The organism is Paenibacillus sp. UNC217MF, from assembly GCF_000686865.1.
In the GTDB taxonomy this organism is placed as follows: Bacteria; Bacillota; Bacilli; order Paenibacillales; family Paenibacillaceae; genus Paenibacillus_B; species Paenibacillus_B suaedae.
This window is the reverse complement of the sequence record NZ_JMLT01000009.1, coordinates 230,686-346,028: the sequence shown is the minus strand read 5'-3', so window position 1 is coordinate 346,028 and position 115,343 is coordinate 230,686. Positions and strand designations below refer to the sequence as shown.

Genomic DNA, 115,343 nt, shown 5'->3' with positions numbered 1-115,343 from the left:
GAATTACCCCGCTCATTTTCCCGATATCGCAAATCCAGGAACACATATGGCTGTCCAGAAGCTGCGAGAATATCCTCCATCGATCCTGGAATAATCGGTGTCAGGTGAATAGGCTCCCTCGTATTCTCTGCCGCTTGACCTTCACCCATGAAGAGAGCGATGACGTAGCTTTCCCGCCGCAGTGTTTCAGGCATAAGCTCACCCATACTCTTCGGCATCGAATAGATAAGAGACTGGGCCTTGCTGATATGACCGTTATGTCCCCATACGATGATTTTTTCTTCCGGATAAATGTCAGTAGCCAGCCAAGCCAGATTGCTGGCCATGGCCCGATCCCGCCATTCCATAATGGCCTGTGTTCCGCTATAATCGCCTTGTTCCGTTAATCGATTAGACTCGATGCTCAGTTCATTGAACTCCTGAATCACCCGAATGCGATCCTGCATTGCGCGCTGCATCAGCTTGACGATATGCGGCTCATTGGGATACTCCCGCTTCAAGGCGTCAGCATTGTTCGGTACAGCTTGCAGCAGTTCTTCGTACACCTTCATTAACACCGGCTTCGCCTTGCGGTAGCCGTTCAGATCCGTACTCCTTCTCCATTTCTGAACATCTTGCTCCGCTTGTATCGCTCTATTCTTCAGCGATTTGTTCGATATCCAATCTGCATCCTGGAATAACGAAGACTGCACCTGAATATCGAAGCCCGCAAGCCGCAACGGAGCATCGCTTGCGTGTGTTGCCTTCATATAGTCGAACAGCGGCTTCGTCTCTTCTGTCCACCATACGCCAAATATAGATCGCTTCATCGTCTGCTGTGCCGCATTCTTGTTCATTTGTCCTTGCGCGATCGCAGCATCGCCCAGTCCACTTTCAAAGGCTACGATATTGTACCCAAGCGTCTGATGCAAATATTGAATCATGCGCGTTTTGACCAAACTGAACTCAGCAACTCCATGCGAATTTTCGCCCAAATATACGATGCGCTTATCAGCCAGCAGCGGGATTAGCATATCAAGATCGCTCATTTTGTCTTGCACAATCGCTCCACCGTTCGGAGACCATTGTTCCGGTTGTATGTGGTTCCAAGTATAGGCATGATCTGCTGCCCAGCGCTTCCACTCAGATAGTGCGGCTTGATAATTTCTTGCCGTCTCTTCCTGCTGTTTATGCACCGTCTCCACCGCAGTCCCTTTTATCGATAGGGAAGTATGTATCTCCGCTTTCTCCGCTTCTCCATGTACAGGCTCCTCCGCCATCACTACCGGAGCATATGCAGACGAAAGCACCGTCAAGATGATCAGCAAACCGAAGAAGCGTCGCCGCCCCAAGTTATATTCGTGTCTCTTCAAGAGCTTCAGCTCCTTCCAATCCTCATGAAATCAATTCTCTGCTTGTGCTAATCATACTGAATCCGTTCCCTGACTTCTTGACAATTTGTGCTCTCTTTCCAATATTTCGATGGGCTAGCAATTTTCCATTAGAGCAACCAGCGACGGTAAAAAAACTCATGCAGTAAAGCTGCCATAAGAAGCGAGAAGCGATGCAAAGAAGAGCCGCCTCCAGACAGATGACTGCGAGACGGCTCACTGTGTGCTTATATGAACTTGTTAAGACTACTGGACATATTGAGCGAACTTCTGATAATCGCTCTGCTTGCATTCCAGAACAAGCTTCGTACCCTGCTCCTCATATTCAGTAGCAAGTACATGCGCATGCTCGTTCAAGTAAGAGACATGCTGTCCTTCGTGATAGGGAATGAGCATTTCACACTTCACGTAATTGCGGAACACCTTGCCGCGAATCGCCGTGACAAGCTCATCCAGCCCCTGCTTACCCTTGGCCGAAATATACAAGGAATTGTCCTGCGATTCCGGGATTTCTCCATCCTTCATGTCGATCTTGTTGAAAGCATAAATCATCGGAATATCCTCGATCCCAATTGCCTTCAGCGTCTCATTCGTAATGTGAATGTGCTGCTCATACTCCGGATTGGAGAAGTCAACAACATGCACGAGCAGGTCGGCTTCTCTCACTTCCTCCAGCGTAGAGCGGAATGCCTTCACAAGATGATGCGGCAGTCTGCTGACGAAGCCAACCGTGTCCGTAAGCAGGAACTCTTTCTTATCCTCCAGCTCAATGTTGCGGACAGACGTTTCCAACGTTGCGAACAGCATATCCTTTTCAAATACGAATTTGTCCTTCGATCCCGTAAACTTCTCTACCAGTGCATTCATGACTGTGGACTTGCCCGCATTCGTGTAGCCGACAAGCGATACGACAGGGATCTCAGTCTTCTTCCGCTTCTTGCGTTGTATTTGGCGGTGTGCCACGAGTGAGTCCAGTTCTCTGCTCATAGCCGTAATTTTCTCTTCAATCCGACGACGGTCCAGCTCAAGCTTTGTTTCACCCACGCCCTTGTTCTTCGTGCCGATACCGCCGCTCTGGCGGCCAAGTGATTCACGCAACCCAACAAGACGTGGCAGCATATATTGCAGCTCTGCCACCTCGACCTGAAGCTGCGCTTCGCGCGTCTTTGCGCGCTGTCCGAAGATGTCCAGAATGAGGAGCGTCCGATCCACGACCTTGCAATCCAGCTCCGCTTCGAGATTGCGAAGCTGTGACGGCGATAGCTCATCATTGAAAATAACAAGATTGGCTTCATGCTGATTCAGCATGATCGTAATTTCCTGTATCTTGCCTGTGCCAATGTAATGTGACGTATTAATACGGCTCAGATTCTGCGTCACTGTCCCGACTACTTCGACATCACATGCGCTCGCCAAATTCGCCAGTTCCTCCATCGAATATGCAAAGTCCGGCTGATGATTCATATTCACGCCGACCAGTACGGCCTTTTGCGCTTCGATTGTTAGTTGTTCCATAAAGGTATTCCTCCATGTTTCTGTTTATTTTGTTCCTATCATGCCTGGTTCTCATACAACTTGATGCACAAAAAAAGCACAGGCATCCCGCCAGTGCTTGGAGTAATCGTATCAATACTGGATCGCAACCTTCTTCATCCTATTACACATAGGATCCTTGAGGCTAATTAGATCGAACTCCCCCCTTGATAGGGGCGATTCAATCCAATTGGAACAACCCAATGGCCAACTGTACAGTCTGAAGCTATTACCGCTGTTCGCAGTTAACGCTGACAGCATCCGCTGATGCGCACAGCTGTATTCGCATTATCAGACACATGCACCCCAATTGCCCCGAACCTGATAACACATCAGGAACAAGCAAATACATGCGACGACAATGCTCAAAGAGACATAATTCTCTCCTTCAATAGCGGCAGACACGTACAATGGGCACAACAAAAGAGGGTAGGTACGATCCCTCCCTCTTCTGTCGCCAACCATTTTATTAGGTTCCGTAGCAACAAGGCAGACCAATCCCGATTACTCTGCACACAAGCAGAGCTAATGAGCACTATTCAGTTAGTGACACATGCGTTCAATCGGATTCTTCCGAAGCGGAAGTTAGCTGCCTTATTTACCACTGTGAACCCTCCGTTCTGTCAAAGTTATCCTCATCCTAACACAGCCAAAGTATTGAAGCAAGTAGTTATCTGCATAAATCTTATTCTCCTAGATTCATACAACTAACTAGAACTAAGGACAAAGGCATCGAAATCGATAGGAAAATCGGATTTATTCTCGTAATACATGCTGTATGTACCAGGCGATAACGTAATGGATGGAGTGCTAAAAGTTCCGTTGACACTAACCGGGACAAAGCTGCCGTTATTAGCTCCAAGTAATTTGCTGAAGCAAAAGTTATTATATGTAGAAAATAATCGTCAGTGCTTCGACGCGCCTGTTACATTTCCGTACATCACAATGGTCAGCACCATATCGAAAACTTCGGAAAACCGGTAGCGGCTCTCAGCTAGGTAATCCATATCGGTCAGCGATTCGATTGCTGCAAAGATGATATGTGCCACAACCCCTTGATCGATATTCTTTCGAAAATAACCTTGCTCAGCACCGTCCTCTAATACCTTCACCAAATGATTAATGATGACGTGCTTGCGCAAATTCTGAAATTTCTCAAATAAAACGGGCACGCTGTGCTTTATATCCTCGATCGCAGATCGCTCAATACCGTTCAATCGCTCTACCATCAAGGTCATAAAGGTACGCAGCTTCTCTTCGGGTTCCTGCTTGCTCGCAAGCAGCTCATGAATGTCTGCCTCAATTTCTTGAAATAGCTTCTCGATCACGATTTCTAGCAAATCGTATTTCGAATCGAAATAGCGGTACAGCGTAGCCTTGCTCATCCCAATCCCCTGCACGAGATCGTCCACGGATAGATTGGAGTAACCGTGCCGAAAGAACTGGGATGAAGCATGCGTTAACAGTCTCGCTTCCGTCTTTTTGCTCATGTCAGGTTCCTCTTCTGAAATAATTATTGATCAAATGATATGAATTAATTTCATTCTAAACAAGGGCAGCAATTAACGCAATCGGAAGCAGGACGACATAAGGAATGATCAGGAGCAGGGTCACCTTCCAGCTCCCTGTCAATCTTCGCAGCAGGAGTGGTGCAAGTAACCAATACAACTGAGCGGTGTACAAGCCCGGAAAATATTCGCCGAAATAAAGGCTCCAAGTGGTGTGTGCGATGGCATTGCCGAGCGCTCCATAAGCTGTAAAGAACAAAACGGGAATAAGAAGAACGGGCTTACGCCGGACAAAGGCAAAGATAGCGGCAAGAGCGAAGCAGGAATAGGAGATCATGTTCAATACAACAAAAAATTGCGCGGTATAGGGTTCTCCACCATAAATAAGAGGAAAGCGGGTTGAAAATCCGGTAGAGAATTCTTCGGAAAAATGGATGAACTGCCAAGCCAATACGCCGAAGTATATCGGCAGTATTTGCAAGGGTTCAATGAATTCGATTTTCCTCATGAATAACGTAATAAAAATCGAGTATGCAAACACGATCCCAAGGGCAAATGTGACGATCAGCTCATACCCTGAACTTAGATAGCAGAAGAGCACAAACAGGATAGCAGACAGAAATGTAGCGACTACGAAGTCTTTTTTCTGAATCCAAACCATGCAAATCCCTCCCTATTTTGAAACTTTTGATACAAATTTAGTTTCATATTATCATTTTAGACCGCAGAAAATGAGCTGTCAATTGTATCTTACCAGTGTAATTCAGCATTTTTGTCCTAGACAATAACGCTAAATTAATGAGATTTTGTATTTACAATATTGGGACGATGGATTGCAGGTTGTAACACAATAGAAATTAATACAAATCTTTTCTGTTTAATGCTTTAGATTTTATCTACAATGGAGCTATTCATAGAATAATACCAACTAATTCAACTAAAAGGAGTCGCACATGAAACATACTTTAAAATATGGAAGTGCTTTTCTATCACTTTTACTTATGTTCGTTTTCTGTAGCCATCAACTAGCATTGGCTGGAGAAGTAAAATACAAATATGATCCAACGGGGAAAGTAAAACTGGTTAAACATGGAGATCACCAGTATGAGTATCATTACGACGGCAACGGAAATTTGTTAAGAAAAATAAAACAAACAGAAGTTAATTTGTTGGAAAATGGAGATTTTGAATATTACTCAGGTAGCTTGGGACTAGCGGATAGTTGGGGAAACTATGAGCAAGACGGTGTTATCGGAACCTATGGGATTGAGGAGAACAAAGCAATGGCTGGCAAGCGTGCTCAAAGGATGGACGCCTCCTCTTTAAACGGCAAAAGCATGAGCCTCATGCAGACAGTAGCTGTCGAGCAAGGCAAAAATTACGTTCTCCATAGCCATATTAAAGTCGAAAAGATTTCCAATGCTAAAGTGAATCTAACTCTTGGGTTTTACGATGCCAATGGTAAAGTCGTTGGGTGGCCCGCTAGCGGCAGTATTACCCATGATACGAAAGGCGAGTTCTTCGTTCTATCTACGAACGGTGTCGTTCCTCAGGGAGCCGTTAGAGCTGCCGTTCAAGTCAACATCATTGGCTCGAATGGCACAGGCTCAGCTTCGGTCGTTGTCGACGGCATGCATTTTACATATTCAACCGAACCTAATCTCTTGGCCAATAGCGGATTTGAGAGCTACACAGGTTCAACTGGATTGGCAGATGGCTGGTGGAATTTTGCGGAAGACGGAGTTGTCGGAACCTACGGGATTGAGGAGATCAACGTAATGGCTGGCAAGCGTGCTCAAAGGATGGATGCCTCCTCTTTAAACGGCAAAAGCATGAGCCTCATGCAGACAGTAGCTGTCGAGCAAGGCAAAAATTACGTTCTCCATAGCCATATTAAAGTCGAAAAGATTTCTAATGCTAAAGTGAATCTAACTCTTGGGTTTTACGATGCCAATGGTAAAGTCGTTGGGTGGCCCGCTAGTGGTAGTATTAACGATGATACGAAAGGTGAGTACTTCGTTCTGTCTACGAACGGAGACGTTCCTCAGGGAGCCGTCAGAGCTGCTGTTCAAGTTAACATCATTGGTGTGAATGGCAAAGGCTCAGCTTCGGTCGTAATAGATGAAATGAACCTAAAATATACAGGGGGAACATTCTTATCAAGGAAGTGACAACTTCCCTGCGACAAAAAAATACAGAGAAGGATGACCAACAATACTATGGTCATCCTTCTCTGCACTTATTTATATCGAGTCAAAGAGACTATTTATCTGTTATGCTAATTTGAACGTTCACGCCGCATCAAATTTCCATTGGCATCATAAAAATATTTAATCTCAACATTACCTGGTAAATAAACTCGGCCTAATCGTCCATTTGCATCATACTGATACTCATCTTTTTTTATCATAATATCATCCAGGGATAACGCCCCTCCGTTATGGATTCCCCATATTAGAAAATAGTTTTCTTCATCTCCTGTTTTAAAGGTGATTGTCTTGGTTCCCGACTTACCTGATTGTCCTGTCCATTCCGTCCACCCTTTATCGCTTATATCACCTGAGCCTACTCCCCTGGCCGTAAAATAAAAGTAACCATTTTTTCCTTGTACAGGCTCTACAATGCTCTTATAAGAAAACGTCACCGCATAGGTTGTGTTCTTTTCAAAATGTACTTTATTCGCGTTGGTATAAATCGCATCTTTCCACTCTTCTTTTGGGGAGGATTCTACGTACACAGAGTGTTTTCCCGTGATGATTTGCTGCGGGTCGCTTGTTATCCTGCCGGCTCCCGCTATGTAATTTGTTTGGTTCAGGTCTCCTCTCTCGAACGACTCACTCAACTTCTGAATACTTATATCATCTAGGGATAACGACCCTCCGTTATGGATTCCCCATATAAGAAAATAGTTTTCTTCCTCGCCCGTTTTAAAGGTGATCGTCTTTGTGCCCATCTTGCCCGCTTGTCCTGTCCATTCCGTCCACCCTTTATCGCTTTTATAATCCGAGCCTACTCCTCTTGCCGTAAAATAAAAGTAACCATTATTCACTTGTACAGGCTCTACTATGCTCTTATAAGAAAACGTCACCGCATAGGTTGTATTTCTTTCAATATGTACGTTCGTATAAATCGCATCTTTCCACTCTTCTTTTGGAGAGGATTCCACATACACAGAATGCTTTCCCGTGATGATTTGCTGCGGGTCGCTTGTTATCCTGCCGGCTCCCGCTACGTAATTTGTTTGGTTCAGGTCTCCTCTCTCGAACGACTCACTTAACTTCTGAACACTTATATCATCCAGGGATAACGCCCCTCCGTTATGGATCCCCCATATTAGAAAATAGTTTCCTTCATCTCCTGTTTTAAAGGTGATCGTCTTTGTGCCTGTCTTGCCTGCTTGTCCTGTCCATTCTGTCCACCCTTTATCGCTTCTATAATCCGAGCCTACTCCCCTGGCCGTGAAATAAAAGTAACCATTATTATCTGCCACTGCTTCTGCTACGTTCTTATAAGAAAACGTTACCGCGTAGGTTGTGTTCTTTTCAAAATGTATTTTATTCGAATTACTATAAATCGCATCTTTCCACTCTTCCTTCGGGGAAGATTCTACGTACACAGAGTATTTTCCCGTGATGATTTGCTGCGGGTCGCTTGTTATCTTGCCGGCTCCCGCTATGTAATTTGTTTGGTTCAGGTCTCCTCTTTCAAACGACTCTATGACGTAGCTAAAATCGTTTAATTCACGAGACATGCTAGCCATCACATAACTATCCAATGAAATTGTAAAGTAGATCATGCTGATAAGAAAAAGATAAGTTACTCTTTTTATGCATTCATTCATTTTGCGATTCCCTTTCTTTTCTTTACTGTATGGTAATACTATCGTGCTAATTTTTACCTTGAAGCATAACTTCCCTGACGCGTTATCTTCTCAGCTTGCCGGTCGAATCATGGACATACGCTACTGTGATGCTGCCGTTTCCTTCTACTTTTCCTTCAGCTACGATCTTCGCTCTGTAGTCATAGTAGTATCGGGTCGTTACGCCACCTTCGGTGCGCTCTATCATCAGGTTGTCGCCGTTGTATCGATAGCTGATGGCTTTGCCGTCTTCCGTTGTCACTTGGGTCAGGCGGCTGCGGCTTGCGATGCGTAGCTGGCTCCAGTGAAGTTCGGTAGTTGATCGCTTTGCAAAGTGTTACGGTTATCCCGCTGATGTAACTCTACACACATGAGAGCCTACATCAAAAAGAAACCTTGACAGGCACATGGCCAATCAAGGCTGTTGAATTTACTTGGATTTCAAAATACTAAATGAGTTCTTTATCCTTCCTCGTTAAACGCTTGAAGTATCTCTTCATTCGATTTTTCAATTTCTGCGATTACCTTATTGATGTATTCAATATCGAGCGAAGTTTCTCCACCTCCAGTTATATATAACAACTTTAACCAGAAGGCATTTTCTTCCGAGTAACTTTTGATTGCTTCATAAATATTTTCTTCCGTCAAACTTTTAACGATTATTTTTGGATGAGATGCAGGAATGTATCCCAGGTAATTATTTTCCATATATTCCATAATATTTATTGGCGTTGTTACTACCACACTATAACTAATTCCATCTTCCAACTTTACAAAAACGTCAATATTATCATTAAAAATATCTTTAACCTCGCTTAACGGAACTGGATAAATTATGCTTTTTATTTCCATATTGGTCTCCTAAATTATTTATAGAGTTTTGTCAGTACATCAATTACTGCCTGTTCATTATGCTTATTTGCCTTAGCTAGAATTACCATTTCACCCTTTTCCATTCTAAAGAAAACTCTTGCCCCTTCTTCCCCTCGTAAATAACTAATATTTTTAAATAAATTTTTTGTTCCGGTTCGTAGACCTGGATTTTTATTACCAGCTAAAAATTTTGCAATTAGATCATTTGCCTCTTTTTGTACTTTGGGATCTTTGCCCATCTTTTCAGCTGCCTTAACGAGACTTGGAGTTCTATTAATCACACTCCTTACCCCTTTTATAGGTCCTCCAACAGTACTTAACATTGCAAAAGATACATTTTCAAGAGATTCCGCCAATTCAAACATCTTTTGTAAGTTTCCTTCAGCCCATTGTGCATTGCCTAAAGTGTTTGCTTTCTTTTCATAGTATGTTCCAGTAGCCAAACTAAATAGGTATTTAAAACTTTTGTTGTTGTTGGCTATATTTCCTGGCAATCCAGATACCTCACTCCCCAAGATAGATCTAATTTCCCAGTATACTTGTGAATTTACACCTTCGGCCCTAGCTATTTGAAGATACGTATTCAATTGGATATTATCTATCGCATGTCCAGTCGAATCTCTATATATAAGTGGATTATTATGCACATACGTATATAAGTTCAAGCTTAGTGGACTTCCCAGTTCCCCTTCATACGTATCCTAGTTAATAAAGCGTACTATATTCAATTGAAGGACGTTCGACATAAAGGGGGGGGATACTATGTGCGCACAACCGTATAAGAAAAATATCATACGGGGTTGATGAGGGTTAGGTTCTTTCAGGACATGCTGCCCGTTACATTCACTGGGTGGGTGGGTAAAAGAAAGACCTTGAGGATTGCCACCCTCAAGGTCAACATTACTAGGGTTTGATGAATCTCATCTTTTCTTTAGACCAGACTTTAATAATAACCCCATCATTCCTAACTAACTGATAGTTCTCCCATTCTTTGATAATATACTTCCAAAGATTATGTTGAAGAATTTCCTCTACAGATAAATCTATCGCATGCCTATCCACTTCAATTTTTAAGACTTTTTCGGTATTAATATCCTCGTACTTTTCGTACTCATTGAGGCACTCTGAACATCTAAAATGAATATTATTGCTTACACTATTTCTTTTAACCTCAATCCATCCTTGATTACATGTATCGCACCAGTCAACCTTATGTTTATACTTATCCACTAGCTAACATGCAACTCCTTAAAATAATTAAATGTGACAATACTTCATTTTGGGAACGCAGCAATTATTCGATTGTCAGAAGCATTATTTACAAAAATTCTAACGTTGTTCAAAGTACTTCCATCGCCAAATTTCCCGCCCGCAATTCCTGAATTATTATAAACAACTTCATAATACCAATTCTTTTGATTAGAGTCATATTGGGCTCGAATTTTTTTATCTTTTATTTTTGTCCATGCGCCTTCAACAATCTCTACAGCATCACCAGAAAAAATGCCATGCGATGGTTTTGTTAAGTCGTTAATTTCATGTTTTCTAACATGGGCTTCTGCCTTACTCCAGTCTAAGCAACCACCGATGTTATGCACCCAAATGCCTAAACTGCTTACAAAGTATGTGTGGAATTCAGCTACAGTAAAATTATAAACCTTTACTTTTGTATCGTGATGTACAATTTCGATATTGTCAATTTTTAGATGATTTCCGTTGCTTTGTACTAGTTCATCGCCCGCCTTAAGATCAACAGCGAGTACCCATCCTTTACTTTCAACCCAGAATGGATGATTATCGGTGGTTTCAATAACTTGGTTACCCACCGAACTTATAAGTAGTATCTTTCTCGTTGCGATGGAGGGCAGTAACTTCCTTGTAAGCCTGTTCGCCAGTTTCTTCATTCTTGGAAAGAACCTTATCTCCGACTTCAATGTCTTCGATATTCTTTTCCCCTTCGTCTGTTAATACCTTTGTCCCTGCTGTAAAACAATTACACTTTGCAAGTGATTTCGCAGCTTTACTACCCTTAAATACAAGTTTTTCTGCTTTCAACAGTTTTCCCCAAGGCACAAAAGAAGCTACAGTCAAGGCTTTTTCATTCAGAGAGCCATCAGGATTCAAAAGCGTATTTACATCATCAAGTATTAAAAAATTGGCTCCTTCAACTGCTATCGCCTTACCTGCCTTAACTTGTGCATCTAGATTGATTTGCAATTTCCCATATCAACCGCGCAAGTTAAAGACGGAGAGATTGGGTAAACAAAATTACCCGTAGGGTCTGAATGAATTAATGGATTATTGTAAACATACGTATACAAATTCAAACTCAGCGGACTTTTAATATCTCCTTCATACGTATCCTAGTTAATAAAGCGTACTATATTCAATAAAAAGGACGGTAACCGTTTTCCAATCACCGCCCAACATTAGTATATCAACTTGCTTGTTTAATGGGTACTTCTGGAATCGTGTAAACTGCTTTAGTCTTCATTAAGCAATAGATGACATTAACCAGTTTACGCATAATGCACACAATAGCTTGCTGCTTAGTCTTTCCTGCCGCCATTTTCTGCTCATAGTAAAAGTAGAAGTAAGGATTACGCGGCTCTCGTTTCCCACGTGTGACTGCTATCTGTCGAATAGCAAGAGCTTTAATGATATCGTGTAGTTCACGATTGCCTTGCTTGCTCTTATAGTTTCGATGCTTGTCTCCTGATCCAACAGGAATCGGTGCAATCCCCGCGAATCGCGCAAGTTTGTCTGGAGTAGAGAAACGATGAATATCACCTATCTCTGCTACCAATTCTGCCGCTGTTACAACATCTATCCCTGTCATAGATTCCAGTTGAAAGCCCAGTTCCTTCATAACATCTTCAATCTCTTGTTCGATCCGAGTCAACTCTTTCTTATAAAAACGGATACTCCGTACCAGTCGTTTCACGATGAAATCCCGTTTATCTTGAAAATCCCGATATGTATCTCCGTCCTCAGTAATAAGATGGAGTATTTGTTCTGCTTTCTTGATCGATAAACCATTATTGCTTAACTTTCGAAGATACTTCGCCAGTTCCTCCACCCCGACACCTGATAAATGCCTTGACGAGGGGTACTTGTGCCAGAAAGCTAACGCTGTCTTTCCATCTATCTCAGAAAAGAACTTCTTATAGCTTGGGTAATGGTATCCAAGCTGCTGATGAAGACGTTTCACTATTCCTGACAGGTTTTTAGCTTGCCATTTACGCTGAGTCACTAGCTGACATATTGCCCAATATAAATCTACAGGCTTGGCATCTGGTAAATTCGGCAGTTCATCTCTTAATACCTTAGCCACACATTCCGCATCCCATGAATCAGGTTTCTGAACGGTAACATGGCTCTTACGCCTTGCATTTGCTAGTTTGGCATTGACCTCTTTCACTCAACACCCTTTTTCATTCAGGTAAACAGCTAACGCTCTGCCGTATCCGCCCACATCTTCCAAACCATATACAACTGATAGCCCGTTCTTCGTATATTTTTTTAGTTTCTTCTCAAGCTGCGAAAATGCGGAAGGCTTGTTATCAAACTTGATTTCATCTAGCTTCTGATTCCAACAATCGATGATAACCGCTGTGTGATGCTGTTTATGAAGGTCTACGCCCACGTAAATAAGCTTATCTGGCTGTATCATTACTCTGTTCGCTCCTTATATCAATTGAATTTTATTGAATGGTTACAGATAGGTTAGAACTGCATATGACCAAGTAAGCAATACATAAAGTTACTGTATGCACAAGTTCCAACCCATGGGTAACCACCCAATTTGGATGGTTTATAGCATGTCTGTAAATCAGGTCGCATCCTCAGTTCGAGCGGACAAGCCGCAAAGATACGCTAGCGAATTCTGATTCCTTCTATGCTTCGTTAAATGATTGCTTGGTGCAGCCCTACAGCTTCAATTTCTCCGTAACGGTACATACCTTGATACAATTCCTTGCGGTCTAATATCCGTTTCACTTGTACTTTCGTAAAACATTTACCTTGTTGCGTGGTGTAGCCTTCTAAATTCAATTGTGATGCTAATTCAGACAGTGACCAAGATTCATACTGCTCTCGCAAGTCGAAGAGTCTTCTAACAACCTGGGCCTGCTTGTCATGGACTTCTATACTTTTATGTCCTTTACGAGCTTTGTAACCATATGCCGCCCGTCCTCCTGCATATCCTCCTTGCTGTGCTTTCTTATTACGTCCTCTACTTAGCTTTAGAGCTATTTCAAGTCGTTGATATTGGTCAAGTAATTCCATTAACCCATTTATCAGAAAATCATTTGGATCTTTCTTATGTATAGAATAAGTCGGCTGCTCAATGCTCTTCACATCTACGCCAAACTTCTTGAACTCCCGATGAACCAACACTTTTACAATGTCAGACCGCCATAAACGGCTTGTATTCAGGACAACCACAGCGTCATAGGTTTCGGTGGCTAAGGCAGATAACATGCTCTGAAAGCCAATTCTGTCCACTTCAAGAGCATCCTCGTCCACCTTCGCCCCACTGATACCTTCATCCGTAAAGATGTCCTGCAAGTTCCATCCTTGCTCCTGACAATATGAGCGGATTTCATCTTGTTGGTACGTTAAACTGTAGCCATCCTTGGCTTGACCGCTTGTTGAAACCCTGACGTAACCGATGACATTCATGCTGTTTCCCCCTCGTCCGTTACGATAATTCAGATTTATGTTACGCATAAGAGTTATACCCCTAAGCGTACATAGATAATTATATTACTCTTAACCGTATAGTTCAATGTTATTTCGCCAAGAATGTGTTATAGTACGTTTAAAAGTAATATGAGTTCGGGTGAGGTCACAATGAAAATAAAAATACGACTAAAAGAAATTCTTGAAGAACGGGGGATGTCCCAACGACAACTCTCTATGCTTATGAATATCCGTCACGCAACTATCAACCATCTTTGCTCTAATAACGTGGACAGAGTTTATATTCGGACATTGGAGCAAATCTGCGAAGCGTTAAACATCACTGTTGACCAACTGATTGTTTCGATAGAAGATGATGAAGATACCGCCCCTAAAGTTGATTCTCTATAGTCGGGTATAGTCCAGTCTGGCTTATAGAACCACCCTATACAAGCGATTACACAAAAGGTGTCACTTTGCCAGTAAAAACGCCTACACAAGGCTTCTGTGCGTTCTGACAACGTAAAGCGAAGAGTGCCGCCCGACAGGGCATGGTTGAGCGGTGGAACTCTTATTTTATTTTCATGAATAAAGACAGTCATTATCCTCTCTATCTTTATCCTTCAAAAATAAGAATTTCTCCCGAAACTTGCAGACCGCCAAGGGCGTCTGCTGATTCTTCTTTTATTGATTATTCTGTTGGTTCTTCTTTGTTGATTATTGTTTATGATTATTATTAGTGAGACTATCTGACGCTTCATAACAGACCTTATGTCTATCATCCAGACTCCCTGTCTTTCTTAACCGACTCTACGTCTGAATCATGGACAAATTTTCTATATCACCCTTTTTGCATCCTTCAACAGACCATATGACGGTTATTTGGACAGAGAGTCTGATGAAATGACAGACTATTCATTTATCCGCTCATATCAGACGGAAAACGCTTGGTCATCTCAGCTTTTAGGAACTGAGCATAGCTGTCTAGAATCTCTTTCTCAGCGAATTTGTCAATGGGCAGTCTTCTTTCATGGAGTCTTTGAAGTTGGTCAATAAACGACTTGTATTCGTCACATTTGACCAGTCCCTGAATCCAAAGCGTCAACTCCCGCTCATTCACTTGCTTTCGAACGCTCCCAATTAACTCATGAGTCTTTTCCGACATAAGTAGATACGGGTGGCAATGCTGATAATTTGGCAGGGAATACGTGTTATTCTTACCCTGACTGACCAGAATCAGCTTCTTATTTGCCAATTCCTTGATATGGCGTTCTACTGACTTTGAACTACATCCGACATTTCTAGCGATCATCTCGATGGTCGGATAGCATTGACTTTTGTCGTCCGATATGCTGTTAGGTCAATCAGAATCAACTTTTCATACTGTGTTAAACCGTATCACCGATGGATTTTGTGCGGTACTTTGGTAAACCCCTTATGCTGTGATGTAAACTGACTCTCTTGGCTCACCTTGTCCATGTATTCATTTGCAGCTTGACGATTCTGAATTAGAAAGAAATCCTTCATTCCCGTTACCTTCCTTCTCGTAGTTTAGTTACGCCTGCGGCGGATGTGAAGTTTAGGAAGGCGGCTAGCCTGAACATTACCTTTCCTGTATATGTAGACTAGTCGTCACCAGATTGCTCTTACACTATAATCTTCGAGGTATATAGACAGTTAGTTGTGGACTAAAATGAGACTTATTCTGTTTAACCACACACTTTAAAAGTCGGGATATGTATCCATATAGTTGCGAATATTCTTTCCCCCTCTTGCTAGTGTAAGAGATTTGTTGCGATTATTTGCATTTTCTTGGAATATCAGAAAAAACGGAAGAAAACGAAGATAAGGTATTTGGAGCAAAACACGGTGGTATCTGATGATTTCGGGATTATGACAATGAAGGAGGTTTTCCATAAAGGGGGATATTATCTTTATACGTGCGTACAACTATATTCGAAATATATCCTACGGGGTTGATAAGGGTTAGGTTCTTTCGTGACATGCCGCCCGATTCATTCGACACTGGGTGGGGCATCCACCAAAGAAAAAACCTTGAAGGGACTAAAAATCCCAACAAGGTTTTATAATTTCCATCAATTTCAATGCCTCATGTTGCTCACTATCTATCGACTTTTTATCGCCACTAATTTAACTTATACATGCTGATTAACTATCAACGCCACCAAATGATAGAATGTGAATTTGCAACCCTAATTCAAGTTCTGCAATCAACTTAAGAATTTCCGGTGATATATCTATTCCTATCTGGGCGTAATCTGATCTTAAATAGCAATTCAGGGACACATCATACCTACTTTTTAATAAACTCAATTCATGTCTTACATTGGATAGTTGTCCTGCTATACTCTCTAATGCTTTGTTAAGCGGACAAGTACTGGTTATTTGAATCTCAAATATCCAAACATCATAAAGTGCCTTTCTCTTACTTGTAATAAAATCCCCGTTTCTGACAACAGATGTTGGTGTCAGATTTAGCTTACCTAATAAGTCAAAATCAAGGTTTGTAGAACTAATATTTAATGAACAACTACCTGTAATACTCATATAACCTCCACAGATTCTACTTTTTCGTCATGTTTTTTAATTCATTGGCAAAATCGAGAAGATCATCCCAACTAAAATTATCGTTTGCTTTCATATTAAATTCTTTCTTTAGTTGATGAATGTACTCGCCAAACTTATTCCTATCTACACCTACTTTCTTCGCAGCATCATTAACCATCTTTAAGTCCTTTTTAGCTGCAAACCTCTGTAAATCCAACTTAAGTAAATACTCTGTAGTCTGATCAACACTTTTCTTACCCATTGTCTTTGCAGCTAACTTAGCTACACCTTTGTAAGCAAGTGCAAAAGTACCATCAAAAACATAAAATAGTGGATCATCTAGTAATGGCACTTCTTTAGCATTACCAAATAATAGCTCATTGTACATATCTTTCGTTATAGATTTATAGACTATTCCGTCTTTAAAGAAGTTTGTTCTGTCTACCCTAGATTCATAATTCAGTCTAAGATAATTTGCTGCATCATGGGAAGATTGCATCATAAGCAGGTTCTTTTCTTTCTGCCCAACAGAAAAGATAGATTGATACCTAAGTAGCGCTTCTTTATCTCCAACAGAAAACTCAATATGACCTGTTGGGTCGAGATATTTTAAAGGGTTATTTTTTACATACGTATACAAATTCAAACTTAGCGGATCATTGATTTCCCCTTCATACGTATCCTCATTAATAAACCGTCCTACACTTGGATCATACCATCTTGCGCGCAAATATTGCAGATTCGTTGCTGCATCCCAGTATTCGCCCGAGTAGCGGAAAATGTTCGGAACTTGTTCCTCTTGAACCAAGGGATTGCCCCAGATATCGTACGTATAGCGGTTCAGTACATTTCCTTGCGCATCCCGGATTTCGGTAATGTCGCCGTGTCCGTTGGATATATAGTACTGCATACCTTGTCCTGGAACCTGACGGGCCAGCAGCTTGCCATTCGAATCATGGATATAGGATGCTGTAATCGTGACGCTGCCGTTCGCTTCTACCTTGCCTTCCGCTACAATCTTCGCTCTATCATCATAGTAGTAACGGGTCGTTACGCCACCTTCGGTGCGTTCTACCATCAGGCTGTCCCCATTATAGCGGTAGCTGACAGCCTTACCGTCTTCTGTTGTTACTTTGACTAAGCGATTGCGGCTATCGTAGGTGTAGTTAGCCCCCTTGATATCCGGTACCTGATCGCTTTGCAGCGTGCTGCGGTTATCCCGTTGATCGTACGTATATGCCTCATTGAATTGGCTTGATGTCTTGATTCGATTCAGCTTATCGTAGCTAAATTGATATCCTGCTCCATTATCGTTTTTAGCGGTGATATTTCGGTTGTTATCATAGGTATAGCTGTAGTTTCCCAACAGCGCTTCTCCTTGCTTCTGTTGGATGCCAGCTAGATTGTACCCATCATAATTGTATACTTCACTGAGTCCATTCGATGCACTTAGTTTAGCAAGTTTCTTCGATTTCTGATTATAATCATACGTAAATTCGGATAACGTCGCGCCATTGCCAAGCGCCCCCAGCTTCGTCGGAACACCAGCCTCATAGAGATAATCGATAGTAGAGGTCATAGCAAGGTTCGATGCTTTAATGGTTTGCTCCGTTCTTAATTGACGAGTTTCGTAATCAAAACTCAGCTCAGTTTGATCTGGATATTGAATCGATTTCAGTTCACCTGTTGGAAAATATCCATACGTTGTCGTCCCTGTTCCATCGGTCATCGACAATCGTTTGCCTGAGGCATCGTAGCTGTACGATATTGTTTCGTCAGCAGCTTTGGCTTCTGTCAGCAAATCAAGATGATTATATACAAAGGTTTGAGACTGCCCGTTCTTATCAATCGTTCGGGAGACGTTACTATTTGCATCATAGTACACTTTCTTGCTTTGCTTGTTCGGATCGGTCTGCTGGATCAATCGTCCTATCTCGTCATATCGTTTCTGAACCGTGTTGCCGTCTGGATATTTGACTTCGACCATATTTCCGGACAGATCATATTGATAACGGGTTGTCTTTCCCTCGCTATCCGTTACAGCTAGCAATCTCCCCAAGACATCGTACTCATACTTGGTCACATTCTGATTCGCGTCTGTGGAACTCGTGACATTCCCTGCATAATCATACTCGTAACGCGCCAACACCACATTTCCAGATGGCTTTAGCTCTTCCTTCAATGTCACTCTGCCTAGAATATCGTACGATTCTTTAATCGGATTGTTTGTTCCGTCTATCACGGTTTTGGTATTTGCGCCGTCATCATACTGATAACGCGTAGCAGCAAAATACCCCGGTTGTTCAACTATGACACGTCCCCAGGCATCATATTCATATTGGGTGGCCGAACCGTTGAAGTCTCCCTTAGAAATCAAATCGCCATATTCGTTGTAACGATGCTCTGCCGTCCCTCGCCCATTCGTTTCCTTGATCAATCGTCCGAAAGGATCAAAGAATCGCTCCGTTTGTTGTCCGGCCGCATCCGTGACTACAATACGGTTGTTCTCGTCGTCATATTCAATCTTGGTTTGCGACCCGTCAGCATTAGTTACCGCAGTTACACGATTCAAATCATCATACGTATAGGTGATGGCCTGTCCTTTTCCATCCACATATTGATACAGCATACCAGTCTCGGGAATATATCTGGCATCTCTCGTCAACTCTCCGGACGCGCCATCCGCATCCGTCACCGTTACCGATTGCTTATTCGGGAACATATAGTTATGGATTTCATTGAATTCCTGCCGAATGACGGTATCCTTCGCGTTATCGCCTTTGATTTGAATTGTCGTCGGATTGCCATGCACGTCGCGCTCATAGCGAACTTGATTCAATAACCGTCCCTGACCGTCTTGCAGCGTAGCCTGCTGAAGACCACCATGCTCGGTTTCATATTCATACTTAGCGATCAGGTTGGACTGAGGCCCAACAGGCGTAGTCATTTTCGTTAATTTTCGAGCCTGGGCTTGAGGGATATACTCATATTCATAATAACTGGTTCCTTGAAGCGGTTTAGTCTCCTCAATGATATTTCCGTATTCATCATATTTATAACTTGTCGTTCTCGTAGAAGATCCCGAAGCTCCGTAATTGGTTTCCGAAATGCTAAGGGGCTTGGAATGCATCAATTCCCTTTTCGAATTTTTATTATATTCGTAGGTAACAGTCTTGCGTTCGTTGCTTCCTTTTGCTGTCGTTTCGCTTCTATTATGATAAAGAATCGGCGGATCTAGCGGAAACGTATAGTAGCTCCCTTCATTTAGGTCTTCATATCTTTCTCTATAACTAACATTATAGTTATGATTAGTGATGGTACGGCCATCATCCACGCTAACATCATAGGTAACATTTCCGAATATCTTTCCAAAATCTTTTGGAAAAGTAACGGTTTGCCGATCAGAGACGACGGTAGCGCCTGTATTCGTGCTATACAGTAGTTTGCGTTCATTATATATGACCTGGTATTCTATCGCGTAAAAACCTAGTTTACGGAGTACGGTTGAACTAGTGAACTTAGACTGTGCTTTGGTCGGATGTTCAATCATCCCCAGCGTTACCCAATCGGTTTTTCCCCAATAGAACATTTGTTCGTTGAAATTTTCCTCTTTGTTAAACACACTGTATGTCGGAACAATGTTGGATGGCATATATCGACGAATATCGTAATAATAAGTTGTTTCTCGGTCAACCGGATCGATAACCTTTTTTAATACATATTCATCATTAAAATTAAAAGATATCTTTTCTTTGATATATTTAACAACTTGATCCTTTGTTTGATTCGTCGCAGGATCTGTATAATATACCCTTGCTTCTACATCATTACCGTTGTCTCGAATGGAGAGAACATTGTATTTTGTACTTTTCTTCCCCTCTTTGGTAGAAGCAACAACCATAATTAGTTTCATGCCTCTATGGTAAAAGTCGAGAATGTTATCATATTCGTCTTTTATCTGCAGAAGCAGGCCGCCTTCGTCAAAATAGTAATCCAATCCCTGCTTGTAATCGGTAAGAACATATCTAGCATCTTTCGGCTCGTCAGACCCTTTCGATTCGCCGTAATGCGGGCCAAAACTCAAATCTCTAAAGGGATACCCCACCAGATCATATCCGTCTATCGCAAATGTTCCACGCTGGGGCAGATAAAGGAATTTTTGATCCTCAGCTACTTTAAGATAAGGAATATCCCACATCCATCCTTTCCCCAGCGAAGAACGATAATCTTCTTCCGACTTGCGGGGCAACTGTTTATGACTTTCCTCATTGTAATAAATATCATCTTTACCGCGCGAACTATCGTACACACGACGCAATTCGAAGTTCAAACCATTCGGTCCTGGAAGAATAAGATCAGTTTGCTCTACATGCAGAGAACCGTCGACTGTCGAAATGTTCTCGCCAACGCTCCCGACTGAATACGGTGCGTGATCGAACTTCAGCTCTTTTTGCTTCAATGCAAAGCTATCATAGTTCGAAGAAGAAGACAGGGATCGCTTGGAGCGACGAAATTTAGGAATCTCATACACAGAGTCTGTAACGCTTGGTTTCTTAACATTCCCGTCACTCTCTACTTTCGACAAATGATCATACACACTTGTCGTTACCGTAGCCGTATTATACACGCTTGTCGTTACTGCAATCTGTTGCGCAACACCAGGATACAAGCGGTTCATATACTGCTCGTACGATCCTCCGCGCTGCTTCTCCAGCAGCCCCTCATAGATATGGTGCAGCAGGTATCCTTTGGATATTTCACCGTAAACCCAGTCACCATCAACTTGAAATTTCTCAGCTACTGAGGAAATTGTAATAATATCTTGCGGATCTAGATCCTTAGGCTGTTGGCTGTACACTGCATCCGTAACTGAAAGATTAGACAGCTCAGCATCGGATGACATCACTTCTTGTGCAGAAGTAAGTGGTATGCTCGTAAACGCTAAAATAAATGTTAAAATTAGTGATATGTACTTTTTCACGCTTTTTCTCCTGTTCAATTAAGTATTTTGCTTATATGTATCAAAAAACACCTCAATTAGATGAATAGAGATTACATCATTCACTTTCTCTTTTCACGCCTAATTAAGTTGCCATTTGCATCATAGTAATGATAAATGATTCTACCATCCGGAGATGTTATCGTTTCCATCTTGTTGCTGGCATCGTATGAATATATCGTCGCATGTGCTTCAGTATCATAATGAATGGATATCGTCCAATTCGTACTATCGCATTGATTAGTACCGTTCGTATTAATTACAAAATATAAAACCCCGCCTTCGCTTATCGGCAGTACGATATCATGATCCACTCCAGCATCATTGTTATAATCCAGCTTCGCCTGCCAAACGGGAGTGAAGCCGTTGAAAATGGTTGCTTTGACACCATCGCCACATGCTGTATTACTTTTGGCTGCATGTCCGCTCACACGCACCGAACCTGACTTTGGAGCCACCCATTTTCGGACGGAATCAGACTTATCGGGATGCTGCATATTATGTGTAATGATCGAAAACGGATATTTTCCTCTCCACAGTTTTTCGCTAGAGTCCCATTCCATATCCTCATATTTGGAGTCTTCCAATTCTTGATAATACCAATTAGACTGCCCTTGTGCCGGACTAAATCCAGAAACGGATGAGTAAGTTAGATCAGCATTTGGTACCATATAAGTGATTCGCGGATCCCATGATGTACCGTCACAATCCGCATTGTCATTCGAAGCTACTAGAAAACGCAACTTATCATCTGCATGAACAGTCACATCATGTTGGACTTGGAGGCCTTCTGCATCATCAAATCGAACAGGCGCCGACCATACGACTTTGTTGTTTTTCTGAATGGATGTAATGATTCCATTTCCGCACTTCGTGTTCTCCTTGGCCACCTTTCCCGAAATTCGGATCAGTCCGGATTCCGGTGCGGTCCAAGTTCGTACAGAGCTTAGATCGGTTGGATGATGAAAAGAACGGCCTATGAGCGAATATCGATTTTCCCCCTTCCACACCTCCTCCTTCCCATCCCAATTTAGAAAGGAAAAAGTCCCCTCCTTACCCTCTTCATAATACCAATTGTTCTGTCCTTGAACGCCACTAAATCCTTCAGACGCAGAATAGGCTAATGAAGTGTTCGCGTCTAGATAAGTGATGCTTGGATCCCAATAGGTACCGTCACAATAATTGTTCTGTTCTCCCTTATTCACGATAAAGTAAAGTGCTTCACCAGAGTTAATGTGCGTCTCATAGTTTGTAGTTACCCCGTCGATGTCGTTATACTCGATATAGGTCGTCCAAAGTAATCTCGTATTTTTCCGAATCTCTACTCTTACGCCATCCCCACATCCGGGATTACTCTTTGCTACGCGTCCATTTATACGAATTAATCCACTTTTGGGCGCTACCCATTTCCTTGCAACATCCGTTTCATCCGGATGATGGATGCCTGCCGCAATGATGGTAAAGGGATGACTCCCCCTCCATAATTGTTCTGACTCATTCCACTTCAAATTAACGTATTCTTCCCCATTCCATTCTTGATAGAACCATTGATTCTCCCCTTGAATGGAACTGTAGTCTTTACTAGATACATATGTATTTTTGTATTGTTGAGCAAATAGGCTGTTCTCGCTATAGATAAAAATAAGAATGAAGAATGCAAGCATTACCGTAATTTTGATAAATGCTCCTTTTGATCGCAAAATATCTGACCCCCCTTTTTTAAACGATTAATACCTGATTCTAAAGGAACTTTACTATTAATTTTCATAGCTTCATATAATAGCATTATTTTCCCTACTGCACATTTATTATTTATTAGCATTAATTTGTATAAAATGGATATTCAATGGCTCTTTTATCTCTTTATATCATCAACTCACGTTATGTTTTAGCAGTATATAGGTAACTATTCTTTCACTATCTTTCTCCGCACCTGATTGCCATTAGCATCATACTCAATTTCAACTATCTTTCCATTTGGATAAATGATTCGCTTCACTTCATTACTTTGATTATATTCATAACGGATAAAACTAAGATTTCCTTCACTGTTAAGCAGATGTAGCTTTGTGTGATCTATGTCCAAATAAGCCCCAACTTCGCCACCAACTCCAAATCGGATACGAATGGATGCAACATTCGGCTGAACAACAAACCGAGTATAATGTGCTTTCCAATTCCAAGCTCCATTTCCATATACGTTATGAATTTCCCCTACGTTATTCCCCTGTGCGTCTGCTTGGATAATACTCATCTCAACTCGTCCCAAAGGCAAAGCATACCTTAAATAAGTGCTGAGTTCATACGCAGATCCCCCAAGGACGGGAATAGAATCCGATAAAGCATACATAAAGGATTCCTTATCGTCTAATCCATTGAATAAACGATAATGATATTTTCCATCTATAGGTTCATATGGGGCTATTGTAGCAAATGGATTTGTGCTGGTACCGTTCCTCCATACTGTCTCCCAAAAATCAGGTAGATTGTTAGAATTCTCGTCTTTCTCATATCCCTCGTTAATATCAAGCTGAGTTAACTCTACCTTATCAACATCCAAATAAGCACCGACTTCGCCACCAACTCCAAATCGGATGCGAATAAACTTGGTGTCTGGATTTAGAACAAAGCTATTGTTTTTTTCATTCCATTTCCATCCGCCGTTATTGTAGGTGTAATGAATTTCCCCATTGTTATTCCCTTGTGCGTCTCCTTGGATAATACTCATCTCAGCTCGTCCCACAGGCAAAGTATATCTTAGAAATGCTTTAATTGTATAAGCTGATCCACCCGTAACAGGAATCTGATCAGATAGCACATACTGATAAGATTGTGCATCGTCGTCCCCATTGTATAACCTATAATGAAGTTTACCCTGTACTGGTTCGTATGGAGCTAATACTGCGTAAGAATTCGAACTTTCCCCGTTTCGCCAAACAACTTCCCAAAAATCAGGCAACTGATTATGGTTGGAATCCCTCTCGAAATCACCATTTATGTCAACCATATTAGAATATGAACTACTGTTTACCTGATTAGCAACAGTCCCCAAAGCCATTGCAACTTTTGTACTTTCATACGTACCTCGTTCAAAGTTTTCTTGATTTACAAGCACTTTCTCTGTGAGACTAGCACTAGCGGTGCTTGAAATCAGAAAGGAACTTAACATTATCGTCACTATACCCATTAAATAACTTTTTTTAAAAGCTAATTTCACAACATTTCCCCCTTCTCTTTCCGAAGTATTTAGTATATAGTCTATAAGGCCTATTTAACAGTTATTATTTCCCACAATAGAAAAAGAAAATGGAACGCATTCGACTCGACTCTTTCCAATAGTCATATTAAAATTTACAATGAATTTACTTACTAACTATATAGGGGGTTCTAATGTTCTGATGATTAAAGTGTCTAAAATGGCTATCGCTTTTCTCTTATTATTTGCTTGTCTTATTCCAAATGCGATGGCGGACAATGGACAGAGGCGTTTGTTGAGTAATACGTTCGAAAGCCACGATAATGATAGCCTTGGAATGGTAACAGCATATAGTGCCAATGTCGGAGGTTATTATTCAACAATTCCTCCTGAGGCCTCTACTGTGAATGGCGAACTGGGGATCCAGCCTCATAGTGGAGTTGGATATTACCGCGTCGCTGGTCAAGACAAGAGCAATTCGGAGAACAGCTTCATTTACTTCAAGCTATATACGAATTTGAACTTAAGTATCCACGAAGGAATGAAATTATCCTATTGGGTCTATCACTACCAGTATACACAAAGTAAAAGAATGGCGATTGATCTCGTGTTCGAAGATGGGTCTACTTTGCGAGATAGCGGCATTACAGATACAAGAGGGCAGCGAATGCACCCTGCATATCGGAATGATCCATTAAATCAGTGGGTTCAAGTCGAGGTCGATTTATCTCCACACACAGGAAAAACAATTAAGGAAGTACTTGTCGCCTATGACGACCACGAGGCTTCGGAGACCGGGTATTTCAGAAGCTACTTTGACGATCTCAGCATCGCACCTTCCCAAGATTTAAGCGCCCAGATCGTCTCGAATACCATTCCAGATTCGATGCTACCAGGCTCTACGCATGAGGTATCGGTTACGGTCAAAAATACAGGAAAAAGAGAATGGTCGGAAGCAACCGCCGTTCGCCTCGGAGCCGTTGACGATAGTGATCCATTTGCCATTGGCAGACACGTCATTCCTAACGGTGGCACCGTAAAATACGGTGATACCGTGACGTTTACCTTCAATATGGTCGCTCCGGCATATGAAGGAGTATTGATCACCGACTGGCGAATGGTTCAGGATGGTGTCGCATGGTTTGGCGATATGATTAAAAAGGAAGTCAAAGTAGCTCATATCCCTAAGCCCTCTATTGCAAATCATTATTATACATATAACTCGGCAAATCAGCTGCTAGATGCACTGCATACAGATTACCGAATCGAATATGTCTATGACATCAATGGGAACATGCTTAAAAAAATGAAAACAAATAACCTGCTTCCGAACGCAAGCTTCGAGCAGGGAACTTATTTCTGGAATTTCAGCCCGACTATGGCCATCTCAGCACATTTGTCGCATGAAGGCTCACATAGCATTCGCTTTTATTCGGATACGCCCATACGTGGTACTTCAAGCGACAGCTACTTCATTCCGGTTAAACCAGATACGGAGTACGAGCTGCGAGCTAACATTTACAACAACTTGAAGCAGGGTAGCTTCTATGTGGACACCTATGAATTCGACAATCAAAACATCGGTGTATATGATGGGGATGCAGCATTGGTTCACCAACAAGGACAATGGGGACAAGCTTCTGTTAAGATTCACACGAAGCCGAATACGACGAAAATAATTGTACGAGTTGTTGCCGATTCGGGTGCCGTCGGAGAGGCTTTTGCCGATTCGATTTCACTTGTTAAGAAGTAATCTTGAATAACAGTATTGTCACAAAAACATGAAGAAGGATGGTACACGACCATCCTTCTTTTTCTTGATTTTATTGCAATGCTTATCTTCCATATATCTCTTGTTTTTACTTTATGCGTTGAAAAATGACGGAGTCTACAGTTACTTTCCCGGAGGCTTTGTCTTCTGATGCTAAGAGATTAAAATGGACTCTAGCTCGCACCGTATGAGCTGGTGGCTTTACTTGTACCTGAACACTCTTCCAGCTCGTATTGTCACTGTACTCGAATGGCGTTTCATTTCCTATAAAATTATTATTAACGTCAAAATAGTGCATGATGACCTGAAACTTAGCCTTACTTAGATTTGTAATTGCAATTTGACTGCCTAATGTATAAGGCTGACCACCTGTTACGGCTACGTCTTGGAAAAACGTATGCATTCCATCTTTAGGTATATTAGAGATGCTCATTTGCTGTGCATGCTTACCACTGGACACAGGCGAAGTTACTACCCGATAGTTTGCCTTTACCCCTGCAGATTCCCAATTGTCCCAGCCATCTGCGACCCCACTCGTTCTTGTATTCGTCTCAAATCCGGGGTTGATTAGTAAATTGCTCCGCTCCCCTTTTTGGAATGTCACGGAGTCCACCTTTACGATTCCTGATGCATTGTTGTCAACCGCTAGAACATTAAAATGAACTCTGGCTCGTACTGCCTTGGCTACGGGACGCACTTGTTCATTAATGCTTAACCAGCCCGTGTTCCCACTATATTCAAATGGCGTCTCATTCCCTATAAAATTATTGTTGATGTCAAAATAATGCATAATGACCTGAACTTTGGCTTTGCTTAGATTTTCTGTCGCAATTTGACCACTTAAGGTGTAAGGTTGGCCACCTGTTACGGCTACGTCTTGGAAGATCGTATGCATTCCATCTTTAGGTATATTAGATATAACCATTTGCTGCGCTTGTTTCCCACTTGACACCTGGGAGGTAACTACTCGGTAATTGGCTGGTACCCCTGCAGATTCCCAATTGCCCCAGCCATCTGCGACCCCACTCGTTCTTGTATTTGTCTCAAATCCGGGATTGATGAGTAAATTGCTCCGCTCCCCTTTTTGGAATGTCACGGAGTCCACCGTTAGGGTTCCTGATCCATCGTTGTCTAAGGCTATAATAGTAAAATGAAGTCTGGCTCGCACTGTCTTGGCCACAGGTCGCACCTGTTCATTTATACTCAGCCAGCTTGCATTTCCTCCATATTCAAATACCGTCTCGCTTCCGATGAAACTATTGTTATTATCAAAATAATGCATGTTAACGATTAATTTTGCTTTGTTTAAGTTAGCTATTGTAATCTGGCTGCTTAATGAATAGAGTTGACCATCACTTACTGATATGTCTTGAAAAAAGTTAGCCCCCCCATCTTTCGGCATATTGGAAATTTTCATTTGCTGAGCATGCTTACCACTGGATACGGGAGCAGTGACAACTTGGTAATTGGCTTTTACTCCTGCAGATTTCCAATCTCCCCAGTTATCTGCGACTCCATTCTTTCCCGTATAGATTTCAAATCCGGAGTTCATCAGCATATTAATATTTTTATGTAGTAGATTCCCATTCACGTCATATTGATATTCTACAACGGTTCCATCCGCTAGCTTCGTATTTACTAGCCGCCCGGAACTATCATAAACATTTACTGCCGTTTTCTCTGCGGCAAATCCTTTAGTTTGACTGATTGTTAGCAATGTAAGACTTATTAGAACTAGCACGAGCATGAATTTCGATGGTCTAAAACTACTCATATTCTACATTCCCCTTTTCCCAATTGTAAAACCGATATAGTATTCGTAGTCCTCTAAGCATCATATTCTTGATGAAATAACTTTTGAATAATACTTAATAAATTCGGTTCCCCCTGTTTAATTACAATACACCAAAATAAATTGTCATTTTTAATGGCTTTCATTATATCCTCTATTTGTATAGTGAAGAACCATATTATGCTTAGTGCTGTCTTATTTGGTTGACCACAGTATGGTATTATCTCTCTCAGTTATTAAAGATTCAAGAACAAAAACAACCAATTTAAGAGTTACCATAGCAAAGAGGCCCACGAGTCCATGAGCCTTCTTTGTTCCTATAATTTAGTTGTTCTGCACATCAAGTACACTGGAGTCCATATCCCATTATTCCATATCTATAACCCTTAATATATTTCCGTTCTTATCGTAACGATAGTATTTGTTCCTGCCATCAGCCCCGATCCACTGCATCAAGCGACCATTTTTATTATACACGTATTCATCCAAAACCCTTGTTTTGTTTACTTTAATGCTTTTCAATTCAACAGGATGTTTTCCATACCAGTAAACTCTGAATTCCAGTGCGTGCCCCGGATGTTCATTTCTGAATTGAACATTTAAATCTTGAAAATGATTGATAATAAACTGCTCTTGATATACATCCTTCTGCTGAATAATCTCTCCTGTATCAGCATCGTATATGTCAAGCCTTACGACAGGATCTTTGCTATCACTGCTATTCTTTAATTTCATCGACCAAGTGCTTATCCATGTCCCGATTTCCATACCTTTTTCATAGGGCCCGAAACTCATATATCCTGATTGATCCTGTTGAGGCTCCACAACCCATGCATTCTCAATAAGCTTTCCTGTTCTATGCCCCATTGCCGGATCAGACATATTCCACACTTTCCCGAATGAACTTGGATACGTTCCCTTCATTTGAAGGTTCCTCATTTTGATAAATGCATTGCCATACCAATAGGTCCGGAACTCCAATCGGTGACTCGGGTTTACTTGGACGAATCTCAAATTAAAACTTTTATATTCATACGGACGCTCAAATTCTTGCCGTCCGATCTCACGGAAGGATAGGATCTCATCGGCATCAACATCAAACACCTCTAAACGAACTACTTTTGCGTTATCTGCCGAATGATTGTCGATCATTAATGGCCAATTGATTTCCCATGACCCCACAGGCATATCCTTCACGTAAGGTCCAAAAGTCAGAAATCCTTCGCTGTCTTGCTGCGTATTCGCTGACCAGCCCTCTTCATCCAATCTACCAGTTCCGTGCCCAATCACAGGCTCTGATAAACTCCATGTTTTCTTATAGACTATATTTGTAGATTTGCCTATGGATATATCTTTGGCCGTAACCTTGGCTACCCCGTACCAGTAAATCCGGAACTCTAATCGGCAATCCGTTGATATATTGTCAAATGGAATTTCGAAATACTGCGTTACATTAGAATAGAGGAATTGCTGCCTCGTCACTTCCCGTGACGATAAAATCTCATCTGCATCGGGATCATAGACTTCCAAGCGAACTATTTTCGCATTATCCGCAGAGTTGTTATCGATTATCAATGGGAAGCTTACCTTCCATGCTCCTAGGGGGAGATTCTTCACATAAGGTCCAAAGCTTAAAAAACCTTCCTTATCCTGCTGCATATTGGCTGACCAACCCTCTCCATCTGCTCTGCCAATTCTGTGACCGAGTGCAGGATCGGACATCTTCCATGATTTTATAAAATCCAATTTTGCTGCTTGATGGACAGCCACATGATTCACTTGAAGTGTGGTTTCTCCATACCAGAAAACCCTAAATTCCAATCGTTGTTTTGGTTTTGTTTTCATAAACTTCAAGTAAAAATCCTGATAGCCATGAGATTTAGAAAATTGATAGCCTGTAAGCTCTTGAAAAGCCAATACCTCATTAGAATCAGGATCATAAACTTCCAACCGAGCAATTTTAGAGGAAGCATTTATACTACTGGACACCTTCATAGACCACGTTGCAGTCCATTCTCCTATATCGAGATCATCTACATAAGGTCCAAAAACTAAAAATCCGGGCTTATCTTCTGGAGGTATGGCTATCCAATCATCTCCTTGTGCTTTACCCGTACGATGTCCGATATTCGGAGAAAGCATTCCCCATTTTCTAACCTTATCACTCGTTGAACCTAACTCAATATTTAGTTTAGAAGACTCTTTGGCATCTGCTGAATGCTGTATTAGCGAAGCCAGCGCGACCAACAAACAAATACAAACAATACATTTTACGATCATATGAATATGACGCAGCATTAATAGCAACCATCCTTATTTGTGATTTAATTAAACTTCTACTCTCAACTCTACAGGGCAGCCAAGAAAGTAAAAGAGCCATCTTCCTGCTAGATTATCGGAATAGCTGTCTACGTAAGTAGCGGAAGAATTCGTAAAAACAGCATACAAAAAATACATGCTCCAACCATTAATATGTAATCAAGTTTTGGGGCACACTATTCCCTGAAGATGCTGTCATTTATTTTGGGGCCAAGATTGAGCTTTCCGAATCTCAATCAACCCGTGATTCCTTGCCTGAAATCACCTTATACATGTTAGCCTGCACTTCAGATGGTGAAAGCCTGTAATTCCAAATTCTCATCTCACCAAGCTTGCCGCTAAATCGATATAGACTCTTATCGCTGTTTTCTGATATGAACGCTGACGTCGTCGCTGCAACAGAATAGGACGTATTTCCTTTAACTGCGGCTAAATTTTGCTTACTCCGTTAATGTATAATCATTATCAACCGCGTTAGGTATACCGTTATAGAAAGTTGCAGCTACGTGCACCTAACGATTACGTAATGTGGCCGAAGATATGCCTATAATGTTGCTTTCACCAGTGTTAAAATATCCGTCTGCAAACCAAAGTGCATAATGGGTATTCCATGAAAACGGCATGACAGAATTAGTTCCATCCCATTTCATCCAAAACTCCACCGTATTTTTAGCACCTGATGTTTGGTATACAGATCAATTCTGCATCATGCTCTGATCACTCCCCTTAAAATGGAGAGTAGATAACTTATGCGTTATGTTCCCGTTGTTGTCATAAACGAAGTCTATACTTTGTCCAGCAGTGGATTGAGCATCATTTAACCGTCCAGCCCCATCATATGAATACTTACTTTCAACATTTGCAGCAGAAGCTTGGACGTTACCAATCTGTAATACCATACCGCAAATAAATAAGATTGCACACATCATCAAAATGATGCGTTTATTCTGCCTTGCTAACCAATTCATTCTTATTCTCACCTTTCTAATCCAACCTCCCAAGCTATTTATTGCTACTCTATTACGTATCACCATATTGCACCAGTTAATATATGTTATTTCAAACGTATATACAAAGACTCCTATCAACAATCGAATTCGCGCTCTCTCTTTGGAGTTTAATTAGTAATGGTTGATTCCGGCAACAACCATTACCAGATTGTCTGCTCACTATAGTAGTCGGACTATGTACCCCTTAAGTTGCGATATTCTCTTTCTCGCCCTCCTATCAACTTGGAAGGACTGTTCGTTTCGATTTTATTTACAATCTCAATTTATTTCGGAGAAAATGTGAAATAGCGAAGGTATGGTATTTACATCAAAACACGGTGGCATCTGGTGATTTTGGAGTTATGACAATGAAAGAGGTTTGTCATAAAGGGGGATATTATTAAACACTTTATACGTGCGTACAACCATATTGGAAAAATATCATACGGTTCTTTCGGGACATGCCGCCCAATTCATTCGGCAGGGGATGGGGGTAAAAGAAAGACCTTGAAGGCGTTCCCCCTCAAGGTCTATAAATATCTATTGGCTTACTTTTTCGAGCATTGACTGTAATTGAACTAATCTTTGGCTCATACTTATGAAAGGGTTTATTTGGGCTAAGTCTGAAATAAATTTCTTCGTATTAATAATCACCTCTTCGATAAACTCCTCCCTTTTGACTGTAATGTCTCTCCATTCGGGATAAACTCGATTCTCTAAAGGCTTGGTAATGACATACTCACTAATGAAGCTGTCCGACTGAATCACACTCACAAGCAAGTCATTATCAGCAGAAATAAACTCAAGCCATGTATTGTAAGATTCTGTGTCCTTTATCGCTACATACTTCGTATCATCTATTAGCAGACATACTTCTAATAAATTTGATAACCAAGTTGAAATAATGTCAAAACCCTCTTCACCCTCTGCCAGTTCCCTATCATGGCAATAACCATAATCAACTGAATGTAGGTTTAACTGAAAGAAGCCCTCAATTCCCCCTTCCTTTTCAATTTGCTCTAAGTTCATTTTTTTCCAGTGACTCTCATCAACAATAATTCGGTATTTTATCTCAAACAAATTTGATTACCTCCCGAAATCAGCCGGAGTTAACTTATGTTGACCAAATGCTGTATCAAATTTCCCATCCTTGAAGAAAATTTGAATGGTCTCACCCTTATATGAGTAATTATAGTAACCATTTGTGAATCCCTTACTAATTGCTTCATTCGCGCCGTTTTGAACACCAGTTATAATATCTTCCTTAGTCCAACTAGCGTTAAAGAATGAGTTTTTATTCAACTTTGCTGCTAGTGCTTTATCCGAAAGATGCGGTACTTGGTTGGCAAAATCGCTCGCAATATGCTTTCCGATGTGTTGGATATTATTACTACTTAAAGTAAAACCACAATTAATGTTATGAACCCAAATCCCTAAACTGCTTACAAAGTAAGTATGGAAATCAGCAACTGTAAAGTTGTACACCTTTACTTTTTCATCATGATGTACAATTTCAATGTTTTCAATCTTTAGATGGTTTCCGTTACTTTGTACTAATTCATCTCCCACCTTCAAATCAATAGCAAGAACCCAACCCTTGCCTTCAACCCAAAATGGGTGATTATTAGTTGTCTCAATTAATTGATTGCCCACCGACAGCTTGTAGGTAGTATCTTTCTCGTTACGATGAAGGGCAACAACTTCCTTGTAAGCCTGTTCACCTGTCTCTTCATCCTTGGCGAGAACCTTATCTCCGACTTCAATGTCTTCGATATTCTTCTCCCCTTCGTCTGTTAATACCTTCGTCCCTGCAGTAAAGCAATTGCACTTTGCAAGTGCTTTTGTAACTTTACTAACTTTGGTTCCTGCTTTAATTATTTTTGCCGGAGGAAATAATCCCAACAACACAAGTCCCTTATCTGCTAATGAGCTATTAGGATCCAACATGGTATTTACATCATCTAGTACAAAGAAATTAGCGCCTTCAACTGCCAATGTTTTACCTGCTTCGGCCTGTGCTTTTAGAATCGTCTTGCATTGCCCCGGACTCGCTGCACACGTCATTGCAGGTGTTGGTGCCATCGGTATCCCAATATGTCCACTCGGATCTACGTATTTCAACGGATTATTCGATACATACGTATACAAATTCAAACTCAGCGGATTCTTGATTTCCCCTTCATACGTATCCTCATTAATAAACCGCCCTACACTTGGATCATACCATCTTGCGCGCAAATATTGCAGATTCGTTGCTGCGTCCCAATATTCGCCCGAGTAACGGAAAATGTTCGGAACCTGTTCCTCTTGTACCAATGGATTGCCCCAGATATCGTACGTATAGCGGTTCAATACATTGCCTTGTGCATCCCGAATCTCCGTAATGTCGCCGTGTCCGTTGGATACGTAATATTGCATACCTTGTCCTGGAACCTGACGAGCCAGTAGCTTGCCGTAATCGTCATGGACATACGATGCTGTAATCGTGATGCTGCCGTTCCCTTCCACCTTGCCTTCGGCTACGATTTTCGCCCGATCATCGTAGTAGTAACGGGTCGTTACGCCGCCTTCGGCGCGCTCCACCATCAGGTTATCCCCGTTGTAGCGGTAGCTGACAGCTTTGCCATCTTCTGTTGTCACTTGGGTCAGACGGTTGCGGCTGTCGTAAGTATAGCTTGCCCCCTTGATGTTCGGTACCTGATCGCTTTGCAGGGTGCTGCGGTTATCCCGCTGGTCATACGAATATGCCTCATTGAACTGACTTGATGTCTTGATTCGGTTCAGCGGATCGTAGCTGAACTGGAAGAACGCCCCGTTATCATTCTTCGCTATGATGTTGCGATTGTTATCATAGGTATAGCTGTAGTTTCCAAACAACGCATCTCCTTGCTTCTGCTGGATGCCCGTCCTGTTCATTCCATCATAGGAATAGACTTCATTCAGTCCGCTCGAAGACTTCAAATCAGCAATCCGATAGGAGTCATCATACGAATATTCAAATCGAGCCAGCTCTCCTCCGGTGCCATCCATTACTCTCATGCTCCTTGGCACTGAAATCGAGAAAAGTCGCTCCGTCTGACTTGCTAGGCGGTAGGCGCCCGACGCTATAGCTTGCTCTTCGCGCAATCCCCGCTTCTCATAATTGAATGACAACACCGTCTTGTCCGGATACGTAATGGATTCGAGTTCGCCCGATGGGTAATACGCATAGCTTGTTGTCCCTGTCTGATCCGTCATTGTCGTCCGTTTGCCTGTCGCGTCATAGCTATACGAAACTCTTTCGTCCGGCGCTACGACGGCCGTCAGGAAGCCCCGGCTATTGTATTCGAACTGTTGGATCTGTCCCTTCCGATCAATGCTTTTGATCACGCTGCCGTTGCCGTCATAATAGAAGCGTTTGCCTTGCTTGTTCGGATCGGTTTGCTCCAGCAGACGGCCGATGCCGTCATACCGCTTCTGCACGGTATTTCCGTCCGCATACTTGACTTCGACCATATCACCCGACAGATTATACCGATACCGCGTCGTCTTCCCTTCAGCATCCGTAACGGCGATCAATCGTCCCAGTACATCATACTCGTATTTCGTCACATTATGGTTTCCGTCGTAAGCTACCTTAACGTTCCCCGCATAGTCATATTCATAGCGAGCTAACAAAACTTCTTGACCCGACGACTTGATTTCTTCCTTCTTGATGACTCTACCCATAATGTCGTACGTTTCACGCATTCCATTATTTTCTCCGTCGAAGGTTGTCTTGGTGTTTGCCGCATCGTTATAGACAACGCGGTTCGATCTGGAACCAAATTTCTCCTTAATAATCCGATCCCAGGCGTCATACTCGTATTGAATCACGGATCCGTTAAAGTCCCCTTTGCGAATCAGCCGGCCGTTCTCATCATACGTGTGCTGAGCCATGCCTCGCCCATTCGTTTCAGCAATCAGGTTGCCGAGCGGATCGAAATGTTTCTCGATTTGCAGCCCGTTCGGATTGGTAATGAACATCTTATTGTTCTGATCATCATATACGACGGTCGTCTTCGTTCCGTCGGGATGAATTTCGGCGGTAATTCGTCCCAGCTTGTCATACGTATAGGAGGTCTGGTTTCCGTTACCGTCTGTATATTTCGTTGGAAGCCCGCTCTCCGGAATATATTCCATCTGACTTTTGACGAGTTCATTCTTGCCCTCTACGTTCTTTACCTCTACGGCTTGTTCGCTTAGATACATGCTCTTGAATTTAGGGCTGAAGTCTTGATAAATAGTCGTTTCCCCGACATCTCCCTTAATCCGAATCTTAATCGGGTTGCCGGCATAGTCATACTCATAGTTCAATTGTTGGACAATTTCGCCTCGATCATTTTTGGAAACGGCCTGCTTCAATCCCCCGCGATATCGATCGTATTCATATTCAGAGCTCAGCGTCATTCCCTGATCCATCGGCACACTACTACTCTTCATGCGGAACAGCTTATTCTCTACTACGTCTCTGTACTCATAACGGCTTGTTATGCCGATCGGATTCGTTTCCGAAGTCAGTTGTCCCCAATAATCATACTCACGCGTAGTAATACGAGGCGCAGATGCATATCCCTCTTGATAATGCGTCTCTTCAATCCGGGTCGGATTCGGATTCCTTCGGAATCTGTCATATGCATAATTGAACACCTGTCTATCATTTGTCTGTAGATCCTTAACTTCCGTTTTTGTGTTATAGATTGCCGAAGGTTTATCGTACGCAACAAACTGCTTCTCGTACGTATAGGTTGTCGTTTTGTATTTATCGTACACATCCACAGAAAACCTAAAATCCTGCTCGATGTACTTTCCTCCATCACCAATCCCCGCTCTATCTTTCACGTTACTATGATCCATTGTATATTTAAGGGTCATTTCATTCTTTTGTGTATATTGGGATGAACTATAGTAACTGCGGCGAGATTTATATCGCACCACACGTTCCTCCGCGAAATCTCCGATTTTCCGTTTAATCGTGCCATCAAATCCGTATTCCGTAATGGCTTTGGTCGGATGCTCTATTACGCCAAGTGCGATAACCTCGTTCTCTCCCCAATTTACCCTGTATGCTTCAGATCCTTCAGGTATTTCTGAATACGAGCTGACTAAATTAAAAAATAAGGGCTTCCATACGCCATAATCATACTTGGTCGAGCGACCCATTGGATCGATCACTTCTGTTAAAATATCCTGCTCCCGGTACAGATAATCGTTCTTTATTTTTTTGACTCTTTCTTTCTTATAGATCACCCTTCGATCTCCGCTTTGAATAGTAACTGTATGATTTCCGTTGTAGGAAATATTCATTTCATTCTTGCCTTGATAGTCTCTGGTCGAGCTTTTGATCTGATGCAGAACCCACCCTATGTCCGGCTGATACTTATATGAGAATTGAATGTAGTTTCCATCTGTGTCTTCGATGAAGATGAGATTGCCTATATGATTAAAATATTGGCTGACTCCCGTCGTCTTATTGAGGAGCTCATAAGAGGCTCGCTCATCGGACTGCAATAACTTATTTGACTCCATAAAGACCAAATCGCCGAGCGGATACCCTACCAAACGGTCACCTTCCAGCCCATATGTACCGACGCCCGAAATATAAATGTAGCCATAATTGTTAACCCACTTTAGATACGAGATATCCCAAATCCACCCCTTACCGAGATGAAAAATTTCTTCCTCCTTGGTCTCCCGCGTTCTGTTTCTACCGTTTTCATTCACATAGATATCGTCTTTCGCCAAGGAACTGTCGTAAATTCTCCGCAGCGCAAAATCCATGCCGTTCGGTCCCGGCATAACCATATCCGTTACTTCCACACGCAAAGAGCCGTCTACAGGCGAGATATGGTCGCTAACGGATCCGACGGAGTAAGGTGCTTGATCCAGCCGGATTGGTCGATTGCGGAGCGCTTTCTCATCGTATAGATTATTGCTAAGGAAGGCTAACGATCGCTTCTCACGTAATCCATACACTTGATCCGTCACCGACGGGCTCTCTTTCCCATAGACCTGTTCCGTTACGCTGGCTTGGTATACAGCCTCTGATACACTCTTCATTTGTTCTTGATGCTCGATTATCGGATCTGGAGCAGGCTTCGGATAGGTGCTGGTCATGAATTGCTCGTAGTCTTTTCCCTGCTGCTTTGCTTTTAACCCTTGATAGATTTGATGAAGCTCATAGCCCTTGAACAGTTCCTCTGTCACCAAATCCCTAGTCACGCCAAAGGTTTCAGTTAAGGAGGTAATCGTAATAAGCTCGTTTGGGTTTAAATCCGTGAATGTTGCGTGCGGATCATATACGCTATCATACACACTTGTAGTTACCGATGGATGATTTTCCTTGTTTGGAATATCAATCGATAACCTATCTTCTGCCGATATCAATGGTATGCTGGTGAACAATAAAGCAAATGCGAGAATAATTGACAACCATTTTTTCAAAATGTATCTCTCCTTATCAATTCTAAAATGGACTCGTACAATTGCGGCTTCTTCTGGCGGATTAAATTGTCCATGCAATCTAGTCCAGTCTATAGATTTATTAACATAGGCAGGTGTATTCGCCCCAATTAATCTATAATTTTGATCAAATAATGAATAGCTACGTAGAAGCCCGCGTTGTTCATTCGCTCGATTAACAATCTACCACTCACACTATATTTTTGGTTCGGGACAACTCGAACATCTTGATAAATATTCATAGAATCAAGTGAAATTTTCTGAGCATCGATTTTTTGAGCGTATTGTCCTGAAGATACCGAACTCTGCGTTACACGATAAGTTCCAACGGCTCCTTCCGACCTCCAATACTACCAACCAGATGCAACTTCCCCATTTCCGGCTGCCTCAAAGTCCCCGTTCCTAAATAAATTAGGATCTACAATTCTTCTGACAACGTCTCCATTCTTATCATAGATATACTTCACACGCATACCGCCAGAATCATTTACTGAATCTAACTGATTAGAAGTGTTAAACGTATATTGCTGTGAGGATAAAGCTTGGGCATTATGCGCAAATATCAGCAAGCACATACCTAGCGCATAAAAAAGTGAGGCTACGATTTTATTGTTCATCCATTCACCCCCTTATCTAATTTTGTTAATACACATAGATTAAATTGGAGCCGATGGCTGGCGTTTTGTACATTTCACTTTCAATTTCGATTGGATTTAATGCCCGATTCCAGACTTTCAACTCTGCTATATTTCCGTGAAATTGATATTGGGTATCATTATTCCAACCAGAGAAGTAAGCACTATCTGCAACATTTCTATTAGAGGCAGTCCCTATCTTCGCAAGAGTCTGTCTAACGCCATTGATGTACAACTCATTTTTGTATATATCTCCATTCGTGAATATTGCAGATACGTGAACCCACTTATTTACTAGCGGATCAGATGAGGTTCCATACAAGTCTCCATTGCCTGTATTGAAGCCAAATAATCGATCATTAAAGTACAAATCGTAAGAACTATTCGCCCAGCTAAAAGGCATTTCGATTTGGTTCCCATCCCACTTCATCCAAAATTGAACAGTTGTCTGGACATCAGGATTCGAATCCGCTTGAATGCCCGATAATTTCATTTGTTGAGATCCATTGAATTTCAATGATTGAACTGGTTCATCTCTTAGCTTCCACTCTCCAACCAAATCAGCTAATGCTACAGGATTTTTCGAAAACACACTGCTAGAAATTTCGGTTTGAGTTAGCTCCCGTTTCCAGATTTTAAGATCTGAGATTTGGCCTTTGAAGCGGTAATCTTCACTCTTTGCCCAACCTGAAATATTCGCAGTTTCCGACACCGATTTAATCAGTGATTGGCTGCCGTAGTGTTGCAACGTTTGCTTTGTTCCATTTACATAGATTTCACTTTTTGTAATGTCCCCGTTGTGAAAAATTGCTGTAACTTGAACCCACTTATTTGCGATACTTTCGGCTGGAAATCCAAATATGTCCCCGTTCTCCGTATTGAAACCAAACACATTACTATTAAGCCAAAGTGTATACCCAGAATGCCAGCTAAATGGCATCATATTGTCTTGACCTGTCCAGTACATCCAAAATTGAACGGTTGTCTTCGCATTATTAGCACTGCTAACTCCCTTGGCATTGATTGCAACTTTTTCTTTTCCTGTAAACGTCTTTTTCTCGGTGGGAATATAGCCACTTTCTGCAACATTTACAGCAGATTTTCGAATCAAGTTCCCATTTGCGTCATATTCATAAATGACATTGTTCCCTGCATAACTCGTACCCGCTGACAGCATTGTTACAAGAAATATTAGTAGTGATGATAGTATCTTTTTCATATGATTCCTTCCTCATCCAAATCTCATTGTTTAGTACTGCGTATACGATTACCGTTTTGATCGAAATCATATATAAAAATACTTATGAGTACTCAATCTATTACCTGAACATGCACCCATGCTACAGCCATCATATTCCCGTATTGATCAACCGTGTAGACATGCGTTATGTATGTACCTGATTCATTATTATGCTTGCCGAAAGGAATTCGGATTTTCCATACACCCGGTTTTACTTTTTCTCCTTTAATCCATGGACTTTCAAGATCATCTTGTCCATTGTGATCCGTCCATGTTGGAAATCTGACGTCATTAATGCTATTAGGGATTCCTTCTACTAAAATTTCATATGCACCGTCGCTTTTCTTTACTTCTTGTGGGGCCTTTAATTGAACGTTATTACCGCGAACCGTAACGATAAAACCATCTACAAACTTCCCATCCGCATAGACATGGGTAATATAGCTTCCCGCCTCCTGATTATGCTCACTATAGAGTACTGTTGCTTTCCATACTCCATTCGCTACTTCACTTCCCTCAATCCACTTCAAATCATCCTGACCGTTGTGATCAGTCCACGTTGGGAATTGAACCTTCGAAGTATTATGATCCAAACCATAGATGGTGATATCGTAGGACACACTTGATAGATTCGTCTCGATCGGATACTGAGTTCCACCCGTCACATCTACCAATGCTCCACCAAGCATCATGTTGTTTCCATATTTGTCGAAGCTATAGATATGTGTGATATACTTTCCTGTCTCATAATTATGCTTTTTGAACGGTATCGTTATTTTCCATGTACCGTTGCCTTGATTGACTCCTCTAATCCAAGGTTGCTCCAGATCGTCTTGGCCATTTGCCTCTGTCCAAGTTGGAAACCTAACTTCACTTACATTTTCGCCTATGCCATCTATGTAAATATCGTATGACTCGTCCTTCAATGATGCTTTTTGTGGACTGCGCACTTTCACGTTCATGCCCACATTAACGATTGTCGCTGCAACCATACGATCCCCATCATAAATATGAGTAATATAAGAGCCTGTTTCCATACCGTGATTTTTGAAAAATACAGTCGCCTTCCATACTCCGTCTGACACCTTCGTTCCCTTGATCCACTCCGTATCATCCTGGCCATTATGCTCTGTCCATGTAGGGAAATAGATCTGTTCAGCGTTACTTCGTATCCCTCTTATATAGATCTCATAGGAATGAGCCGATAAATTAATTGTCGGTTGTATCGACAGGTTTACTTTTTTCCGATTCGTTTGGTTTCCGTTAGAATCATAAATGTAAGACATATAAGTTCCGTCTGATAGAAAAGCAGCGATCAATTTTCCGTCAGAATCATATATGTAATCGTTCTTCTTCGCATCAGTCGACAAATTAATAAACACAAGCTGTGATTCCTGTTTCCCTTCTTGCGCAAGCGCTTTCTCACCTCTAAAAATGTTTGCCCCAACCATAAGAACAAACATTATGGTTATGCAGAAGAGTAGTTTCTTGGCATCCTTCACATATACCCCTACCTTATCTTTGATATATTCTATATTTACTATATCTACTGACCTACACAATTTTACAGACATTAATTTACATAATTATTAATTAGCGGGTATTATTTTGGAGTATTTTGCAACATCGTGTTTCTTTTTATCACCACTTGGAAGCGTTTCTATGTATACTATGCTCATATATTCATCATTGGAGGTTCAAAGTGAATGAAAAAACTGTTTTGCATATTACTTTTGCTATTTGGATGGGCTCCTGCAACAATTACTTCAGCCTTTGCTTCAGAGATAACAGAATTTGAATATGATGCCAATAACAAATTAGTGAAAACGATTTCTAACGAAACCCAAACAAAATATGAGTACGATAAGAACGGAAATATGATTGGCAAGAAAATAATTAAAAATGCAGTAACGATTCCTAAGAATCTAGTACGCAACCCTTATTTCAAGGAAACGATGGAAAACGGCGAGGCGAAAGATTGGAGAACAGAAACTTGGGGTGCAGCAAGCAGCAGCTTCTCTATTGTAAAGTTCGAAAATACAAATTTACAAAAAATAACTGGTGAGGGTATCGTCAACAACGGTATTGTTGCCGTTAGTCAGATCATCGATGTCGCCGCAGACAAAGAATTCGTTACAAATACTACATTAACAATAGAACAGTTAAATCATGCAAAGGTTCAATTGTACATAGACTTCATTGGAGCGGATGGATCCTATGTTGGAGCCAACGTCACGGAGTGGGATAAGCTTACAAATGGTGGATTCATCACTCTAACAAATCATGGCCGAGTTCCTGCTTCGGCCAAGAAAGCAATCGTGTACGCCTTGCTGCGTGCAACAAATGATGAGGGTTCAGGAATCATCAATGTAGATTAGATTCCATCCGTTTTGCATATAGCTCTGATCACAATCTAGTATCTAATCCCTCATTCCAATCTGAGGTTGGTTCTGAATTAGCAGATGATTGGAGAAAGATATGGAGTACCGGCAAATCAATCTTCGAAACCGCTCGATTTGAGAACAACCCTGTCCAGAAAATTTCTGCATCAGAAATGGGAGTCAATGACATGGTTGCTGTTAGTCAAACGATAAAAGTGGAGAAAAATCGTGACTTTACGATTAGCGGATTATTTCAAGTTGAGCAATTGAAAGGCAGCAAGGTTCAATTATATTTGGACTTTAAAGATGATAAAGACCAATTTATAGGCGCCAATATTACAGAGTATGAATATCCAACACATGGACAATTTATCGTTCTTTCCAATTCAGGGACAACCCCTGCAAATGCAGAGAAGTTAGTCGTTTATGCAATCATACGAAGTTTGACAAATCAGTCATCCGGCAGCATGTATGTCGACTCCATTCACTTCCAATACTCAAGTGAACGAAATTTATTATCTAATCCTGAATTTATGATTTATCCCGATCAAGATGAAGTCGGCGATGCTTGGAATAAGGGCGGTTGGTTGCATGAGCAAAGTAATTATCAAATCAAACGTAGCAATCAACAGCATATGCAAAGTATTTCGGGATCTGGAATTCAAACAAATGGTGCACTAACCATCTTTCAAAATGTAAAGGTCAATCCAGCGAGGAGTTTTGAAGTAAGTGGAGCTATTCATGTAAAACAATCGGAACGCGCTAAAGTTCAATTATATATCGATTTTATGGATGTTAATAACCAATTTATCGGGGCAAACATTACGGAACAATCTCAACCGACTACAGATTTTGTAACGTTGCGAAATAACGGGCAAGTCCCTCAAGGTGCTGTACGTGCTCTTGTATACGTAATTATAAGAGGAACCGATAATCAGGCTTCTGGCAGTATAGACATTAAAAAGCTAGTATTCAAATACAACTAGCTATATTCTTTATTTAAATAAGAGAAGTCCAGCCTAAATGGTCGGACTTCTCTTTTGAATTTACTCCATCCACTTCCTAATTAGATTCCCGTTCTTATCATACTGAAAATGCAATTGCTTACCATCCACAAGTGTTAATCGTTGCAGTTTACCAGAAGAATCATACTGATATTGAACATTGCCTCTCCACTTTTGAAAAGCACCAAATCGGTCGCCCCTCGAGAGTGACACCCACCATTCTCCGTTGTCGAAGTACACAATGGAATCGGCTTTGCCATCTCCGTTCACATCTCCTACAAATTGCTGGCTTGATCCTTCTCCATAACCTGCTATCCATCTTGTATAGGCATCAAAACCACTTCCATTTGAGAGTGACACCCACCATTCTCCGTTGTCGAAATACACAATAGTATCGGCTTTGCCATCTCCGTTCACATCTCCTACCAGCTGTTTAGTAGAACCAATTCCATGGCCTTCTATCCAGTTCGAATAAGCTTCGAACTTATTCCCGGTTGACAGCGACACTATCCACTCCCCGTTGCCATTATAAACGATAGAGTCCTCCTTTTTGTCCCCATTCACATCAGCAAAAAAAGACATACCGAGAGATGCATCTCTACTCCCTATGGGCATTCCGTATGCTACGGGATAAAATGCACTGTTATACAAAATACTTATAAAAATAAATAATTCAGGTAACCGTGTCACTCGCATTTTAACTGATCTCCTTTATGTTCTCGAACAACCAGATTATTTTTTGGATATTTTTATATCATCTATTGAAATCTCTCCACCATGTCGAATCCCCCAAATTAAATAATAATCACTGTGAGAGCCTGTAGTAAACGTAATGGTCTTGGTTCTAACAATGCCTGGTTCTTCGTTCCATGTTGTAAATGCCTTGTCATCTGCATAAGACTTGTATGCAGCCCTCGCCAGAAAATAAAAATACCCATCCTTATTTTCAATCTTATTTATTATCTTGTATGAGAATGAGATGGAATAGGTCGTATTAGGGTGAAACGCTACTTTGTTTAAATCTGTATGTAAGAACTCGTTCCATTCCTCATTTGGTGTGGAGATGCCAAGCCCTGAATATTTGCCTGTTATTACTTTAGCTGGATCGTTGGTTATTCTTCCTATATTTCTATATCCCGCAACAAAATCAGAAGCTAAAAAAGTCCCGCTCTCAAAAGAGTTGTTAAGCTTAGTTATTGTGATATCATCAATCGCAATGGCTCCACCGAAGCGTTGTCCCCATATCAGATAATATTGTTCGAAAGGCCCTGTAGTAAAGGTGATTGTTGTTTCTTCCACATCTCCTACTTGTCCTTTCCATGTGGTAAAAGATTTATCATTCGCATAATCTTGACCGAAGGCTCGAGCTAAAAAATAAAAATATCCTTCCTTATCCGGCAAATCAATAATTTTATATTTGAATGTAACGGAATAGGTCGTATTCGGCTCAAAATATGCTTTTTTAAAATCTGAATGCAAGAATTCATTCCACTCTTCGCTTCTAGGGGCTCTGCCGAGAATCGATTTACCACCTGATATTACTTGATTAGGATCTGTTGTTACTGTTGCTCCTAGAGGTCCTCCAGTTTTATAAGTTGTATCTTCTAGTTTATCTCCTTCGAATGATTCTGTTTCTTTTTTAATTCTTATATTATCTATCGTTATTGCCCCACCGAATCTTTGACCCCATATTAAATAGTAGTCATCAACAGAGGCAGTAGTAAACGTAATTGTTGTCGTATTGATGGTTCCGTTATCATAATCTTGCAGTTTGGTGAACGCCTTATCATTGATAAAGTCCATATTGGCGCTTCTCACTAAAAAATAAAAATATCCATCCTTCTCAGGCTTGGACATTATTTTATATTTAAAAGTAATAGAGTACGTTGTATTAGGTTCAAATTTAATTTTACTCCGATCAGAATGCAGGAATTCATTCCAATCTACCGAGCCATCTGCGGTTCCGTATGCAGAGTATGCTCCTTCAATCGTGTAGTTTGCATTATTGGTGATTTTTTGTCCTATGTAATCTGAATTCTGATATGATCCGTGTTCAAATCTTTCAATATCATTAAGCTCGATATGTTTGTTTACCATATTTCCATTTGCATCGTAAAAAAACCTTTCTATGAGATCCATGCCCCATTTTCGAAAAGGCATTTCAATGATTCGGTTATTTGAGTCATAAATATAATTTGCTTGTCCATTCTTCAGGCGAGGATCTGGAACAATTCTTGTCGAATCCATTGCAAATACGGCTATCCCGTCAACACTTAATAATTGTGAAAGTAACATTATCCCCATAATGAGTACGATACATTTTTTCCCCATTGATACCTCTCCTCAAATACAATTGATTATGTTCTAGTAGATGTGTTATCACGACTCGATTAATAGTAATTATCCTAACGTACTAGGTTGTTTAGTAATAAGTCCCCCTTTCAAACAAGAAAAAAAGGCATAGCATCAGGTACAATGCAATGCCTTAGCGTTCATTTGGACGCGGTATTGCTATAGCCATTAATTTCATGTTCATTATAGATTACATCTTTCCTTAACGTAAGTACCATTGTTTTTAAAATAAACCTGTCGATAACTACACCAGCTCCCTCAGCCAATAAGACAAGAACTCCCGAATACGTTCATCCCTCTCAGATTGCAGCACTCGCCGGAACATCCAGCGTACCCGCTCTCTTACCGTCCTATCCCGCTTCGCACACAACCCTAGTAAATCGATACAATGCAGCCGCTCAGCCGCGCGCCCATTCTCAAGCAGGTGGGCATATACAGCAGTTCCTCGGGCAACTTCCCGCTTGCAAGCATCTGCCAGACGCGGATTTCCGTACTCCAACTCAAGATCTGCTGGCTCGCCGGAAGCAATGAGAACAAGCAGCTCCAACATGTACGGGCGTGCCGTATCCGTCGTATTCTGAATCATGCTTAGCAAGCAAATGGCCGTCGGTACAGCCACCTCGTACAGGGCGCCCTGCACAACCACAATTGATTCTATCGATACACTGGCCAGCTCCGCTTCAGCTATTGTCGAAGCATCCTTCAACTGAAGGAGAGCCTCAGGCAGCCGTTCCGTTGCTTCTGCCCCCCGATATGTCGTCCAAGGTATGCGAATGATATCCCATGTCATCGTTCAGCCCTCCTTCATGGATGCCATCTCACCTATGATTAACATATTAGAGCTGCCTCCGAATCAGAAGCATATCTGCGTAATCGAAGGATGCCCCTAAGCGATAACAGATACCCTATTGTACTTCCCACCTCTCATCGCGCATGGGAAATCGATACTCCCGTGAGTAAACCATCATTATATCTAAGCGCAAGTGCAAGTTGCCACCCACTACCGAATATATTTAGTTGCATACACACGAATCGATTCATGCGCATCGATCAATCATACATGGAGGCGAAGGCCATGAACGTCATGAGAGCTTTAGGGTATGAGGAAACCGATCGTCTGCTCATCATTAATGCCGACGACTTCGGTATGTGTCATGCAACGAACATGGGGATTATGCAGCTGCTTGAGGAGGGATCGATTTGTTCCACCTCCATCATGATGCCATGCGGCTGGGCCAAGGAAGCAGCGAAGTGGAGTGCCGCTCATCCAGAGCTGGACATCGGGGTACACCTCACCTTCACGAGCGAGTGGGAAGGGTATAAATGGTCGGCGATGAACCGATCACGAGACATCTCCACCCTGCTCACCGAGGAGGGCTGCTTCCCTGAGGATTGTCTGACCGTCGAGCATCTCGCCGATCCTGAGCAAATTCGCTGTGAAATGATTAGTCAAATTGAAGCGGCAAGACGCATCGGCATCAATATTACGCATGCGGATAACCACATGGGCAGCTTATACGGACTCGCGTCGGGACGGGATTTCCTTGACGTAGTATTTGATGTATGTGCAGCGTATGGACTGCCGTTCCGCATGCCAAGACGTATTGGCGGCATGAAGCTGAATCCAGAACTCGAGAAGATGGCGAAGAGGCGGATCGATCTGGCAGATGCCAAAGGGGTTGTCATACTTGATACACTGCTCGGGCTCCCTTATGAACGGATTCCAGGAGAGACATATGCTCAGGTCAAAGCCAAGGCGGAAGCACTCCTACGCGGTCTTCTTCCCGGTATTACCGAGATGTACCTCCACCCCTCCATCGTATCTGATGAATTAAAGGCCATTACTCCACATTGGGAGAAGCGCGGCATGGAATGGAGATTATTCCGCGATTCAGACATCAGGCGTGTCATAGCAGAAGAAGGTATTCAACTCATTCGTTGGCGGGATTTGCGGGATGTACAGCGCGGCCAGCTCCCACCGCTTATGTAGGAACAAGGAGGAGGGTCATACCATGAGCATTGCGATATCCCCTGCACGCAAAGCTGCCTTCGCTTCAGGAAATATATCTGCCAACTTATTGGCCCAAATGTTCGCAGCCTATATTGTCTATTATTACGTTGACATCCTTGGCGTCCGTCCAGGACTCATCGGCATTGCGATGGTGATCCACGGACTCGTCGGCGCCTTTCTCAATCCATTGTTCGGCTATATGTCCGATCGGTTTCGTACGAGATGGGGCCGGCGCATTCCCTACATGGCATTTGGAGCGATACCGCTCGCGGCTGTATTTACACTCATCTGGTTCCCGCTTGCTTCCGGTAACGGGCTGTTCTGGTACTTCCTCTTGCTCGTACTGCTGTATGATATTTTGTATGTGCTCGTCATCCTCAATTACTCAGCGCTGTTCCCGGAAATGTTCGTTACGATGAAGGAGCGAGCATCTGCCTCTTCGTGGAAGCAAATGTTCGGCATACTGGGGATGATTGGAGGGGTAGCAGCACCGCCGCTAGTCTATACCGAATACGGATGGGGGGCTATGGGGCTTACCTTCGGAATCATATCCGCTATTTTTCTGGCTGTGATGATCTGGGGCTCGAAGGAGAATGAGCAGGCATCTGCTCGCTCAATCGGGTTATGGAAGGCTATTGTGTATACGTTCTCTAACCGTTCTTTTGTCGCCTATGTACTGGGCGGTTTCTTCGTGCAATTGACCTTTGCTCTTCTGACCGCGGCGATTCCGTTCTTCACCAAATATGCACTGCACGCAAATGAAAGCGCCAACACAATTATGCTTGGGCTGGTCTTCGTTACTGCGATCCCGTTGGTGTACGTATGGGCGCATTGGACGAAACGCTACGGACCGCGCAAAACGATGATTGCTGCCATCGTATGCTATATGTTTGCCTTAGCTCCACTTCTGTTCGTCTCATCGGAACTCGGCGCCTATATAGCAGGCGCATTCATCGGGTTCAGCCTTGCTGGACTTATCATCCTACTCGACATTCTCCTCTCTGAGGTCATTGACGAGGACGAGCGCACGACAGGGGCACGACGCGAAGGTATGTATTTCGGCATGAATGGATTTATTATTCGGTTCGGCGTCTCCCTGCAAGCCATTATTATGAGCACCGTACTCGAATCCAGCGGCTATGTTGCCAATAGCGCGCAGCAGCCTGACGCAGCCATATTGGGGATTAGACTGATGCTGGCAGGCATCCCAATCGTTGCACTCGTATTCGCCATCATTTGCTTTGTTATCTATCCGATTCGCAGCTCGCCGCAACGGGATGGATCTTAGCAATTTACACTTTAGACTCTTAGCTTTGCTTTTCGCTCAGCACTCAGCACTCAGCACTCAGCACTCAGCACTTTGCTCCTTGCTCTTTGCTACTTGCTACTTACTCTTTGCGCTCTTACTCTTGCCAGTAGTTCTCCCTAGTGTTTCCTTACCGAATCAACCGCCGAAACGCTTCGTCAGCTTGTCCATATGGGCTTGTGCAATCTCACTCAAGTCGATGTCATACTTCTCCGACAGCACAATGACATTCGCCAGCACATCACCGAGCTCTTCCACCAGTTCTTGACGCAGTTCATCGCGGCTGCGCTCCCCTTCATCTGGACGGTCACGGCCAATTTCCAGCGCCCGAACAACACGTGCAACCTCTCCCACTTCCTCCATGAGGAAGCCGACGCGAATAAAGGAATTATATTGCGACCATTCCCGCTTCTGATAAAATTGCTGCACCCACTGTTGAAATGGTTTCATCTCCATTGTAAATTAACTTCCTTTCCTAACCAATGATGTCTATACTTAATGAAGTATACCAGATGAGGAGGCATTACTCGTGAAAAGATTATGTGTGTATTCCGGATCCAACTTGGGGACGCACCCCAACTTCGCCTCTAGCGCGCAAGCTCTAGGCCGTGTACTTGCTGAGAAGAACATTGAACTTGTATACGGTGGCTCCAAAGTCGGTCTCATGGGCGAAGTAGCTAATGAAGTGCTGCGCCTTGGCGGCAGAGTAACAGGCGTTATGCCGCGCGGATTGTTCCGAGGTGAAGTTGTACATACCAACTTGACTGAGCTCATTGAAGTAAAAGATATGCATGAACGCAAAAAAACAATGATCGATCTGTCTGACGGATTTATCTCGCTGCCAGGCGGATTCGGAACATTTGAAGAGCTGTTCGAGGTCATTAGCTGGGCGCAAATCGGCATTCATCAGAAGCCAATTGGCGTACTGAATGTGGAAGGCTATTTCACACCTATGCTGGAAATGGTTCGGCACTCCATCCAAGCAGGATTTGTTAAGCAAGAGCATGAATTGCTCATCCTTGCTTCTGCTGACCCTGCAGAGCTCGTTGAGAAACTGCTTCAATATACACCGCCGGTATTCGGCAACAAATGGAGCCAGCTGGATTCTGAATCCGATAAATAGCTTCTGACTTTTCAACCTTGTCTAACATGATATACGCGAAAAATAGGTAACGCATCAACTCGTACAACTCATCATCCATGTTCATCTGTGGAAGCTCCAACGCGAGCTCCTCCACAGATCGGATGTGGTTCCCCCGTTTTCTTCCTGATGCATGCTCGAAGTCAACTAATTACTGTATCCGCCTATCCTCCCAATCACCCCATCCTAACTTTCAGTATTTTTATTTCTCTATTTTTGCTTATTTTTTCTTCTCACTTCTAACTTTCTAACTTCCTCCTTTCCCATCTAAATTTCATTCCTACCTGCTTTTTTCAATGACATCTTTATCTTGGGAACTCCATTCATTTGAGTTATACTCAAGTAAGAGTGTAAAAACACGGTTTTCGGTTGGTAGTCCGAACGTTCCGGCATGAAAATGTTCGGGATCAGTAACCTTCCCCCCTTGGGATGTCCCTCACTCTTTATGACAAAGGGGGAATGGAATGTGAAGTTAACCGTATTTTTTGAAGGACCGTTCTGGATAGGTGTCGTGGAAGACACGGAGCATGGAAGACTGAAGGCTTGTCGCCACGTATTTGGCTCGGAGCCGAAAGACACTGAAGTGCTTAAATTCGTGGATTCACTCATGATGCCTCTCATAGAACGGGTTACGCAAGGATCCGAGAACGCCCAAGAACCGCTGCGCCGTATCAATCCGAAGCGGCTGGCAAGACGTGCCGCAATGGAAATGAAGCAGCGCGGCATATCGACGCAATCCCAGGAAGCACTGCGTCTTGACTACGAGAGCAGAAAGAAGGAGCGCGTATGCCGCTCTCGGGAAGAACGCGAAGCCTTGCAGGAGAAAAAACGGAGCATTCGCATTCACAAGCGGAAAGAAAAGCATAGAGGCAGATAATCTGCTGCTTGACGCAATCGCCCCGCGCAGCACTACTGTGCCGGGGCGATTGTTGTTCATGAATGCAACGTGTCAGAAGAAAATAAAATTGATGAGGGAGGACTCCGGTTCTCCTTTTTTTTCGTGAAATTCGCAAAAAATCTTTCTTGCTACGATGAGAAGTTGCAAGTGAGAGCCTCGTCTATATCTATAAACAGACAACGACGAAGGAGGAGAGCCATGGGCTGCACCGAGCCAGACAAAGACATCATCGAGCAAATTCTTGCAGGCAGGCAGGACTTATAAGCGATTCTAGTCAACAAGTACAAACAGCGAATGTACGGCTTGCTACGAGGGATGGGAGCGACTCATGAAGATGCCCAGGATATTGCGCAGGAGGCATTTATTAAGGCATACCGCAAGCTGGCGGATCATGATCGAAGCAGAAGCTTCGCGTCATGGTTATATACCATTGTTGTTCGTACCTATCAGGATCGATTTAAACGCAAGCAGATTGCAGTGGTCGAATGGGAACAAGAAAAACCAACCTATTTTTTCATTCAATATCTTCAAGCATAAAAAAATCGGGTCAGGCATACACCGTGTCGAATCGCATGGTGTTGCCTAACCCGATTTTACATTTACGATTACAATATATGTTCATTTATTCATTAGTTATATACAACGTAATTCCACCCGCGAGAATCCAGCCGCATCCCCGTTCAGTACCTCTTTATCTTATCCTTACGAGATAAACCGAACCGAAATCCGCTTACATCTCAACCTTCCTAGACGATTAGGCATGTTGTTTTGCAGGGCGGCGCTCCAGCTGAGTTCTCAGCTCATCCAACTGTGCCAACAGCTGCTGCGAGATCTCATTCATTCGCCGATAGGATGCTGTCGCTGCATCGCGGTTGCCATTATCCATCTGACGAGCAGCTTCACCTGCCAAGCGATGAAGCATCTCATGCTGCCCCACCGTATCCTTGAACAGCGGAAGATGGGCCACTGGCGAATCGCTTCGCTGCTGCTCTGCTGCAATCCATTTGCCAAGCCGGCATTGATGGAAGTCCTCCATGACAGCAGGATCACTCTCATCGAAGCCGAGAAGCCGATTATACGTGCACCATTTCCATAGTAGATGATCGGTCTTCATAATTCGAATCCATTGTGCATCATCGATATGACGGAACCATTCAAGCGATTGCTTGCGCAATGTCTCAACCGATTGGCTTGTTGTATAGAGATGCTGACCGGTAGCCTTGGCCATAGACATCATTTCTTCTGTATTCTTCACAATGCCGGTCATGCTGGCAGTAATTTCTGTTGTAGCATCCGCTTGTTGTTCGACAATAGAAGCGATTGCATCCTCCGAAGAACCTACCTCTTCGACCGACTGCATCATACGATCCAACTGCTCGAAAGCGCTTTTATTTTTATGATGCTGGATATCCATTTGCTCCGACATATCCCGAGTCCGCGCTTGCACTGCTGTAGCCATGCCTTGAATGCTCTCAATGACATCATACACATCATGAACGGCATGCTTTGTTTGATCAGATAGTTTGCGTACTTCCCCAGCCACAACAGCGAAGCCGCGTCCTTCTTCCCCAGCACGTGCTGCTTCGATCGAAGCGTTCAGCGCGAGCAGTTGCGTCTCTCCAGCGACCGTGTCGATTAACTGCACGACGTCCGTTAACTTTTGCATGGAACGCTGTAATTGGTCAAAGCGAGTGCGTGTATCTAAGAACAAATCATTCATCTTCTCGAAGCCTTCGATCGTCTCTTCAACAATCTTCCGATTCTCCTGAAGCGCCGCAATCATATTCACCGTATTCGTTGCAGAATCTGCCGTCTGCACGGACACCTCTTCGATGGAAGCTGTCAATTGCTCGGTAGCAGCCTGAATGTCCAAAACATCTTGAAGGGATCGCTCAGCAGCGATCAACAGTGTGTGCAGTCCATCAGACTGAATTAACATTTCCATAATGTCACTATTGTTGTCCATCAGGCGATATTCCGTTGCAGACTGATAGGATTCCAATACAATTTGGGCATCCAGCATCACAATCCGGTGAAGCGCCATTAAGATCGAAGATGCATCATTTGAACGGAAATCATTCACGATGATGGGAACCAAGTACTCATATACGCGCAAGAACGAGGCAATGAACCATTCCGGCTCTAATTGTATGCGGCTGTGCACCTGCCCAATTCGCTCTCTCATTCGCACGTATTCTGCATCAAATGCAACCTGAGGGATCGATTGCAAATAGGCGATAAACGTTCCCTTGAGCCTTGCCCTAGTACTGTGCTGATCAATCATTCGCTTCATTTCTGGCAATCCGAACAGTAAATCATAGTGGCGGTCTGTGATCGCTTCTGCGTACTTTTCCATGTAGGGAGCCAAACGACGCAGACATTCGGCATCTTTCGATGTGATTTGTAAGAAATTCATCTTTGTTCGTAGGGAATCCAATACAACATTATCGGATTCGGTTATCGAGTGAGGTAACATCGGTTTTCGGAGAATCACCGAATTCATCCCTTTCTCTCTCTAGTGGTTGTTGATGTTTCCATAATTAATAGAATGCATATCCCCCTAAGTAATAGTACCATATCATTGATCATGACAAAACTGTAAGCTAACGTAAGTCAAATCAATAGATATGCTCCCTATAAATCTACTACAATGGAGTTAACATACAATTATGAACAACCTTACCTATTTATCGGCGGAAGGAGGGCCACCTATGAGCAACACATCGCGATTCCAACCGCGTCCAACACGATGGAAACTAGCTGTTACCTTGCTTGTCATCTGCCTGATGGCGCAGCTGCTAGCTGGGTGTGCGTTGGGCGGCAAGAGTGAGGGCAAGGCGAAGAAGGAGAATGCCTCCACCTCACCGATTCAGTATCAGATAAATGCCAATTGGAATGAGCAGACTCGAACGATACAATCGGAGGCCGTCGTTACGATTCGCAACGTATTCAATCGCAACCTTAAAGAGCTAGTCTTCCATTGGTTCGCCGACAGCTACCGCAAGCCAGAGACGATGCCTGTTCAGTTCAAGCAGCGCAACGAACAAATTCGCAATCAATCTCCTCAGGATGATGCCCATAACAGCCATAGCATCGATGATCGGTTCTTCGGGGGAATAACGACGAAGAAAGTAACGACTTTAGAGGGCAAAGCACTGCAATTTAAGCATGCAAACCAATCGATGACGGTTACGCTTAACAAGGGGCTTGCTCCTAATGAGACCGTATCGATTCGCATTCATTATGAAGTCCAAGTCCCGTATGGCGCACAGCGGTTATCCTATACAGATGATTATGTTGGCGGTACTTACTGGACGCCGCAGCTAGCCGTCTTCGATTCGATTCAAGGAGGTTGGAACCGGGTTCCGAACAATCCGAAATATAAGAGTGATTTCTTCTATGCTGCGGATTACGATGTAAGCTTGAATATGCCTGCATCATGGAATGTGGCGATGACGGGCAGCTTGATTGACCAGCGTGTGGAGAATGAGAGGAAGATTGTTCATTCAAACGTGCAGAATGTCCGTCATTTCGGCTTCTACGCAAGCCCGAAATATATAGAGACGAAGGTCGATCTGCCTAGTGGCGGACAACTGTCTGTATTCACCTTCGAGCAGCCGGACGAGGAACAGATGAAGAAATATACAGCAGCGCTGCAGGATGCAATCGGATTCTATTCCGATAAGATTGGAATGCTGCCAATCAAGCATTGGAAATTCGCCGAAGCCCCATTCCCCGAAATGACGGACAGCTTGAACGAAGTAATCTTGTTCAACCGTCTCGGTGCAGCGGGTAATGAGCAAGGTGTGCTGTCACAGGATGTGCTGCGATCGATTGCCAAGCAATGGTTCTCACTTGCGATCGGACATAATGCGCTTACTGAAGGATTTTTGGAAGAGGGATTATCTGAATTCGCAGCGCAATACTATCGTCACGAACAGGAGGGAGCACCTTGGGCGATGTCGATATGGAACGGACAGTATCCGAATCTATCATCGCTGGATGCATGGACGGATCCAGATGCAGGAGCCCTCGTCATCCCATCCGAGCAATGGCCAGCCGTACTGTTCCAGAAGCAGGTAACGACTCCCGCGTTCCATGTCGGCCAATATTCTGAGCTGCTCTACCGCGTCAAGGGCGCTGCTCTAATGGTGCAATGGGTGCAGAAGGCTGGCACCGAAGCACTGGACATCGTCTGGCACAAGTATTTCCAACGCTACAACGGACGGATGGCTACCATAGACGGATTTACGAATCTGATTGGCAGCACACTTGGAGATGCAAGAAAGTCAAACATGCAGGAACTGCTGTCAATGACAAATCCGAAGCCGCTTGCGTAAGTGTTTATCGAAGAATGATGGTAGAACACTCTGAAATCATCCTTATCCTATCAATGAATTTAAGGGGCAGCAAATGCTGCCCCTTTTGCATGCTTATTGGTCGTCTGGGACTTGGACTCAACTGCTTGGATTGCCCCTCCGTCATCCTGCATTCATAAGCGGATATTCTGTTCTATCTCCGAAGCTGGGCCTCTCGTCCAAGCTCTACATGACCGCTTGCGAGCCACTCTTGCTCAAGTCTGTACAATTCCGTGCACATCCGATGAACGACCTGACCATCCACACGACCGCTTTGTGCAGCCATTAAGAACACGTTCTTCAACTTATCCGCCCTGCGGGCAATGTCTCGGAGCTGCCGTACCCAAGGATGTTCACTTGACACCAAGGTCTCTACGAAGCAAGAGTAAGCATAACGGGAACCTGCTAGAAATTTGAACGCATGAGAATGACAGTCGTACAGCTCCGTCCATTCTGGGAAGAATTCCGGCTCCGGCTGATTCACCGTCCGGCAGATCATGTCATAGAACGTTGCATCGTCATGAAGCCCTCGCTGCCGCTCTAGGAAACGCTCCATGATCTGCCCCTTACCCGCTGAGTCATTCCGCTCGGGCCGACGTACAAGGAATACCTGTCTATCTTCTAGATGTACATACGGACTATCTACCATTCGACGGAAATCAGTCTCAGATACGAATCCTTCGAATTCGGGATAAGTATCACGCACCCAGTAACCCGCCCCGGCTGTGCAATCGGCCAGCTCAGAGTCTAGGCTAGACGTGCTGGATAGACCCTGAACCCACACCGAATGCACCGATTCTGGATGCCCGTAGAATCCTGGCTTCACATATGGCGACTCACCGCATACGATCCAGAGAAAGGCCGCTTGTTCTGAATAGTCGACGTCTTGCAAAATGGTATCAGCATCTTCATATGTCGCATACTGCACTTCATCATAGGCGACTCCGATTAGCCCCAGTTCGGACGGAACAAGGCACGGGGATTCATACAGCCATGGAAGCTTCTTATTTACATATAAGTGCTCATAAACCGAGCACGTGCTCTCCCACGCATTGTAATACAACAGCTCAACAGGAACTCCCCACTCCTGAAGCGCGATCGATACTTGAACATTCCGACAATCGAGAAAGCCTTGTTCATAGCGCTGTCTTTCTTTCACTTGCATCTGTGCCCGTTCTTGTTCTTGTTCTTGTTCAGACATTCGAATTCACCATCCTTCAGTACTTCCGTCCCTTATGTCCTCCCTATCCTCCATATAATTCCTTTCCTCATCTAGCTTCCAGCGCTGCTATATCCAACTACAGCCCGCTTCCAGCACCATCTCGTTATGAGAAGCAGCAGGAGCGGTGCTGCAATAGCCCACACAATATCCCATGCGGCCAGCTCATGAAGCACAAACTTCGGAGCATAGTTGCTAATTAGAAAAATCGGAATCACGTACACGCCGATACGCTGCAGCCAACGTGGGAAAATATCTAAAGGCATATTGTTCGCGTCCCAAATCGAATGGGCAATCTCGGTCACTGCACCAGTCTGAACGAAACGAAACGCAAGCAGCGCAGGCAGCAGCATGATGCCATACGTGACAAGCAGCGCAGATAACAGCAAGGCGAAGAAGCCGAAGATATTGCCATCCAGCGGCAGATTCGCGCGATGCCAGCCGATGCCGATCATAACCGCACCGGCGATGACATTCGGGATAGGCAGACCAATATCGACATAGCGCAACGACACAAGAAATTGCAGCGATATCGGCTTCGTCAACATCAGATCAAGCGTCCCGTCGCGCACATATTGCTGCAGTCGAATGAAATTCACATAGAACAGTCCCATGTAGAGCCCTGTCATCATCGTATAAGTGCCAATGAACAGCAGAATATGATCTGGCGTCAAGCTTCCGATATGCAGATCGGTCTGATACACAATTAGGATATATAATGCCTTGGCACAGAGGAAGGCGATCTCCACAGCAATGCCCATCCAGAAGTTGAACCGATACTCCATGCTTGCAGCGAGGCAATTTTTCACGAACACACCGTATAAACGCAAGTAACTTCTCGCACCGTCAGCCCAAGAACGACACGAAGATAACGAGTACCAGCTTGTTCTCATCCCCTCTTCAACCTCCCAGCCCGATGTACCGCTTAAGCCCAGCTCTCCAAGCGAGATGTGCTGCTCCGGCAAGCAGAGCGATCCAGCCGCACTGGATAAGCAGTCCCGTCAACGCTTCTCCCTCGCTCAATCGACCGTTCAGCACATTGACCGGGAAGTAAATGGTGTACTTGAACGGGAGCAAATTGAACCATCCATTAAGCGTATCACCGAATACCTCAAGCGGTACGATGCCGCCACTTAGAATTTGTACAAGTAGACCTGTGATCACGAAGAAGTACGAGATCTCTGCAAGACGAAACGCTAAGGCGCATATGGCGTAGGAGAGTAGAAACTGTACAGCTGCCGCAAGCAAAAGCGCAGCAGCAAATAAGGCGATGCGGCTTGAAGACAGCACAGCATGACCATAACGGGAAGCGGCGAACAGTACGGCTGCAACTAAGCCGAGCAGGATACTGTCCGTTACGACGCGGCTTCCTGCATAAGCTGATACCCGATACCAGAAGTAACTAATGGGGCGAATTAAGTAAGCGTTCAGCCCGCCGCACTTAATGTCTTCGGCGATTGTGTGTTCCAGCTGTGTCATGACGAACTTCGCAATAAGACCGGATAGAATCGTATACATGATCATTTGTCCGTAGTCATATCCGTAAAGTGTGTGCTGCTCCGAATTGCGGTACACCGCGCTCCATATCAGAGACTGAATGCCGATCGGAAAGAAGAGACTGATAAGTCCAATCACGAATTGGAACCTATATTCGAGCGATGATTGAAACCCGATCCCGAAGGCTGCAGCATACTTGCCGCCCTTTCGTCGATTGGATGCAGATTCCGCCCTATTGTAGGCTCGATGATTAGGGCCATCCTCATTAGGTGTATCCTGCCTATGTTCATCCTGATTACGGTTATCCTTCTGCTGCATGTCGTTCTGCTCCGGAAGCTTCCCCATCCGTCTCTTCCCCTTCTCGTTCTGCACATTTTGCTTCATATAGTTGTTCGATGACTTCCTCGATTGGAACGTCCTCGACCGTCCAATCCTCAACGAGATCATGATCCAGCAGCAATCTTGCCAGCGGCTTCACCTCATCCGCTGCCACTTCCAATTCAGCCGACATTCCTTGATGCTCCCGCACCACGGCAAGAAGACGAACAAGGTCTTGCAGCTGCTCAGGCGGAACGAATGCAGTAAATCGTACTTTCATTCGCTTGCGCCGTCCGAATGATCCGCTCATCCGCGCAAGCGCCCCGTCATAGGCAATTTCTCCGCTATGAATCACGAGCGCCCTGCTGCATACATGCTCGATGTCACGCATGTAATGGCTTGTTAAGAGGATTGTCGCTTTCTTCTCCTCCTTGTAGGCCTTTAGGAACTGGCGAACATTTTGTTGTGCCGCAAAATCGAGGCCGAGCGTAGGTTCGTCAAGAAACAGCAATTGGGGGCGATGAATCAGCGCTGCAATCATCTCCATTTTCATCCGTTCACCTAGCGATAATCGCCGCACCTGCACACCCAGCAAATGCGCAACGTCTAGCATTTCAGCAAGCTCATCCAGCGTTTTGCGGTACTCCAGATCGTCCACGCCATAGATGCATTTGTTCAAATAAATCGATTCATTCGCCGGCAAATCCCACCATAGCTGACTCTTCTGCCCCATGACAATCGCGAAGCGGCGCTTAAACGCTTGCTGGCGCTCCCACGGCACGTAGCCGAGTACACGTGCTTCCCCATCCGTTGGGTGCAAGATACCAGACAACATCTTCAACGTAGTGGTCTTGCCCGCCCCATTCGGACCAATGAATCCGACCGCTTCTCCCTGCTCAATCTCAAATGAGATAGAAGAAACGGCATGACGGTACAATTGTTCCCGATGAAATAAATTCCGAATGGAATGTGTCAGGCCACTCTGCTTGCGGTAATAGGCGAATGTCTTGCTTAGTCCTCTGACCGTAATCGCACTCATGGGAGTCCTTCCCCTTCCCGTCAGCGTTTAAGCGCCATTATTATACAGGAGCACGCACTTCGAACATACCGGCGTTAATCCACAGGACAATACTTCGCGCTGCTTGTTGTAGCTCTCTCCGTGGAAGACTTCTTTCAAACTAGAATCCCGCAAGTCCGCATTTGTGAATTCCGGGAAGAACTTGCATGGATTCACCTTGCCGTTAGGCAGCACATCCATGCGCGTAGATAAGGCCAGACATTCCTTCCGGCGCATGCCCGGACGCTCGGTGCCGAGAATGAACTCACGCACCTCGTCAGCTTCTAATGCAGGTTGAAAACGAATGCGATTATTCCAGACGCGTGTACGCAATTTCTCCATCTCCGCAAGCAGCGGCTCTAAGTTCTCCGGCGACAAATGATACGTGAACGAATGCCAGCTCTTCTTCATCGGATCGTGGGCCGCTTCCAGCCACCCGAAATGCTCGGCAAAGTACGTATCCATTCGCTCTGCAACAGCCTCCGGAATATACCATGGGAAAACAAAATAGACAGAATTGACCCCCACTTCTTCGAAATATTCCATGAACTCATATAGTCGAGTTACCATCGCGTCATTGATCGTCAGGCTGATCGATACATCCCCCTTGAACTCACCCGAGCGCTTCTTATCCAGCAACAGCTGTATAGCCGCCGTTACCTTCTGGAAGATCCCTCGTCCGCGAATCGCATCATTCTCCTCCTCGAATCCTTCCAGACTAGCCAGCAGTGTGACACCCTCCGGCAGCTTGAGCAGCGAATCCAACTTCTGCTCGACCAGCACCGCATTTGTGCAGATCGTCGCAATTCGAGGATCTGCCGCCAGCAGCTCGCACAGTTCATCCAGCTTCGAGTACATGAGCGGCTCGCCGCCCCACAGGAACATGCGCGAGCGGTAAGGTCTCGTTTCTTCAAATATTTTCTCGACTAACGAGAATTCGATTTCTCTCCGTGCTTCCTGACGCTCGAATTCATGATGGTAACCGTCGGGATTCCACTCGAAGCAGTGCTTGCAGCGCAAGTTGCAGCCATTGTTCAATTTAATGCCGATATCCCTTGGCAGATCGAAGGCAAAGGATGGATCCTCCTTCAGACCCCGGCTACCTGTGCTCATATTGTGAAGCGTCTGCTTCAAAGAACGGAACTCTGTCCGTGTTAACGTCGCACTTGTCTTCGGCTGCGTCATGAATACATCCCTCCGAAATCAGATAGTGAAAGCGTTTGGCTTTTTAAATTACAGTGCAGCTCATACAGCATTTCCCAAGAACAATCCGCCTCTAGCCAGCGGTCATAGGAAATGCCGAAGCCGAGCTCTTCCCATAGCTCTGCATTTGCCCGTTCATGTTCGCCAAATGGCTCAAGGAATATCAGCGGGGTTGCAGATGATAGCGAATCGATAAGTGTTCCGCCACCAGGCTTGCTGACGATGGCCAAGCTGTTTCGAATTACCTCATACAGCAGCGGCCCGTTCGTGCCCCGTTCGTAGGTGAGCGGTTCATTCCGTTTCCATTCAGCCATTGGCGGATAAGCTGTATCAATTTGATTGGATAGATTGGTTAGAGTGGTTTGAGTGGTTTGAGCAGCCTGCATAGTCTGATCATACGACAGTGATTCCTCCAGCCACGGGTGCCAATTCGGATCGGTCATATAGATTCGGTCGCACGGCAGCGCATCTAGCACTTCCTCTGAATGGTATGCCACGATGGCAAGTGAGTAATAGCGCTGGATATTCGCAATCTTGCTCCGATAAGTACCGATCCCCCAGCCACCTCCGTGAACGACAATTCGTCTCTCGCGCTCTGGATAGGGAACGAAATCTGCATCCGACATGGTCAACTTGGCATAAAGTTCGCTTGTACCCTCTCTCCCCAGTCTGTACAGCCAATGATGGCGATAGCGGGGATATACATCTTCATATGGACGATAGGACGGCGTATCCACTGTATCCAGTCGTAAGAACTCTGCGCGTATTGGCTCAGGATGCATCATCTTCTCATATCGCTGCAGAACTGGTATCCAGAAGCCTGTCACAGCAAGGAAGGCCGACCTTCCTTCATCTCTCCATCGCTGAAGCAGATTGGCTACGGCCCCTTCATCCAGTGTCAGACCAATATCTCGCGCCATTCGGGTTCCCATCTTAGCTGCCTCGAAGCTATTGTGAAAAAGCTGCTTCGTGCGAATCATGTTGCGGCGTGTCTCCTCAGGGAAGAGGCGCTCCAGCACTTCAGCTTCTGCTGGAATCCCGCGCCGTCTAAGTTGCTCTACAAGTCGAATCCCTGGTACATAAGCACCGAGTGAATTTCCCGAGGTAAGAATGGTAATGGGTGAAGTATTTAGCAGTGTGAACACCTACTTTGCGATCGATGCTGTTCCATCTTATCTATGAATAAATCCGGTAGCCGAATGCCAAAAGCGCTTGATGAAGCTGATTGCCTAACGCCTCACTCCCGGCAGCGTTATCCGCAACAAGTGACACATACCAGCGTCCTGAGCGGTTATGAACAGTTGGTGAGAAGAGAGTGTTCGCAGACAACGGCATCACGCCCGTGCGACGTTCCGGTGTGTATAACAGTTCAATTTCATCCAATTGCATCAACAATTGCTCGAATTGAGTGCTGGAGCTAGACAAATCTTGATCGGCGGTTCCTGCGGTTCTTGCGTCTTCTTCTACCATGCTTGCAGGCCGCATTGTCGATTTCTGCTCCCGTTCAGGGAGCCCAAGCTGGAGACATGTCAAGAAACTGCGCTTCCCCCAGCGTTCCAAGTGGGCGTCTAGGCAATGGTTCAGCATTCCCATGGAATGTCGAGCGTTAATCTCCACTACTGGATACACTTCACCGTTTTCCAGCAGCATAGAGTCAATGCATACGGGCCCGTAATAACCGTCAATATACATCTGAGCGGCCAAACGTTCCATATGTTCGAAGTAACCCGCCTCTGCCAATCGATTCATTAGATGTGTATCCGCTGCATATGAACCGCCATAATTCAGCTGTCTATTCACCATTCGCTGTACCCCGAGCAGTTCCGTCCATCCGTTCGATGCGATATGCAATTGGCAGGAGAAGTCCGCCTGCTTATTCAGCCAAGGTTCAACGATCAACTGTACCTGCTTGCCTGCCCGCTCTTGAGCACGTAGATAATCAGTAAGGCGAGTAAGAAGTGCCGAAGCGTCGACGACTAGATTCCCGCTGCCTGATACCCCGTAGGGATCCTTCAAGATGAGCTTGCCGTGACGGTTAAGCAATTCAGCGCCGATTTGCTGCACGGTATCCGCTCCCTCTGCAAGTCTGCCTGGAGGGTTCAAATCTAACTGCTGTGCAAGACGAAGCGAATATGCCTTCGAATTCACCTGTTTAACGGCTTCCGCATCAGGAATTGCGCCGTCCAGGCCATACTTTTGAACAAACGCCTCCGCAGAGGGAATAACCGCGTAAGCAGCAAGGGGGAGTTCCCGCATCAATCGCTTCCATTTCGGCTCTGTGCATTGCTCCGATACGAGTTGGAATACATCCTTATTTCTCTGCTCGTTCCCGTTCGTCTGAGCGTTGCTGCATGTCAACGAGCGGAAGTAAAATCCTGCATCATGCAAATAGGCAGCTTGCGCCGCATTCCGTGGATGACGGGTCACGGCGAGGCCATCTTCTCCGCACAATGGGAACAGCAGCTCGTCCATATAATCGGCAGCAGCGTGCTCTTGTACTGGCCGAAGCGATGGCAGCTTCGCCAGCTCGGAAGGGCGCCAATAGGCTTCCGCATCGAACATGCCCATGACAAGGCGCGGCCCATCATAGAGTGGCATAGATCTTAGCAGCAGTTCCTCCGGCAGAGGACTACGCATGCAGCTGCACCTCGGCGCCGAGTGATTCGAGAAACCCTAAGAACGCTCGAGTCGTCTGCAAATGCTCGTAATCGAATCGTTCAAAGTCCATTTGCACGTTGAACTGCTCCTCCACCTTCAACATAAGCTGAATCAGTTGAAGAGAATCGAGGCCAACCTCATCGACCAGGTTCGTCTCAGGAGTAAGCTTTATCTCCCAAGAAGCATCTTCTTTCACTTCGCCCACCATGCGTGCCAACTTGTCGATCGCGTGCACATTACCACTCCTATTCTCTGTACAAAATATCGAACTACCCTTCTTACCTTATGTAAAAGCACACATGAAATATGTCAGTCTATTTTTATGACATCGCTTTCATTTCATATTTTTACAGACTACCTTCCTATAAACGAAAGATCGCCCCATGATAGACAAAAGAAAAAAGAGACAGAAGCCGCATAACTTGCGACATCTGTCCCTTCTGAAACTCAAACTATTATCTATAACGCTTAATGAAATCCACAGCCTTGCGGATGTCTACTTCAGGTGTTTCGCCTGCTTCACGCTCAATCGTCAAATAGCCTTTGTAGCCGATATCAACGAGCGCTTGGAAGTAAGCGTCGAAGTCTACCTTGCCTTCGCCAAGCGGAAGCTCTTCAAATGGACCGCTCGTTGCCATTTCCGCAATCTTCTCATGCGACATTGGCTCGAAGCCCAGCATGCCGTATACGGTACGCGGGTCAACCTCACGCAATCTCACGCCATCCTTCACGTGTGTGTGGACGATGTAATCCTTCAGCGTATGTACGCCTTGAACCGGATCATCCCCTGTAACCATGACCATATTCGCAGGGTCGAAGTTGACAGCTACTCCTTTGCCGGACAATGTATCGAGGAAAGACTTCAAATGTGCCGCAGGCTCTGGTCCCGTCTCAATAGCGAAGTGTGCGCCAAGGCTGTTCGCATATTGGCTCAACTCCTCACAAGACTGCTGCATCGCTTCGAAAATATAATTCTGCTCATGCGGCACGATACCGATATGCGTCGTTACCACATTGGTTCCCAGATCAAGTGCCAAGTCCAGAATACGCTTGGACTTCTCCACCTTATCCGGATTCGCCTCCTTGTCTTGGAAGCCGTGTCCGCCCAAGTCACCGCACAGTGCAGATACGTGCAGACCGAGTGATTCGATATAGCTGCGCATTTCTTTGCGCGCTTGAGGCGATAGGTTTGCCGGATCCATTTCTCCGCTAACCGCATAGATTTGGACACCGTCTGCGCCCACTTCCTTAGCTTTCACCAACGCTTCCCGCACAGGAATGCGGAAGCTGTCTGTAATGACTCCGATAGGGTTCGTAATTATCGTCATGAAATTTCACTCCTTCAATTATAGTGGTAGTGCATCGATAGAAGCTTCAATTAGGAATAAACAACTTCTGTCCCTTTGGTGCTAGACTCGTAAATGCCGCACAAAATCTTCATCATTTCTACGCCATCTTCTGCAGGGCAGATCGTCTCTGTGCGACCTTGCACGCAATCGATGAAATGATCGACTTCGCCTTGGAAGCCATTGTTGAAATCAAATGTCAGATGATCAATTTGCGGCGTCATGTTTAAGATCGTGTTATGCTTCTCGCCAATGATCTTCAATTCAGGCTCTACTTCAGCGCCACCCTTGTCGCCGAACAATTTCACATACATATCATCCTTCTGCACATGAAGCGAGAAGCTGCAGTCCACCGCAAGGGATGCACCATTTTCAAAGCGGATAAGCGCATTTGCCATATCCTCAACCGTGTTCACCTTACCACCATCATAATCCGCTGCCTTATAGAAGTCCAAGTGCTCGATGTGGTTGCGATTGCCAAGCTTATAATACGCATTGCCGCTAACTGATTTCACCTTCGGCTTGCCCATCAAGTACCAGCACAGGTCGATTACGTGAACGCCGATATCGATCAATGGGCCGCCGCCGGAACGTTCCTTATCGCTGAACCAGCCGCCTGGGTTGCCAAGACGGCGAATGCAGGATGCCTTCGCATAATAAATCTCGCCAAGCTCGCCTTCGTCAATGAATTTTTTCAATACACGTGTATTCGTGCCATAACGGCGCACATAACCGATTTGCAGCGTCTTGCCGCTCTTCTTCTGTGCTTCTTGTACCGCAAGCGCTTCCTCAACTGTCATGCAAAGCGGCTTCTCTACAAGTACATGCTTGCCTGCTTCGAGCGCTGCAATCGCAATTGGTGCATGGGAATTATTCCATGTACAGATGCTTACTGCATCAATATCTGGATTTTGAAGCAATTCATGATAATCCGTATATACGATCGCATCTGGAGCTTCGTACTTGACTGCCTTCTCCTTCGCGCGTTCCGCATTCAAATCGCACACAGCGATAATTTCCGCTTCACTATTGTTCTTATAGCCATTAAAGTGCATTTCCGAGATCGAACCTGTACCAATAACCGCAACTTTTACTTTACTCATCGATTAGTCCTCCTAATTTTGATCTGTATGTTTCATCCAGAATGATCTGTCGAATTTATACTTCTTCCCAAATGCGGCGAGCATTGTCCATCGCAATCTTCGTGCCTTTAAGGCAGTCTTCCATCCCTTCGAATTCAATGCTGACATAGCCGTCAAATCCAGATGCCTTCACCGCGCGAACGATATCGTAGATTGGCAAGTCTCCTTGACCCACGATTGCACCGCGCAAATAATTGCCATGCAGAGAGCGGAACCAGCCTTGGCCAGGATTGCGATCGGCTGGACGAATATAGAAGTCCTTGAAGTGAACCATCGACGCCAATTCAAGGTTGTTCTTCACGGCAATGAGTGGATTCTCGTCTACACATACGAAGTTGCCTACATCAATGGTCGTTCTGTAGTTGTCGCGATCTACGGCAAGCACGAGACGCTTCACACGCTCGCTAGCTTGCGTATAGAACCCGTGATTCTCCACGCTTGTGACAATGTCATACTGGGCAGCATAATCTGCAATTTCCCGGCATGCTTCGACAAGCTGAGGGAAATCCTGCTCGAAATAAGCAGCACCTGTCTGTTCAAGCGGACGCGATGCCACATCATGACGCATGAACATCACACCAAGGCGATTCGCAACATCAACATGCGACTTCACACGCTCGATTTCACGCTTCAATCCCTCTTCGTCATGACCTGCAAAGTTCGCTCCAATGCAATAATTGGACAACTCAAGCCCAATTCGTTCTGCTGTTGTACGAATCTCTTCTACACGCTCTGGATGGTTGACCAGATCCAAATCCAAATCCACGATTTCTGCGTGATCCGCGCCATTCTCCTTCATCCATTCCAATGCTCCGGATATACTTAGACGTTTGTCCTGCAATGCAGCATACAAACTATAAATGCTAACTCCTAATTTCACAGCAGCCCACTCCATTTCGTCGTTGTGTTCGGTTAAATTTTCAATTCTCCACTTATTTGCAAGCGGTTACAACGAATACTAACTGTCTCCACTACATTATAAAAAAGTTTGTACGCCGCACATTGCACTATAGTCCACAAATATTGGACTTTCTTTCACAGATGCAGTTGAGGATGTGAGATACTCCCATTTGTTTCTCTAATACAGGAATATACAGGGGAAAGGAGACAGAGATGCGGCATCGGCTTTGGCTAGCAATTGCTTCTGCCCAAGACGTTTGTCTCATTTTACAGAATATTTTTGTTTATGTCGGATTCACCACGAACAGAGGCCTTCTAATAAAATAGAAGGCCTCTTCACATGGCGTTATCTCATTATTCAGATGGATACTCAATCGAGATGCCCTCGACATGCTTGCGGGACATGATCTTCTTTTTCTTGCGATTCTCCTTCGTCTCGAACACAATGTCCATGTCATAGTCCTCCGGGTACAAATCCCGCTTCTCAATGTACAGCGTTAGGCGTTTCTTGTTGATTTTCACCTTCTGGCGCTGGATAAGTACCCCTACATTCCCGCGTAAGTCTTCTTCTTCATACACGATGCCCGTACGCTTCAAATATGCAATGTGGACACAGTCCCCTTTTTGCAGCTTAGCGGGAGGGTTCTTGCTGTTATCGGAATCCTTAGAATCCTTAGAGCTCATAGACTCCTTAGCACACTTTGTGGGTGTTACATGCCTTTCCTCTTCCCTGCTCACAGGAAGATTTGCACTGCCATTCCTCTGGACGAGGTTTACTGTCTCAACAGCCCTAGCTTCATCCTCATTTCCAGCATCATTCCGGTCTGAATCCTGCTCTTCCCTGGAAATAGAGATATCTCCGTTGGGAGCTTCAGCCTCAGAAATTGCGGACTTCCCATCTGATGCAGCAGCAGCATTCTCAGCTCGGAAGGTTCCTGCACTAAGCGATTCTGTAACATGCTGTGAACGGCTAATAATATCGGCTGACAGACCCAGCTTCGCAGCAATAAGGAAGGCATAGCTGCTTCCAGCTTCCCCAATGCGCAGCTGATATCGCGGCTGCAGGGTGTCTGCATCGAATTCCATCCTTGCATTTTCAAAGCCCGCCGTAGCAGTTGCGAAATGCTTGATTTCATTGAAGTGCGTTGTGGCAAGTACAATTGATCCTCTTCTCCGCAGCTCCTCCAATATGGAGATCGACAGACCAACCCCTTCACCAGGATCGGTACCGGACGCCATTTCGTCAAATAATACAAGCGTGGACGCATCGGCTTCCTCAAGAATATGAATCACATTCGTAACATGGGCCGAGAATGTACTTAGCGACTGTTCCATGCTCTGACCGTCTCCGATATCTACACATACGTTGCGAAATACGGAGAACAGACTGTTCTCTTGGGCCGGCACCAGCAATCCAGATTGCGCCATAAGCGTAAGCAGTCCCACTGTTTTCAAGGCAACCGTCTTGCCGCCCGTATTCGGCCCCGTAATAATCAGGCAAGAGTAGCCACGACCGATTCGAAATGTAAGAGGCACCGTATGCGCGCCTAGCAGTGGATGCTTCGCATTACGAATGTCAATGATGCCGCAATCATTCAACTGTACCGGTCGACCATCTATCGCACGGCTGTATTTCGCGCGCGCGAATAGGTAGTCATATACCCCAACGGTATCCACATTTATCTCAATCTCAGGTGCCGATCTTTCCAGCAATTCGGTTAAATGACTCAACACCTTCATTTCCTCTTGCGACTCTGCAATCCGCCACTGGGCGAGATCATGCTGAAGATGGGCAATTTCTGTCGGCTCCATATACACGGTTTGACCACTTGCTGATTCATCCAATACGGTGCCATGGAACTGCTTGCGCAGCTCCTTCTTAATGGGCAGCACATATCTGCCCCCGCGCATCCCTACCAGATGCTCCTGCATCAGTGTTCTATGTTTATTCATGAGACTATCAAGTCTTTGCTTGATGCGGCTCTCCACCTGCATAACCTTCCGTCGGACTCTGCTTAGCTCCCTGCTCGCTTCATCTGCAATTCGACCATGTCGAATGCAGCGCCCAATCTCATCCCTTACGCTCTCCAGTTCATACATCGATGCAGCATACTGACTTACTGTAGGCGCAATTGCATACTTCGCGCGCATATACTTCTTCAATTGAGTGCAGCTGCGTAGAAAGACAGCCACATTCGTGAAATCATCTTCCGAGAATACGTAACCTGTATTCACGAGTGAGATAATATGCTCAATCCCTTGTAAGGTCGGCAGCGGTACACTCGCCCCCTGCTTCAGCATATCACTTGCCTCCGTCACTTCTGCCATCGCTCTTCGTACCTCATCGATATTCGTGAGCGGACACATCTTCTCGACGTGGCTTTTTCCCGCATAAGAAACCGCATATTCCGATACTTTTTCTTTAACCTTATGATAATCCAGTCTTTGCAGCATTGTTTCGTTCATGCCTCTTGATTCTCCTTTGATTGTTGTAGGAGAGCAGCCGCATATTATACCTCACGGAAAGAGGGATTCTGTTCACGGAAAACAGCAGCATGTATCGTTCATGCCGGGTATCGTCTGTATAACGCAAAAAAGGCAGAGCATGCGTATGTGCATACTCTGCCTATATATTCCTTGTTCTCATCAGTAACTGTCCCAGGCCATGTTTGAGTGCCCCTATGGTGGAATGCACACAATTCACGGTGATTACAAAAAAACGTGCTGCATACAGCACGGATCCGGGCAGCAAGAGAATGGAATGCTGGCGTAGATTTGCTTATCCGCTGTTCTTAACTCGTTTCCGGAGGACTAATAACAGCATGCTCAAATAAACGTCTCGCTGGACGTTCGTTCTCAGGGATGTTCCTATGACGAAATTCGAACATACACCTGCAGCAAAACCGTTGCCTCACTATGGAATTGACTAGTTAAGAACGCTCACCAACATTAAAATCTCCCCTTGCTTCATAATATCTCTTAGTATACAGAATCTTCAAATGCATCGTCAAGCAGCAGGCTTACGACAATGGACCCGCAAGTGCCTGCTTCTTATATTTCGAGGGCGACATGCCGGTATGACGCTTGAACATGCGTGAGAAATAGGCCAAATCATTGAATCCAGTGCCGAAGCAGATTTCAGTGACAGACTTATCCGTCGCGACGAGCCAATGCGCTGCCTTACTCACACGCAAGTCGATCAGATAGTCGTTGAATGTTTTGCCTGTAAATCGTTTGAATAAGTAACAGAAATACGTTTTGGAAATGTTGAATTGCCTGCACAGACGCTCAAGCCTAAGCTCCTCGGCAAAATGCTCATGAATATAGTCCATCACAGCCTTTATCAACTCTCGGTACTTCTCAACACGCTCGTCCTCTTCACTCGGCTTATCTGCCAACTTGGAATATTCACGAATGATGACAGAGAGAAGCTTCAGTAAATTTGCTTTGAGCACCAACTCGTAAAATCGCTTTGCCCCCCGGTACTCTTCCAACATTTCCGTAAGCAAACGACCGACTTCCATATCGATCTCTCCGGTCAAGGCTACCTTTGGCGTCACGTGCTTCTCATCGATCAGAAACTGCTCCAAATAAGAAAAATCAAAGCATTCTCCGCTCCATTCCGATTGCTCAAATCGTTCGTTGATAAAATGAGGCAGGAACTCACATCCGATCACTTCCATTCCTTGATCAGGAATCATATCGACCCGATGTACGGCATAGGGCGGAATGACGAATATATTTCCCTTCACCATGTTATAAGTCCGATGATTAATGGAATGCTTGAACTCCCCTCGAACAACATACCAAATCTGTATATAGTCGTGGGTATGATCCCAGATACTCCCCGATGTATGATCAAGCTTATACATTTTGCAGGGCAAATGAGCTTTCATCTGCTGCTCGGAATGAAAGACAATGACATCACTCGGCAAGTCAACGCCGACACCCTCCAGCTTCTTATTCTTATCCCCCATGTGCATCACCTATCACATCATAAAATGTGCTGACATGTACATTCCCAATTCATATCGATGGAGCATTTTCGCAATATGTATTTCAATAAAAAGCATGATATTCTCTATCATTTGGTCTTAAATAGTTTCGTCAGTCAAAAGCAAAAAACCTCTTCTCTTAGATAAGGTTTTTTGCTTTTGTATGTTATTACATTTTGATATGTTTATTGAGTTTTTGAATTAATTTTTTTGTCTTTTCCTCAATAAATGCTTCTGCTTTATTACTGTCATTATCAAACAAATCCACAGCTTTTTTAATAATTTTATCAACTTGATTTTCATTCACTAGATGTATCGCACTCTTCCCCATCTTAGAAGCCGAAATCAATGATAAATAAGCCATTAAGTCCATTACTTCTCGTTTTGTCATTTTGACCATTCAACATCCCTTATTAAATATCTTTATTAATTTGAGCTTAGATTCATCTCAATAGCAGGTATTTTGCGGAGTTGTTCATATGTAATCTCCTTAGTTCTTACTTTAGGACATATTTCTATAACCGCCTTAGCAATGGCTTTTGTTGCAGGGTAATAAATTTTATCATTGGTTTCAATAATTTCATTAACACTCGATGTCAGTACAACGTTTTTGGATCCCGAATTAAGAATGGCAATAAACCATTCATCACGGTAATTAGCGTCAATGATTCCTGATAGGACTGATAAGGAACAACTCGAGGCATTATTATTTTCTTTCAATACAAGTCTATACTTATTCAATAAAGAAGATGCGATTCCTGTAGGCAAAAATACGACTTCGTTCGGCTGAATGCTCACAGGATCTTCAACTGATTTTCCTTTTGGATTCAACACTGCATTTTTAATATCTACATAAATATCATAGCTCGCATCGGCATTCATGGAACTGGGCAAGACTGCCGTTTCTCTCACTTTGGCAAACAATACTGTATCACATGGCTTCTTATTACGAGTTGTCCGCTTATCCTTATCAACATCCCATACGTTTACGTACATTGTTTTGTATTCATTGTTTATTTTTTCTTCAATCACTAGCTCATATTTCTTTGCAGAAGGATTAATATTAAGTTCTTTCACAACCCCGAATCTTTTTTCTTTTTTCATCCACACAGTCTCACCAATTTTGTAATAGCGCTTTTTATCATACTCCACAACATTCACCTCTGTACTTTTTATAGTTTTTGATGATTAATAATCATTTCTTCTTTGATTAAACGGAGAGAAGCGTCGTTCTTCTTGTCCATCTATCATTACTGAACCCAAAAATAACTCTTTAGGTTGTACCCAATATCTTCCTTGAGCATCAACATAAAGGGCAAGTAATTCATCCGAATCCACATGAAAGGCGCCTTTATAAAGAAATACATTTACATGTTTCCCTGATTCAGTATGTATGGCCTCAAAGTATTTTTCCGCTTGCTTGTGGCTAATACCCGATTTCACAATACCGAGCAAATAACATTCATAACCTTCATAATGTCGATAAAACATAACATAGCCCTCCCTTTTCCTAATAAGTGTTTATGCCTTTGCTGAAGACGTAACATATTCATTCATTCGTCGTTTAATAATTCGTGCATGTACATCATTAAAAATGACCGCAATTAGAACCTTTACGTTGTGATCATCATCCTTCAAGAATAAGTTAAAACTATTTGTACCTTCTTCCAATTCATATTTGATCATGTTCGTCACCTCCATCCTTCAAACTATAATTTAGTACTTTATTTTGTTTTTGATTGTAAATAGATTATATTCCCTACTAGATTTTCCGTCAATAGCTTTTTGTATCGGTTTTGATCCGATACATTTAGGTCGTATTTTTATCCATCATCGATTTGCCTCTCATTTAATTTTTTTAGTCTTATATAATCGCTCTTTTCATTTGATCTTTATAATCCTTATTTATATGTAATTGCTCAATTAGGGTCACAATCTCTTTTACATTAAAGTCATTTCTATATGTAACAACTGCATCGTACAGTTGTTTTAAATTTATTTTCTGGTTATCAATCCAGTGAAGAACCTGTTCTATTTCCTTATTATTTTCTATATTAGCAAATAATCTGTTTATCAATGTAATTTTTTCTATTTTTAACTTACATTCTTTATATAGTTTTTCAAATTCGTGATATTCTTTATAGGATGATTTTTCTTTTATATATATAATGAATTTATGAACAATCATTGGTTTTGTCATATCACTACCGGATAGGAATATAAAATTATAAAATTGCTGTAATGTTGCTTCATCGACAATGACTAATTTTAGGTCGTCTAACATTTTTCCTTTAAATCCCATTCCGAATTCTAACTCACGCAAAATAATGCTGTCATAGTTATCCACTATTTCTCCCCCATTACAATGATGTTTACAGTAAAATAAGAACATATGTTTGTATTTTTATATTCCAATTATATCCCATTCAATACTTACCGTCAAATTTTTGTAGGAAATTATAGCTTCTCATTTAGCAGTTTTTTCATCTATGTTTAAGAAATAGACGCACTAAAAAACGCAATGGGATAACTTACTCCATTGCGTTCTTTATCTCGTCTATTTCGTGAGGATATAACGACCTAATCATTTCTATATTCAAAAAATCTCGAAGAGACCATTTATACTTCATATTATAAAAATCGCATATTTCTTCGATCTGCTTCCTTTCCAGTCTCCCATCCCTTTTTAAAATCTGTAATGCCAAGTATATCATACCGCTCCGTACAATATTTTTAGTAGTAAGAGCCTCACTGTACTCTTCTAATCCATCTACTTTTCTAATCGTTTCCAGTCTATTGTAAATCGTATAGAACTTGACTTTATCCCGATTCTCATCATTATTATTTATTGCACCTTTTAATATATAGGTTGAGCTCGGAAGTGGGATAGAGTCTCTGACTTTACTTGAAAAATCAATTCCCCCATTCGATTTATAATATAACTGCTCCTGATTCGTCAGTACCGCCATGCTAAAAATAAATGGATCCATCGGAGAAATAATTCGAGTGATATTTCCCTTTTCATCTCTTATATAAATTTTATTCTTATCAAAATCAAAGTCTGAAATTTGTAAATTTGTTAATTCCTTAACTTGCGTGCCTTGAATACCGTTCCATAATGCTTCAATAATAAAACTATCCTGTTTATTCACTAATGAATGGATAATTGCCTGCTTTTCATCATAACTTATATATTGTTTATATTCCTTTACGAAGGAATAAAAATATTCTTGTCTTCGTTTTAATGGATTAGTAAAATTTCTTGAGTAACTGTGATCCATCGCCCATTGTATGTAGGAAGATAGAACATTACAATACGTCCGAGCACTCTCTTTTGTTTTTGGTTTAAGCATATTTGCGATAAAATTTTCAATTTCATCATCACGAAAATCATATATATCCCGTTGGAGCTCTATTTCTGTATCCACTGCTTTTTTAAATAATCTTGAGTAAACTTCTCTTGTGTCTAAATTATCGAATTGCTCAAGATATTTCATTTTAATTTCTGCGTTATAAAAATCCATCTCTAACCTCCTTTATACATTTTATGCAATGGGCATCAACTAAATAAAGTACTACATATTTTTATTATATATGACACTTCAATAAAAAGAAAGGGTACTGAGCACCACCCCAATACCCTCCCATGCCAACTTTTTTCTACAGTAAATATCAAACGAAATCTATCTCTCACATTCTAATCCATTTCTACATTTTGTCAATAATCATATGCGAAGTGACCTGTCCAATTGTACGATTGCTTCCTCTACTTCCAAATTAGATTGAACAATAGATATAAATCGTTCTAAAGCTATTGACATTTCCGTAATTCTCTTCAGTACGTTTTCCTTTTTAGGTGCCCCTGCTTGACACGACTTCCCATATTCACTCTCTACGCGATAACATCTAACCAAAAAACTCCGAATAAACTCACCGTATAACTCCGGCTGCAAAAGCTGATTCATTGCTGCCTCTGCGCACCAAAAAATAATCGGTATGTGAGTCTTTTTCAGTGCTTTTTTTCTTTCATTTGAATCGAACGAAGCAAAAGCATCCGTAAGATACATTGAGATTTTCTGTATTTTTTCAACAATGTTTTGATCCAAAACCTTCTCTGTTTTCTTTAAGTCAAGAACATATTCTTCAATATTTTTTGCACCAAAGCCCTTTATTTTATCTATCCCATCTTCAAACAACATCAGGATTTGAAGTATCATTTCTTGATCTACAAACCGTACTCTAGCACGTTTGGATAAGCCTACATCCTCTTTGAAGAAGTGTAGGTTTGACAAATCATTAATAGACTTGATTAAATCGCTATGCTTCGCTCTTGTTAATTCTATTCTAGACAGTGGCGTGCCACTATTTTGCTTTACGAACATCTTATCGCGTTCTTCATCCGTCATATTTTCTATTTTGACGATAGTGATGGATTCATCTAATATTTCATCTTGCATCTCTTGAGGCAGATCTTTGAATTTACATCCTGCAATTTGATGTCCATATACATCCTCTGTATTTTTATGCAGTTTCCATGCACCGTCAATAAAACTCATTATCGTTGTTATCCGTTGTTTCCCATCCAAAAACCACTTTTTCCCGTCATCTGAATCCTGAATAAGCACGGGTGGAATATAATACCCATAAATCAACGAATGGATTAAGTCGCTCCGCTGATGATCATTCCAGGTTGCATTCCTTTGGATTGCCAGATCAAACCGAAGAACAATCTCATCATGTTGATTCTGACTGATCCATGACCGATCTCTTCTCCATTCTTTGTAGAGACTTCTGATCGTATAATTCCTTGTAGATTTTTCGATTCGCGTTTTTCTATAAAACCGCTCTGTATTCTGATAAGGTTGTTTACCTAATTCATTATTGTTGGAATCAGCTTGATTCATAACCTAACTATACTCCTTCTTTTCAGAGTTAGACATGTTCAAAGTAATAAGAAGCATAATGACCATGCAATATAGAGTATAAATCTACTGTATTGCTTAGTACTCATCACATTTTTCTAGAGCAACATTATATCATCATAAACCTCATTCATGTATTACTTCTTATTTAGAATCAACAAATATCAACTTCATATTGAATATTGATGCTTATTTATTTCTTTTGGTCACATACAACTCACCGGACAACTGGATGGTAAGGCTCACAATTTCAGCTACAATTTTGGAATTTGTTCTTTCTTTGAAAAATGGCGGAAGCCGATTATATATCATGCATACAATCTCTGGCTCCTTATTTTGAATTGTTTTAACAATCGACTTAATAACGATTTCAATTAATCTATTATATATCTTATTTCGCTTAATGGAAATAAGTGTAATAAACACCATTATGAATGCAACTAGAATATATTCCATTCGAGACTCCTTTTAACACGTTTATTTGATTTTGCGATATTCCATAATCATATACGCCCATACAGGGAGACTTTCTTCCACACGAGCTTTCCAATAGTCAGGACTAGAAAGAATTCCTTCCTTTGCTAGTCGGTCAATGGCTTTATGCGCTTCTGCTACTGCAAGTTTGTCCAATTTCTTCACACCTTTCGATTCTTCATCTGATTTATTCATTTGAGTGCATGACTTCAGTTCATTTTGAACATCTTGAATGAAATGTTCTTTACTAATTCCCATGAGCTTTAAAGCATTTTTAAAAGGATCCACTTTGCGTTCTGGATCCAGTTCATCATGTCCTGCTATATGTTTACTAGGATCGAGTTTGAATGTATGGCACAAATAGGCGTGATACCATACATACCGTTTGTAAGCTTCTAGATTATTAACGGCGCCTCGCTTATGCGAATAGCATAATTCAACTCCTATCGCAATATCGTTCGCGTCGCCCCCGTATAATTCGTTGTCCTTCTTTACGTTATATCTTACATGCCAAGCTTTTTCAGGCTTGGCCGTTGTAGCTGGTATACATTCGATAATTTGTTTATCGTCGATGAATGTATGGGCCGATGCGGACATTTCATTATGTGAGTTTTCATAATATCTTACATTGGCTGAAGCAGAGCTGCCATCATTTCCGGTATCATGGCTTACGATAAATCCAACATAGGGCATCGATAATCCTGGCCGTCTTTGTGTCTTAGGTGTAATGTATTGCTTAACAATTTCGTATTTCATTTTGAACATCATTTTTTCCCCCAATACTATCTACTTCTTATGGCAAGTTTTCTGTCTCCGTTTCAGAGAAGCTACTTTTTGATTTTTTTTTGCCGGGCGCGAACGCAAACGATTCCACACATTTAATACCTGTAAACGCACCCAGCTCATAAGCGAGCAGCATCAGCATATTGTCCGATATGTCCCCGATTTGCCAAGCTTGGTACAAAGCCATACTTAGTGTGCAAAAAAATCCGATAATAAGTGCTGAAACTTTGGTTTCATCCAACGATAATCCATCTTTAATCCATTTCATGTTGACCACCTCGAAAAGATTGTAGCTCTACACGCAAATCATCGACTTTTACTTGCAGTCTTTTATTTTCTAAAGTCAGTTCGAGATTTGTTTTGTGAAGCTGAGCGACTTCCTCGCTGAGTACTCGAATCTCTTCTCTTGCTTCCTCCAGATCAGTTTTATAGCTATTTATAATCTCTTTCAGCTCTAATCTAAAGGCTTTCTCATCCTCGCTTAGTGCCTTTCGGTCGCTAATCGTAACATCCTTGCGATTGGTACTCCTTGTTGCAACGAATGTAAATATAGCTGTTACTAATGCTGTAATAACCGGAATCAGTATTTGCAATGCCTCCACACATAACCACCCTCTTGCTTAATGCATCGTTTATCTTTCTAATTTATAAAGTGATAAGGACCCTAGAAATTCATCAAGAGAACATAAAAAAGAGGAGGATCGAAACCTCCTCTTTATCGTTTTAAGTTACTACTTCTTCATTTTAGATAATGAAATAATAGGCCCCACCTGTTTGAGATCTAATGCCAAAACTTGCATGCAAATCATTAACATCCCTTTGACGACAAGTAGTCTGAGACACAAGATCTTCGTCCGCTTGATATCTTCTAAATAGGTATCCGAACAGCTCTGGTCTGCTGCTCGTCATCTCAGCCTCAACTTCATGGATTGCTTTGATATCGATTGTGGCATCTATATCCTTGCACACATTGACCGTAAGAACTGAATCGATTATGGAATGACCTCTAACATCAATGCTGGAATTAAGATTGGTCACGATTTGAGCTAATACGGTTGCAACCAATTCAGGACTGCTTGAAGCTATGCTTGTCTCGATATCCTCATGCTCATAGACTTCCATATAGCTCTCTAAATCACTATCGCCCTTAATATAGATAAGCATCTCAGAACCCAACTCAGGTCTGTTGCTCCACATTACGGAAGATTTATCGTCATATTGTTCCGGCGTCGGTACACTTATAAACGCTGAAACATCATCATTTACTAAAGGTTTTGCCTGAATGATTCCTTCAAATAAGTCGTTGTAACTAAACACTTCCATTACTACACCGAGTTCAGGTTTGTTGGACTCCATTTGCGATTCTATATTTGCCCGTGGATCATCCTCGACAAAAGCCCTAGTCTGTAATGAAGCTTGGAGAAATGCATTTTTATCGACAATCATTTCAGAATGGAGCTCAGGTCTAGTCGCATCGATTTGAGTCTTTACGTCAGAAGATTGCAGTAACGATCTTACCGTTAAGCTTGCATCTCGATAGCTTTTAGCCGTTTTATATACAAACATAGAAGAATGGAGCTCCGGTCTTGATACATAGATATCAGCGTCATAGTCCATAAGCATCGGTACATCCGCCCGGTGTACATATAGGGAAGAATCCATCCAACTAAAACCGATATTGCTATTAACGTTGATCCTAGCATCCAGGTCGGCAAAACCACGTCCAATGACAAACATCTCAGCATCAAGCAAGTATCTAGTTGCCGTATAAGATTTAGATAAATCAATATATTGTACAAATAGTTTTGGCTGCTTATACCCTAACTCCCTAGTGAAAAACGTTACATACGAGTTCGCTTGCGATCTGATGCCTATACCATAATTCGGTTGTTCGTCGCGATACCATTTTAGTACAATATCAGTCATGTCTACTTCGATGTATCGCTCTTGTTTATTGTAAAGGAACTTGTTTGTTATCAGACCCAGGGGCATTGGAGCATTTGCTGCTGTGATACCGATTTCATTCCAGAACTCTTTATTTGTCGTAAATTCGAGATCTAGGCCTTCAACCTTATCATCAGCACAATATAGTCTTAGCGTGGCCTTTTCAATTAGTTTTTCTTTACCTAGAGCATACAAATCAAATTCGACAAATGACTCGAAGTTCTCAATATGTAAATAATCCCTCGTGTCCCTACCGACAAACATTTGTTTCTCAGTGCCCCAGTTTTGCGACTGATACCTTACACTATCCCTCGTAAAGGCATCCTTTACGGGAACTAGCTCTTGAATAATTCTAGGCGCCTCAAACAGTTCATAATCTCCGTACATTCGATTGTTGGGCGCTACTTCGATGACACTTTCCACGAAACTTCCGGCAATCGCCTCAATTGTGGATTCCTTATCACTGATCCCCTTATACATGATCATCACAAATGAATCTAACTCTGACTTGTTTTGTACACGGACTATGAGAGACGAGTTCAAATCATTATAGGCTTTCTTGTATACAAACATATAGGAATCCAAATCTATGCTCTTGCCTGTATACAGAACATATTTGCCGGCCATTGTATTGACTGGTTCATCGTAGTGTCTAACATACATGCTTGATTCTACATCATCATGCGCATAACCCACCCATAGGTTCGCATTAAAATCAACATATTCTTCATGCACTTGCCATCACTCCATTGTATTGGACTAAATTTTTTGGGCCCGTGCTCTAATTTCGAATTTCCCATTCGGAACTGAGTTTGCCGTTCGCTCTGTAGCTAATCGGGCAAAAAACTCCACGGATTGATTGTAGTCTAGTATTGTATTCCAATTCAGTACTTCTTCTGGCGTGAATGGGAACTGTTCCTTTGATAATTCGATTCTGACTCCGTTAGGTAAATCAGCATTAATTCCCTTCACCTCAATATTCGTAACCTTGTGGCCATACATGTTCGTAAGCGTAATCTTATTTTCATAAGAGATCTGTCCCGCAACGAGCGTACCCGCATTCCAGTATTTCAGGATTTCCCCGATATCTGTTGTGTAGTACTTTCCTAAGTTGTCGCTAAACATCAATCCTGCATAGGTTCCGATAAAGTGAGTCGTCCATGAGTCTACACTGCCCCAATAATCCTTAAACTCTACAATAAGCGTGTTCTTTTCACCAATTTTGACTTCTGTATTTTTAATATTAAGAGCTATTGCCTCTGGAGAACCATGTAGATTCGTAAACTCGCCTGAGAGCGGATAATAGGGTTTATCATTAAGGAATACACGATATTGAACAAGGCCCAAATCATAGTCACTTAATGTTCCTGATAGCTTGTTTCCGATAAATGAAAGGTTAATGGTTGAAGTTGTATTTAAGATATACAGAGCTAAGTCGCTAACACGCGCACCTTTCATGTACGTATTGATGCTTGCCTTTACGCTATCCACATCCACGGATCCTTTTTCGTTAAGCTTTGTATCAAACATAAATCCAATTTTAATAAATCCATAAATAGCCTTAGCTTTGAAATCTTCTGTTCTTAGAGATTCGAATTCCCAAGTTCGCATCCCATTTTTCTTTATATCATTTTCGTCTGTGATATCGAGACTCTTCCATTGCCCTTGACTATAGGATTCCCACTTCATGCCGTTGTCGAATGATACAAATAATCGAATGTTGTCTTTGTAATCTTTAGTTAGCTCTATTGAAATTTTTTCAACATCATCATTTATGGAGATGTTACCTAAAGGAATAGAAATTTGACTCAGTGGTGTGAATTGAGATCTCACCACACTTCTTGACGCATTCTTTGCAACATAAAGCATGTTATTGTCTTCGAACATATCGGAAAGTAAATCGTGTGTATATCTCAGAAGTTTAACCTTTGGGTTAATGGCAGAGAGCAACCCCCAATCTTCCTTCTTAATCTGGTTTAGATCACTTATTCCATGTTTATATACATACTCAGTATTAATTGGCTTTGAAAGTTCGATCCACCCACTGTCGCTTAGATGGAAGAGGTTAATTTTCCTTAAAGCGACTCCAAGTACAGCCCCATTGTTCTCATAAAATCTCCATCTGATTTTTTTATATTGGTTCGTATTTGGAAAATGATAGGTTCGAACTTCGTTTTTATTCCAATTCACTTCGTTTCTGCGTTTATCCAGCGTTATCCATCGTGAACCATTCCAAGCTTCCAAATCCCATGCTCTTGGTGACTCGCCTACGTCTTCTTCTCTGGATTGCAATGCGTAGGTATTAAATAAAGTTGGGCTAATAAAATCATAAGACAACCATGACCTTACCTGAGTTTTTGCCGTAACCCATGCTGTATTGTCTAATCCGTCAAACACGCGAAATGCTTCATATGCACCCTCATGGGGACTTGATATTGCAGTGCCATTTGAGTTGTTTGTTGTCATGACAGGTACTAAACTTGTGAGGTTTTTTGTTTTTTCAAACAAATCAAATGTTTTATATTTGTTGTCATGATGGATTAGAAATCTCTCGTTGCTTACCTCTTTTCCAATTACCTTTTCTAAATCTAAATATGCTATATTAGCATTATCTTTTGTGAATAACATGTAAGAGCCAATCGAACAACAACCTAAAATAACTGATTCATAATTGTAAAAAGTAAAATTCAAATTGGAGAACTCTTCAGCCCCAAAATTCTCATAGTCCGGTATTTTGGCATAATAAATATGTGCCGGAGAACTTCCCCTGTATACAGAAACAATAAAAAATTCATTTGTTATTGTAACTCCTAATGGATTACCATCTGTAGATAATGTAACAACAGCTAATTGCTTACCTGTTGTTGCATCGAAACAATACACGCTTTTTTTATGGTCTGCCATATATAATAGGTTGCGTTTTTCATCAATATGAAATGAAGATGCTCCATTATCCGAAATGTTGACTTCTGGCTTAACTAGTGCATTTAGTGTTTCGCCTGTGTGGATATCAACTTCTTTTATCATGTATGGATCATCAGACAATCTGACAAAAAGCTTCCTACCATCCGTGCCAAGACCGCTTCCCCATAGAGGATTCATCAGTTGGAGCTTTCTTTTTATAGTCAAGGAATAAAAGTCCAACACATACACGTAATTTTTCTTATCGTTAGGAGCAATAAATACCTCGTCCTTTATTCTCGTAATACCGCGACATTTTTCGGGCATTTCGATCCTAATATTCCCTTTAATCCCATCAAAGCTGTACGCGTATAATCCATTTCCCATCTTTAATCACACCCCTATGAGTTTACCTAAATAACTCCCTTGTATTCTTCAAATCTATTTCTAAGCTGTCTATATACAAACTATCCACCTTTTCAGAGGTTTCATTTGCGAACTGCTTTTCTTCTATTTTTTCTGCAATAGGGCTAACATCACTATACTCAAGCAGTTCAATGTCATTCCCTTGATAATCATCTATTGGGGAGTACTCTGTACCCAACTCAACTTCTGGCTTCCCATCCTCAGAATAGATACTTAATTCAACATTATTTTCAAAATAATCCGCTAATGATTTCTTTTCATTATCCTCAACAATAAAATCAACCACTTCCGCTAAAGGATTTTCTGTATACTTTAAGATTTCAAATTCATCACCTACCAAATTTGGAAGATATTCACCTTTTTCCATCTCTTTAATTAAGACTGGCTGACTTTGAGGAATCTCAGTGAATATTTTCACTTCAAAGTCACCATATAACTGACTTAATTCCGCTGCTGACAGGGCTTCTACTTCACTTTTAGACATTCCGTATTTTATGAAGTCCTTGTCTGTTATATCCCTGCCGATTGTCTCCCAACCTTCTTCGACAAATTTCATTAACCCAATGCGTTTAACACCTACCGAATAGTCGTATGGTGCAGTTTTATGATAGCCATCACCAAACTCAATTTTATAGAATTGAAACGTCGGTTTTACTTTTTTGAAATCTATATATCTAATGTGACTACCATTTGAAGAATTGTATCCATCTCGATTTACATCCACTGAGTTGTTATCACATTTGTAAATCTGTGTCCAGTTGTTGTTATCGTTGGAACCAAAAAAAGTCCAATACTGGATTCCAAAATTGACACTATCCGCAATTCGTAATGCTTCAAGCTCAAGTCTATCTATAGTCGTAGGTACTCCGAAGTCATATGTAATAAATCGTATTTGATTCTGACCATTTACACTCACCCAACCAGAATTGACTTCATTGTTAAAAACTTTCCACAAAGAATTAGGGTGATTTATATGTGTGTCACTACTATAAATATGTTTGCTACTTTCTTCTGCTTTTGAAAGATCAATATATTTTGGTAATTGGTATCTTTTATATTCACCCGATTCATCTATGAATAAAATTTTTTCAGTTTTTGTTTCGTATGTTTCAATTTCGAATTCAATCGGGTAGTGCATTTCCCATGTTGCATTAGCTGGATAATTATAAATATCAATACTACTACCATCCGTGATTGTTTCATAATTTACTTTGAGGCATCTTGAGTACACCCAAGGAACATAAGTTCTATACCAACCTCCTTCAGCTGGAACTTTAGTGTTTTGATCGAAGATGATTGCTAAAAATGTTTCTTTAGGACAAGTAATATCAATGCCCTCAAAATAATAAATGTCATCCCCATATTTGCCGTCATTAATCAGCTCTCTAGCTAAAAGAGTTTTATATTCTCTGTACCTATTTGTCTCTTGCAGGATAGCAATTTTCATCTTTGTTTGGACGTTTGGTAATCCTCTAAATTTAATTGATTTCAATCTGCATAAAGACAACTCATTAATTGGGACTTGGAGAAAGTACATTTCTGTCTCAGTGGTGGTTGTGTATACTTTTACAGGATGATCGAATCCATGCGAATAAACTTCTTGCTTCATTTATTCCACCTCATCTAACTTGATTTTTTGTATATTTTCTGTTGCTTTAAACGGATAACTAAAAGCTCTTCCTTCTCCCAACGCTTCATCTTTTTTACTCCAAACAAACTCTTTGATATAGGGCTTGTCGAATTCTATTTTTTGCCCTTTTTGCATCCCATATAGCATGTAATCATTAACGGATACTTTTTCGGGAAGTACTGCTATAACATTTTCATATTCCATTTTGGAAACGATATTCTTAAACCCTCTAGGCATAAATTTTGCCTCTGTAAGAAGCTTATTAGACGTAGCCCCGCCACAAAAAATTGGTATAACCGGTTTTGGCAACTCTCTTACTTTTACTTTCCCCATACTCTTCCCATCGACAATAACTTCGAAAATGTTGTTATCTAAATCCATTGCTATTCCAACTCTTCGAACACCATATACTGAGTTAGGTGCAATCATAGTTTTCTCACCAATTCTCTCTGCTCCATAAACGTATAGATCCTTGCCATAAAAATTAAATAGTATATTGTTCATTCCCGTTGCAACATAATTTTCAGCATGTTTAGCAACTAATCCAACATTGAAATCATAATCTCCATCTTTGATGAACTCCATGTATAACTTTCCACCATAATAATCATCACCAAATAAGATACACCCTCCATTTCGTAAATAAAGATGGAAGATCCCATATATCGATAACGAACCACGACTACTAGGTACAAGCTTGAATCGATTTCGTTTCTCATTAATATCGTCGAAACTGAAACCCACGAATGGAGTTTTAATTCGTTTTGTAATACCTACATGCTTACCATCGACTTTCCGCTTAATTAGACTCCGTTCATTTTCTATGTATTCATAGCACTGAAATTCTGCAATTGAATATTCTGATTTGCCATTCCAGTCGCCCTGCTTTTCATACATATAAAGGATGAGAGCTTTAAACTTTTTGTCATTTTTAAAAGTCCACTCTTTTCTTTCTTGTTCTCTCCATGTTTCATTTTTTACATCTAGCAATAAAGTACAACCAATCCACGATGGCTCTTCATCCACTTGTTTCAAGCCAAACGTATTCATGAGATTCAGTGTATCGTCAGGAACTCCATAGAGCCTAAAGCTCTTAGGAGACTTTGACGCATCAGAAGTAGAGGTCATTGATATCTTTCGGGGGAAATATTCTTCTGAAAATTGGAATTTAGCATGTACTTTTTTAAAAGTGCTATTTGCCCATGCGGTATTCATATCTCCATCACACATGTTAAATTCGTTGTATTCAGATTTTGAAGTATGAAAATATTCACTAGTGGCAATTTCGAATCCTTGTTTTATTCGATACATTTCATTAAATAATGGAAGTATTGGTACAAACATATTTACACCTCACTCAAGAGCATCACAATCAAATTGTGATGCTCTTTATTTCTTTATTTTTATTGTCAAACAATTTAGAAAATATATTCCCACTACCATATTTCGTTTTATCTTTTTGGACAACCTTCTTAAGCACATTACTTGTGCAATAGAATTCATCACTTTTCATTCCGTATCTTTTATAATCTTCTGGCGAAGAAATAGATACCTCCTTAAGAAATGACTGATATTCAATCAGTTTAATATCGTTTATCAGTACATATTCGCTATATAGATCTACAAATGTAATCCTATATGAGAAATAAAATGCGGCATTATCAAATTCCATTCGAATTTTACTGAAATTACATAAAAGTTCTGCTTTGTATTCAGATAGTTGGTTCCATTCTTTATTAATCTCGTCATATCCTTCAATTCTGATATGTGCATTCTTCTTTACCCCTGATGACTGTATTTCAACAGCGTTAATTAATCTAGGTTTTTTAAAGTCAACCTTAATGCTTGGGTGTGCAAACAGCGTATGGCTCCTATCAGCCGATTGATAAGCACAAGCAAAGTCATCTATTTTATTGTTTTTAAAAACATGTTCTATTGGATTTTCTGCTGAATACTCTTTATATGCATCAACACTGTTAATTTCATTATCAAATTCGTCCTCAAAAAATAGTGGAATTGCACTAACTTCCTTTTTTTCTATAGTGAAACTTTTAGTGACTCCATTCGCTTTCTTTTCGCTTAAAATGAAATACCTTTGTTCGACCGCGAGTTCAGGTGTAGGAATGGTAGTCAATCGAAGAGACCCTTTGTTGCTAAATTCATAATCACTCAGATTTATAATGTAGGTTCTCACCAGTTCATCATTTGTATTGTAAAATTCAGCTTTAATATTGGTATGAATAAGCCATAACGGGGCTGTATCTAATTCAAATTTGCTTATTGCTTGAGGTTCTTTAAACACGATTTGAAAGTTGCTTCTAGCGTCTTGTTTCGCAACATCCATTCGAAAATACCCATCATGTAATGCGTCATAAACTGACCCATCATAGCGCGCCATTGAATCTAAATATGCAAATTCAGTCTCAAACCTTGTATGACTACTATTTGTAATGACTTTTCCAAAATTAATTTTCCCTCCATCTTTATTGTAGAACCTTATTCTTTGCAAGCTTACTACACTTGAACTTTTAGTTGATAAATTGCTGAACTTAACTCTCTTTATAAGCACTATCAGACACCTACCTTATTGCAAATTCAATTTATACATTTTCTGTAATGTAGAGAAGTCTAGTTCCAACTTATATATACTTCCAGAACCAAGATTATTGCTGAACGTTGCGTCCATTTTATTAATCTTGTTTTTTCTATCTAATATCGATACATCAGATATGCCCTCACTTTTAATAATCTTTTGTGAAGGTATTGTTGTAGATAACGGTTTCCAAAATGGGTTTACTTTTTTATACTTTGTTGGATGGAGATTGAGATATTGTATCGCAACATTTTTAATATCACTATTATTTGAAATGAATACAAATTTGAACAATCTAAACTTTACATCTTTGCCTAACGTAAATGTCTTTCCTTCATTTTGTTTCCAATAAACTCCGCGCCGCTTTTCGATTAAAGTCCAATCATCACCTTTCAAAGAACCGTAAACATCCCAATCTCTTGGAGACGAGTATATGTCTTGTTTTACAGTTGCATTGGCTGCGGGAAGTGTGTTTTCACCAAAATTGTATTTCATCACATACCCACCAACCGTTTTATCGGTTCCTTCTCCTAAATCAATTGTAATTTCTACTCCTGTCTCACCATCAGATGATACCCAAGAATCAGAATTGTTATTAAATAGTTTCCAGACATTTGTTCCATTGCTGGCAGTGACCTTTATTTGGTGCTGTGTACTTGCCATCGTAGAACCATCATCTATGAATTCATCAATTAGTCCCGTAGGCTCAAGAACTTGTTCACTTCCTAAATCGTATGTTTTATATTGCCCACTTGCATTGAAGAAATATCGCTTTTCGCCTCTTTTATTCTTCGGCTTAAGGATAAGTTTAGGTCTGAACCCTACACCCGTTGTTACATCATTTTCATATCTTTTTTTCGCATCAACAACTGCGAAGGCGCTTGCATCTCCGTTACCTCCACCTCTTATAACCACACCTACTGATGCTCCATGTGCAGGTGTGTTAGTGAAGGATGGGTACTTCAAATTCCAAACTGAATTGTCTCCTATCTTGTCCATTACGCCATTCAAATCTGAATTGATATACTTATCCCACTCATTGTATTCTATAAATCCCTCATCTTTTTTGGCATTAGAAGTAATTGACGTTATTATAGGATTAAAGTCTTTAAGCTTGTCATTGGTTTTACGTGTTGCGATTTCGCACATTTCCAAGTAATTTAATTTAAGTGGATCTTTGGTCAGATTAGTATTAGCGAGTCCAAATCGCATTCTCCAAAATTGGTGCTTATATGGGTGTTCATGATTGAAGTTCAATACATGCCAAATGTTGGCGGCATTAGTCCCGATTTTTATATCTAACTCCTTAGCTAATCCCCAGTCGTTCCCATCATCCGAGTATTCTAAATATAACTTTTTTAAATTATATACTTCTGTCCAGTATCTATTTTCGAATACTATATTTACTCTTTGAATTGACACTGGATCTTTAAATTGATACCCTATCCACTCTTTATCAAAGTTTGCATCTCCAAAGCATAGTCCTGTAGCCCAATATGTACCTTTTACGGCTGTTTCACCAAAAGCCTTTTGGCCTCCGTACTGATCAATATTACTATTCAGACAAGACGACCAGATGGGTGTTCCGCCAACACACATATTTTCGTATAAAATAGTCTCATGCTCATAATAGGATGTGCCGACTTGCATCAACCCTCCTTTATCCCCCCTTGCGTCATAATTTATCCAAGGTGTTCGATAAGAAATGTTTCTATCAGCTATACAGATAATATCTCCATTATTCTTTATATCAACAACAATAAATCTAAAATATCCGTTAGCCGCAGCAGTCCAATCCTTGTTAATCTGCTTAGTTTCTACTTCGTAATCTGTTTTTACAGCTAAATTATTTAACACCCATCTGTACTTTATCTCGTTTTTATAATGGTTGTTTCCGTCTGGAACCGTAATCTCGTCAGCAATACTATCAAATCTAACATCCGTAGTATAAGAATTACACCAAAAATAATCCCCCACTTTAAGCGTCTGTAAATTATTATTCAAAGATAAAGACATATTAATTCACCTCGTAAAGATGTCTAAAATCAAAAACTGGTCTGAATCCATTTCTATTGTTCCCAGTTGATGCTCTTCTACTTACATCTTGAAGCTCAAACCCTGCCCCATTGTTATTCCCACCTCTTGCAACACATTGTGCAGGATCTAAATAATGTGTACTCTGCGTAATTGTTTTATATTTAAAATGATGCCATACATCATCATCACACGCCTCAATTTTTCCATTTAAATTGGAATTAACAATATACTTGTCATACTCATTATCATGCGGGTAAGCGCCTAATATTGCCTTATTCGTATCATTCTCTAACATCCCTTTGTCATTTATTTGACTAACTCCTCCTGTTAGGCATCTCATATATCCGTATACTCCATTTATAGTCATGGCTTTGCCTTGGATGTAATTGTTATCTTTTTTTTCCTTTAATTCATTGTAGGAAATGATTGTTTTAATCACTCTATCCGCAATAAGAAGACCTTCATCTGCCTTAATAAAATAAAAAATCCCTCGTGCGTTATTTATTTCTGCACCGCTATAATCAATCTCTGGAAGCGTCAAGTAGTTACTTCCAGCACCTCCCCATGGACTTACCCCGCCAGTGAACTCGAATGGATTGTTTGAATACTCATAAATTCTCATGGGAATGTAATCCCCTACCTCCATTTCTAGAATGAAGTCTCGCTCTACACCGGACGTTTTAGGCTTGGCCATCCACCTTCACCTCTCAATTTAATTGTAATTTTATTTATCTTGAATACACTCTTATTCGATCTATCCTCTTTATATTTTTCGCATATATCTTTGTTGACACGATATATCCCTTGTCCTTATAGCTATCATCTAAAGTCAAATCGTGCTGTTCCGTATAATCTACTTTTAGAAGCCCATTGTCTATTCTTGCGTACTCAGAATTATCGTAATCTATCATTCCATTAAATCCTTCAACTTCTGTCACTTTTCGGCTGCTGCTATCTGCTTGGATGATGACTTTAACTCTGACATATCGCGCTTTTGGACTAGCAATTGTACTATTCCCGCTAAGCTTTACATATGGACTCCACATGCGATTATCATGAGAAGTTTTAGTAAGAATTGTAACCTTGGCTCCATCAACAATTTCTTGAACGCTGACTAACTTATTAAATGCCGTATAATTATCAACTAAATCAATCACTTCTGACTCCCACTCGCCATTTTCAGCTAATGCATGAGTAAGTTTTTCAAAACCATTAAGCTCTGGAATCATACCGTTTGTAATAGACCAAACGCTTTCATCCCAATCTTTGAATACATTTGTATCTTTCAATTCTTTTTCGGTTTTTGCAGCGCCAGCGAAAGACGCTCCATTAAATAGTGGATGATTGTATGTATTGTAATCCGTGTTGTAATAGATATTGCTTCTTGCAGCATAACTATATCCAACAACCGCTGCTATTGTGTCACTTTTTCTGTTTCCTATTAAAGTCCCTTCAATGATAATGTTATTAAGTAGACCAGCTCGATATAACCCTGCGAGGATACCCATGTATCTTCCATCCTTACTATCGGTCGTATCAACATTCACATTAATGTACATATTTGATATGGCTCCCCCCGCCATATTCCCAATCACACCACAATAGACATTAGTGTTGCTTGTTTGTTTTGACTTAATATTTCCTGTTACTGCTACCCGGTCAATGTTCCCGTTATTGAATTGAGGGGTAATTACTCCTTGCCCTACCATAGAAGCTACAATATCTACATTCTCAATGTATACATTTTTTACAACACACTTATCGTTAAGTGAAGTAAACAATCCGGTAGATACGCCTTCTATCTTTTGAGTAAAGTTCAATATTTTAAATTCGTCTCCATCTAGAACACCATAAAAATCAAAGCCGTAGTATTTTCCTTCCTCAAAAAGTCCGACTTTAAAGTCGATATTTTTTGTTAGCTTATAATAGGCATATGGATTCTTCCGCATATTAAAAAAATCATATGCATCGCGGATCAGATAAGGATCTGCTTCTGTTCCTTGTCCTTTATGATCGGCAGCATCTGACTCTTTAATTTCATAAAGCCTTTTCAACTGTAATTTACCCTCATCAGCAAAAGTGTTTTTAAACGCACCTTTTTCAAGGTTAATAGGCATTCCGATCTCTTCGATCTTTTGTCCTGATTGCAAAGCAAACTCACCATCTACAAACCGAACGTTGCCCACTGTCTTTCCATTGTTTTTAGTCTTTGAGTAGTCCTTTACTTCGTCATTTTGAATGCTGCTCTTTTCAAATCTCCAGTAACCGACTAATCCTGTTTCAGAGCCTGTCAACACTTGAAAACGATCTGCACGAATTTGCGCCTCTAATCTTGCAAAATTCCAAAGTCGTACTTCATCCATTTTCCCTTTGTAGTCAACTCCAAATCGAAACTGGGTCGTTGTTGTTTCGAAAGGGGTCGTGTTTCCATATCCAAAGACTGACTCAACTTCTTGTTTGATTCCGTTTACATAAATTGTAATTCCTTTCATCAAACCACCGCCACTATACGTAACTGCGATATGATACCAATCGTTCCAGGATTGAATGACTTCATTTTTGGTTGCAATCATCTCACCACCAACACTAACTGCCACTTTTCCTCTTGTTGTTGGATCGTTATTCAGTGGATTAATGATAATTTCAAACTTTTTGACATTAGGATAGTCATCACCATATCGAACAGGAACCATCAATTTAGAACCGTTATCGTCTGGTTTCATCCAAAAATCAATCGATCTTGGCTTATCGCCTGTTGGAAGTCCAGCAGCGCCCATCTCTACATACTCGCCAGACGTTCCGCTAAAATGGATTGCGCCATCATTTTGAGTAGCCATGTATATTCACCTCAATTAATTAAAAATCAAGCTCTTCATTGTCCCTCCAAAGTTGTCAATTACTCCACCGCTCTTATGTTCAAAGACCACATAATTTACTTTCCCATCGTCATTTAACGCTCCACCTAGCATCACTTCGATAGGAATAGTTTGTTGCATAACTTTTTCCTTCAAAGCTTCAACAAGCGCCGAAGAATGTTTTTCGCGAAGGGTATGATATACGCCTTCCTCCAAAGTAATTGTGTATGAGCTGCCGTCAACATCGAAAGTTAATGTATCATTTGTGGCTTTCATAATTTTCACATCGCCTCTAATGTCCTTTGTCCCCCATAAGAACTCTGTCATACCTTTCATCTCCTTATTTCAATGTCCATGTAATATTCGTACTATGTCCCTTTTGCAAGGGTGATTCAATCTCTTCCACAACCAAGCCTCTGCGTTGAATTACGATTTTGCCATCGAGCTCCTGATCAGAAGCAATTTTGAAGGACATATACGCTTTATCTTGATAAGGAATGGATACAATCGCTTGAAAGTTAAATGTAATCCCATCCAAATCCAACTTCTTCTTATATCCGAAGTTATATTGCGTAATCCGGTTCGTAAACATTCCACAATCCGTTTGTTTTTGAAATGGATTCGCCTCACTAACCGCATCCTTATAAGAAATAATGTCGTTATAGAACAAAGATCTTCCATTCAATAGATACTCTTTGCCGTTTGCTACATAGGAAATTCTAAAATCTTGGCCGTTAATAGTAAAGACTCCATTCGCCGCTTCGAAGAATAGCTTGGAGCTATGGCCAATCAAGCCGAAACGAAGAAGCTTCATTCTATCAATACTATAGAAGCGATACGGATCCGATTCTTTTGTTTCAAGATCGTATTCACATAAGTGTGTCCCATCATAGTAGTCCGCCACCCAGATAAAATCCTGACTTAAAATCGGATGCGTGCCATTACTAGTCGAAAATATCATTACATATACCTCCACTATAATTTGCCTGTCAGATAAAGAAAAAAGGACAGGCTCTTTCGAGCCCGTCCTTCATCATCTTTATACAAATCGATAGGAAACGCGGATTTTAAAGTTCTGTTTGCCTGCACTTGCAGCCAGCGGAACCGCTGCCTGCAATGTTACGGTGACGAAGTTACCGCCTGAATCCGTTTGATTGCCGTTATTATTTATTCCGAGAATCTCTTTTGCACTAGGTGTTACAGGCGTAATTGTCGCACCTGCGTTATTCTTATCAGTCGACTTCGTAGTACCGATCGGCTTGCTTCCTGAGCGGCCAATTTTGGATGTATCTGCTTGGAGATCCGACTCTGCCAATGTATCAACTTGTGCATGGAACCAATCATCTCTTACAACCTCTACTATTTTCCCTTGTTTGTCGCCTGTACCGCCATCCATATCCCGTGTCGTGATATGGCAGTCTTCCATCTTGGATACATCTGTAGCCCCGCCTCGGTTATTCCAAATATTGAACGTAAAGGGGGGACCCCAATCCCCTGCATCAACCACTCCAAAGTCGAAGGGTGCCACAATTTCACTTGCATGATTAAAATCGTACCATTTAATAATCGGTGCTGTTGCCATTTGAATCAAACTCCTTACTGTGTAATTTTTATAATAACTTCAATTGTAATATCTTGGACATCTCCGCCAAGCTGGAGAATTTCCAAGCGAAAAATATCGTCTTTCGCCACATTTGCAACATCAACTTTCCTCAATCCATCGTCGAAGTGTTCTCCCTTGCGAAATACAATATTTCTAGAGAGTACATCCGACCAATTGAGCATGTCTCTACTCTTCTGCAGCGAAATCTCGGTACTTACCTTCGAATCTGCACTGCCTATCACTCCTCGAACATTGACAATCTCCCCTTTGAAGGGAAATCTAGCATGAATATGCTGAACGCCAATATCCGGGAACTGAGGAATTACAAAAGTAATGACTCTCTCTTTAAGTCGATCGTCATAGGAATTTAGCTTCGCCCAATCCTCCTTGGACATCAGCCCATTAACCCCTTTATTGGCTAACGGAATGTTGCCCCCGAGCAAATCGATAGCGACCCAAGACTTTCCATCCCAGCGGTATCGAATCCCGGAGTCGTACACTTGAACGGTCCAACCAATTTTCGGATACGGATAATTACTAAAAATTTGTTGATACGTTTTTACATATGGCAAGAAGACGAGTCGCGTCGTTTCATAAGCATCATAAGCCATGTCTGTCGCTATTTTTGATTCTTCAGTACTTTTTTCAGCATTTGTAGTGGCGACATCGGATGTAATGATCGTCTGCAGCAATTCGTCTCTGAGCTTCTCATAGTCCTCTGTTTTGGCATTTACATCTTTAATTTTCACATTTGCACGATCAATAATCGTCGCAAGGGACTCGACAACATCATTCATCTCATCCTGGTGATAAATTCGACTAGACGGATATTGAATGAATCCTCTTCCCTTATAGGATACGCTGACGGCATTCGATTCTTGGGATTCATGCAATTCGATGACACCCGTTGAATAATTGACACTGAATTCATTTGGCTTAATCGCCTTTTTCGGCGATCCTTCATAGTTAACTTCCATTAATCCAGCTATTTTCACCCGTGTGAAACGATCCGGTATTTCCGCAAGAATTACCTTATGATTCAGCACTTTCAAATATTCGGCTCTATCGATATAAGGATCTTCATTCGTTCCTTGACGCCATACGATATGTATCGGATCCAGGTATCCATAGTGATTATACGGCATGTATTTTCACCTCCTTTAATTGATATGCACATTGCTGCTCCCTTCTGCGATGGTCGTTGTAGTACGGGCATGCGTAGTCACAGAAGATCCTGCAGTAGCCACTTGTCTCCCGTTGACGTAAACGGTACTTGAGCCGCCCGTGATATGACCTGTTCCTCCTTCGTCGGAATAATCCAACTTCCAACCACCAAGTGAATATGACTCTGTTTCCGTAACAGAGTCACCAGTGCATGCGACTGGTCTTCCATTTACAAATACATTAGAGACACGATCACTATTAATCACTCCGCTTATATATGCGTCTGTATAATCTGTCTCCCTTACCTCATTATATTTAGCACATGAGCCATCTTCTCTTTCCCGAAGACAAGTATTACCTTCCACATAACGATATTTTCTTACGTGATTACTTGCAACAGAAGGGTTCGTCCTTGCGCCTTTATAAGCCATTTCTGCCATTTGATTCACCCCAAACTAAGAATGAATAAGGTACTGATCGCAACAATTAGTTCAAATCTATTCTTCCTGCATTCAATGAAATCTTATTTGGTGTCATCATAATCTTGCTTCCGCCACACTCTAGCACAATTTGAGTATCAGACTTTACTTTAATACTTCCTTGTTCAGCTTCTATGACAATTGCATCAATCTGCCTATTCAATAGCTGAATCATTCTTTTATTGCCGATGTCGGTAGAGCCTTCAAAGTAAAATCCCTCTGAGGTTTTCTTAATAATACCTTGATTGCCTCGTCCGGTTCCTTGACCCCAAATCATTTCAGGATAACTATGGCCATCATTTCCTTTATTTAGCTGTAGCACAAATTTCTCTACATCATCCTTTGCTGAATTACCTGTGAGCAATTTTATGAAATTACTTCGTACATAAACATAGTCTTGCTTCAGTCCCGGAGTTTCTAATGTTTTCAAGTTATTAACTAATAAATCAGAAATGTATCCGTTAGTTTCTTCATCAAATACTAGTTCTTTATCCATATCCGGTTCGATAATCAGCTTTCTTGCTCGCAAGGTACCATCGGGATTAACCCAGAACCGCTTCTTCTCATCCACATCGATGGCGATACCTTCGGTTGCATTTAAACGTATTTCTTCACCGTGGGCACCTATAATTTTGATCCCCTCTTTAGCACTTAAGCTAATCTTTTCGCCGAGATCGCCATCGTGAATATGCAATGCTTTTGTATTCAGCTCAACGGCAAATAGCTTGCCATCCTGATCCACATAGAACCGTTTGTCCCAATTTGGACTTGATCCCGAGCCGATGTTCTTCTCGATCTTGATCCCCTCTGTGGCGTTCAAGACGGTTCGATACATCTTATCTCCTCGAGTTACAACAATACCGTTATTCGCGTCAATAACCGTGTTATTATAATTTCTCCCTAACTGCAAGGAACTCTTTTCCAAGAAGTCGGCCAGAACAACCCTGCCATATTCGTATTCTTGATAGAAGCTTTCCCACTTCTCATGGAACTCCGTGCGCGTTGAACCGAGATCATGGATGAGATGCGTCGTCGTGTTCATGTTTGCAAAAATCGGCTGCATATAACTTTTCAATTGATTATAGCTATCCTCCAGCTCGTTGCCGGCCGCTACGAGCTTACTTTGAGCCTCATCCAGTTCCGCATAGGAAGATTCCCTGTCATTATATATAGTCATTGCATACCGATTAATTTGCGATTTTAGTTCATTGTATTGCTTCGTCACGATTTTAAACTGATTGGCGAGCGTAATTTTCTCGGGTGATACAATAACATCATCCAATATGATGGAATCTAGTACGGTAAAATCAAGATTCAAGGCATCCGCATCCAGCAGCACATTGCCGACTTTCGTCTCGATCCGCAGCCGCTTCGCCACTAAATCCTCCGCGATCAAGGTGCCGTCTGTATACTCCGAGCTGCCTACCGCCGCGTATACTTTATTGGTCCATTTGTTCTTCTCCCATTTTTGCAGGGCCAATCCATTGGTCGCATTCAGGACGGCCCGGTACTTGCCGTCACTCCGGAGCGCAATGAATCCGTATTCCCCAATCACAACATTGTTGTAGAATTTGCCCATATTGAGCCCGGAATAGAACTGCGCATCTTCAATTTCGTTTCTCAGATTTTTCTCTTCGTCATAATACGTCTTAAATGCAAGAATAAATTCCGAACGATCCGCGATTTCGCTCGTTTTTTCGGTCAATGGATCGTGAATAGCGATGTTCAGCGGATCTACGGAAGTAATTTTAATATATTGGGACATATATTCTATAAGCTTCCGATAAGCTTGCGTCAGCGGCTCCGTAGAGTACCGATCCTTAGTGCTTGGCTCCTTCGTGAAGAATTGGGCATTCATATTAAAATCATCATCGCGCTGAGAGCGCTTATACTCTTCTGCTTGCTCCAGCATGCGATGATATCCCGCTTCCACCTTGTACAATTCCGTAATGATCTGCATCTTCTCAATAGAAGTCAGCTTATTATCCATGACGATTGTCTTAAAATCACCGATATTGAAATAGTTTGACTCCGCATCTATGATCTTCTTCCCAATGTCATTGAACACTTTAATGTTCTTGGCGACCAGACCATGTGTGTAAAGCGTGCCGTCACGTTGATCAGCCCACATTACTTTTTCCCATCCATCAGGCCGCTTGCTGTTCGCTTTATCGATGACGAAGCCTTCCTTGTCCGTTACCTTGACGCGCGTAATATCGTTGAAAGACATGAGGCCGAATGCATCCGGATTTTCTTCGACAAGTCCCAGCTTCATGACCAGCTTGCCATGCCGATCGAATATTTCTCCCTTGGAGCCCTGGAACTTCAGAACCCCGCTCTCATCTTCAATGGCCAAGTTAACGCCCATGATCACTTTCCCGTATATCCGCTCGCCAACGATACCATCAGCCGTCAGAGCATGCTTCCACGTGTTGCCGCCATCATTCGTAATGGCGATCATCGAATTCAATCCAACCAAATAATGAAGCGGGTTCTTCGGATCCCGAATAATTAAGCCTCTGTCCGACAGCTCTACCACCTGGTCTTTGGCCCCGATAATCGCGTTTTTGTTCGCATCCCAACTGTTGTTAATAATCTCGTTGATTGCGCCGTTATTTTGCATGGACAAATCCCATTTCCACGAGTCGATCGATACTTGGGTAGACGTATTATAGGACTTGTACAGCATTTCAATAAATTTATCTTTGTTGGCATACATGTCCTTCATGTTGCTGATCGTAAGATTGATGCCTTTATCTTCGAAGTTATATTCAATCTCGGTAATTTTCGCTTTATACCGAAGACTGATTCGCTCATGCTCAATGCCGATCGTATCCCCGAGCCCTAATTTGTCCCAATTCCGTTGCTCCGTCACCATCGACAGGAAATTGACCAGGTCGACCTTTAACGTAATCTTCTGCTGCTTCAGCTCATCAAATGCCTTCAATCCTTCTTTTAATAAATCTTTCGGATCCTCGATATTGGGGTTTTGCCACTCTTTTTCAATGACGTACTGATTACGTTCGTGCAGCAGTTCCTTTGTAAAGTTGTTGCGAATATCGAGCCGCAGCTTCAAGCCATTGATAAGGTTCATGATTTCTTGATGCTGCTGTTCGATTTGGGTGACTTCCGCTTCTTTGCGGCTGATTTCGGTTTCCTTGGCCTTGATTTCAATGAGCTTCGCATCCAATTCATTTCGGAGAGAATCCAGATCGCTCAGCAGCAAGGTGTAATCCTGGAAGGTATTGTCCGCATGATCGATTTCGTCGCTCAGTTTCGCGATCCGCGTGTTCAACGTATCCCGCTCGTCTAACAGCATTTTCAACTGCGTGTTCAGTTGCTGCAATTCCTCATTCTTAATATGAAGAATGGAATTGTTCGCTTCGCGCTTGGCAACCAACTCGGTAAAAGCGTCCCGGTTCTCCTGTAGCAACTCCTCATACTCCAATAAGGCATGGCAAAGCGCATCCGTCATATACTCACTATGGAACAACACGGTATGCTCTTTGGACATGAACTCTACATACTCTACTTCGAAGGGCTGATTCATGCTGATCAAGCCATAGGCGCCTTGTGAATATGCCGAATCATGGCCTGATAGGACAAGTCTGTTATCAATCCAAACTTTAATTTCTTCATTATAGACTTCGACTGCCATCCGATAGTGCACGTCCGTGCTCCAACCGTCAACCTCATCCGTCAAGGCAAGCAGAATATCGTTCCCGTTCTCCCGTTTGTATAGTCGCAGCTTTTCCTTGCCCCAGCCGACACCACCTTGAATTTTGCCGGACTCCCAGCCAATCCAGTAATAATTGCGATCATCCTGGTATCTGACAAAGAAGCCCATGACATTGTCCCCGCCGGTCGCGTTCAACGTGGCAGATAGTTTGTAATTTTGGCTTCCGAATGCACTGGAATTCACGATCGTAGAAAGCTGCTGGAGATTAGAGGTGGAAATAAGCTTCCCATTAAGGACACTCCATTCTGCATCATAATGCTTCCAGTTCGCTTTCATGTCAGGGCCGTAATAAAATTGTTGGCTATAGTTTCTGTCTTCCTTGTACGGATAAATAAAATAATGAAAGTCTTCCACAAAGGACGTGCCCGTTGGATTGATTTCACGAATCGTTATGTCTTCTTTGCCGTACATCTTCAACCGCGTTACAATCTCTTCGGCATTATCCTCCTGGTTAACAGACTCCAAGTATTTGCCGTATTTAATCGAGAATCCTTTATCAAGCCCAATAAGATCCGGCTTTTTCAGGCTTACAGTTCTATGGAGCGTATCCCATACGACCACAGCATTAAAGGTTTTGGCAATATCAAATATGACCTCCAGCACGGTATTGGACGATACTTCGAGCCCTCTTCGCTTCAGCTCGAATTCGGAATCGACGTAACCGACCTGCCATATGGATTCAATCAGCACATCCTTCATAAGCTCCGTGGCGGTCTTCGACACGGCCTTATAATCCCGAATGATTTTATCGTTCAATTCATATCCCAATGACAAGGTTGATACCGACACGCTCTCTCCGTCGTCGCCGGCCCGCTTCCCGATCTGGTTCACAATAAAATATTCTTCGTAGGAGCCAAGAACGAGCTTTATCAGATATCTTCCTTTAATCAGCTCAAAGTTCTTATTGCGCGCTACGATATGGTGCTTGTCCAAATAAGCAGGGAAATCAAATGTAAGCTCATTAAGCGCGCCGAGCTTCAAATTAAATACGATATTATGCGCTTCTGCCAATTTGGATATCCCCTCTTTATTCGGCTTGCACAAAAACAGTTGGGGCGTAATAGGCTTTTTGGCAAAATCGATATCTCCTAAACGTAACATCCGTCGTTCACCTCCCGAATTATCCCTGTAAGGTTATATATTCATGTCTAATCGTCAGTTCAAATCCGCCTTCGCCGGTCAGCAGATTTTCCCCGACCTCCAGCTCGAGAAATACGTTATTATGCTTATCGTAGCGGTATATGAGCGGCAAGTCGGACACAATATCTTCATTCTCGCAATCGATGTATACCTGCTCATTGTCGTTCAAATCCGCCAATATTAGTGTCTGTCCGTTCGTTTCGTTCGTAAGCTTAATCGTGCCGGCGCCATTGCGCTTCGTTATCCACAGTTCCGGTTTGCAGGAGACGTCTCCCGTATTATTTAACAGGTATGACCCTAGCAGGGAGAACGAAATGCCGCGAAATTCGGGGCTTTTTATACCTTCATTCCGCAGCACAACTTTATATTGCAGGGAACATTGTTCCATATCATAGTAACTGTCTCCGAACAAATCCTTCGCATCGAAAGCGGATTCGTTCATTTTGATCCACTCCGTCCAGTTCGTTGAATCATAGGACAGTCTTATGAATACATCGACCGTTCCATCATGGCGCTCATATTGAACCTTCAAATCTTGAATATACGTTTCGTAATGAGAACCGACATCGAACACTTGCGAAACATAAACACCCTTCGGTATATATAAATCAAGCCAACTGGTCATTTCCTAACCTCCTTCGATATAAAAATATAAGCTGCCCGAAGGCAGCTTATGCTTATTTAACCTATGACCGTAACCCGATATTGATTGACGGCAGGTACGGATGGAAATGTTAAAATAACACTATTCTCATCTATCATATTCATTTGGGCCTCTATCGCCGCAAACGGAGATTCCGCCTCCCGTACCATGACAACTACATCTTGCGTATTCAGTTGATGCTTGATTGTATAGGTCGTGGAAAGACCGTCTCCGAGCGTTTTGGAATATTTCCCGGTTGCCCCGAGGTTTCGTCTTGCTCCGTCAGCGTCTGTAGCTCCGGTACCTCCATGAGCCAGCTCGACAGTGTCTGCTTCCCATTTCCCCTTTTTAAGGGTGCCTACTGTCTCAATCGTGGCTTCTCCCTTATAATTACCAATCGTACCGAACGGCACGAATTCGCAGCTGGCGCCCATCTCTTTCCATTGAACGGTCTTATGCACATACCAGTGCACGCTGCCGTCGACAATGGTCGAACCGCTAATATTGCCCCAGGCAGGTTCTACGGAATCCGAAGCGCCTTCAATAATGCATTTATAGTAATAGCTCATATCACCATTCGTAGCAACGACAATTTCATCTAGCTTATAATGGTAAGATGGCTTCCATGCCGTATGTCCGTACAGATCATATACCAGACTTCCTGGTGTAGTCGGGAATGTTGGCTGCTTCATTCCGCTTGTACCGCCAATGATGCATTCATAATAATGGCCATTATCCGGAGAGGCTTTCACCTTGTTGCCTGCCGCATAGGAATACTGCTTCTGCCATGAGGGCGCAAATACGCCTTCCCGCACATTTACCCAACCTGCGAAATCGCCGCGCGATGCATTCTTATTCCAAAACTTCTTCCCTGCATGAAAAAACTCACCCATCTCGGGGTGAGTTGCTGCGTCGGATATTAGCTCTTCAAAATGATTATCGATCACTTGGAAATTTTCGGCCAACCATGCGATAGTTTGATCGACCTGATCCGATACTTGCGGCTTTTTTAACCCCATCTTCTTCGTCTGTATCATCATAGATCACTCCATTTCATTCCTGTATATTGTAGCCATGTCGTGCTTCCGCTCTTGACCTGCAAAGCTCCGTTGACGATTTCGATATTTTGCTGTGTACCCATCCCATTAGTAAAAGTGTTTTCCTGGATCGTTTTTGTCAGTTTTGTGCCGTCGAACATCATCTTTTCCTTCAAAGTCTTGGGCGTATAGGAGTATGGACCATCGCATCTCATCTTCAAGGTAATGTAGCCTTGCTTCAATCCATTATGAATGAGATTCACGTCTCCATCCGGCATGCAATAAAATACCCGGTTCGGATTATCGACGGTATAGAACGGTTTATAATAAGTCTGCGACAGCCAGCGGGCAACCTCCCGGATACGCCGTTCGTCATAATGGAATTCAAAGGCGAATGTGAGATTAAATTCGAGCGGGCTTAATTCGATGGCCTGAAAATATGGTTTATGTCTACCGCTTACTTTTTTCTCGACAATGCTTCTTGACGGCAGCAAGCTCTCCTCGAACATGCCTCCGTCTAGTCTGCAATTCAATAATCCCATATCGACGGAATAGATGCCGTCATAATAAAAATGTACGCCTTCCAGCATTAAAATCTCCCCCCTCTAGTACGCTTCAGTTTGTTCACGATTTCCGTTGCCACGATATCTGCCGTATTTCGGTCTGCATTTCCATTCACATTGACCTCAATGTTATATTCATGCTGTTCATTGGCTGGAGCGGGCATGACAGTCGGAATTGATGCCGGCATGAAGTTAGAAATAGGGAAGCTTGGCACAGCGGAGCGAATCTGATCGACGATGCGAGCCGTGTCCAAAATGTGCTTCGTCTGCTCAGCGTTCAATACGAGCTCCTTTTTATCCAATAGCGCTAATTTGCCGAAATTTCCGTTCCAATCTCCCGTATAACCACCTGTATCGAATTGGTACAGAGGCTTTCCGTCCTTATACCATGTTCCGTACTTATATACTGCACCTATTTCTTTCCCAAGCTTTTGGTTCTCTTCCTCTAATTTTTTTCTTTCCTTTTCATCAGTGGTCAGTTTCCACTTCTTACTGTTGGATATCATTTCAGTGATTTTGTCTTTTGTGGATAGTAAGCTGTTACTTGGGAGGCCTGCAGTAGGTTTATAATTGCCATCGAGGTTTTGGGGCTTCGTATCGTTGACGACCGATCCCATGGAACCGAGCTTTGAATTGTCTAATTTTTTGAGTTCGTCAATTGCTTCCTTTACTTTATCGGTGAAATTCGTCGTAATCGAATCTCCTAGTATATCGAATTTGGAATCGACTTCCCCCGACCAAGTGTTGACGGTTTCAAGCATTTCATTGAAGTTGCCTTCATATACTTGCTTGCGCATTTCAGCAAATTTTTGTTCGTTGTTCAGTTCATTTTCCCAGAACTTTTGCCGTTCCTCCGCTTTCTTTTCCAACAATTCGACCGTGTTGTTGTATTCCTCTTCCATCTTTTCTTTTTTGCTTTCCAGCTTTTCTTGCTCCGAGCTCAGCTCGTCCTCCAGGTTATTCTTTCGGAGCTCGATTTCCCGATTATGCTGGTATTCGGACAACTCCTGTTCTTTCTCGTTCAATTGCTTGATCAAGTCGGCTTTTTGACTTTTCGCTTCATAGGAATCATCCATGGACAACAAGTCGATTTGTTTTTTGAGATCGGTAATTTCTTCTTGTTTTTTGGATAAATCATTCTCATAGGTTCGCGTGGATTCCGTGCGATCAAGCATCTGCATTTGTTGATCGTACGCATCCTGCAACGCCTTGAGTTCTTTATCGATTTGCTTCATTCGATTCTCATGAACCTTTTTATCTCTTTCGATCTTGTCTTTGTAATGTTCCTCGTCCGCTTTTTTCATGAGTTCGAGTTTTTCTTTGTACAGCTCGACATATTGATCGGCTGCTTTTTCGTAAATGTCTTTTACGCTGCCATTAAGATCCTTAACCGACCGTTCTGTATCCTGCAGCTTATCCTCTTGTTTCTCGATTTCATCGGTCAAACGTTCCACGATATCTTTGTTGTTTTTATTTAACTCCAACTGCGACTTAAGGAATTTAATATTGTTTTTAATATCATTGGCCTCACCCTTGCGCAAGCCAGCGATTTGTTGCAAATATCCGATATGCTTCGCATAATCCCCATCTTCTTTATCCACGTCATAGCGAATATTATCCTCTAGTTGCTGAATGCTTTTGGCATATTTTTTGCTCTCGTCGTTCATGCGGTACAGATGCTTGTCGATGACGGAGTTGGCAATATCAGTATTGATTTGGTTTATTTCCGCATCTTTTTGCAAAATATCATTTTTGCTCTTGCGGATATTTTCCTCTATATCTTTCTTGTCTATCGGGTTTAAATCTTTGTTTTGCAGTTGTTTTTGATAATATGCCAATTCTTCCTCATGAAGCTTTTTCTGAACTCCCAATAGTCTGGCTTTTTCAGCGGCATGATCCCGGTATCCTTGCGTGGTTCGATCGTAGAGATTCATTGCATAGTCTTGATATGCAATGTCATCGGTCAATTCTTCTCTTTTGATGTTATATAGGGAAGCCGTTGCGTCGACTAACTTGCGACTTAAATTGTTGATATTTGATTCCATTTCGGACGATTGAGATTTCAAATCATTGAGCCTATCTTTCGCTTGGGTCACCTCTTGCTCAATTTCCGCTGCAATCGCTTGTTTCGTTTTATTTGCATTTTTATCTTTATCGACGGTCATATAGCCGGTTTTCTTGATTTGTTTTTGCTTGATTTGTTCGTTTAAAGAGCTAATTTCATCATCAATCGCTTTTTTCTTTTCTCCAGACAATCTAATCTCATCGCTAAGCGCCTTTCGGTGCTCGTAAGACCACGTACTATACTTTTCCTGAATTCTTTGTTGTTCTTCAATTGATCGGTTGAGTTTATCAATGCTTTCCTTGTATTTATCTACCACATAGATTGCATCTTGAAGTTCGGGTTTCGGGTTAGAAGAATGAGAACTCCCCCCAGAAGAACTACCACTGGAAGCTTGTACTTTTTTAGCAGCTGCTTTTTCCTTTAACTCTTTAAATTTTTCTTTATATCCATAATATTCGTGCTTTATATGACGATTATAACCGGCTTGTGTAAGCTCTTTTGCTGCATTTATTTCATCGATAGTAGTCGTGTAAATTCCTTTTTTTCGATTGCTCTCTATTTCATCATTTTTCTTTTTTGCGTCGTCATAAATCTTATCTACATCAACATCGTATAAATTTCGAGCATCCATTAACAATTCGAGAGCATCAATTTCGTTTTCGATTGCTTCAATTGTATCGACTGCTTTGTCCTTAGCAGCAATGCCTTGTTTCTTCTTCTTATCGATATCATCTTGAAATTCTTTTTCTCTTTGCTGCATTAAATCTTTTAAACCATCTGCAGTAAGTTGAATGTTCCCATTTTCAATATATATTGCATCATTTAAGGAAGGATACGTACTTAGCAATTCAGTAATCGAATCTTTAGATAGCTTTTGGCCATCTGCTAATTTATGATAAGCAGAACGGAGATTTTCAATCTCTTTCGCATTTTTCGGATCAATTTTCATTCTCGTGCTATTTATTTCTTTGGCTGCTTTTTGATGTCCGACTCTTATGTCATTGAATAATTTGAGGAACGGATTATTAACCGGATTTTTGCTCAATTTTTCTTTTATATTATCTATAACATCAAGCATATTATTAGCCTGTTCTGGTTTTACGTTCATTAAATCATCTATAGATATTTTGTTACTTTGAATTGCCCCCATTATTTCATTAATAAACGAAGGGATCTTTTGAGCAGCATCTTTTGTGTTTTCACCGAAATCATCTATATTTTCCGTAAATATTTGCTTTATGGATTCTATAAATAAAAACTTATTTGAACCTACAGGTATATTGCTTGAGTTAATATAATTCTGAAAGGCTAAGTTAATAGATTCATTGAATTCGGTAGAACCATGAATGACACTGTCCTTCAAGTTTTGATTTTCTACTTCATATTTTTCTTTTTCAGCGATAATATCATTTATAAACTTATCAAAATTTGCTAAGGCTGCACTTCTATCGGGTGATCGTTGAAAGCTATTTATTAGAATAGTATAGAACGGATCAACGTCTAGAGCTTTATCTTTTGGTAAGGCATCAAAAATTGGATTCATTTTATTTGTGAAAGCTTCTTTTATACCCTCAATATCATCAAATTTGATGTCTTTAATGTCCGTTTCGATAAACATTCTTGCTCTTTTTGCAAAGTCGAGCCGCGTATCTTGGAAGTCAATTTGTTTTTTGTTATTTCTGATTTTCTTAATATTTTGATCTACTTCTCCAAAACCGCCATCTAACTTTAACTTCAACTCTTCTTTATTATTTTTTAGTTCTCTTTGCTCTTCTTCTACTCGAAGCCTCTTTATTTCATCCGCACTTTTTGCTACAGCATTCCCATATTCATCATAGTGGGATATAAGTTCGGGCATCTTCGTTTTCATTTGCTCAATAATACCTAAATACTTTTCCTCTTCCTCTATTGTTCGGCTTTTACCTTTAAGTTGCAAATTCTCAAAGGTATCAACATCCATATTCTTTCCATCAAAAATGCTGTCATAGTCTTCTTTAAACTTTTTAATTCTTTTGGTATCGTCATCGAGGAATTTTAATCTTTCTTTTCGATCTTTCTCTGGTTTGTTGATAATATCAAATACGCCTTGAATTACTTCCCCAACCAGCATAAGTGCACCCGCATATGGAACAAATCTCGCTATACCTTTTCCTATTTTGAGGAATAAAGCCAATAGCCCTTCCCCGCCTGTCAATAGCCCTTTTAAGGGACCAGCAAACCCAGCGAAAACGGTTGCAATAGGAAGAGAGCCCAATGTTTCCGATACTTTTGTAAGAAATTCTACTACTGTTGTTAACCCAGAAACAATGCCTTTAATGGCTTCTGAATTGCTGAACGTATTCCAAAATTCAGAAAGAGAAGTTTGCAGCTTCCCGATTCGCGCCTCGAAGCTATCCGAATGTTTATTGAATGCTTGAGCCGCCGATCCGGCCGAACTCATAGCTGTTTCGGTTGCTCCCTTGGCCTTGCTCCAATTCTCAATGATGGAGGATACGATCTCGCTCTGATCCCCGCCAATTTTGCTGGAAACGTCCACTTTCTCTTCCTTCGACAATTTATCCCATACCTGAGAGAGACTTTGAAAGATTTCATAGGTAGACTTAAAGGTCGTTTGATCCTCTTTCATTAGATTCAGAGCACCGCTGCCCATCAACTTGTATTTCTCATTGAGAGACGCGAATGTTTTTTCGATTTGCGGAACGGCGCCCCTTACTTTTTCGCCGCTCTCAGAGAGCCCCTGCAATCTCATGGCAATGGTTTTTAATCCTTCTCCGGCTTTTTCCGGATCTTTCAGATCAATATTCGCGGCTGTGATCATACCGATTGATTGCTGAACCGTATTTCCGGCCTTTTTCAGATCAGAAGAGGAGTCCTTCAACGCGCTGCCCAAGCCTTCTGACGTGATGGAGTAATTATTCTTAACCGCCGTAAACATATCAACAACGCTGCGAACATTGTTCCCGTACTTATCAACTTCGATATCGAAGCCGCGCAATACAGCTATGATGCTCGCGCTCGCGTCTCCAATGCCCATACCGCCTACCTTGGACAGCAGCATACTATTTTCACTTAGCGCCGTTGACTGTTCCAAACTGTAGCCCAGCTTTTGGAACTCTGTGGTTGCTCTTACTACGGAAGCTGAAGCAACACCCATTTCTTTGCTGATTCCGAAGGCACGGTCTTTAAACGCATCCAGTTCTTGCGAGCTTGCCCCGGACGTGCTCTTCAGGTCAATCATGGCCCTATCGAGTTCAACGACTTGCTCAAGTCCCTTCTTCATCTGATCGCCGAACTTGAACGAAAATTCAAATGACTCGGACGCGCGTTGCCATGACGGAATACCATTCATTGCAGCAGCCAGCTTATCTGGAATTGATTCTTCCTTTTTTGCTTTACTATCCGAAGAAGATGCCTTTATCCCCGTACCTTGCACACTAGCTTCATTTTTCTCGTTAACCACCATAGCGGGTTGGTTTTGAGCAGCTGTTGATTGCATTTTCAGCAACTGAGCATATGCCCCCACTAACTCATCCGTTTGGCGCTTGGCTTCTTTTTGCTGTCTTACGAATTCCTTTCCTACTTTCGCAACATCGATTTTAGACAGTTCCTTGATCGATCTTTTTAACTTATTGATTTCTTCGCCAGCCTTGCCAAGCCCATAATCGATATCGATCTTGCCAATCGAGGCGATTAATTTTTGTATGCTATTTACTTCGCGAATAACACTATCTTTGTTCTGGATAATAAATTCCAGCTTGAATTTATACTTTTTGCTTATGTTCGCGATCAGTTTTTTTATATCTTTTTCAGCATTTTTCATGTCTACGCCTAATAAAATTGACTGATCATTCGTCATCATCTAACACCCCTTTTCAGTACATAAAAGAAAAAGGAGTGCTCTTCGCACCCCTCACCCATATCACTCATACGTAATCATCTCTGCAATATCGCACCATCTGTCATATTCCAAGGCCTCGCTACCTTTAAAAGTCTTATCGCACTCTAAAATTAATTCCTTTATAAAGAGCAGCATTTCTTTACGCTCCGTGTTTTGCTCAATAATAAAATTCTCATTTAACAATAGAAAATACTCACCCTGGAAGCCTTCTCGATCAGGTACATCATACATTTGCTGACCGTTCGATTCGATAATGACAGGCTCACCGTTGCTGTCCAGCTTAGCGAACTCACGAATCAATTCCGCATGCTCTTCTTGAATTAGCTTTTGGCGCTCCATTAAGACTTTCACGAATCTGGTTCGCATTCGCGATTTCTGTCCTGTTAGTTCAAAGCTCATCAAAAAGGTAATTAAAGGCTCAACCTCAGCATTTTTTAGTTCCATTTGAAATTTCTCCTTTTATTTTGTTTGACGTTCAATATAATCAAGCGGATTAGAACGGATTTTTCGCTCCTTCAACAAATACAAGAAGAAGGACGACATCGAACTTAATCTTCGTTGAATTCTTCGTTCATTATTTCCTAGCTCCACGATGCAAAACGAAATAAAATCCTCAATTAGCGATATCATTCTGTCGATCCCATTCTCGGCATTCAAACATTTCAATATATCCTCTTCTGCCACAATCCCTTTTTCAACTCTGTCATGTAGAAAGACCAGCCATTGATTAAAATCAGATAAGTAACTTAATTGGGAGGATTCACTGAGACTTTTATATGTAAAATAACAACTCACATAATGTTTATTTTCATTCGCGACCTTTTCTAACTTCTCTCTTGTTACATATCGTATATATTTTCTGCTAGACAACTGACTATCCCCTGTTCTTTATTCCATTAGGCTTTTATCCACTAACTGTGTTTTCATTTTTTCTTTCAGTTCTTCAAATTCTTTAGCATTTGCATGGAAATTATCAATTGCACTTCGCAGGGTGCTAGACAATCTTTCGAGCTCTTTCTCCTCAAAACTCATATAAATCTGAAAAAGAGTCCCTGTATTAATCATGGTTTCAATGGCTTGAAGCTGCTCACTCAATGTAGAAGGAAGCTCTAATGTCGTAAAATGCTTCACCGTTAAAAACATCAAATACGGAACGATAATTTGTTCATACTTCTCCTTATCTTGCAATTTAGCTTGGTCAAGCTTATCGATCAGTTCTGTAATGCAGGAATCCATTTTGGCGGGACTAAAATATTTACAAATTTCTAAGCCAAACTGCTGAGCCTTTTCCCCAATGTCAATCGTAACGACAACCTTTTCCGTTTCGTTGAACTTCTCATTCATTTGTGTAATCAGTTCATAATTTAAGTTTTTTACTCGCTTTGCCATTTGTACTCACTCCTGAATCATCAATTTATAAATAAAATGTTCGTTTTATTAAAATTCGAAAAAAAAGGCGAGAAGGAGAACCCTTCTCGCCTTCAATTCAATACTTTATTTAGCTTTTGATATTAGTAACGAACAATCTTAACCATGTCTGTGCTTGCCGGATCTTTAAATACATCCAATTTCATATCGAATACGGATGGATCTCCATCAGGCTGCATAGTCAATGTAAACTCGGAACCGATTTTCGCTTTCGGAATGACGATTTGAACTTTCTCATCCTTACCTGTCGTTTCAGAACGCCATACCGTTTTACCAACGACACGATAGTAGCCGCTGAACTTATCGGACTTAATCGTAAGAACTTCTGCGTCACTCGTTGTTTGGTAAGTAAAGTATACAATAACCTTTTGACCAACTGGCAGGTCACTGGATGGAACCGTAATTTCCTTGTCCGTTACTGTGATTGATGCCGTTGGCACTTCTTTTCCTTGGCTATAGCCGTCTTCAGAGAAGTAGATTTGAACAGAATCTTTATCTGCCTTTTCTTCAAGAACAATTTTCGAAATATTCGAACCGCCGTCAGTTGCCACTGCTACCACACGCTCATAAATCACCTCCGTGCGTTTCTCCAGCTCAGTGCCTGTTTGCATCGCAATGGATTTTGGATTCAACAGTGCGTCCTGGATATTAAATGTAGCTGTACGACCGAAATCCCAACCTACAAGACGGCTTCCGCCTTTACCGCCAGTAGCAAAGCTGCTTTCTGCCGTATTTTCCAGATTAGATAGCTTCAATGTATCCAAGTACAATTCTGCCTTATTCGTCAACAAATTGTAGAACATTACATCTGCTACCTCTTTAACTCCAAATCGTGCCATAATAAATCCTCTCCTTAATAAGTTATGTTTGAGTTGCTTACATTCTAAATAGTCACTTATGCGTAATGATTTATTGTTTTTTGGTTATTCTATTCTCCAATCCTATTTTCCCCTTAATTATCTCTACTTGACCAATGACGAAGCTGAACATTCTGGGCCCCTGCCAGCATCGATTGAATACTAATATCATACTGATCGATAATCTCAAGCCGCTTGAACTTCCTGTACACTTGGAACACCGTTAAGTCCAGCATGTTAATTTCATTGATACTATATGATTTAGAGGTAATGGCTGCGAGGATATCAAAGAAATCTAAATTGGCGTTATCTTCATCATCTAGTCTATTTTTCCGCCGCTTTAGTTCATCTCGTTGTTTTGCCAGCTTATCCATTTGTTCTTTTAAATTTTTTGTTTCTTCATCTGCCGGATCGAACTCATTTCCCTTTTTTTCATCAAAATGATTGATGTAATTTTGCCATTTAATTATTTCCTGAATCTCTTTATAATTCATTTTATTAATTTGACGTGTCTCTCCATCAGTCATTGTAACTATTAAGCCTACGTTTTCCTTATCCGGGTACACTTCAGCTCTGAGAAAGAAGGAAACTGACTGCAAGAGAAGATCAACAATCTCATCACCACCTCCCAATAACAATAGCTCAAGCGTATCCATATGATCCGGTGCCTCCTTCAGGAGATTGCTATTATCTAACGCAATCATGTTTAAATATTTCATGTATTCTGAATATCCTACATCAATAATGTCTCTTATTCTCAACGGATAAATGTCACCAAAATTCTTTGCATAAATCGGCCTTCCTCCTAATAATTTCAGTTTTAAATCAAGACTCTCCATTGTTCTTCATCTCGCTCCTATTCATATACGCAGACAATAAAATAATTAATAAGAAATAATTCTTCACAGAAATCACCGTACTCCTCATATAAATAGATTATTCATTATAGTACTTTATTTTGCTTTTGTAGTATGACATGACTCTCTATATTTGGATTTACGACATTGTTTACAAATCGAACGAAGTCCTGATTTCGAGTTTTTCATAGGACTGAAGTATTTTGTACTCGCAATATAGCTCTGCCTGCAACAGTTGCATGTCTTATATTTTCCACGCAATATATATGTATATAGCCAATCTTCTTTACTTTGTTTATATGTTTCTACGAGCATAGATGGAATCGTATCCCTTGTCATTTTACTAAGTGCAGGTTTGGTCATTTTTAATTGGTATTTTTGATTTAACCGCTCAATCATGATGTCATGTGTGCAACCTTCGATTTTCCACATGAATACATCCTTCATGTAGTCCTTCATTACGGTATGATCCATTAATTCTTCAAAATTAAGCATCACTAGCTTTAAATATCCGTGAGTATCTTCGTATGACTTCTCTTTCAACTCCGTATAGCATTCAAACAGTGTTCGAACAATTTCAATATCGTCAAATCGAATATAGGAAAGTTGGTTGTTATCTTTTTCAATTTTGCTGATTTTATTGAATCTAATGTATTGCTTAAGTTCATTTTTTACTGCAATTTCGTCCTTTTGAATGTCTGTCCGAATCCATTTTAGTTTTTTGATCTCTGTTGCTGGCATTTGCTGACCCTTCGAATCTGTTCTCGTTTTTATGAGCTTATTAATCTGCTCAATGGTCTTACCCGTTTCTTTTAGCTCTGCATATGCTAATCGATCCTCCTTAAGAACCTTTAGTTTTGGAATTTTGATAATGGACCGACTCGATTCTTTTTTTGACTCCTCGACCACAATTATTTTTTCGATGGCAGACTCACGAATTTGGTTTCGCTTTTTTCGATATGCCGTAATTGTATCGGAGGCTGCATCACTATCTTGAGTATAAAGCAAATAATTTGCTAACGATTCTAAGTCCTTCGCTACCCTGTTGCTGTCACTTAACATCCCATGTTGACCGATGTGCGGGTTATATACTTCGTCAAAATAACGCACGATATCCTCATCATAATTTGAAATGATTTCTTGTACCGATTTTAAGCGAGATTTACTATCTGTTATTTCATAATCTAAATGCTCCGACATTTTCCCCATCTTCATCCACCCCTTTTTATATCATCATAATAATACTTTCTTTAGTTTTAGTAAACTATCATTTCGTACTTCTTTATAAAAAAAGCAGAGCCCACTCCATTCAAGTGGCTCTGCTCATCATTCTATTATTCAATTATTAGGTTAGATTTTAGTTTTCTCAATAACTGATTTTTCCAGAGCAACTTTACCCTGCGTCTTCCCAAGCAAGGAGACAAATGGCAAGCCGATTAAGGTCATGACCATGCTGATCATGTTCACCTCATTGATACTCATCGTGAATGCAGTATTTTTCAGCAATGTCGCGTCGGCGATCACGCCATGCAGATCCCCTGCATGATGAAGCGCGCGTACAGCCAGCAAGGACGTAAACAGGCCGATGGACAAACTCGCCATCCCTTGACGCAGCCAGCTATTGATCGAAGATCCATACCCAGACAGTTCCCGCGGAATTGCCGACATGCCTGCATTCAAAATCGGGGTATTGGCAAGAGCAATCCCTACGTTGCGAACTGCCATCCACAGCGTAATGTAGCTGTGAGGCGTATCTACCTGCAATCGTCCCAGCTCGTACGTACCCATCACCATCAGCAGCAGACCGGTGGTGATCAGTTTCACTGGGCCGAACCGTTCATACCAGCGTCCTGTGAACGGCATCACGAAAGCCATTAGCGCTGATGCAGGAAGGAGGACTAGCCCTGATACAAGCGTCGAGGAGCCCTGTACCCGCTGCAGAAATAACGGCGTTAATAACGCGCCCGCATATAAGCTAATGGTAATGATCGTAACGAGGATCATGCTGAAGGCAAATCGTTTATACCGGAACACTCGGAAATTCAGCAACGGATGCTCAATGCGGAGTGAGCGGCGAACGAATGCAATTAAGATAACTGTGCCGACAATGATGCAGCTAATTGTCTTCCAGGAGCCCCATCCCCAATTGGACAAATTGCCGAAGGCAAGCAGCAGTAACAGACTGCCCATTGCGACGGAGAAGAAACCAAGCTTATCAAACGTTTCTCCACTCGAAATACGATACATCGGAATGTAGCGCAGCACCGACACAATCGCAATCAATCCAATCGGCACATTCATCCAGAACAGCCAATGCCAATCCCCAACATGGACAATTAATCCAGCAAGTGTCGGCCCCACTGCGGGCGCGAGCATAGCAGACAAGCCCCACAGGCTTATCGCCATCGCTTGCCGTTCACGGGGAATCACTTGATAGACGACCGACATCGTCGTTGGCATAATAATGCCGCTGAACATCCCTTGCAGGACACGGAAGACAATCAAGCTCCACTCGCTCCAAGAGATTGCACACAATATCGAGCAAATCACAAACCCACTAAGGGCAAATACATACAACCGCTTCGTACTGAATCGGTTGCCCAAATATCCAACAGCAGGAGCAATAATCCCTGTTGCCAGCATAAATCCCGTCAATACCCATTGGATAGTTGTCAGATCGGTATTGAAATGATTCATCATGACAGGCAGCGCAATATTGACTGTATTCGTACTTAATACGGCCAAGAAGTTGCCGAAAAATATAGCGAAAATAATACTCCAGAACATACGGTTGGTCATCATAGGTTGACCTTGTTCTTCCATAGACATACATCACAGCTTTCTATATTCGATTTCTAATGCGCCCGTTCATCCATGTCACAGCTTTTAGACGACATGGCTCTCTTTCTAGTGTAATCCTTCACCCTCTATTGTGTCAATATTGACATATGAAATTGAAAAAAATGTGTATTTTTTTCGGCATATATAAAAAAAGAGCCGCAGCTTATATTCCCCTAAAAGCGCGACTCTGCATCAACAATTCAATTTTTTGATGCCACCGTATGTCCAATTACATGTGCAAAATAGGCGTTGTTCCGATCCATTGTTTCACGATCGATTCTCGGCAATTGCTGAAGCATCTGCTGAACATCCTTGCTAAATGTTTGCATATCCATCAGGTTCGCTTTATCAAAACGGCTATCTAGTTTCACAGGTAAGGCCTCTCTCTTAGCAGCATCCATTTCCTCTCGATTCTTCTTCATCCAGTCCTTATTTTGCGGGATTTGCTGTGCAAACTTCATTAGAACACCAAACCAGTCACCACCATTGATGATAGCTTCCTCCATCTGTTGGTGGCTTTCAGGCGCAAAACGTTTCATCAAATCCGTAATATTGACATAGTCGTCAGGAGCTCCAACTGGTTTTGGCGTGGGTTCCCTGTATGGATTTGCCCCAACTGCCGTTCCATCTGACGGATTTCGGGATAGAACAGCTATGTTATTGAGCGTGCTCAGCAATTCGGAACCCTCTTCTTTGTCAAAATAATGCCGAGCAACATACTTGGCTTGGGTTAGCCCAAGTTCCTGCAAGGCGTAACGATCAACTTCATCAGGCACAGATCCTCCAGGAGCAAGATTGGATTCAATGATCGTATAGACGGCTTTCCTAACTTCAGGGGATTTCCCTTCCAAGACGCGCTGCAAGGATTCATGGATATCCGCATTGCCATAGTAAGAACCAACGTGATGTTCAATAGCTCCGACAGCTAGCTGCCGTCCGGTCGGGCTGATTTCAACGGAGTCGTGCTTGACGTCATTCATTATGCCGGTAACTGTTCTCGTCTGCTTGCTCATTTGTCCGCTGCTGTCATACAGCTTCGGCGAAATTTGTACACTGTTTATTTTCATGATTGCCTCCTGCGTGATGGGGTCATCGTATGATTTTATCGTGAATCAGAGATGAATATTTCAGGATTCTATACCCTATATCGTCCTATGACAGTCAATAATTTACATCGACTTCCAAAGTCAGTAAGAAACCATAAGCCAAAGCGATATAGAAAGCCCCCAATACGCTTGCAGGCGATATTGGAGGCTATTTGCTGCTTACTTATAATAATGAAAAGTACGAACTGATTAACCTTCGATCATCATATTCTCATCCGTGAACAATTAACCTCTTCCTCCGTACAGGCTATAAGCGAAGTGATAGATAATATCCGTTGCACTTACGCTCGGACGTTCAGACACTTGTACGTTAATGCCACTCAAGTCATAATAATGTGTAAAATTAATAGCTCCCGGCAAAAATTCCCTTATACTGCCTGTTGAAGCCGGCAGACTTAATGTTGCCGTAAAATTTCCGTTGGCATCCGTATACACGGAAGCAGCACGAGTTCGATTGCCGCTGCCCTCCGTCCAATTCTGGTTCAGCCACAGGACATCCACCTTCGCATTAGCAACCGCATAATTATCCGATGTTGTCACCTTGCCGTATACCGTGAGCGTATCCTTGGCGCGGAAATGTCTTCCGTATTGGTAAGTCGGATAAGAATTCGGGCCTTCATTTGAATTAAAGCCGGTAATGGCAATCTTATCTGCACGCAGTACCGGTCTAACAGTCAACGTGTAATTTGTATTATCATATTGGCCTGTCGTATAGACACGAACATAGAATGTACCCGTTCCTATTCGAACGTTGTTG

General features: G+C 42.1%; 88 protein-coding genes and 2 pseudogenes (2 of these 90 only partly in view). 11 read left to right on the top strand and 79 right to left on the bottom strand.

Features of this window, described 5'->3' with window-relative positions; all coding sequences use genetic code 11:
- The 4 genes from BP95_RS0107165 to BP95_RS0107150 all read right to left on the bottom strand — a co-directional run.
- Positions 1–1,352: the 5' portion of an erythromycin esterase family protein gene (locus tag BP95_RS0107165; RefSeq protein WP_051614016.1), read on the bottom strand. The gene continues 139 nt to the left of window position 1, outside the view; 1,352 of the gene's 1,491 nt are visible here — the first part of the coding sequence; it begins with the start codon at positions 1,350–1,352; the stop codon falls past the left edge of the window.
- A 264-nt stretch (positions 1,353–1,616) separates the two neighbouring features.
- A complete protein-coding gene (gene hflX, locus BP95_RS0107160) occupies positions 1,617–2,885 on the bottom strand; it encodes a GTPase HflX (protein ID WP_028531783.1) in 1,269 nt (422 codons plus the stop codon).
- Positions 2,886–3,808: 923 nt separating this feature from the next.
- On the bottom strand, positions 3,809–4,393 hold the full coding sequence (locus BP95_RS0107155; protein ID WP_028531782.1) for a TetR/AcrR family transcriptional regulator: 585 nt from the start codon (positions 4,391–4,393) through the stop codon (positions 3,809–3,811).
- A 55-nt stretch (positions 4,394–4,448) separates the two neighbouring features.
- The gene (locus BP95_RS0107150) at positions 4,449–5,072 is read right to left on the bottom strand and encodes a hypothetical protein (protein ID WP_028531781.1); all 624 of its coding nucleotides are present in this window, start codon (positions 5,070–5,072) and stop codon (positions 4,449–4,451) included.
- A gap of 292 nt (positions 5,073–5,364) precedes the next feature.
- Here BP95_RS0107150 and BP95_RS0107145 point away from each other — a divergent pair, with 292 nt between their 5' ends.
- Positions 5,365–6,582, top strand: a complete 1,218-nt coding sequence (locus BP95_RS0107145; RefSeq protein ID WP_028531780.1) for a hypothetical protein — start codon at positions 5,365–5,367, stop codon at positions 6,580–6,582.
- 107 nt (positions 6,583–6,689) lie between these two features.
- Here the strand turns inward: BP95_RS0107145 and BP95_RS0107140 are convergent, their stop codons facing one another.
- The 8 genes and pseudogenes from BP95_RS0107140 to BP95_RS0107100 all read right to left on the bottom strand — a co-directional run bounded on the left by BP95_RS0107140 (position 6,690) and on the right by BP95_RS0107100 (position 13,826).
- Entirely contained in the window at positions 6,690–8,252 is a 1,563-nt protein-coding gene (locus BP95_RS0107140) for an RHS repeat protein (RefSeq protein WP_028531779.1), read from the bottom strand.
- Positions 8,253–8,334: 82 nt separating this feature from the next.
- Positions 8,335–8,532 carry a hypothetical protein gene (locus BP95_RS0107135; protein WP_028531778.1) on the bottom strand — a complete coding sequence of 66 codons (198 nt, stop codon included), beginning with the start codon at positions 8,530–8,532 and terminating at the stop codon, positions 8,335–8,337.
- A 200-nt stretch (positions 8,533–8,732) separates the two neighbouring features.
- Positions 8,733–9,122 carry a hypothetical protein gene (locus BP95_RS0107130; RefSeq protein WP_028531777.1) on the bottom strand — a complete coding sequence of 130 codons (390 nt, stop codon included), beginning with the start codon at positions 9,120–9,122 and terminating at the stop codon, positions 8,733–8,735.
- A gap of 14 nt (positions 9,123–9,136) precedes the next feature.
- Entirely contained in the window at positions 9,137–9,808 is a 672-nt protein-coding gene (locus tag BP95_RS33785; RefSeq protein ID WP_231515066.1) for an RHS repeat-associated core domain-containing protein, read from the bottom strand.
- A gap of 238 nt (positions 9,809–10,046) precedes the next feature.
- Positions 10,047–10,373: a hypothetical protein gene (locus BP95_RS0107120; RefSeq protein WP_021259367.1), complete on the bottom strand. Its 327-nt coding sequence runs from the start codon at positions 10,371–10,373 to the stop codon at positions 10,047–10,049.
- A gap of 44 nt (positions 10,374–10,417) precedes the next feature.
- A pseudogene (locus BP95_RS34480) lies at positions 10,418–11,530 on the bottom strand (polymorphic toxin-type HINT domain-containing protein); the annotation flags it as partial.
- A 50-nt stretch (positions 11,531–11,580) separates the two neighbouring features.
- Positions 11,581–12,816 (bottom strand): annotated as a pseudogene (locus BP95_RS29835) (IS110 family transposase).
- Positions 12,817–13,049: 233 nt separating this feature from the next.
- Entirely contained in the window at positions 13,050–13,826 is a 777-nt protein-coding gene (locus BP95_RS0107100) for a recombinase family protein (protein WP_028531773.1), read from the bottom strand.
- A 171-nt stretch (positions 13,827–13,997) separates the two neighbouring features.
- Between BP95_RS0107100 and BP95_RS0107095 the strand changes: the two genes are divergently transcribed.
- Positions 13,998–14,237, top strand: coding sequence for a helix-turn-helix domain-containing protein (locus BP95_RS0107095; protein ID WP_028531772.1), 240 nt, complete (start codon positions 13,998–14,000; stop codon positions 14,235–14,237).
- Positions 14,238–14,745: 508 nt separating this feature from the next.
- Here the strand turns inward: BP95_RS0107095 and BP95_RS33780 are convergent.
- From BP95_RS33780 to BP95_RS0107070, 5 genes are all read right to left on the bottom strand, one after another.
- Positions 14,746–14,946: a hypothetical protein gene (locus BP95_RS33780; RefSeq protein ID WP_231515070.1), complete on the bottom strand. Its 201-nt coding sequence runs from the start codon at positions 14,944–14,946 to the stop codon at positions 14,746–14,748.
- A gap of 1,049 nt (positions 14,947–15,995) precedes the next feature.
- Positions 15,996–16,394: a DUF4279 domain-containing protein gene (locus BP95_RS0107085; RefSeq protein WP_028531771.1), complete on the bottom strand. Its 399-nt coding sequence runs from the start codon at positions 16,392–16,394 to the stop codon at positions 15,996–15,998.
- A gap of 16 nt (positions 16,395–16,410) precedes the next feature.
- Positions 16,411–21,375, bottom strand: coding sequence for an RHS repeat-associated core domain-containing protein (locus BP95_RS0107080; RefSeq protein WP_028531770.1), 4,965 nt, complete (start codon positions 21,373–21,375; stop codon positions 16,411–16,413).
- 80 nt (positions 21,376–21,455) lie between these two features.
- Positions 21,456–23,093, bottom strand: a complete 1,638-nt coding sequence (locus tag BP95_RS0107075; RefSeq protein ID WP_028531769.1) for a hypothetical protein — start codon at positions 23,091–23,093, stop codon at positions 21,456–21,458.
- A 206-nt stretch (positions 23,094–23,299) separates the two neighbouring features.
- Positions 23,300–24,610, bottom strand: coding sequence for a hypothetical protein (locus BP95_RS0107070; RefSeq protein WP_028531768.1), 1,311 nt, complete (start codon positions 24,608–24,610; stop codon positions 23,300–23,302).
- Positions 24,611–24,791: 181 nt separating this feature from the next.
- Here BP95_RS0107070 and BP95_RS0107065 point away from each other — a divergent pair, with 181 nt between their 5' ends.
- Entirely contained in the window at positions 24,792–26,342 is a 1,551-nt protein-coding gene (locus BP95_RS0107065; protein ID WP_028531767.1) for an NBR1-Ig-like domain-containing protein, read from the top strand.
- Positions 26,343–26,448: 106 nt separating this feature from the next.
- On the opposite strand, the gene BP95_RS0107060 is transcribed toward BP95_RS0107065, so the two are convergent.
- From BP95_RS0107060 to BP95_RS0107025, 8 genes are all read right to left on the bottom strand, one after another.
- A complete protein-coding gene (locus tag BP95_RS0107060) occupies positions 26,449–28,134 on the bottom strand; it encodes an RHS repeat domain-containing protein (protein ID WP_028531766.1) in 1,686 nt (561 codons plus the stop codon).
- Positions 28,135–28,518: 384 nt separating this feature from the next.
- The gene (locus BP95_RS0107055; RefSeq protein ID WP_028531765.1) at positions 28,519–30,450 is read right to left on the bottom strand and encodes an RHS repeat domain-containing protein; all 1,932 of its coding nucleotides are present in this window, start codon (positions 30,448–30,450) and stop codon (positions 28,519–28,521) included.
- Positions 30,451–31,166: 716 nt separating this feature from the next.
- On the bottom strand, positions 31,167–31,439 hold the full coding sequence (locus BP95_RS0107050) for an RHS repeat protein (RefSeq protein ID WP_028531764.1): 273 nt from the start codon (positions 31,437–31,439) through the stop codon (positions 31,167–31,169).
- Positions 31,440–32,000: 561 nt separating this feature from the next.
- The gene (locus tag BP95_RS0107045; RefSeq protein WP_028531763.1) at positions 32,001–32,540 is read right to left on the bottom strand and encodes a hypothetical protein; all 540 of its coding nucleotides are present in this window, start codon (positions 32,538–32,540) and stop codon (positions 32,001–32,003) included.
- Positions 32,541–32,546: 6 nt separating this feature from the next.
- Positions 32,547–37,922, bottom strand: a complete 5,376-nt coding sequence (locus BP95_RS0107040; RefSeq protein ID WP_028531762.1) for a polymorphic toxin-type HINT domain-containing protein — start codon at positions 37,920–37,922, stop codon at positions 32,547–32,549.
- A 368-nt stretch (positions 37,923–38,290) separates the two neighbouring features.
- Positions 38,291–38,557 (bottom strand): hypothetical protein, encoded by a 267-nt coding sequence (locus BP95_RS0107035; RefSeq protein ID WP_028531761.1) that lies wholly within the window; start codon positions 38,555–38,557, stop codon positions 38,291–38,293.
- 25 nt (positions 38,558–38,582) lie between these two features.
- Positions 38,583–39,794: a LamG domain-containing protein gene (locus tag BP95_RS0107030; protein WP_028531760.1), complete on the bottom strand. Its 1,212-nt coding sequence runs from the start codon at positions 39,792–39,794 to the stop codon at positions 38,583–38,585.
- A 92-nt stretch (positions 39,795–39,886) separates the two neighbouring features.
- Positions 39,887–41,197 (bottom strand): GBS Bsp-like repeat-containing protein, encoded by a 1,311-nt coding sequence (locus tag BP95_RS0107025; RefSeq protein ID WP_231515065.1) that lies wholly within the window; start codon positions 41,195–41,197, stop codon positions 39,887–39,889.
- Positions 41,198–41,521: 324 nt separating this feature from the next.
- On the opposite strand from BP95_RS0107025, the gene BP95_RS0107020 reads away from it, so the two are divergent.
- Positions 41,522–42,193, top strand: coding sequence for a hypothetical protein (locus BP95_RS0107020; protein WP_028531758.1), 672 nt, complete (start codon positions 41,522–41,524; stop codon positions 42,191–42,193).
- Positions 42,194–42,384: 191 nt separating this feature from the next.
- Positions 42,385–43,182 (top strand): hypothetical protein, encoded by a 798-nt coding sequence (locus BP95_RS0107015; protein ID WP_028531757.1) that lies wholly within the window; start codon positions 42,385–42,387, stop codon positions 43,180–43,182.
- Positions 43,183–43,242: 60 nt separating this feature from the next.
- Here BP95_RS0107015 and BP95_RS0107010 read toward each other — a convergent pair whose 3' ends face one another.
- The 3 genes from BP95_RS0107010 to BP95_RS0107000 all read right to left on the bottom strand — a co-directional run bounded on the left by BP95_RS0107010 (position 43,243) and on the right by BP95_RS0107000 (position 46,342).
- On the bottom strand, positions 43,243–43,896 hold the full coding sequence (locus tag BP95_RS0107010; RefSeq protein WP_028531756.1) for an FG-GAP-like repeat-containing protein: 654 nt from the start codon (positions 43,894–43,896) through the stop codon (positions 43,243–43,245).
- A 36-nt stretch (positions 43,897–43,932) separates the two neighbouring features.
- The gene (locus BP95_RS0107005; protein ID WP_028531755.1) at positions 43,933–45,531 is read right to left on the bottom strand and encodes a hypothetical protein; all 1,599 of its coding nucleotides are present in this window, start codon (positions 45,529–45,531) and stop codon (positions 43,933–43,935) included.
- Positions 45,532–45,796: 265 nt separating this feature from the next.
- Entirely contained in the window at positions 45,797–46,342 is a 546-nt protein-coding gene (locus tag BP95_RS0107000) for a hypothetical protein (RefSeq protein WP_028531754.1), read from the bottom strand.
- A gap of 285 nt (positions 46,343–46,627) precedes the next feature.
- Here BP95_RS0107000 and BP95_RS0106995 point away from each other — a divergent pair, with 285 nt between their 5' ends.
- Positions 46,628–47,542 (top strand): polysaccharide deacetylase family protein, encoded by a 915-nt coding sequence (locus tag BP95_RS0106995; RefSeq protein ID WP_028531753.1) that lies wholly within the window; start codon positions 46,628–46,630, stop codon positions 47,540–47,542.
- A gap of 22 nt (positions 47,543–47,564) precedes the next feature.
- A complete protein-coding gene (locus BP95_RS0106990) occupies positions 47,565–48,851 on the top strand; it encodes an MFS transporter (RefSeq protein WP_028531752.1) in 1,287 nt (428 codons plus the stop codon).
- Positions 48,852–49,007: 156 nt separating this feature from the next.
- Here the strand turns inward: BP95_RS0106990 and BP95_RS0106985 are convergent, their stop codons facing one another.
- Positions 49,008–49,325, bottom strand: a complete 318-nt coding sequence (locus BP95_RS0106985; RefSeq protein WP_021257581.1) for a MazG nucleotide pyrophosphohydrolase domain-containing protein — start codon at positions 49,323–49,325, stop codon at positions 49,008–49,010.
- Between the two features lie 73 nt (positions 49,326–49,398).
- On the opposite strand from BP95_RS0106985, the gene BP95_RS0106980 reads away from it, so the two are divergent.
- The 3 genes from BP95_RS0106980 to BP95_RS31815 all read left to right on the top strand — a co-directional run bounded on the left by BP95_RS0106980 (position 49,399) and on the right by BP95_RS31815 (position 51,445).
- The gene (locus BP95_RS0106980; protein ID WP_021257582.1) at positions 49,399–49,992 is read left to right on the top strand and encodes an LOG family protein; all 594 of its coding nucleotides are present in this window, start codon (positions 49,399–49,401) and stop codon (positions 49,990–49,992) included.
- Between the two features lie 484 nt (positions 49,993–50,476).
- The gene (locus BP95_RS0106975) at positions 50,477–50,887 is read left to right on the top strand and encodes a YjdF family protein (RefSeq protein WP_028531751.1); all 411 of its coding nucleotides are present in this window, start codon (positions 50,477–50,479) and stop codon (positions 50,885–50,887) included.
- 288 nt (positions 50,888–51,175) lie between these two features.
- On the top strand, positions 51,176–51,445 hold the full coding sequence (locus BP95_RS31815) for a sigma factor (RefSeq protein ID WP_268632909.1): 270 nt from the start codon (positions 51,176–51,178) through the stop codon (positions 51,443–51,445).
- A 217-nt stretch (positions 51,446–51,662) separates the two neighbouring features.
- On the opposite strand, the gene BP95_RS0106965 is transcribed toward BP95_RS31815, so the two are convergent.
- Positions 51,663–53,384 (bottom strand): protoglobin domain-containing protein, encoded by a 1,722-nt coding sequence (locus BP95_RS0106965; RefSeq protein ID WP_269321435.1) that lies wholly within the window; start codon positions 53,382–53,384, stop codon positions 51,663–51,665.
- Between the two features lie 235 nt (positions 53,385–53,619).
- On the opposite strand from BP95_RS0106965, the gene BP95_RS0106960 reads away from it, so the two are divergent.
- Positions 53,620–55,248 (top strand): gluzincin family metallopeptidase, encoded by a 1,629-nt coding sequence (locus BP95_RS0106960; protein WP_021257586.1) that lies wholly within the window; start codon positions 53,620–53,622, stop codon positions 55,246–55,248.
- Positions 55,249–55,420: 172 nt separating this feature from the next.
- On the opposite strand, the gene BP95_RS29820 is transcribed toward BP95_RS0106960, so the two are convergent.
- From BP95_RS29820 to BP95_RS0106705, 49 genes are all read right to left on the bottom strand, one after another.
- Positions 55,421–56,467, bottom strand: coding sequence for a hypothetical protein (locus BP95_RS29820; protein WP_231515063.1), 1,047 nt, complete (start codon positions 56,465–56,467; stop codon positions 55,421–55,423).
- A 71-nt stretch (positions 56,468–56,538) separates the two neighbouring features.
- Positions 56,539–57,378 carry an ABC transporter permease gene (locus BP95_RS0106950; RefSeq protein WP_021257588.1) on the bottom strand — a complete coding sequence of 280 codons (840 nt, stop codon included), beginning with the start codon at positions 57,376–57,378 and terminating at the stop codon, positions 56,539–56,541.
- Between the two features lie 7 nt (positions 57,379–57,385).
- The gene (locus BP95_RS0106945) at positions 57,386–58,327 is read right to left on the bottom strand and encodes an ABC transporter permease (protein ID WP_021257589.1); all 942 of its coding nucleotides are present in this window, start codon (positions 58,325–58,327) and stop codon (positions 57,386–57,388) included.
- Positions 58,284–59,339 (bottom strand): ABC transporter ATP-binding protein, encoded by a 1,056-nt coding sequence (locus BP95_RS0106940; protein ID WP_021257590.1) that lies wholly within the window; start codon positions 59,337–59,339, stop codon positions 58,284–58,286. The genes BP95_RS0106945 and BP95_RS0106940 overlap by 44 nt, the downstream gene beginning before the upstream one ends.
- A 27-nt stretch (positions 59,340–59,366) precedes the next feature.
- The gene (locus BP95_RS0106935; RefSeq protein ID WP_021257591.1) at positions 59,367–60,542 is read right to left on the bottom strand and encodes a radical SAM protein; all 1,176 of its coding nucleotides are present in this window, start codon (positions 60,540–60,542) and stop codon (positions 59,367–59,369) included.
- Positions 60,539–61,705, bottom strand: coding sequence for a hypothetical protein (locus tag BP95_RS0106930; RefSeq protein WP_231515062.1), 1,167 nt, complete (start codon positions 61,703–61,705; stop codon positions 60,539–60,541). Before BP95_RS0106930 ends, BP95_RS0106935 begins: the two co-directional genes overlap by 4 nt.
- A 31-nt stretch (positions 61,706–61,736) precedes the next feature.
- Complete coding sequence (locus tag BP95_RS0106925; protein ID WP_021257593.1) at positions 61,737–63,197, bottom strand: ATP-grasp domain-containing protein; 1,461 nt, start codon at positions 63,195–63,197, stop codon at positions 61,737–61,739.
- Complete coding sequence (locus tag BP95_RS0106920) at positions 63,190–63,453, bottom strand: acyl carrier protein (protein ID WP_021257594.1); 264 nt, start codon at positions 63,451–63,453, stop codon at positions 63,190–63,192. The genes BP95_RS0106925 and BP95_RS0106920 overlap by 8 nt, the downstream gene beginning before the upstream one ends.
- 220 nt (positions 63,454–63,673) lie before the next feature.
- Positions 63,674–64,546 carry a sugar phosphate isomerase/epimerase family protein gene (locus BP95_RS0106915; protein WP_021257595.1) on the bottom strand — a complete coding sequence of 291 codons (873 nt, stop codon included), beginning with the start codon at positions 64,544–64,546 and terminating at the stop codon, positions 63,674–63,676.
- A 50-nt stretch (positions 64,547–64,596) separates the two neighbouring features.
- Positions 64,597–65,667 carry a Gfo/Idh/MocA family protein gene (locus BP95_RS0106910; protein WP_021257596.1) on the bottom strand — a complete coding sequence of 357 codons (1,071 nt, stop codon included), beginning with the start codon at positions 65,665–65,667 and terminating at the stop codon, positions 64,597–64,599.
- A gap of 55 nt (positions 65,668–65,722) precedes the next feature.
- Positions 65,723–66,586: a sugar phosphate isomerase/epimerase family protein gene (locus BP95_RS0106905; protein WP_028531746.1), complete on the bottom strand. Its 864-nt coding sequence runs from the start codon at positions 66,584–66,586 to the stop codon at positions 65,723–65,725.
- Between the two features lie 374 nt (positions 66,587–66,960).
- Positions 66,961–69,072 (bottom strand): endonuclease MutS2, encoded by a 2,112-nt coding sequence (locus tag BP95_RS0106900; protein WP_028531745.1) that lies wholly within the window; start codon positions 69,070–69,072, stop codon positions 66,961–66,963.
- Between the two features lie 554 nt (positions 69,073–69,626).
- On the bottom strand, positions 69,627–70,583 hold the full coding sequence (locus tag BP95_RS0106895) for a helix-turn-helix domain-containing protein (RefSeq protein ID WP_021257599.1): 957 nt from the start codon (positions 70,581–70,583) through the stop codon (positions 69,627–69,629).
- Between the two features lie 187 nt (positions 70,584–70,770).
- Positions 70,771–70,992 carry a hypothetical protein gene (locus BP95_RS0106890; protein ID WP_139170625.1) on the bottom strand — a complete coding sequence of 74 codons (222 nt, stop codon included), beginning with the start codon at positions 70,990–70,992 and terminating at the stop codon, positions 70,771–70,773.
- Between the two features lie 35 nt (positions 70,993–71,027).
- Positions 71,028–71,753 (bottom strand): dCTP deaminase/dUTPase family protein, encoded by a 726-nt coding sequence (locus BP95_RS0106885; RefSeq protein WP_021257601.1) that lies wholly within the window; start codon positions 71,751–71,753, stop codon positions 71,028–71,030.
- A 36-nt stretch (positions 71,754–71,789) separates the two neighbouring features.
- A complete protein-coding gene (locus BP95_RS29815; protein WP_021257602.1) occupies positions 71,790–72,092 on the bottom strand; it encodes a DUF1653 domain-containing protein in 303 nt (100 codons plus the stop codon).
- 30 nt (positions 72,093–72,122) lie between these two features.
- Complete coding sequence (locus BP95_RS32255) at positions 72,123–72,287, bottom strand: hypothetical protein (RefSeq protein WP_231515061.1); 165 nt, start codon at positions 72,285–72,287, stop codon at positions 72,123–72,125.
- Between the two features lie 178 nt (positions 72,288–72,465).
- On the bottom strand, positions 72,466–72,948 hold the full coding sequence (locus tag BP95_RS0106870; RefSeq protein WP_021257603.1) for a hypothetical protein: 483 nt from the start codon (positions 72,946–72,948) through the stop codon (positions 72,466–72,468).
- 184 nt (positions 72,949–73,132) lie between these two features.
- Positions 73,133–74,125: a phage lytic cycle repressor MrpR family protein gene (locus tag BP95_RS0106865; RefSeq protein WP_028531744.1), complete on the bottom strand. Its 993-nt coding sequence runs from the start codon at positions 74,123–74,125 to the stop codon at positions 73,133–73,135.
- A gap of 201 nt (positions 74,126–74,326) precedes the next feature.
- A complete protein-coding gene (locus BP95_RS0106860) occupies positions 74,327–75,505 on the bottom strand; it encodes a DUF262 domain-containing protein (RefSeq protein ID WP_028531743.1) in 1,179 nt (392 codons plus the stop codon).
- A gap of 495 nt (positions 75,506–76,000) precedes the next feature.
- A complete protein-coding gene (locus BP95_RS0106850) occupies positions 76,001–76,765 on the bottom strand; it encodes a peptidoglycan recognition protein family protein (RefSeq protein ID WP_028531741.1) in 765 nt (254 codons plus the stop codon).
- Between the two features lie 25 nt (positions 76,766–76,790).
- Complete coding sequence (locus tag BP95_RS0106845; protein ID WP_021257608.1) at positions 76,791–77,048, bottom strand: hypothetical protein; 258 nt, start codon at positions 77,046–77,048, stop codon at positions 76,791–76,793.
- Positions 77,035–77,382, bottom strand: coding sequence for a hypothetical protein (locus BP95_RS29810; RefSeq protein ID WP_021257609.1), 348 nt, complete (start codon positions 77,380–77,382; stop codon positions 77,035–77,037). The genes BP95_RS0106845 and BP95_RS29810 overlap by 14 nt, the downstream gene beginning before the upstream one ends.
- Before the next feature lie 142 nt (positions 77,383–77,524).
- A complete protein-coding gene (locus BP95_RS0106835; protein WP_028531740.1) occupies positions 77,525–79,459 on the bottom strand; it encodes a CBM96 family carbohydrate-binding protein in 1,935 nt (644 codons plus the stop codon).
- Positions 79,460–79,483: 24 nt separating this feature from the next.
- Positions 79,484–82,012 (bottom strand): discoidin domain-containing protein, encoded by a 2,529-nt coding sequence (locus BP95_RS0106830; RefSeq protein WP_028531739.1) that lies wholly within the window; start codon positions 82,010–82,012, stop codon positions 79,484–79,486.
- A 22-nt stretch (positions 82,013–82,034) separates the two neighbouring features.
- Entirely contained in the window at positions 82,035–83,660 is a 1,626-nt protein-coding gene (locus BP95_RS0106825; protein WP_028531738.1) for a discoidin domain-containing protein, read from the bottom strand.
- On the bottom strand, positions 83,661–85,025 hold the full coding sequence (locus tag BP95_RS0106820) for a hypothetical protein (RefSeq protein ID WP_028531737.1): 1,365 nt from the start codon (positions 85,023–85,025) through the stop codon (positions 83,661–83,663). It abuts the gene before it with no gap.
- Positions 85,026–85,053: 28 nt separating this feature from the next.
- Entirely contained in the window at positions 85,054–86,250 is a 1,197-nt protein-coding gene (locus BP95_RS0106815; protein ID WP_028531736.1) for a hypothetical protein, read from the bottom strand.
- Between the two features lie 15 nt (positions 86,251–86,265).
- The gene (locus tag BP95_RS0106810) at positions 86,266–88,290 is read right to left on the bottom strand and encodes a discoidin domain-containing protein (protein WP_028531735.1); all 2,025 of its coding nucleotides are present in this window, start codon (positions 88,288–88,290) and stop codon (positions 86,266–86,268) included.
- A gap of 1 nt (position 88,291) precedes the next feature.
- Positions 88,292–89,005: a hypothetical protein gene (locus BP95_RS0106805; protein WP_028531734.1), complete on the bottom strand. Its 714-nt coding sequence runs from the start codon at positions 89,003–89,005 to the stop codon at positions 88,292–88,294.
- Positions 89,006–89,039: 34 nt separating this feature from the next.
- The gene (locus BP95_RS0106800) at positions 89,040–91,148 is read right to left on the bottom strand and encodes a LamG domain-containing protein (protein WP_028531733.1); all 2,109 of its coding nucleotides are present in this window, start codon (positions 91,146–91,148) and stop codon (positions 89,040–89,042) included.
- Positions 91,149–91,163: 15 nt separating this feature from the next.
- Positions 91,164–91,493 (bottom strand): hypothetical protein, encoded by a 330-nt coding sequence (locus tag BP95_RS0106795; RefSeq protein WP_021257618.1) that lies wholly within the window; start codon positions 91,491–91,493, stop codon positions 91,164–91,166.
- A gap of 13 nt (positions 91,494–91,506) precedes the next feature.
- Positions 91,507–92,127 carry a hypothetical protein gene (locus BP95_RS0106790; RefSeq protein ID WP_021257619.1) on the bottom strand — a complete coding sequence of 207 codons (621 nt, stop codon included), beginning with the start codon at positions 92,125–92,127 and terminating at the stop codon, positions 91,507–91,509.
- Between the two features lie 78 nt (positions 92,128–92,205).
- A complete protein-coding gene (locus tag BP95_RS0106785) occupies positions 92,206–92,748 on the bottom strand; it encodes a hypothetical protein (RefSeq protein ID WP_021257620.1) in 543 nt (180 codons plus the stop codon).
- A gap of 14 nt (positions 92,749–92,762) precedes the next feature.
- Entirely contained in the window at positions 92,763–93,914 is a 1,152-nt protein-coding gene (locus BP95_RS0106780) for a hypothetical protein (protein WP_028531732.1), read from the bottom strand.
- A gap of 15 nt (positions 93,915–93,929) precedes the next feature.
- On the bottom strand, positions 93,930–94,373 hold the full coding sequence (locus tag BP95_RS0106775; protein WP_028531731.1) for a PAAR domain-containing protein: 444 nt from the start codon (positions 94,371–94,373) through the stop codon (positions 93,930–93,932).
- A 46-nt stretch (positions 94,374–94,419) separates the two neighbouring features.
- Positions 94,420–99,252 (bottom strand): phage tail spike protein, encoded by a 4,833-nt coding sequence (locus BP95_RS0106770; RefSeq protein ID WP_028531730.1) that lies wholly within the window; start codon positions 99,250–99,252, stop codon positions 94,420–94,422.
- A gap of 19 nt (positions 99,253–99,271) precedes the next feature.
- Positions 99,272–99,916 (bottom strand): phage distal tail protein, encoded by a 645-nt coding sequence (locus BP95_RS33770; RefSeq protein ID WP_028531729.1) that lies wholly within the window; start codon positions 99,914–99,916, stop codon positions 99,272–99,274.
- A gap of 56 nt (positions 99,917–99,972) precedes the next feature.
- A complete protein-coding gene (locus BP95_RS31810) occupies positions 99,973–100,974 on the bottom strand; it encodes a hypothetical protein (RefSeq protein WP_139170626.1) in 1,002 nt (333 codons plus the stop codon).
- Positions 100,971–101,561, bottom strand: coding sequence for a phage tail domain-containing protein (locus BP95_RS0106755; protein ID WP_028531727.1), 591 nt, complete (start codon positions 101,559–101,561; stop codon positions 100,971–100,973). The genes BP95_RS31810 and BP95_RS0106755 overlap by 4 nt, the downstream gene beginning before the upstream one ends.
- Complete coding sequence (locus BP95_RS0106750; protein WP_081819820.1) at positions 101,561–107,458, bottom strand: phage tail tape measure protein; 5,898 nt, start codon at positions 107,456–107,458, stop codon at positions 101,561–101,563. Before BP95_RS0106750 ends, BP95_RS0106755 begins: the two co-directional genes overlap by 1 nt.
- A gap of 60 nt (positions 107,459–107,518) precedes the next feature.
- Positions 107,519–107,941, bottom strand: a complete 423-nt coding sequence (locus BP95_RS0106745; protein ID WP_028531725.1) for a hypothetical protein — start codon at positions 107,939–107,941, stop codon at positions 107,519–107,521.
- Positions 107,942–108,385: 444 nt separating this feature from the next.
- A complete protein-coding gene (locus tag BP95_RS0106735; RefSeq protein WP_028531724.1) occupies positions 108,386–108,886 on the bottom strand; it encodes a hypothetical protein in 501 nt (166 codons plus the stop codon).
- 122 nt (positions 108,887–109,008) lie between these two features.
- Positions 109,009–109,764, bottom strand: a complete 756-nt coding sequence (locus tag BP95_RS0106730; RefSeq protein ID WP_028531723.1) for a hypothetical protein — start codon at positions 109,762–109,764, stop codon at positions 109,009–109,011.
- Positions 109,765–109,877: 113 nt separating this feature from the next.
- A complete protein-coding gene (locus BP95_RS0106725) occupies positions 109,878–110,621 on the bottom strand; it encodes a hypothetical protein (RefSeq protein ID WP_028531722.1) in 744 nt (247 codons plus the stop codon).
- A gap of 114 nt (positions 110,622–110,735) precedes the next feature.
- Complete coding sequence (locus BP95_RS0106720) at positions 110,736–111,848, bottom strand: hypothetical protein (protein ID WP_021256332.1); 1,113 nt, start codon at positions 111,846–111,848, stop codon at positions 110,736–110,738.
- 141 nt (positions 111,849–111,989) lie between these two features.
- Positions 111,990–113,468: an MDR family MFS transporter gene (locus tag BP95_RS0106715; protein ID WP_028531721.1), complete on the bottom strand. Its 1,479-nt coding sequence runs from the start codon at positions 113,466–113,468 to the stop codon at positions 111,990–111,992.
- Between the two features lie 212 nt (positions 113,469–113,680).
- On the bottom strand, positions 113,681–114,547 hold the full coding sequence (locus BP95_RS0106710) for a hypothetical protein (protein WP_028531720.1): 867 nt from the start codon (positions 114,545–114,547) through the stop codon (positions 113,681–113,683).
- Positions 114,548–114,811: 264 nt separating this feature from the next.
- Positions 114,812–115,343: the final stretch of a hypothetical protein gene (locus tag BP95_RS0106705; RefSeq protein WP_028531719.1), read on the bottom strand. Its footprint extends 938 nt past the window's final position; the window shows 532 of its 1,470 coding nt (coding positions 939–1,470); the start codon falls outside the window, past its right edge — the gene reads right to left on this strand; it ends in the stop codon at positions 114,812–114,814.

Bases quoted from the DNA above. Each gene is read 5' to 3' on its own strand.
- hflX (WP_028531783.1), bottom strand. From the start codon at position 2,885: ATGGAACAACTAACAATCGAAGCGCAAAAGGCCGTACTGGTCGGCGTG.
- BP95_RS0107155 (WP_028531782.1), bottom strand. From the start codon at position 4,393: ATGAGCAAAAAGACGGAAGCGAGACTGTTAACGCATGCTTCATCCCAG.
- BP95_RS0107150 (WP_028531781.1), bottom strand. From the start codon at position 5,072: ATGGTTTGGATTCAGAAAAAAGACTTCGTAGTCGCTACATTTCTGTCT.
- BP95_RS0107145 (WP_028531780.1), top strand. From the start codon at position 5,365: ATGAAACATACTTTAAAATATGGAAGTGCTTTTCTATCACTTTTACTT.
- BP95_RS0107140 (WP_028531779.1), bottom strand. From the start codon at position 8,252: ATGAATGAATGCATAAAAAGAGTAACTTATCTTTTTCTTATCAGCATG.
- BP95_RS0107130 (WP_028531777.1), bottom strand. From the start codon at position 9,122: ATGGAAATAAAAAGCATAATTTATCCAGTTCCGTTAAGCGAGGTTAAA.
- BP95_RS0107100 (WP_028531773.1), bottom strand. From the start codon at position 13,826: ATGAATGTCATCGGTTACGTCAGGGTTTCAACAAGCGGTCAAGCCAAG.
- BP95_RS0107095 (WP_028531772.1), top strand. From the start codon at position 13,998: ATGAAAATAAAAATACGACTAAAAGAAATTCTTGAAGAACGGGGGATG.
- BP95_RS0107085 (WP_028531771.1), bottom strand. From the start codon at position 16,394: ATGAGTATTACAGGTAGTTGTTCATTAAATATTAGTTCTACAAACCTT.
- BP95_RS0107065 (WP_028531767.1), top strand. From the start codon at position 24,792: ATGATTAAAGTGTCTAAAATGGCTATCGCTTTTCTCTTATTATTTGCT.
- BP95_RS0107060 (WP_028531766.1), bottom strand. From the start codon at position 28,134: ATGAGTAGTTTTAGACCATCGAAATTCATGCTCGTGCTAGTTCTAATA.
- BP95_RS0107055 (WP_028531765.1), bottom strand. From the start codon at position 30,450: ATGCTGCGTCATATTCATATGATCGTAAAATGTATTGTTTGTATTTGT.
- BP95_RS0107050 (WP_028531764.1), bottom strand. From the start codon at position 31,439: ATGAATTGGTTAGCAAGGCAGAATAAACGCATCATTTTGATGATGTGT.
- BP95_RS0107035 (WP_028531761.1), bottom strand. From the start codon at position 38,557: ATGAACAATAAAATCGTAGCCTCACTTTTTTATGCGCTAGGTATGTGC.
- BP95_RS0107030 (WP_028531760.1), bottom strand. From the start codon at position 39,794: ATGAAAAAGATACTATCATCACTACTAATATTTCTTGTAACAATGCTG.
- BP95_RS0107020 (WP_028531758.1), top strand. From the start codon at position 41,522: ATGAAAAAACTGTTTTGCATATTACTTTTGCTATTTGGATGGGCTCCT.
- BP95_RS0107015 (WP_028531757.1), top strand. From the start codon at position 42,385: ATGGTTGCTGTTAGTCAAACGATAAAAGTGGAGAAAAATCGTGACTTT.
- BP95_RS0107010 (WP_028531756.1), bottom strand. From the start codon at position 43,896: ATGCGAGTGACACGGTTACCTGAATTATTTATTTTTATAAGTATTTTG.
- BP95_RS0107005 (WP_028531755.1), bottom strand. From the start codon at position 45,531: ATGGGGAAAAAATGTATCGTACTCATTATGGGGATAATGTTACTTTCA.
- BP95_RS0107000 (WP_028531754.1), bottom strand. From the start codon at position 46,342: ATGACATGGGATATCATTCGCATACCTTGGACGACATATCGGGGGGCA.
- BP95_RS0106995 (WP_028531753.1), top strand. From the start codon at position 46,628: ATGAACGTCATGAGAGCTTTAGGGTATGAGGAAACCGATCGTCTGCTC.
- BP95_RS0106990 (WP_028531752.1), top strand. From the start codon at position 47,565: ATGAGCATTGCGATATCCCCTGCACGCAAAGCTGCCTTCGCTTCAGGA.
- BP95_RS0106985 (WP_021257581.1), bottom strand. From the start codon at position 49,325: ATGGAGATGAAACCATTTCAACAGTGGGTGCAGCAATTTTATCAGAAG.
- BP95_RS0106965 (WP_269321435.1), bottom strand. From the start codon at position 53,384: ATGTTACCTCACTCGATAACCGAATCCGATAATGTTGTATTGGATTCC.
- BP95_RS0106960 (WP_021257586.1), top strand. From the start codon at position 53,620: ATGAGCAACACATCGCGATTCCAACCGCGTCCAACACGATGGAAACTA.
- BP95_RS29820 (WP_231515063.1), bottom strand. From the start codon at position 56,467: ATGTCTGAACAAGAACAAGAACAAGAACGGGCACAGATGCAAGTGAAA.
- BP95_RS0106950 (WP_021257588.1), bottom strand. From the start codon at position 57,378: ATGAGAACAAGCTGGTACTCGTTATCTTCGTGTCGTTCTTGGGCTGAC.
- BP95_RS0106945 (WP_021257589.1), bottom strand. From the start codon at position 58,327: ATGGGGAAGCTTCCGGAGCAGAACGACATGCAGCAGAAGGATAACCGT.
- BP95_RS0106940 (WP_021257590.1), bottom strand. From the start codon at position 59,339: ATGAGTGCGATTACGGTCAGAGGACTAAGCAAGACATTCGCCTATTAC.
- BP95_RS0106935 (WP_021257591.1), bottom strand. From the start codon at position 60,542: ATGACGCAGCCGAAGACAAGTGCGACGTTAACACGGACAGAGTTCCGT.
- BP95_RS0106925 (WP_021257593.1), bottom strand. From the start codon at position 63,197: ATGCGTAGTCCTCTGCCGGAGGAACTGCTGCTAAGATCTATGCCACTC.
- BP95_RS0106915 (WP_021257595.1), bottom strand. From the start codon at position 64,546: ATGACGATAATTACGAACCCTATCGGAGTCATTACAGACAGCTTCCGC.
- BP95_RS0106910 (WP_021257596.1), bottom strand. From the start codon at position 65,667: ATGAGTAAAGTAAAAGTTGCGGTTATTGGTACAGGTTCGATCTCGGAA.
- BP95_RS0106900 (WP_028531745.1), bottom strand. From the start codon at position 69,072: ATGAACGAAACAATGCTGCAAAGACTGGATTATCATAAGGTTAAAGAA.
- BP95_RS0106895 (WP_021257599.1), bottom strand. From the start codon at position 70,583: ATGGGGGATAAGAATAAGAAGCTGGAGGGTGTCGGCGTTGACTTGCCG.
- BP95_RS0106890 (WP_139170625.1), bottom strand. From the start codon at position 70,992: ATGACAAAACGAGAAGTAATGGACTTAATGGCTTATTTATCATTGATT.
- BP95_RS29815 (WP_021257602.1), bottom strand. From the start codon at position 72,092: ATGTTTTATCGACATTATGAAGGTTATGAATGTTATTTGCTCGGTATT.
- BP95_RS32255 (WP_231515061.1), bottom strand. From the start codon at position 72,287: ATGATCAAATATGAATTGGAAGAAGGTACAAATAGTTTTAACTTATTC.
- BP95_RS0106865 (WP_028531744.1), bottom strand. From the start codon at position 74,125: ATGGATTTTTATAACGCAGAAATTAAAATGAAATATCTTGAGCAATTC.
- BP95_RS0106860 (WP_028531743.1), bottom strand. From the start codon at position 75,505: ATGAATCAAGCTGATTCCAACAATAATGAATTAGGTAAACAACCTTAT.
- BP95_RS0106850 (WP_028531741.1), bottom strand. From the start codon at position 76,765: ATGATGTTCAAAATGAAATACGAAATTGTTAAGCAATACATTACACCT.
- BP95_RS0106845 (WP_021257608.1), bottom strand. From the start codon at position 77,048: ATGAAATGGATTAAAGATGGATTATCGTTGGATGAAACCAAAGTTTCA.
- BP95_RS0106830 (WP_028531739.1), bottom strand. From the start codon at position 82,012: ATGGGAAATGGATTATACGCGTACAGCTTTGATGGGATTAAAGGGAAT.
- BP95_RS0106825 (WP_028531738.1), bottom strand. From the start codon at position 83,660: ATGAAGCAAGAAGTTTATTCGCATGGATTCGATCATCCTGTAAAAGTA.
- BP95_RS0106820 (WP_028531737.1), bottom strand. From the start codon at position 85,025: ATGTTTGTACCAATACTTCCATTATTTAATGAAATGTATCGAATAAAA.
- BP95_RS0106810 (WP_028531735.1), bottom strand. From the start codon at position 88,290: ATGTCTTTATCTTTGAATAATAATTTACAGACGCTTAAAGTGGGGGAT.
- BP95_RS0106805 (WP_028531734.1), bottom strand. From the start codon at position 89,005: ATGGCCAAGCCTAAAACGTCCGGTGTAGAGCGAGACTTCATTCTAGAA.
- BP95_RS0106800 (WP_028531733.1), bottom strand. From the start codon at position 91,148: ATGGCTACTCAAAATGATGGCGCAATCCATTTTAGCGGAACGTCTGGC.
- BP95_RS0106795 (WP_021257618.1), bottom strand. From the start codon at position 91,493: ATGACAGAGTTCTTATGGGGGACAAAGGACATTAGAGGCGATGTGAAA.
- BP95_RS0106790 (WP_021257619.1), bottom strand. From the start codon at position 92,127: ATGATATTTTCGACTAGTAATGGCACGCATCCGATTTTAAGTCAGGAT.
- BP95_RS0106785 (WP_021257620.1), bottom strand. From the start codon at position 92,748: ATGGCAACAGCACCGATTATTAAATGGTACGATTTTAATCATGCAAGT.
- BP95_RS0106780 (WP_028531732.1), bottom strand. From the start codon at position 93,914: ATGCCGTATAATCACTATGGATACCTGGATCCGATACATATCGTATGG.
- BP95_RS0106775 (WP_028531731.1), bottom strand. From the start codon at position 94,373: ATGGCAGAAATGGCTTATAAAGGCGCAAGGACGAACCCTTCTGTTGCA.
- BP95_RS0106770 (WP_028531730.1), bottom strand. From the start codon at position 99,252: ATGTTACGTTTAGGAGATATCGATTTTGCCAAAAAGCCTATTACGCCC.
- BP95_RS33770 (WP_028531729.1), bottom strand. From the start codon at position 99,916: ATGACCAGTTGGCTTGATTTATATATACCGAAGGGTGTTTATGTTTCG.
- BP95_RS31810 (WP_139170626.1), bottom strand. From the start codon at position 100,974: ATGATGATACAGACGAAGAAGATGGGGTTAAAAAAGCCGCAAGTATCG.
- BP95_RS0106755 (WP_028531727.1), bottom strand. From the start codon at position 101,561: ATGCTGGAAGGCGTACATTTTTATTATGACGGCATCTATTCCGTCGAT.
- BP95_RS0106750 (WP_081819820.1), bottom strand. From the start codon at position 107,458: ATGATGACGAATGATCAGTCAATTTTATTAGGCGTAGACATGAAAAAT.
- BP95_RS0106745 (WP_028531725.1), bottom strand. From the start codon at position 107,941: ATGGAACTAAAAAATGCTGAGGTTGAGCCTTTAATTACCTTTTTGATG.
- BP95_RS0106735 (WP_028531724.1), bottom strand. From the start codon at position 108,886: ATGGCAAAGCGAGTAAAAAACTTAAATTATGAACTGATTACACAAATG.
- BP95_RS0106730 (WP_028531723.1), bottom strand. From the start codon at position 109,764: ATGGCACGATTTGGAGTTAAAGAGGTAGCAGATGTAATGTTCTACAAT.
- BP95_RS0106725 (WP_028531722.1), bottom strand. From the start codon at position 110,621: ATGGAGAGTCTTGATTTAAAACTGAAATTATTAGGAGGAAGGCCGATT.
- BP95_RS0106720 (WP_021256332.1), bottom strand. From the start codon at position 111,848: ATGGGGAAAATGTCGGAGCATTTAGATTATGAAATAACAGATAGTAAA.
- BP95_RS0106715 (WP_028531721.1), bottom strand. From the start codon at position 113,468: ATGTCTATGGAAGAACAAGGTCAACCTATGATGACCAACCGTATGTTC.
- BP95_RS0106710 (WP_028531720.1), bottom strand. From the start codon at position 114,547: ATGAAAATAAACAGTGTACAAATTTCGCCGAAGCTGTATGACAGCAGC.